Annotated in this window: 93 protein-coding genes and 4 pseudogenes; 51 read left to right on the forward strand and 46 right to left on the reverse strand. The window is 72.3% G+C overall.

The window, feature by feature from the left end:
- The first annotated feature begins 10 nt into the window (after positions 1–10).
- The 4 genes from RM704_RS16875 to RM704_RS16890 all read left to right on the forward strand — a co-directional run bounded on the left by RM704_RS16875 (position 11) and on the right by RM704_RS16890 (position 3,392).
- A complete protein-coding gene (locus tag RM704_RS16875) occupies positions 11–1,003 on the forward strand; it encodes a BtrH N-terminal domain-containing protein (RefSeq protein WP_033526201.1) in 993 nt (330 codons plus the stop codon).
- Positions 1,004–1,082: 79 nt separating this feature from the next.
- The gene (locus RM704_RS16880) at positions 1,083–1,523 is read left to right on the forward strand and encodes an RrF2 family transcriptional regulator (RefSeq protein ID WP_033526112.1); all 441 of its coding nucleotides are present in this window, start codon (positions 1,083–1,085) and stop codon (positions 1,521–1,523) included.
- Positions 1,524–1,698: 175 nt separating this feature from the next.
- Complete coding sequence (locus RM704_RS16885) at positions 1,699–2,904, forward strand: globin domain-containing protein (RefSeq protein WP_033526113.1); 1,206 nt, start codon at positions 1,699–1,701, stop codon at positions 2,902–2,904.
- Entirely contained in the window at positions 2,901–3,392 is a 492-nt protein-coding gene (locus RM704_RS16890) for a group III truncated hemoglobin (RefSeq protein ID WP_311590748.1), read from the forward strand. Before RM704_RS16885 ends, RM704_RS16890 begins: the two co-directional genes overlap by 4 nt.
- A 280-nt stretch (positions 3,393–3,672) precedes the next feature.
- On the opposite strand, the gene RM704_RS16895 is transcribed toward RM704_RS16890, so the two are convergent.
- A complete protein-coding gene (locus RM704_RS16895; RefSeq protein WP_033526114.1) occupies positions 3,673–4,221 on the reverse strand; it encodes a GNAT family N-acetyltransferase in 549 nt (182 codons plus the stop codon).
- Between the two features lie 196 nt (positions 4,222–4,417).
- Between RM704_RS16895 and RM704_RS16900 the strand changes: the two genes are divergently transcribed.
- The gene (locus RM704_RS16900; RefSeq protein WP_033526115.1) at positions 4,418–5,320 is read left to right on the forward strand and encodes a UTP--glucose-1-phosphate uridylyltransferase; all 903 of its coding nucleotides are present in this window, start codon (positions 4,418–4,420) and stop codon (positions 5,318–5,320) included.
- Between the two features lie 126 nt (positions 5,321–5,446).
- Positions 5,447–6,481, forward strand: coding sequence for a glycoside hydrolase family 5 protein (locus RM704_RS16905; RefSeq protein ID WP_033526116.1), 1,035 nt, complete (start codon positions 5,447–5,449; stop codon positions 6,479–6,481).
- Positions 6,482–6,700: 219 nt separating this feature from the next.
- On the opposite strand, the gene RM704_RS16910 is transcribed toward RM704_RS16905, so the two are convergent.
- Positions 6,701–8,299 carry an AMP-binding protein gene (locus RM704_RS16910; RefSeq protein WP_078937022.1) on the reverse strand — a complete coding sequence of 533 codons (1,599 nt, stop codon included), beginning with the start codon at positions 8,297–8,299 and terminating at the stop codon, positions 6,701–6,703.
- 263 nt (positions 8,300–8,562) lie between these two features.
- Here RM704_RS16910 and RM704_RS16915 point away from each other — a divergent pair, with 263 nt between their 5' ends.
- The 3 genes from RM704_RS16915 (at position 8,563) to RM704_RS16925 (ending at position 13,394) form a co-directional block, all read left to right on the forward strand.
- Positions 8,563–11,823 (forward strand): AfsR/SARP family transcriptional regulator, encoded by a 3,261-nt coding sequence (locus RM704_RS16915; protein ID WP_063774464.1) that lies wholly within the window; start codon positions 8,563–8,565, stop codon positions 11,821–11,823.
- 93 nt (positions 11,824–11,916) lie between these two features.
- Entirely contained in the window at positions 11,917–12,633 is a 717-nt protein-coding gene (locus tag RM704_RS16920; RefSeq protein ID WP_033526117.1) for a CHAP domain-containing protein, read from the forward strand.
- 110 nt (positions 12,634–12,743) lie between these two features.
- Positions 12,744–13,394, forward strand: a complete 651-nt coding sequence (locus RM704_RS16925; RefSeq protein ID WP_033526118.1) for a M15 family metallopeptidase — start codon at positions 12,744–12,746, stop codon at positions 13,392–13,394.
- A 31-nt stretch (positions 13,395–13,425) separates the two neighbouring features.
- Here the strand turns inward: RM704_RS16925 and RM704_RS16930 are convergent, their stop codons facing one another.
- Positions 13,426–14,754 carry a cytochrome P450 gene (locus RM704_RS16930; protein ID WP_033526119.1) on the reverse strand — a complete coding sequence of 443 codons (1,329 nt, stop codon included), beginning with the start codon at positions 14,752–14,754 and terminating at the stop codon, positions 13,426–13,428.
- 241 nt (positions 14,755–14,995) lie between these two features.
- Between RM704_RS16930 and RM704_RS16935 the strand changes: the two genes are divergently transcribed.
- Both RM704_RS16935 and RM704_RS16940 read left to right on the forward strand, forming a co-directional pair.
- Entirely contained in the window at positions 14,996–16,246 is a 1,251-nt protein-coding gene (locus RM704_RS16935) for an LmeA family phospholipid-binding protein (protein ID WP_033526120.1), read from the forward strand.
- 134 nt (positions 16,247–16,380) lie between these two features.
- Positions 16,381–17,427, forward strand: coding sequence for a glycoside hydrolase family 5 protein (locus tag RM704_RS16940; protein WP_033526121.1), 1,047 nt, complete (start codon positions 16,381–16,383; stop codon positions 17,425–17,427).
- 164 nt (positions 17,428–17,591) lie between these two features.
- Here RM704_RS16940 and RM704_RS16945 read toward each other — a convergent pair.
- A pseudogene (locus RM704_RS16945) lies at positions 17,592–17,816 on the reverse strand (LuxR C-terminal-related transcriptional regulator); the annotation flags it as partial.
- 54 nt (positions 17,817–17,870) lie between these two features.
- On the opposite strand from RM704_RS16945, the gene RM704_RS16950 reads away from it, so the two are divergent.
- Entirely contained in the window at positions 17,871–18,800 is a 930-nt protein-coding gene (locus tag RM704_RS16950; protein ID WP_033526205.1) for a squalene/phytoene synthase family protein, read from the forward strand.
- Positions 18,801–19,030: 230 nt separating this feature from the next.
- Positions 19,031–20,002, forward strand: a complete 972-nt coding sequence (locus tag RM704_RS16955) for an ATP-binding cassette domain-containing protein (protein WP_052145916.1) — start codon at positions 19,031–19,033, stop codon at positions 20,000–20,002.
- Positions 20,003–20,033: 31 nt separating this feature from the next.
- Here the strand turns inward: RM704_RS16955 and RM704_RS16960 are convergent, their stop codons facing one another.
- From RM704_RS16960 to RM704_RS16970, 3 genes are all read right to left on the reverse strand, one after another.
- On the reverse strand, positions 20,034–20,654 hold the full coding sequence (locus RM704_RS16960; protein WP_033526122.1) for a GNAT family N-acetyltransferase: 621 nt from the start codon (positions 20,652–20,654) through the stop codon (positions 20,034–20,036).
- Between the two features lie 102 nt (positions 20,655–20,756).
- Positions 20,757–22,184, reverse strand: a complete 1,428-nt coding sequence (rox, locus tag RM704_RS16965) for a rifampin monooxygenase (protein ID WP_033526123.1) — start codon at positions 22,182–22,184, stop codon at positions 20,757–20,759.
- Positions 22,185–22,491: 307 nt separating this feature from the next.
- On the reverse strand, positions 22,492–22,725 hold the full coding sequence (locus tag RM704_RS16970) for a hypothetical protein (protein ID WP_033526124.1): 234 nt from the start codon (positions 22,723–22,725) through the stop codon (positions 22,492–22,494).
- Between the two features lie 184 nt (positions 22,726–22,909).
- Between RM704_RS16970 and RM704_RS16975 the strand changes: the two genes are divergently transcribed.
- From RM704_RS16975 to RM704_RS16985, 3 genes are all read left to right on the forward strand, one after another.
- Positions 22,910–23,998, forward strand: a complete 1,089-nt coding sequence (locus RM704_RS16975; protein WP_033526125.1) for a glutamate--cysteine ligase 2 — start codon at positions 22,910–22,912, stop codon at positions 23,996–23,998.
- 254 nt (positions 23,999–24,252) lie between these two features.
- Entirely contained in the window at positions 24,253–25,980 is a 1,728-nt protein-coding gene (locus tag RM704_RS16980; protein WP_033526126.1) for a SpoIIE family protein phosphatase, read from the forward strand.
- Positions 25,981–26,144: 164 nt separating this feature from the next.
- A complete protein-coding gene (locus RM704_RS16985; RefSeq protein ID WP_033526127.1) occupies positions 26,145–26,579 on the forward strand; it encodes an ATP-binding protein in 435 nt (144 codons plus the stop codon).
- A gap of 69 nt (positions 26,580–26,648) precedes the next feature.
- Here RM704_RS16985 and RM704_RS16990 read toward each other — a convergent pair whose 3' ends face one another.
- From RM704_RS16990 to RM704_RS17000, 3 genes are read right to left on the reverse strand one after another with little or no spacing between them, the layout of a single operon-like run.
- Positions 26,649–27,116 carry an ATP-binding protein gene (locus RM704_RS16990; RefSeq protein ID WP_033526128.1) on the reverse strand — a complete coding sequence of 156 codons (468 nt, stop codon included), beginning with the start codon at positions 27,114–27,116 and terminating at the stop codon, positions 26,649–26,651.
- A 39-nt stretch (positions 27,117–27,155) separates the two neighbouring features.
- Positions 27,156–27,461 carry a DUF5133 domain-containing protein gene (locus tag RM704_RS16995; RefSeq protein WP_033526129.1) on the reverse strand — a complete coding sequence of 102 codons (306 nt, stop codon included), beginning with the start codon at positions 27,459–27,461 and terminating at the stop codon, positions 27,156–27,158.
- 21 nt (positions 27,462–27,482) lie between these two features.
- Complete coding sequence (locus RM704_RS17000; protein WP_033526130.1) at positions 27,483–28,322, reverse strand: SigB/SigF/SigG family RNA polymerase sigma factor; 840 nt, start codon at positions 28,320–28,322, stop codon at positions 27,483–27,485.
- A 382-nt stretch (positions 28,323–28,704) separates the two neighbouring features.
- On the opposite strand from RM704_RS17000, the gene RM704_RS17005 reads away from it, so the two are divergent.
- Both RM704_RS17005 and RM704_RS17010 read left to right on the forward strand, forming a co-directional pair.
- Positions 28,705–29,532, forward strand: a complete 828-nt coding sequence (locus tag RM704_RS17005; RefSeq protein WP_033526131.1) for an RNA polymerase sigma factor SigF — start codon at positions 28,705–28,707, stop codon at positions 29,530–29,532.
- Positions 29,533–29,649: 117 nt separating this feature from the next.
- Positions 29,650–30,054, forward strand: a complete 405-nt coding sequence (locus RM704_RS17010; protein WP_033526132.1) for an STAS domain-containing protein — start codon at positions 29,650–29,652, stop codon at positions 30,052–30,054.
- Between the two features lie 184 nt (positions 30,055–30,238).
- Here the strand turns inward: RM704_RS17010 and RM704_RS17015 are convergent, their stop codons facing one another.
- Positions 30,239–30,712, reverse strand: a complete 474-nt coding sequence (locus tag RM704_RS17015) for a MarR family winged helix-turn-helix transcriptional regulator (protein ID WP_311590754.1) — start codon at positions 30,710–30,712, stop codon at positions 30,239–30,241.
- A 63-nt stretch (positions 30,713–30,775) separates the two neighbouring features.
- Here RM704_RS17015 and RM704_RS17020 point away from each other — a divergent pair, with 63 nt between their 5' ends.
- From RM704_RS17020 to RM704_RS17045, 6 genes are read left to right on the forward strand one after another with little or no spacing between them, the layout of a single operon-like run.
- A complete protein-coding gene (locus RM704_RS17020; protein ID WP_033526133.1) occupies positions 30,776–31,960 on the forward strand; it encodes a PP2C family protein-serine/threonine phosphatase in 1,185 nt (394 codons plus the stop codon).
- Positions 31,961–32,019: 59 nt separating this feature from the next.
- Positions 32,020–32,919: an STAS domain-containing protein gene (locus RM704_RS17025; RefSeq protein ID WP_033526134.1), complete on the forward strand. Its 900-nt coding sequence runs from the start codon at positions 32,020–32,022 to the stop codon at positions 32,917–32,919.
- Positions 32,916–33,356 (forward strand): STAS domain-containing protein, encoded by a 441-nt coding sequence (locus RM704_RS17030; RefSeq protein WP_033526135.1) that lies wholly within the window; start codon positions 32,916–32,918, stop codon positions 33,354–33,356. Before RM704_RS17025 ends, RM704_RS17030 begins: the two co-directional genes overlap by 4 nt.
- Positions 33,356–33,796: an anti-sigma regulatory factor gene (locus RM704_RS17035; RefSeq protein ID WP_033526136.1), complete on the forward strand. Its 441-nt coding sequence runs from the start codon at positions 33,356–33,358 to the stop codon at positions 33,794–33,796. Before RM704_RS17030 ends, RM704_RS17035 begins: the two co-directional genes overlap by 1 nt.
- Positions 33,796–34,863: a SpoIIE family protein phosphatase gene (locus tag RM704_RS17040; RefSeq protein ID WP_033526137.1), complete on the forward strand. Its 1,068-nt coding sequence runs from the start codon at positions 33,796–33,798 to the stop codon at positions 34,861–34,863. The genes RM704_RS17035 and RM704_RS17040 overlap by 1 nt, the downstream gene beginning before the upstream one ends.
- Entirely contained in the window at positions 34,860–36,605 is a 1,746-nt protein-coding gene (locus tag RM704_RS17045) for a PP2C family protein-serine/threonine phosphatase (RefSeq protein ID WP_033526138.1), read from the forward strand. Before RM704_RS17040 ends, RM704_RS17045 begins: the two co-directional genes overlap by 4 nt.
- 43 nt (positions 36,606–36,648) lie before the next feature.
- Here the strand turns inward: RM704_RS17045 and RM704_RS17050 are convergent, their stop codons facing one another.
- From RM704_RS17050 to RM704_RS17075, 6 genes are all read right to left on the reverse strand, one after another.
- A complete protein-coding gene (locus RM704_RS17050) occupies positions 36,649–36,837 on the reverse strand; it encodes a hypothetical protein (RefSeq protein ID WP_311590755.1) in 189 nt (62 codons plus the stop codon).
- 34 nt (positions 36,838–36,871) lie between these two features.
- Positions 36,872–37,297: a MarR family winged helix-turn-helix transcriptional regulator gene (locus tag RM704_RS17055; protein ID WP_033526139.1), complete on the reverse strand. Its 426-nt coding sequence runs from the start codon at positions 37,295–37,297 to the stop codon at positions 36,872–36,874.
- Positions 37,298–37,401: 104 nt separating this feature from the next.
- Positions 37,402–38,211: an SAM-dependent methyltransferase gene (locus RM704_RS17060; protein ID WP_033526140.1), complete on the reverse strand. Its 810-nt coding sequence runs from the start codon at positions 38,209–38,211 to the stop codon at positions 37,402–37,404.
- A 34-nt stretch (positions 38,212–38,245) separates the two neighbouring features.
- Positions 38,246–38,746 (reverse strand): hypothetical protein, encoded by a 501-nt coding sequence (locus RM704_RS17065; RefSeq protein WP_033526141.1) that lies wholly within the window; start codon positions 38,744–38,746, stop codon positions 38,246–38,248.
- Positions 38,747–39,039: 293 nt separating this feature from the next.
- On the reverse strand, positions 39,040–39,291 hold the full coding sequence (locus tag RM704_RS17070; RefSeq protein ID WP_033526142.1) for a DUF397 domain-containing protein: 252 nt from the start codon (positions 39,289–39,291) through the stop codon (positions 39,040–39,042).
- A 3-nt stretch (positions 39,292–39,294) separates the two neighbouring features.
- On the reverse strand, positions 39,295–40,170 hold the full coding sequence (locus tag RM704_RS17075; RefSeq protein WP_498076434.1) for a Sco1979 family transcriptional regulator: 876 nt from the start codon (positions 40,168–40,170) through the stop codon (positions 39,295–39,297).
- Between the two features lie 249 nt (positions 40,171–40,419).
- Between RM704_RS17075 and RM704_RS17080 the strand changes: the two genes are divergently transcribed.
- On the forward strand, positions 40,420–41,835 hold the full coding sequence (locus RM704_RS17080; RefSeq protein WP_033526144.1) for an NsdA family TPR-like regulatory protein: 1,416 nt from the start codon (positions 40,420–40,422) through the stop codon (positions 41,833–41,835).
- A gap of 28 nt (positions 41,836–41,863) precedes the next feature.
- On the opposite strand, the gene RM704_RS17085 is transcribed toward RM704_RS17080, so the two are convergent.
- Positions 41,864–42,736, reverse strand: a complete 873-nt coding sequence (locus RM704_RS17085; RefSeq protein WP_078937024.1) for an SDR family NAD(P)-dependent oxidoreductase — start codon at positions 42,734–42,736, stop codon at positions 41,864–41,866.
- Positions 42,737–43,022: 286 nt separating this feature from the next.
- Here RM704_RS17085 and RM704_RS17090 point away from each other — a divergent pair, with 286 nt between their 5' ends.
- From RM704_RS17090 to RM704_RS17100, 3 genes are read left to right on the forward strand one after another with little or no spacing between them, the layout of a single operon-like run.
- A complete protein-coding gene (locus RM704_RS17090) occupies positions 43,023–43,442 on the forward strand; it encodes an ATP-binding protein (protein WP_033526145.1) in 420 nt (139 codons plus the stop codon).
- A gap of 14 nt (positions 43,443–43,456) precedes the next feature.
- Entirely contained in the window at positions 43,457–44,008 is a 552-nt protein-coding gene (locus RM704_RS17095) for a DUF6624 domain-containing protein (protein ID WP_033526210.1), read from the forward strand.
- A gap of 42 nt (positions 44,009–44,050) precedes the next feature.
- A complete protein-coding gene (locus RM704_RS17100) occupies positions 44,051–44,587 on the forward strand; it encodes a GNAT family N-acetyltransferase (RefSeq protein WP_033526146.1) in 537 nt (178 codons plus the stop codon).
- Between the two features lie 34 nt (positions 44,588–44,621).
- Here the strand turns inward: RM704_RS17100 and mraY are convergent, their stop codons facing one another.
- The gene (gene mraY / locus RM704_RS17105; RefSeq protein ID WP_033526147.1) at positions 44,622–45,689 is read right to left on the reverse strand and encodes a phospho-N-acetylmuramoyl-pentapeptide-transferase; all 1,068 of its coding nucleotides are present in this window, start codon (positions 45,687–45,689) and stop codon (positions 44,622–44,624) included.
- 548 nt (positions 45,690–46,237) lie between these two features.
- Between mraY and RM704_RS17110 the strand changes: the two genes are divergently transcribed.
- A complete protein-coding gene (locus RM704_RS17110; RefSeq protein ID WP_033526148.1) occupies positions 46,238–46,738 on the forward strand; it encodes a hypothetical protein in 501 nt (166 codons plus the stop codon).
- Positions 46,739–46,751: 13 nt separating this feature from the next.
- Here RM704_RS17110 and RM704_RS17115 read toward each other — a convergent pair whose 3' ends face one another.
- From RM704_RS17115 to RM704_RS17125, 3 genes are all read right to left on the reverse strand, one after another.
- Entirely contained in the window at positions 46,752–47,720 is a 969-nt protein-coding gene (locus tag RM704_RS17115; protein WP_033526149.1) for an aldo/keto reductase, read from the reverse strand.
- A 64-nt stretch (positions 47,721–47,784) separates the two neighbouring features.
- A complete protein-coding gene (locus tag RM704_RS17120; protein WP_107072248.1) occupies positions 47,785–49,092 on the reverse strand; it encodes an MFS transporter in 1,308 nt (435 codons plus the stop codon).
- Between the two features lie 140 nt (positions 49,093–49,232).
- Positions 49,233–49,838, reverse strand: a complete 606-nt coding sequence (locus RM704_RS17125) for a LysE/ArgO family amino acid transporter (protein WP_438828926.1) — start codon at positions 49,836–49,838, stop codon at positions 49,233–49,235.
- Between the two features lie 78 nt (positions 49,839–49,916).
- Between RM704_RS17125 and RM704_RS17130 the strand changes: the two genes are divergently transcribed.
- Positions 49,917–50,825, forward strand: a complete 909-nt coding sequence (locus RM704_RS17130) for a LysR family transcriptional regulator ArgP (protein ID WP_033526151.1) — start codon at positions 49,917–49,919, stop codon at positions 50,823–50,825.
- A 60-nt stretch (positions 50,826–50,885) separates the two neighbouring features.
- Here the strand turns inward: RM704_RS17130 and RM704_RS17135 are convergent, their stop codons facing one another.
- Positions 50,886–51,569, reverse strand: coding sequence for an NUDIX domain-containing protein (locus RM704_RS17135; protein ID WP_033526152.1), 684 nt, complete (start codon positions 51,567–51,569; stop codon positions 50,886–50,888).
- A gap of 103 nt (positions 51,570–51,672) precedes the next feature.
- Here RM704_RS17135 and RM704_RS17140 point away from each other — a divergent pair, with 103 nt between their 5' ends.
- On the forward strand, positions 51,673–52,347 hold the full coding sequence (locus tag RM704_RS17140; protein WP_033526153.1) for an AIM24 family protein: 675 nt from the start codon (positions 51,673–51,675) through the stop codon (positions 52,345–52,347).
- 69 nt (positions 52,348–52,416) lie between these two features.
- Positions 52,417–53,046, forward strand: coding sequence for an alpha-ketoglutarate-dependent dioxygenase AlkB (locus RM704_RS17145; protein ID WP_033526154.1), 630 nt, complete (start codon positions 52,417–52,419; stop codon positions 53,044–53,046).
- Between the two features lie 31 nt (positions 53,047–53,077).
- Here RM704_RS17145 and RM704_RS17150 read toward each other — a convergent pair whose 3' ends face one another.
- A complete protein-coding gene (locus tag RM704_RS17150) occupies positions 53,078–54,289 on the reverse strand; it encodes an FAD-dependent monooxygenase (protein ID WP_192829606.1) in 1,212 nt (403 codons plus the stop codon).
- A 338-nt stretch (positions 54,290–54,627) separates the two neighbouring features.
- Here RM704_RS17150 and melC1 point away from each other — a divergent pair, with 338 nt between their 5' ends.
- The 3 genes from melC1 to RM704_RS17165 all read left to right on the forward strand — a co-directional run bounded on the left by melC1 (position 54,628) and on the right by RM704_RS17165 (position 56,461).
- Positions 54,628–55,020: an apotyrosinase chaperone MelC1 gene (gene melC1 / locus RM704_RS17155; protein ID WP_033526156.1), complete on the forward strand. Its 393-nt coding sequence runs from the start codon at positions 54,628–54,630 to the stop codon at positions 55,018–55,020.
- A 63-nt stretch (positions 55,021–55,083) separates the two neighbouring features.
- Positions 55,084–55,908 carry a tyrosinase MelC2 gene (gene melC2, locus RM704_RS17160; RefSeq protein WP_033526157.1) on the forward strand — a complete coding sequence of 275 codons (825 nt, stop codon included), beginning with the start codon at positions 55,084–55,086 and terminating at the stop codon, positions 55,906–55,908.
- Positions 55,909–56,008: 100 nt separating this feature from the next.
- On the forward strand, positions 56,009–56,461 hold the full coding sequence (locus RM704_RS17165; RefSeq protein WP_033526158.1) for an SRPBCC family protein: 453 nt from the start codon (positions 56,009–56,011) through the stop codon (positions 56,459–56,461).
- Positions 56,462–56,495: 34 nt separating this feature from the next.
- On the opposite strand, the gene RM704_RS17170 is transcribed toward RM704_RS17165, so the two are convergent.
- Both RM704_RS17170 and RM704_RS17175 read right to left on the reverse strand, forming a co-directional pair.
- Entirely contained in the window at positions 56,496–57,221 is a 726-nt protein-coding gene (locus tag RM704_RS17170; protein ID WP_033526159.1) for a ribonuclease H family protein, read from the reverse strand.
- Positions 57,222–57,256: 35 nt separating this feature from the next.
- Positions 57,257–58,066 carry a VOC family protein gene (locus RM704_RS17175; RefSeq protein WP_033526160.1) on the reverse strand — a complete coding sequence of 270 codons (810 nt, stop codon included), beginning with the start codon at positions 58,064–58,066 and terminating at the stop codon, positions 57,257–57,259.
- A gap of 195 nt (positions 58,067–58,261) precedes the next feature.
- Here RM704_RS17175 and RM704_RS17180 point away from each other — a divergent pair, with 195 nt between their 5' ends.
- The 3 genes from RM704_RS17180 (at position 58,262) to RM704_RS17190 (ending at position 60,591) form a co-directional block, all read left to right on the forward strand.
- Complete coding sequence (locus RM704_RS17180; RefSeq protein WP_033526161.1) at positions 58,262–58,744, forward strand: DUF6153 family protein; 483 nt, start codon at positions 58,262–58,264, stop codon at positions 58,742–58,744.
- A gap of 87 nt (positions 58,745–58,831) precedes the next feature.
- The gene (locus RM704_RS17185) at positions 58,832–59,509 is read left to right on the forward strand and encodes a thioredoxin-like domain-containing protein (protein WP_033526162.1); all 678 of its coding nucleotides are present in this window, start codon (positions 58,832–58,834) and stop codon (positions 59,507–59,509) included.
- 122 nt (positions 59,510–59,631) lie between these two features.
- Complete coding sequence (locus RM704_RS17190; protein WP_033526163.1) at positions 59,632–60,591, forward strand: SGNH/GDSL hydrolase family protein; 960 nt, start codon at positions 59,632–59,634, stop codon at positions 60,589–60,591.
- A 7-nt stretch (positions 60,592–60,598) separates the two neighbouring features.
- Here RM704_RS17190 and RM704_RS17195 read toward each other — a convergent pair whose 3' ends face one another.
- Positions 60,599–61,627: a TerC family protein gene (locus tag RM704_RS17195; RefSeq protein ID WP_033526164.1), complete on the reverse strand. Its 1,029-nt coding sequence runs from the start codon at positions 61,625–61,627 to the stop codon at positions 60,599–60,601.
- Between the two features lie 162 nt (positions 61,628–61,789).
- Positions 61,790–62,269, reverse strand: a complete 480-nt coding sequence (locus tag RM704_RS17200; RefSeq protein WP_033526165.1) for a VOC family protein — start codon at positions 62,267–62,269, stop codon at positions 61,790–61,792.
- Positions 62,270–62,490: 221 nt separating this feature from the next.
- Between RM704_RS17200 and RM704_RS17205 the strand changes: the two genes are divergently transcribed.
- The gene (locus tag RM704_RS17205) at positions 62,491–63,147 is read left to right on the forward strand and encodes an ATP-dependent Clp protease proteolytic subunit (protein WP_033526166.1); all 657 of its coding nucleotides are present in this window, start codon (positions 62,491–62,493) and stop codon (positions 63,145–63,147) included.
- The gene (locus RM704_RS17210; RefSeq protein ID WP_033526167.1) at positions 63,147–63,749 is read left to right on the forward strand and encodes a ClpP family protease; all 603 of its coding nucleotides are present in this window, start codon (positions 63,147–63,149) and stop codon (positions 63,747–63,749) included. The genes RM704_RS17205 and RM704_RS17210 overlap by 1 nt, the downstream gene beginning before the upstream one ends.
- Before the next feature lie 62 nt (positions 63,750–63,811).
- Here RM704_RS17210 and RM704_RS17215 read toward each other — a convergent pair whose 3' ends face one another.
- Positions 63,812–64,183 (reverse strand): helix-turn-helix domain-containing protein, encoded by a 372-nt coding sequence (locus RM704_RS17215; protein WP_033526168.1) that lies wholly within the window; start codon positions 64,181–64,183, stop codon positions 63,812–63,814.
- An 80-nt stretch (positions 64,184–64,263) separates the two neighbouring features.
- Complete coding sequence (locus RM704_RS17220; protein WP_052145918.1) at positions 64,264–64,845, reverse strand: DinB family protein; 582 nt, start codon at positions 64,843–64,845, stop codon at positions 64,264–64,266.
- A 185-nt stretch (positions 64,846–65,030) separates the two neighbouring features.
- On the opposite strand from RM704_RS17220, the gene RM704_RS17225 reads away from it, so the two are divergent.
- The gene (locus RM704_RS17225) at positions 65,031–66,503 is read left to right on the forward strand and encodes an FG-GAP-like repeat-containing protein (RefSeq protein ID WP_033526170.1); all 1,473 of its coding nucleotides are present in this window, start codon (positions 65,031–65,033) and stop codon (positions 66,501–66,503) included.
- Positions 66,504–66,563: 60 nt separating this feature from the next.
- On the opposite strand, the gene RM704_RS17230 is transcribed toward RM704_RS17225, so the two are convergent.
- The gene (locus tag RM704_RS17230) at positions 66,564–67,892 is read right to left on the reverse strand and encodes a DUF6777 domain-containing protein (RefSeq protein ID WP_311590759.1); all 1,329 of its coding nucleotides are present in this window, start codon (positions 67,890–67,892) and stop codon (positions 66,564–66,566) included.
- Positions 67,893–68,066: 174 nt separating this feature from the next.
- Here RM704_RS17230 and RM704_RS17235 point away from each other — a divergent pair, with 174 nt between their 5' ends.
- The gene (locus tag RM704_RS17235; RefSeq protein WP_033526172.1) at positions 68,067–69,353 is read left to right on the forward strand and encodes a streptophobe family protein; all 1,287 of its coding nucleotides are present in this window, start codon (positions 68,067–68,069) and stop codon (positions 69,351–69,353) included.
- 30 nt (positions 69,354–69,383) lie between these two features.
- Here RM704_RS17235 and RM704_RS17240 read toward each other — a convergent pair.
- Together RM704_RS17240 and RM704_RS17245 are read right to left on the reverse strand one after the other, a co-directional pair.
- Positions 69,384–69,637 (reverse strand): annotated as a pseudogene (locus tag RM704_RS17240) (MFS transporter); the annotation flags it as partial.
- Between the two features lie 468 nt (positions 69,638–70,105).
- Positions 70,106–71,440 (reverse strand): lysine N(6)-hydroxylase/L-ornithine N(5)-oxygenase family protein, encoded by a 1,335-nt coding sequence (locus RM704_RS17245; protein ID WP_033526173.1) that lies wholly within the window; start codon positions 71,438–71,440, stop codon positions 70,106–70,108.
- A 121-nt stretch (positions 71,441–71,561) separates the two neighbouring features.
- Here RM704_RS17245 and RM704_RS17250 point away from each other — a divergent pair, with 121 nt between their 5' ends.
- A complete protein-coding gene (locus tag RM704_RS17250; RefSeq protein ID WP_033526174.1) occupies positions 71,562–72,509 on the forward strand; it encodes a methionyl-tRNA formyltransferase in 948 nt (315 codons plus the stop codon).
- 42 nt (positions 72,510–72,551) lie between these two features.
- Here the strand turns inward: RM704_RS17250 and RM704_RS17255 are convergent, their stop codons facing one another.
- The 3 genes from RM704_RS17255 to RM704_RS17265 all read right to left on the reverse strand — a co-directional run bounded on the left by RM704_RS17255 (position 72,552) and on the right by RM704_RS17265 (position 75,685).
- The gene (locus tag RM704_RS17255) at positions 72,552–73,466 is read right to left on the reverse strand and encodes an ABC transporter ATP-binding protein (protein ID WP_033526175.1); all 915 of its coding nucleotides are present in this window, start codon (positions 73,464–73,466) and stop codon (positions 72,552–72,554) included.
- Between the two features lie 4 nt (positions 73,467–73,470).
- Positions 73,471–74,580: a FecCD family ABC transporter permease gene (locus tag RM704_RS17260; RefSeq protein WP_033526176.1), complete on the reverse strand. Its 1,110-nt coding sequence runs from the start codon at positions 74,578–74,580 to the stop codon at positions 73,471–73,473.
- 64 nt (positions 74,581–74,644) lie between these two features.
- Positions 74,645–75,685 carry a FecCD family ABC transporter permease gene (locus tag RM704_RS17265; RefSeq protein WP_033526177.1) on the reverse strand — a complete coding sequence of 347 codons (1,041 nt, stop codon included), beginning with the start codon at positions 75,683–75,685 and terminating at the stop codon, positions 74,645–74,647.
- Positions 75,686–75,885: 200 nt separating this feature from the next.
- Here RM704_RS17265 and RM704_RS17270 point away from each other — a divergent pair, with 200 nt between their 5' ends.
- The gene (locus RM704_RS17270) at positions 75,886–94,776 is read left to right on the forward strand and encodes a non-ribosomal peptide synthetase (protein WP_033526178.1); all 18,891 of its coding nucleotides are present in this window, start codon (positions 75,886–75,888) and stop codon (positions 94,774–94,776) included.
- A 47-nt stretch (positions 94,777–94,823) separates the two neighbouring features.
- Positions 94,824–95,033: an MbtH family protein gene (locus RM704_RS17275; RefSeq protein WP_033526179.1), complete on the forward strand. Its 210-nt coding sequence runs from the start codon at positions 94,824–94,826 to the stop codon at positions 95,031–95,033.
- A 74-nt stretch (positions 95,034–95,107) separates the two neighbouring features.
- Here the strand turns inward: RM704_RS17275 and RM704_RS17280 are convergent, their stop codons facing one another.
- The 3 genes from RM704_RS17280 to RM704_RS17290 are packed head-to-tail and all read right to left on the reverse strand — an operon-like array spanning position 95,108 to position 100,160.
- Positions 95,108–96,172 carry an iron-siderophore ABC transporter substrate-binding protein gene (locus RM704_RS17280; RefSeq protein ID WP_033526180.1) on the reverse strand — a complete coding sequence of 355 codons (1,065 nt, stop codon included), beginning with the start codon at positions 96,170–96,172 and terminating at the stop codon, positions 95,108–95,110.
- Positions 96,172–98,379: an ABC transporter ATP-binding protein gene (locus RM704_RS17285; protein ID WP_311590762.1), complete on the reverse strand. Its 2,208-nt coding sequence runs from the start codon at positions 98,377–98,379 to the stop codon at positions 96,172–96,174. Before RM704_RS17285 ends, RM704_RS17280 begins: the two co-directional genes overlap by 1 nt.
- Positions 98,376–100,160: an ABC transporter transmembrane domain-containing protein gene (locus RM704_RS17290; protein WP_033526181.1), complete on the reverse strand. Its 1,785-nt coding sequence runs from the start codon at positions 100,158–100,160 to the stop codon at positions 98,376–98,378. Before RM704_RS17290 ends, RM704_RS17285 begins: the two co-directional genes overlap by 4 nt.
- Positions 100,161–100,388: 228 nt before the next feature.
- Between RM704_RS17290 and RM704_RS17295 the strand changes: the two genes are divergently transcribed.
- Positions 100,389–101,951, forward strand: a complete 1,563-nt coding sequence (locus tag RM704_RS17295) for an amidohydrolase (protein WP_033526182.1) — start codon at positions 100,389–100,391, stop codon at positions 101,949–101,951.
- A gap of 3 nt (positions 101,952–101,954) precedes the next feature.
- Here RM704_RS17295 and RM704_RS17300 read toward each other — a convergent pair whose 3' ends face one another.
- Entirely contained in the window at positions 101,955–102,905 is a 951-nt protein-coding gene (locus RM704_RS17300; protein WP_033526183.1) for a Dyp-type peroxidase, read from the reverse strand.
- A gap of 309 nt (positions 102,906–103,214) precedes the next feature.
- Here RM704_RS17300 and RM704_RS17305 point away from each other — a divergent pair, with 309 nt between their 5' ends.
- A complete protein-coding gene (locus RM704_RS17305; RefSeq protein WP_033526184.1) occupies positions 103,215–103,907 on the forward strand; it encodes a hypothetical protein in 693 nt (230 codons plus the stop codon).
- Positions 103,908–104,325: 418 nt separating this feature from the next.
- Here the strand turns inward: RM704_RS17305 and RM704_RS17310 are convergent.
- Positions 104,326–104,634, reverse strand: a pseudogene (locus RM704_RS17310) (MFS transporter); the annotation flags it as partial.
- Here RM704_RS17310 and RM704_RS17315 point away from each other — a divergent pair.
- The gene (locus tag RM704_RS17315) at positions 104,524–104,928 is read left to right on the forward strand and encodes a MarR family winged helix-turn-helix transcriptional regulator (RefSeq protein WP_078937027.1); all 405 of its coding nucleotides are present in this window, start codon (positions 104,524–104,526) and stop codon (positions 104,926–104,928) included. The pseudogene RM704_RS17310 and the gene RM704_RS17315 overlap by 111 nt on opposite strands.
- 32 nt (positions 104,929–104,960) lie before the next feature.
- Entirely contained in the window at positions 104,961–105,425 is a 465-nt protein-coding gene (locus tag RM704_RS17320; protein ID WP_033526214.1) for an RpiB/LacA/LacB family sugar-phosphate isomerase, read from the forward strand.
- Here RM704_RS17320 and RM704_RS17325 read toward each other — a convergent pair.
- From RM704_RS17325 to RM704_RS17340, 4 genes are all read right to left on the reverse strand, one after another.
- Positions 105,397–106,401 carry a serine/threonine-protein kinase gene (locus tag RM704_RS17325; protein ID WP_033526185.1) on the reverse strand — a complete coding sequence of 335 codons (1,005 nt, stop codon included), beginning with the start codon at positions 106,399–106,401 and terminating at the stop codon, positions 105,397–105,399. The two genes, RM704_RS17320 and RM704_RS17325, sit on opposite strands and share 29 nt — an antisense overlap.
- Entirely contained in the window at positions 106,394–107,128 is a 735-nt protein-coding gene (locus tag RM704_RS17330) for a thioredoxin domain-containing protein (RefSeq protein WP_033526186.1), read from the reverse strand. The genes RM704_RS17325 and RM704_RS17330 overlap by 8 nt, the downstream gene beginning before the upstream one ends.
- 5 nt (positions 107,129–107,133) lie before the next feature.
- Positions 107,134–109,458: an FHA domain-containing protein gene (locus RM704_RS17335; protein ID WP_033526187.1), complete on the reverse strand. Its 2,325-nt coding sequence runs from the start codon at positions 109,456–109,458 to the stop codon at positions 107,134–107,136.
- An 80-nt stretch (positions 109,459–109,538) separates the two neighbouring features.
- Entirely contained in the window at positions 109,539–109,949 is a 411-nt protein-coding gene (locus tag RM704_RS17340) for a hypothetical protein (RefSeq protein ID WP_033526188.1), read from the reverse strand.
- A gap of 371 nt (positions 109,950–110,320) precedes the next feature.
- Here RM704_RS17340 and RM704_RS17345 point away from each other — a divergent pair, with 371 nt between their 5' ends.
- Both RM704_RS17345 and RM704_RS17350 read left to right on the forward strand, forming a co-directional pair.
- Positions 110,321–111,172, forward strand: a complete 852-nt coding sequence (locus tag RM704_RS17345) for an SMI1/KNR4 family protein (RefSeq protein WP_311590765.1) — start codon at positions 110,321–110,323, stop codon at positions 111,170–111,172.
- A 93-nt stretch (positions 111,173–111,265) separates the two neighbouring features.
- A complete protein-coding gene (locus RM704_RS17350) occupies positions 111,266–111,544 on the forward strand; it encodes a DUF1905 domain-containing protein (protein WP_033526190.1) in 279 nt (92 codons plus the stop codon).
- Here the strand turns inward: RM704_RS17350 and RM704_RS17355 are convergent.
- Positions 111,541–111,666 (reverse strand): annotated as a pseudogene (locus RM704_RS17355) (IS481 family transposase); the annotation flags it as partial. The gene RM704_RS17350 and the pseudogene RM704_RS17355 sit on opposite strands and share 4 nt — an antisense overlap.

Raw genomic sequence — 111,666 nt, forward strand, 5'->3', positions numbered from 1 at the left:
GATGGCCGACATGACGACAGTGGAAGGCATCGACGCTCGCGGTACGCACCACTGCGAGACGACGACCCTGGGGGTGCTGCTGCGGCACCAAGGGCTCGACCTGTCCGAGCCCATGCTCTTCGGCCTCGGCTCCGGCCTGTCCTTCATCTACTGGGACAGCAAGAACATGGACTTCCCGTTCCTCGGCGGGCGGGTCAAGCCGTTCGACCTCACCAGGAACCTGGCCGCCGGGCTCGGTCTGGAACTGGTGGTCAAGGAGACCGGCTCGCCCCGCAGGGCGTGGGAGAACGTGCGGGCCCCCCTCGACGCCGGCCACCCGGTCGGACTGCAACTCGACAGCTACCACTTGGAGTACTTCTCCTCGAAGGTGCACTTCGCCGGTCATGTGGTCGCCCTGTACGGCTACGACGACCGCGACGCCCACCTGGTGGACACCGACCAGCAGGGCGGAGCGGTGTCCACCAGCCTGACGAGCCTCGCCGAGGCCCGGGCCGCGCGTGGCCCGATGAGCGCCAGGCACCGCTCGTTCACCCTCACCGCACCGCCGGGAAGCACACCCGTCCTGGCGGACCGGATCGTTCCGGCCGTCACCGCCTGCGCCGACGCCTTCCTCCACCCGCCCATCGCCAACCTGGGTCACCGGGGCATCGAGAAGGCCGGCAAGCTCGTACCGACCTGGTTTCGGCGTACCGACGATCCGCGACGGGATCTGCCGCAGGCCGCGCTCCTGATGGAGAAGGCCGGCACCGGCGGCGCCCTGTTCCGCAATCTCTACCGCGACTTCCTGGCCGAGTGCGCCGAACTCCTCGACAGCGGCCACGTCCGCGCGGGATACACGCTGTACGCCGAGGCAGCCACCCTCTGGACGGAGGTGGCGGCGCTGATCGAGAGGGCCGGCACGTCGGGCGAGGAGGAGTGCCTGCGGCGAGCGGGCACGGTCCTCGGCGAGATCTCACGCATCGAGCGCGAGGCCATGCGGGAACTGAGCCGGCTGGAGCCGTAGGCAGTCGACGAGACGCATGCCGCTCCTTCAACCCTCCCCTAAATAAGCATCCTGGATGCAACATTGCTAGGCTGCTGCCGTGAGGCTGACCAGATACACGGATCTCGCACTTCGGGCAGTGATGCGCCTGGCCGTCGCGGACAGCGAGGAGTTGCTGACCACGCGGCAGATCGCCGAGTCCATGAACGTCCCCTACACGCACATGGCGAAGGCCGTCGCACAGTTGCAGCACCTGGGGGTGATCGAGGCGCGGCGCGGCCGCAACGGCGGGCTGACCCTCACCGACGCGGGGCGAAGCACTCAAGTGGGGGATCTGGTCCGGACGTTGGAGGGCGACCGCGAAGCCGTGGTGTGCGAGGGCGACACCCCGTGCCCGCTCGCGGGCGCCTGCCGACTGCGACGGGCACTGCGGCAGGCGCAGGAGGCCTTCTACTCCTCGCTGAACGGTGTGACCGTGGCCGATCTGGTGACGTCCCCGACGGGACCGGTCCTGCTGGCGCTCGGCGCTCCCCCGGGCTGACCGCCTCGTGGTGCGTGGTGCCGGGTCGCGACCGTCGAGCGGTTTCCCCTGACCAAAAATACGAGTCTCACATACCAATTCACCAATGCACCAATGCACCAATGCACCAATGCACCAATGCACCAATGCACCGAGAACCATCGCCGAACCGGCCCTCGATACAGGAGTGTGTCTGATGCTTTCCGCGCAGTCGGCCCCCGTCGTACGCGCGACGCTTCCCGTGGTGGGAGCCTCGCTGACCACGATCACCGACGTGTTCTACCGGCGGCTGTTCGAGGAACGTCCGGAGCTGCTGCGGCACCTCTTCAACCGCACCAACCAGGCCTCCGGCGCCCAGCGCGAGGCCCTGGCCGGTGCCGTGGCGGCCTTCGCCGGCCTCCTGGTCGAGCGGCCCGACGAACGCCCGGACTCCGTCCTCGCGCGCATCGCCCACAAGCACGTCTCCCTCGGCGTCACCGCGGACCAGTACCCCTTGGTGGGACGCCACCTGCTCGCGGCGGTCGCCGAGGTCCTCGGAGATGCCGTCACCCCCGAGGTCGGTGCCGCCTGGGACGAGGTCTACTGGCTGATGGCCAACGCCCTGATCGCCGTCGAGGCCCGTCTGTACGCCGAGGCCGGTGTGGCCGACGGTGAGGTGTGGCAGCCCATGGAGATCGCCGAGCGCCGACAGGAGACCGCCGACGCCATGTCCCTGGTCCTGCGCCGCCCGGACGGGCGTCCGACGCCCGCGTTCCGCCCCGGTCAGTACGTCAGTGTCCGCGTGGAACTGCCCGACGGAGCCCACCAGATCCGCCAGTACAGCCTGTCCACCGCCCCCGACCACAAGACCTGGCGCATCACGGTCAAGCGGGAGAGGGCCGCCGACGGCACCGTGCCCGACGGTGAGGTCTCGTCCTGGCTGCACACCCACGCCGAGGTGGGCGGCATCCTGGATGTCTCGCTGCCCGCGGGCGATCTCGTACTGCCGGAGGGCGACACCCCTCTTCTCCTCGCCTCCGCCGGCATCGGCGTCACCCCGATGCTGTCGATGCTCGACCATCTCGCCCTCACCTCCTCCTCGCGCCCCGTCACCGTCGTGCACGCCGACCGCTCCCCGCTCGACCATGTGCACCGTGACGAGCAGGCGGACCTCGTCAGCCGTCTGCCCCGTGCCGACCTTCACCTGTGGTACGAACACGACGCCCACCGCTCCCCCGGCACCAACGTCTTCACCGGCCGCGCCGCGCTCGACCACCTCGACCCGGCCCCCGAGACCACCGCCTACCTCTGCGGGCCGCTGCCCTTCATGCGCGCGGTGCGGGGCGAACTGCTGGCCAAGGGGCTACGTCCCGCCGCCCTTCACTACGAGGTGTTCGGCCCCGACCTCTGGCTCGCCAAGTGAGCGGGACGCGACACCTGCCCGACATCCGCGACCGCCAGGACGTGGAGCGACTGGTCGGCGCGTTCTACGACGAGGTGCTCAACGATCCCCTCATCGGCCGGCTCTTCACGGACGTGGCACGTGTCGACATGGCCACCCACCTCCCCGTGATGGCCGACTTCTGGGAGAGCGCCCTGCTCTCCCCGGGCGTCTACCGCCGCAACGCCCTCCGCGCGCACCGCGCCCTGCACGCCGAGAGCCCGCTGCGCGCCGAACACTTCGACCGCTGGCTGAAGTTGTGGTCGGCGGTGGTACGTGGACGGCACGCGGGGCCGGTGTCCGAGCGGGCGATCGCCAAGGCGCACGCCGTGGCCCGCGCCCTGCTGCACAACACCGCGGGCGCCGGGCGGCCCCGCCCGGAGCCCGGCCCCGTCCTGGTGACCATCGAACCGTCGGCCGGCCGCGGACACGCGCACCCGGCGCGGCAGCGGCCGGGAGGCGTGGGGTGAGTCGTCCGGCGCGGCGAGGTCGGCACCGAGGACGAGCGCGCCGCACCGGAGCCGACGGACCCGGGCACACGCGTCGCCGACGCGGCCCGCGGTGTCGCCGTTGACGCCGATGACGCCGATGAGGCCTGGGCGAACGCGGCCAGGCAGGTCGACGAGGATCAACTAGCCGCCGTGGGCCGCCTGATCGCCGTGACCGACTCCTACAGCCGCGCCGACGTCGTCCGCGAGGAGCCGGCCGGGGACCACCAGCCCGGCCGGTGCGACGGGGCCCGCGCCCGGCCTACTCCTCGCCCGTCGCGTCCGGCTTCCACTCCTGGGCGAGGAGTCCCAGCAGTACCTCGTCCAGGAACTCGCCCATCACCCAGGCCGAGGAGCGCAGCACGCCCTCGCGGACGAAGCCGTTGCGCTCGGCGGCGCCCAGCATCGCAAAGTTGTCCGACAGCGTCTCGATCTGCAGCCGGTGCAGGCCGCGCACGACGAAACCGTAGTGGCACAGCACCGAGACCACGTCCGTGCCGTAGCCCTTGCCCCGGGAGGCTGGCAGCAGCCCCAGCCCGATGTGCGCGGTCCGGTTGTGGTTGTCGATGCCCCACAGGGCCGCGATGCCGACCAGCGTCCCGTCGGCCGGCTCCACCACGGAGAACGGGACTCGTCCCTGCTCCTCGTCGTCCACCACGAGCCGCGGGTCCTTCGAGTCGGGCCCGACCGGCCGCCATGGCCTGCCTTCGGCCCGCGAGGCGTTGGCCACGTCGTTGTAGAGCTCGGCCCGCAGAATCGGATTGTCGTCCTCGTGCCGGGCCCTGAGCCCGACCTTGGCACCTCGCAGCATGCGAGCTTCCTATCGGGCCGGACCGGCCGGCGGCAATCGAATATGCGGCCGCCGGACGCCTCGCACCGCCTCGGTCCGGGACGGGGCGCGGGCCCGGGGAGGGCCTGGGTAGGCTTTCCAGCGGGCACGCACGACCGTGGGTGGCCAGGTCGCCGTGCCAACCGGTCCGGTGTGCCGCTCGACCAAGAGAGACGTGATGTCCCCGACGATTCGCAGGGCTGTGATCCCCGCCGCCGGCCTCGGTTCCCGTCTGCTGCCCCTCACCAAGGCGATTCCGAAGGAGATGCTGCCGGTCGGCGACAAGCCGGTCGTGGAGCACACCGTGCGCGAGCTGGTGGACTCCGGCATCACGGACATCACCATCGTGGTCTCCGGCGGGAAGAGCCTCATCCAGGACCACTTCCGGCCCAACCCGGCCCTCGTCGAGCAGCTCCGCGAGGACGGCAAGACGGCCTACGCGGACGCGGTCGAGGAGGTCGCGGAGCTTGCCCGCCAGGGCCACATCACCTATCTGGACCAGTACGGCCCGTACGGCAACGGCACCCCGGTGCTGAACGCCGCCCGCGCCTTCGGTGACGAGCCGGTGCTGGTGCTCTGGCCCGACGACGTCTTCGTGGCCGAGGTCCCCCGCGCCCAGCAGCTGATCCGCGCCTACGAACAGACCGGCTGCCCGGTGCTGGCCCTCCTGCCGATGGACCCCACCGAGTCCCAGCGCTACGGCGTGCCCATCGTCAAGGAGGACCTCGGCGACGGCCAACTGCGCATCACCGGCCTGGTCGAGAAGCCCGAGCCCGCCGCCGCGCCCTCGGCGTACGCGGCCATCGGCGGTTACGTCGTCACCCCCGGCATCATCGACGAACTGCGCGAGCAGACCCGACGCTGGTACGAGCACCGGACCGGCGAGGTCTACCTGACCGACGCCATCAACGCCTACGCCGCGACCCGCGCGGTGTACGGACAGGTCATCAAGGGCCGCTGGTACGACACCGGCAACCCGGCCGACTACCTGGTCGCCCAGATGGCCTTCGCCCTCGCCCACCAGGAGTACGGTCCCGTCCTGCGCGGCCTGGTGAACGGCCTCGACGCCCCCGAGGGCTGACGGCCGAGGGCCGACGCGGCCCGACGTCGCGGGCATGCGGGCTGCCGCATCTCTTGCAAAGGTCCGGACCAACTGCTAATTCCCTTTCTGTTAGGAAAGTTTCCTACCAGTTGGCAGGAGTCCCCCATGAGACCGGCACGATCCGTTCCGCTCGTCGCCGCGCTGCTGCTCCTCGGCCTCGTCCTCACCCCCACGACCGCGCGGTCCGCCCCCGCCGAGGCGGCCGCCCCGACCCCCGTCGCCGCCAACGGACAGCTCAAGGTCTGCGGCACCAAGCTCTGCAACCAGCAAGGAAAAACGATCCAGCTGCGAGGGATGAGCACGCACGGTCTGCAGTGGTACAGCCAGTGCGTCACCAGCGGCTCGCTCAACGCCCTCGCCACCGACTGGAAAGCGGACGTCCTGCGCGTCTCGATGTACATCCAGGAGGACGGCTACGAGACCGATCCGCGCCGCTTCACCGACCTGGTCCACTCGGCCATCGAGCAGGCCACGGCCCGGGGCATGTACGTGATCGTCGACTGGCACATGCTGGACCCGGGCGACCCGCACCACAACCTCGCCCGCGCCAAGACCTTCTTCTCCGAGATCGCCCAGCGCCACCGCGACAAGAACAACCTGCTGTACGAGATCGCGAACGAACCCAGCGGCGTGAGCTGGCCCCGCATCAAGAGCTACGCCGAACAGCTCATCCCCGTCATCAGGGCCAAGGACCCGGACACCCCGATCCTGGTCGGCACCCGCGCGTGGTCCTCGCTCGGCGTGTCGGAGGGCGCCAACGAGTCCGAGGTGGTCGACAACCCGGTGAACGCGGCCAACATCATGTACACGTTCCACTTCTACGCGTACTCGCACCGGGACGAGTACCTGCGGACCCTTGCCCGCGCGGCCGACCGGATACCCGTCTTCGTCACCGAGTTCGGCACCCAGAACTACGCGGGTGAGGGCGCGAACGACTTCGCCATGTCGCAGCGCTACCTCGATCTCCTGGCGGCCAAGAAGATCAGCTGGGTCAACTGGAACCTCTCCGACGACCACCGCAGTGGAGCCGTCTTCAAGCAGGGCACCTGCGCCGGCGACGGACCGTGGGCCGGCACGTCCTCCCTCAAGCCCGCGGGCGTCTGGATCCGCGACCGCGTCAGGACACCGGACGACTTCTGACCGGTGACCAGGAGCACGACGGGAGCCGCCCGACCGGCACCGCGCGCGCCGCGCACCTGGCGCCGCGCACCGGCCCTCCGGCTCCCGTCGTGGGGATGTGAGCCCCCATAGGGCCTTTGTCGCACCCGTTCCGCTGTGTGCGACGGCCCGGTGACCGGTGCCACGACGCTCCCCTGCGGGGCCGTCCGCCTCGTCCCCCGCCACCGGGCGCGCTCTCGCTCAGTCCGCCTCTTCGACCAGACGCCGGACGCCGGCCTTGTCCAGCTTTCCGGAGGCGTTCCTCGGGACGGCCGGCACGATGGTCAGGCGCCCGGGCAGCTTGTACCGGGCCAGCCGGCCCGCCGTGTAGGCGTGGACGGCCTCCAGAGTGATCTCCCTCGTGCCGTCCACGCTCATGACGGCCTGCACGGCCTCGCCCCACTCTTCGTCGGGGATGCCCACGACGGCGACGTCCACGACGCCCGGCATGGCGGCGAGGACGCGCTCGACCTCGGCGGGGTAGACGTTCTCACCACCGCTGATGATCATGTTCTTGAGCCGGTCGACGATGTACAGACAGCCGTCCTCGTCCAGGTGGCCGACATCGCCGGAGTGGAACCAGCCCTGCTCGTCGAAGGCGGCGCGGGTGGCCTCGGGGTCGTTCCAGTAGCCGGCGGTGACATTGGGGCCGCGCACGACGACCTCTCCCGGTTCCCCCGGCCCCAGGGGGGCGCTGGTCACCACGTCGACCACCCGGACCTCGGTGAACGGCATGGGAATGCCGGCGGAGCCGAGCTTCTCCAGGGTGCGCTCCACCGGCAGATGCGTGGCGAACGGCGCGGTCTCGGTCAGGCCCCAGGCCTGCTGGAGCAGGACGCCGTGCCGGGCGTAGAGCTCGATGAGCGACGGCGGTACCGGCGCGCCCGCGACCACGATCGACCGCAGATGGCTCAGGTCCCGCTCGAACAGGCCGGGTTCTCTCGCCAGGGCGGCGAACATCTGGGGGACGCCGAACATGGAGTTGACCCGGTGGGTGACCAGGTCGTCGGCACACCTCCGCGGGTCGAACCCGCGGCTGACGACCACCGTGCCCCCGCGCACCAGGGTCCGCAGCACGAAGCTGTTCAGGGTGCCGATGTGGAACAGCGGGGCGGCGGCGTAGGTGACGTCGCCGCGGCGGGTGTCGAGCTGCAGTTCGACGTTCACCCCGTTCCACCAGACGTTTCCGTGGGTGAGCAGGACGCCCTTGGGCGTGCCGGTGGTGCCGGAGGTGAACATCAGGATCGCCGGGTCGTCGGCGGACTTCGCGGCCACGGAGGCCGTGGGCGGGGCGTCGGCGAGGAGCGGCGCCCACGGCTCCCAGCCCGCCGCGCCGCCGGTCGGCGCCTCGGGGTCGTCGTCCACCAGGAGGAACCGCGTGAGAGCGGTCCGGTCGCGGATCTCGTCGACGAGTTCGCGGTGTCCCTCCTCGCAGACGAGAGCGGTGGCGCCGCTGCGGACGAGGACGGCCTCCAACTCGGCCACCGCCAGGCGGAAGTTGACCGGGACGAAGACGGCCCCCAGCCGGTGGGCGGCCAGCAGGGTGACGAGGAAGGAACTGCTGTTGAGGCCGAAGTGGGCGACCCGGTCTCCGTCACCGATGCCGCCGTGCGCCAGGACGGTGGCCAGACGGGCGGTCCGGTCGTCGAGTTCGGCGTAGGTGAGGTCACCGCCCGGATAGCGGATGACGACGGAGGCACCCTGGTAGCGGGCGTTGCGTGCGACGGCGGCGGCAGGGTTGAGGTCGACCCGCAGGCCCGAGTTGCGCGGGTGGGGTCTCGTCGCTTCAGGGGTGGTCACGAACGGCTCCTCGTCAGGCGTCGGCCCGCCGCAGGCTACGCCCTCGACCCGGGCCACGGGCCGAGGCCGCGGGCGAGTCCGAGCCGAATTCGCGCGTCGGGGCCCTTGCCGAGGGAGGGGAGGGCTTTCCTGATGCGACGGAACGGCAACAGGTCTGGAAGAGACTCGCATGTCCTCCATGACCCCCCGTATACCGGATGCGTACGATGCCGAGCCGCCAACATTTGGCATGCACGCGCAACGCTGCGGAAACGGGGGCCAACGTGAGCCTGGAGTACCGACTGCTCGGCCCGGTGGAAGTCTGGTCCGGCGGACGCCGTCTTCCGCTCGGCGGGCCCAAACCCCGCGCACTGCTGGCCGCGTTGCTGCTGCGGCCGGGCCGGGTGGTCTCCGCCGGGGCACTGATCGACACGGTCTGGGGCGACGAGCCACCGGACTCCGCACGCGCGCTCGTGCAGACGTACGTCTCCGGACTGCGGCGCGCTCTGCCGACCGGAGCCGAGGGGATCGAGACGCGCCCGCCCGGCTATCTGCTGCGGGTGGACGGCGACCGGGACCGGCTCGACCTGCGGGACTTCGAGCGGCTCACGGCGGCGGGGCGCGACCGGGCGGCCATCGGCGATCACCGGGGCGCCTCCGAACTGCTGGGACAGGCGCTGGAGTTGTGGCGTGGATCGCCTCTCGGCGGAGTGGGCCGGGCGTTGCGTGTCGAGGCCGAGCGGTTGGAGGAGGCGCGTCAGGCCGCCCTGGAGGACCGGATCTCCGCCGACCTCGCCGCCCCGGGCCGCGAACAGCACCTGGTCGCCGAGCTGACGGCGCTGGTCGGCACCCATCCCACGCGTGAACGGCTGCGCGGACATCTGATGCTCACGCTCTACCGGCTGGGCCGCCAGGCCGACGCGCTCGCGGCGTACGCGGAGGGACGCGCCGTACTCGCCGACGAACTGGGCATCGACCCGGGCCCGGCGTTACGTCAGTTGCACGAGGCGATCCTGCGGTCGGACCCGGGGCTGATGCCGCCCACCGCCCCGGCGCAGGGACGGTTCCGCCGGACGGAGGGACCGGCCCACCCGGCCCCGGGCAGCCCCGAAGGGGCGGACGTCGCACAGCGTCCGCGTTCCGTGGGCCATCCGGAGTCCGCACGACACCCTGAGTCCGCCCGGCCTCTCGACGACACACAACGTCTCGATGGCACCACCCCGGAGGGGCCCGTCGGCGATGCCGGCAGCCCGGCCGGTCCGGCTCCGACGCGGTCCGGTCCCTTCCTCCGGGCCGCCCTTCTGCCCCCCGCCATCGGCGACTTCACCGGCCGGGAGAGGCAACTCGCCGAGCTGTCGGCCCTGTTGACCGGACCGCGTGACGCGATACCGGTCGCGGTCGTCTCCGGGCCCGGCGGCGTCGGGAAGTCGGCGTTCGCCGTCCAGGTCGCTCACCGGATCGCCGCCGACTACCCCGACGGCCAGCTCTACGCCGAACTGCACGGCTTCAGCGATCCGGTGCCGCCCGCCGAGGTGCTGGCGCGGCTGCTGCGCGCGATGGGCACCGAGCCGCCCGAGGGCCCCGCCGAACGCGGCGACCTGTTCCGCAGTCTGCTCGCCCGCCGCCGGGTACTGCTGGTCCTCGACGACGCGGGCAGCGAGGCGCAGGTACGGCCGCTGCTGCCCGGCAGCGCGAGCTGCGGGGTGCTGATCACCTCCCGTGCCCGGCTGGCGGGCCTCGACGGCGCGGCCCGCACCGGACTCGACGTCCTGGACGCCGAGTTGGGCAGCGAACTCCTCGCCAGGATCGCCGGAGACGAGCACGTCCGGAGCGACCCCGACGCGGCGCGCCGGATCGTCGCCCTCTGCGGCGGACTGCCGCTGGCCCTGCGCATCGCGGGGGCCCGCCTCGCCACCCGCCGCCACTGGACACCTCGTACGCTCGCCGACCGACTCGCCGACGAACGCCGCCGCCTCGACGAACTCACCGTCGGCGACCTGGAGGTGCGTACCGGCCTCGGGCTCAGCTACGACGCCCTGGACGACCTGGGCCGCACCGCCCTGCGGCGCCTGGGTCTGCTCGGCGCACCCGACGTGGCCGCCTGGACGGTGGCCGCGCTGCTGGACCTGCCGGAGACCGAGGACGCCGAGAACGTCGTGGACCGGCTCGTCGACGCGCAGTTGCTGCACTTCACCGGTGTCGACCGGGCCGGTCAGCCGCGTTTCGGACTGCACGACCTGGTCCGGGTGTACGCCGCCGAGCGGGCCGAGGCGGAGGAACCGCGCGCCGAGCGGGCCGCCGCCCTCGGGCGTGCGCTGGGCGCCTGGCTGTGGCTCACCGCACGGGCGACGGCCGCGGGGCCCTCCGGGGAGGTGGTGCTCCAGGACCCGAGCACCCTGTGGCCGGTCGGCGAACGGGCCGCCGAACAGGTGCTGGCCGATCCCACCGCGTGGTTCGAGGCGGAGGCCGGGGCGATCGCCACCGCCGTCGAGCGGGCCGCCGCCATGGACCTGCACGCCCTCGCCCGCGAGGCCGCGGTCACCCTGTGCTCGTCCGCCTACATCGTCAACAGCCGCTTCGACTCGTGGTCGCGTACCCATGAGGCCGCGCTGGCCGCCGTACGTCGCGCCGAGGACCGGGCCGGGGAAGCGCTGCTGCTCATCGGCCTCGGCCAACTCCGCTACGAGCAGGACGACTTCACCGAGTCCGTGGACCACTACCGGCAGGCCGTCCGGCTGTGTGCCGAACTCGGCGACACCCGCGGCCACGCGGCGGCCCTCGCGGGCCTGGGCGGCACCTACCGCGAACAGGGCCGGTTACGGGACGCGGCGCGCGAACTCACGCGCGCCATCGACGACTTCAGACGGCTCGACGACACCGCCGGGCTCGGCCTGGCCTGTCGTCTGGCCGGGTCGGTCCATCTCGAACTCGGCGAGTACACCACCGCCCGTGTCCTCGTCGACGAGTCCCTGGCCGCCTACCGCCGCCTCGGCAGCCGGCGTGGCGAGGCGCTCGCTCTGCGGACGTACGGGCTGCTGCGCCGCGCGCTCGGCGAGTACGCGGCGGCCGAGGCACTCTCCGGTCAGGCCCTGGCGATCCTCCAGCGGTTCGGCGACCGTCTGATGAGCGCGTACGCCGCGCAGGCCCGTGCGAAGGCACGTCTCAGGCTCGGACGCACCCGGGAGGCGGCGGCGGACCTGGCCGGCCTGCTCGACGTGTGCCGGACGTACGGCGACCGGTGGGGCGAGGCACTGGTCCGGCGCACCCTCGGCGAATGCGCCACCGCCGAGGGGCGGTTGACCGAGGCGGAGGCCCATCTCACCGAGTCCGTCGCCCTCTGGGACATCCTGCGGCTTCCGCTGCCCCGGGCCCGCACCCTGCGCTCCCTCGCGGAACTGCGGGACCGCCTCGGTGACGAGAAGGGGGCGCGGGCCCTGTGGGAGGAGGCCGTGGAGGTGTTCACCGCGTACGAGGTGCACGAGGCACGGGAGACGCTTCAAGAAGGGCCCGCGAGGACGTCAAGAAGACCTGAAGGGAAGTTGTAGAGGGCCCGGCGAAGCTTCTTGGTGTCGGAGGGGAACGGGAGCCACCCGAACTCCCCCGGCACCAACGGGGATTCCACGGGGAAAGGACTTCCGATGTCCAGCACGATCAAGACCGACACCACCAAGCCCGCCACGGCCGGGGCGCCGGCGCGACGCGCCGCCGCTCTGCTGCTGATCTCGGCCCTCGCGGGCGGAGCGCTGACCGCGGAGGCGGCCTCGGCCGCGACGGCGTCACCGCGGTCGTCCTCCGCCGCGGCGGCGGTCTCGCTCCAGACGGCCATCAAGACCAAGGCGCAGCAGCAGGTGAACCTCTCGCCGCGCAACCGTGAGAGGGCCGGCAACTGCAACTACTACAGCGCCGTCGCCACCGCCCCGAAGAGCGGGTCGGTCGGCAACTGCAAGAAGGTCGGCGGGCTGCAGTGGCGCACCAACAACTGGTGCGCCGACTTCGTCCGCTACGTCTGGAAGAACGCCGGCGCCCGCCAGAAGGGCACCGACGCCTTCGCCGGCTCCTTCTACCGGGCCCGCAAGTCCATCGGCACCTGGCACGCCCGGGGGTCCTACGTCCCGAAGGTCGGCGACGCGGTGCTCTACGACTGGGACGGCGGCACGCCGAGCCTCGGGAACAACGGCTGGGACGTCGACCACATCGGCATCGTCATCGGCTACAACCCCAAGACCAAGGCTCTGACGACCATCGAGGGGAACACCACCAAGAAGGGCAACGGCGGTACCGAGGGTGTCTACCAGCGCACCCGGTACAACACCAAGGCCGGTGACGTCGTCGGCTACGTGACGCCCAAGAAGTAGCGAGCGGCGGGCAACGAGAGCCAGGCATCCACGGGGGAGCCCCGGGGTCGGTCGTCGGACCGGCCCCGGGGGCGTCTCGGTGCGACGCGCCACCTCCCCACAGGACTGTGATGTCAGAGATCATCCTCATGAACGACCCCCGCGTGGCCGGCGTCCCGGTCCACGAGACCCATGAACCCCTGGTGGACATGCGGGAGTTGTCCTTCCTCCGCGTCGACACCCGGCTCGCCGATCCGGCGGGCGCCTACGCCCTGCTGCGCGAGGGGGCCGCGTGGCGACTGGCCCGTGCCGCCCGGCTGCTCCCCGAAGGGCTGCGCCTGCTGGTCACGGAGGGCTACCGCCCCCTCGCCCTGCAACAGAGCCGCTTCGAACGGTACGCGGCCGAGCTGCGCGCCTCGCACCCCGACTGGTCCGAGTCGTATCTGCGTTCCCGGGCGAGCCGTTCGCTGTCGCCGCCCGAGCTCGGCCCGCATGTCGCCGGCGCCGCCGTCGATCTGACCCTGTGCACCACCGCGGGTGCCGAACTCGACCTGGGGACTCCCGTGCACGCGAGCCCCGGGGAGAGCGACGGCGCCTGCCGCACGTCCGCCGCGGACGTCACCGCCGCCGCCCGCCGCAACCGCCGTACGCTGTCCGCCGCGCTCATCACGGCCGGTCTCACCAACCACCCCACACAGTGGTGGCACTGGTCCTACGGCGACCGGTACTGGGCCCTGCGCACCGGCGCGCCGGCGGCCCTCTACGGCCCGGCCGACGCCTGAGGCCGGGCGGGTCCGGTACGGGCGGCCCCCCTCACCCCCGTGGCGGTTCCAGGCCGGCGGGCGTGGGGCCGTCGGGGCGGACCGTGATGCCGTGGACGGCCTTCGGGGGGACGGAGTGGAAGACCGGGGCGTGTGGCAGCAGTTGTTCGAGGAGAACCGTCGCCTCACGCAGTGCGAACTGGAGGCCGAGGCAGGCGCGGGGCCCGATGCCGAAGGGAAAGTACGCGCCCGGATGGGTGGGGCGGCCGCCCGGGGAGGTGAAGCGCCGAGGGTCGAAGCGCTCGGGGTCCGGCCACAGGGCGGGGTCGCGATGGGTGAGGTACGGGCAGACCAGGAGGTCGGAGCCCGCCTCGACGAGGTGACCGGCCAGGACGTCGTCCTCGGCGGCGTGGCGGGCCAGGATCCAGGCGGACGGATAGAAGCGGAGCGTCTCGTGGATCAGGGCCTGGACCGCCTGGCGGCGCTCCGTGGAGCCCTCGTCTCCGGCGGCGAGTGCCTGTGCGCGTGCTTCCGGGTGCCGGTCGAGGAGCAGGTGGAGCCAGGTCAGGGTGGTGGCGGTGGTTTCGTGTCCGGCCGCCAGCAGGGTGACGAACTCGTCGCGGATCAGCTGGTCGGTGTACTCGGGGTGCTCGGTGGAGGCGTCGGTCAGCACGTGCAGCAGTCCCGGACCGTGGGGACCCGCCGCGCCGCCGCGAGCGGCGTCGATGGCGCGCCGGGCGACCGCGTCGATCCGGGCGAGGTCGTCGGCGACGGCGTCCCGGGCCTCGGCGGCGTCGGCGGGCAGGGTGGGCAGGGCGGCCCCCACGGTTTCCACGGCCGCCAGTTCGCGCTGGGTCGCGTCGTCGAGGGGGTGGCCGGTGAGGGAACGCCAGATGGTGTCCAGGGCGAAGCGGCGCATCTCCTGGCCGACGTCGAAGGTCTGCCCGGTGTGTGCGTACGTCTCCCAGCGTGCCGAGGTGGTGTCGGCGGCGGCGGTGATCCGCTGCTCGTAGCGGCGCATACCGGTACCGGTGAACTGGGACTGCAGCAATCGGCGTTGCCGCTTCCACGCCGCGCCGTCGGCGGCCAGGACGCCGTCGCCGATCAGCAGCCGGGCGCGGTGCGAGCGTTTGACGTAGCGCTCCGGCCGCAGGGCGAGGACGTGCCGCACCGCCTGCGGGTCGGTGACGAGGACGGTGGGAGTCGGCCCGAGGCGGAACGCCGCGACCCCGCCGAGCTGTTCGCGCACCAGCGTCAGCAGATCGAGCAGCTCACCGCCCTCCGACCGCCACCGCGCCACCAGGCCCGGCTCGGCCTCCGGGACGGGTCGCCCCGTCGCGGGAAGGTGCGGAAGAGAGCCGGGACCGGCTTCGGTGTCCATGTGTCTACCCCCTGATCGCCTGCTCGCCCGCCCGCACGGCCGCTCAACCGGCGAGTCGGCTGTGCGCCACATTCTCGCAGCACGGACTGTACGGGAACGGGCACCGCCAGTGACAGAAGGTCAGCTCCCGCTCCTGCCCGGGGTCGGCCGCCTTACCCACCCCCCGTCGCGATCGTGAACTACATCGCATACACGGGGTTCAGGTTGCGGGCGGGGGTGGTGGACATGTTCGGATGAGGCGATGCGCTCCCCCCACCGCACCGATCCGCATCAGATGTCCGACGATCGCTCCGACGTGCCGCGCAACCCCTACGAGGAGCTCGGCGCCCTCGACGACGGTCCTCTGGAAGTGACCTCCCTGGAGGAGTTCTTCGACGAGGACACCATCGGACGCGGCGGCGAGGAGGAGCAGGAGCCGCAGTGGGCCCCGCCGGTGCACCGGCGGGGCGGCCGGCGGCGCCGGGGACGGTTCGCCGGGCTGCCGCTCGCGGCGAAGGCGGTCGTGGGCCTGATGGTTCTCGCCGCGTTCGCCGGCCTCGCGGACCGGTGGGCGGTGCTGTACGCGGAACACCGGGCCGCGGACGCCCTGGAGGACCGGCTGGACCTGGCCGCGGCGCCCGAGGTGGAGATCGGCGGTTTCCCCTTCCTCACCCAACTCGCCGACAAGCGGCTGGACTCGGTGCGGCTGACCGTGCCGGACGTCGCGGCCGACAGGGTGTCGCTGGCGAAGGTGTCGGCGACGGCCCATGACGTGCGCCTGGACGCCGAGGGTCTCACGTCCGTGCGCGGCGCCGACGTCCCCCGTCTCGACGGCGACGTCCTGCTGTCCTTCGCCGATCTCAACCGCGAACTCGGCGCTTCCCAGGTGACGTTCACCGGCGAGGGCCGTGACCGGGTCCGGGCGCGTGGCACCCTGCCGGTCACCGGACGTGATCTGCGGCTGCGCGCCGAGGCCACGATCCGGCGGCAGGGCGAGCGGGGCATCGCCACGGAGATCGGCGGCATGCGCCTGGACATCGGGGACGTCGCCACGTACCGCCCCGGCACGCGCGCCTCGGACGGTCTGCATCTGACACCGAAGGCCTCCGCCGAACTCGCCCGGGAGACGCGCAGGGCGAAGGCACTGCTGTCGGTGCCGGCGATCGTACGGCGGCTGGGCATGTCGGACGCCGCCGCCCGCGAGGTCCTCGCCGACGAGGGCGAACTCGCCGAACTGACCGGATCCCCGCGCTTCGCCCGCCAGGCCCAGAGCCTCAACCTCATCGATCTGGCCCTGGAGAACCCCGCCGTACTGCGCGCCCTGGGCATCGACGCCGACCTGCTCGACGCCCTGTCCCGGCTCACCCGGCCCGCCCTCGCCGACCGGCTGTCCCTCTCCTTCCAACTGCCGGAACCCGAGCGCGGGAACGTGCGACTGCGTGACGTACGCGTGGAGGAGGACGGCATCCGGGTCCGGCTCACCGGGTCGCAACTGGCTTTCGGCGACAGGTGATTCTGCGTTCTTGATGAAATTTGGTGTGCAGATGTGTTGACCTCTGTTCGAGATCTCTTCTACGTTGCGGGAGCCACAGAGCCGCCGACCTGCAAGCCGGGTTTCGCGGACGCAACTGCCCAGAAAGGGATCTGGTGCCACGAAAGAACCATCGCGGGACAGCCTGCCTCGCGGCATCGCTGGCCGGCGTCACGGCATTCGGCGGAGTCCTCGCCTCCCCCGCGTCCGCCGCTCCCGCAGCCGCCGCCTCCCGCCACGCCTCGCCGCCACCGGTCAGCGACTTCCGCGGCGTCAACTGGGCCGACCCGCGCGACAACTACGCCGATGACGCGGTCGTGCCCTCGGGACTGTCCACCACCGACAGCTACGCCACGACGTACGCCAAGTCACGGGCGATCGTCGGCGGGTTCGCCGAGCTGGGCGCCAACACGGTCCGCCTGCCGGTGAACCCCACCTCCGTGAACGGCCCGTTCTGGAAGTCGTACCGGGCCGCGATCGACGCCGCCACCGCCAAGGGCTTCAAGGTCATCCTGGGCTACTGGGAGGCCGACAACGCCAAGGACGGCAAGATCGACGACCAGGCCTCCTGGGACCGTATGTGGGCGCGGATCACCTCCGCGTACGGCCGCAACGGCAAGGTGTACTTCGAGCCGATGAACGAGCCGTTCGGCTACACCTCGCAGGAGTGGCGCGACGTCGCCGCGCGCTGGCTGGCCACCCACCGCTCGATCCCCCGCGACCGGGTCCTCATCGGTGGCATCAAGTACAGCGAGGACGTCAAGCCGGTCTGTGCCGACAGCCGGCTCGACGGCACCCGGATCGCCCTGCACAACTACGGCTTCTGGCACACCGACTGGACCAGCGTCGACCAGTGGAAGGCCGACTTCAAGGAGCGCATCGGCACCTGCGCCTCGCGCACCGTCCTCGACGAGTTCGGCGCCTCCATGACCACGGGCCTGGACTACAACGGCCCGGTCAACGGCTCCAACGAGGTCGCCTACATCCAGGCCGCGACCGACACCATCCGGGAGCTGCGCCTGGGCTCGGTCTACTGGCCGGGGCTGCGCAACGGTGACACCTACTCCCTCACCACCCTCCAGGGCACGGGCACCCGTCTGAGCCTGAAGGTGAACAACCAGAGCGGCCTGGACCGGCTGCACTGGGCCTGGAAGCAGAAGTAGCGGCACCACGCACGACACGCCGGGGAGCCGTCACGACATCGATGTCGGGCGGCTCCCTCGCCGTGTCCGCCCGGACTCGAAGGCACGACGGCCGAACCAACGGCGGGTCTCGCGCGGCGAGAGACGCGCCGCCTCCTCCGGAGGCTGATCAGCGTCCTGATCAGCTCGGTCAGGCCCGTGCGGATGGCGTAGCGGGTGGGTTCGAGACGGTCGCGCATGCCCGGTCTCTGCGGGAGGTTGGCGCGGTGGCGTTCGACGGTCTTGGCGCCGATGACGAGGAGAGGGGCGATCTCCTCGGAGGTGAGGCCCTCGGCGACGAGTTCGAGGATCTCCTCCTCCCGTTCGGTGACGGGACGTGCGGGAGGGCGGTCGCCGACGCGGGCGCGGTCGGCGACGGACCAGCGGCCGGCACCGCGAGGCTCCGGGTTCTCTACGATCGGCGCATGAGCGTGTGGAGACGGAGTCTGGACGCGGCGGGCATCCGGGAGCCGGGGCTGCGGCAGGACTACGACGAACAGCGGGACCTGGTGGCGCGTGCCCGGCGCACCTCGTATCTCGCGGCCCGACTGCTGCTGCCACGGCGGATGTTGCCCCATGCCGTGGCGGCGACGGCGGTGATGCACCACGGGGACGACCTGCTGGACACCGGCCCGAAGCCGCAGCGGGTCGCGGCGTGGGCCTCGTGGGAGCAGGAGGTGCGCAAGGCGCTGGACACCGGGACGAGCGACGATCCGCTGATCCGCGCTCTGCTGCACACCACGGCGGCGTATCCACGGCTGCGGGAGACGGTCGAGGAGTATCTGTCCACCGCCACCACCGATCTGGAGTTCACCGGCTTCGCCACCGAGGCCGACTACCAGGCCTACGTGGACGCCTATTCGCTCCCCGCGTTCATGCTGGTGGCGTCGCTGCTGGGCCCGGAGGCCGACGACGGACGGTTCCGGGCGGCGTGCCGGACGCTCATGGAGGGCAGCCAGCGGCTGGACTTCGTCAACGACCTGGCCGAGGACCTGCCGGAAGGCCGCCTGGGCATCCCGGCCGAGACACTGGCACGCTTCTCGGTCACCGTCGAGGACCTCGCGTCGGGCCGGGCTTCGGCGGGCCTGAGGGAGTTGGTGGAGGACCAGATCGAGGCGGCCCGCGTCTGCCTGCGTGCGGCCCGCGAACTGCCCGTGCTCGGGGAAGGCCCCGGCGGGGTCCTCCTGGACTCGGTCATCAGGATCGAGCTGCTGACCGCGGACGCGGCGTCCGCCCGTGGCGCCCGGCTGTTGCGCGGTTCCGCGTCCCCGCCGGTGGCGGGCACCCTGCGGGTCCTGCTGAGCGCTCGCCGACGGGCTCGCGAGGGGCGCGGCAGCCGCACTGCGGTCACCTGAAGGGCACCTGAGGGGCACCTGACGGGCACCTGAGGGGCACCGCCGGGTGCCGATCGTTGTGTCCGGTCGATACCGAGGGAGGACACGCCAGTGGTACCCCCGGTACCACTGGCGGGCCGAAGTGTCCCCCGCGGTCCCAGGGGCTCGGCCGGCCGGGCTCGTGGGTTCGCAGGCAGAGGTCGCGGAGGGAATCGCGGCCCCGTCCGAGGCGAACGACAAGGGCCCCTGCCATGATCGAAGCGCGTGAGCTGACCAAGCGGTACGGGGACAAGACGGTGGTCGACCGGCTGAGCTTCACCGTCCGAGCCGGTGAGGTGACCGGCTTCCTGGGCCCGAACGGCGCGGGCAAGTCCACGACCATGCGCATGATCACCGGGCTGGACTCCCCCACCGGGGGCACGGTCACCGTCAACGGACGCTCCTACGCCCGGCACTCGGCGCCGCTGCACGAGATCGGCTCGCTGCTGGAGGCCAGGTCGGTCCACCCCGGCCGGACCGCGCTCAACCATCTGATGGGGCTGGCGCACACCCACGGCATCGGGCGCCGCCGGGTGGACGAGGTGATCGAGCTGGCCGGGCTGACCAGTGTGGCCGGCAAGCGGGTGGGGGCCCTCTCGCTCGGCATGGGGCAACGGCTCGGCATCGCCGCCGCCCTGCTCGGCGACCCGGCTGCGCCCGACGTCGTCCTCATGGACATCCGTATGCCCGGCATGGACGGTCTGGAGGCGACCCGCCGGATCGTCGCCGCCGGCGGCCGCACCCGCGTCCTCATCGTGACCACCTTCGACCTCGACGAGTACGCGTACGACGGGCTGCGGGCCGACGCCAGCGGCTTCCTCCTCAAGGACGCGCGCCCCGAGGAACTCGTCGCCGGCATCCACGCGGTCGCCACCGGGGACGCCGTCGTCGCCCCCAGCCTGACCCGTCGGCTCCTCGACGCCTACGCCCACCAGGTCCTCGCCCCGAGCGGCACGCCCCTGCCGCCCGATCCAAGGCTGCGGACCCTCAGCGAACGCGAGCACGAGGTGCTCGTGGCCATCGGCCAGGGCTGGACCAACACGGAGATCGCCGAGCGTCTCGTCCTCACCGAGTCCACCGTGAAGAAACACGTCGGCCGGGTCCCCGCCAAGATCGGCGCCCGCGACCGCGTCCAGGCCATGATCATGGCCTACGACGCGGGTCTGGTGCGGGCGAAGCCCTGACGCCCGGACGTGAGCTGCCGCAGAGGGCCTGTCACTCCCCTGTCGAACGGCCGAGACAGGTCACCGGCCCGGGGTCCGGTACCTCGATCTCGTGGAAGCCCAGACGGTCGTAGAAGGCGCGGGCCGGTGTGTTGGAGGTGAGCATGGTCAGGTGGACGGCCGGGACACCTCTGGTGCGCAGGGCATGGAGGAAGGTGCGCATGAGGGCCCGGCCGTGGCCGCGGCCCTGCCAGGCGGGGAGGAGGTCGATGTGCAAGTGGGCCGGATACGGGAGGAGTTCGGGAAGGAGCATGCGCTCGGGGTGGTGCAGGAGCCGGACGATCGCCGCGTCGGGGGAGGTGTCCGGACCGACGGGCACCGGGAAGCGCTCGGTCACCAGGGGCAGCCACTTCGCACGGAAGTCCGCGACGAAGGCAGGGGTGTCGGCGGTGCCGAGGATGTAGCCGACCGCTCGGCCGCGGCCGTCGTCCAGGACGAAGGTCAGCTCCGGTTCGAGATGGGTGTAAGGGGTGGCGAACGTCGCCGGGAAGACGTCGGGGTCCGCGTGGACGGGACGGCTGTCGCCGCCGTTGTGGGCGGTACGGACACAGATGTCGTGGACGGCGTCGAGGTCCCCGGGCCTGTACGGGCGGACTGCGGGAGGCAGGGTCATCGCAGCATCCTGCGCGGTGTCGCCGGCCCCCCACAACCGCCCGAGCGACGACGCCGGCCCACGCGGCACACGCTCCGCGCGCGCCCGCCCCTCGGCCGCGGCTCAGCCCGTGGCCGCCCCGAACCACCGGGCGAGTCCGTCGAGCAGTTCGCGCTGGTCCTCGCCGGCCCACGCCACGTGGCCGTCGGGCCGCAGGAGGACCGCGGGCGCGTCCAGGTCCTCGGCGGTGTCCACCACGTGGTCGACCCGGTCAGCCCAGCCCTCCACCGAGAGCGCGCCGCCGCGGTCGAGCAGCAGGCCGCGGCCGTCGTGCGTCAGCTCGTACAGACGCCCCCGCTTCAGCCGCAGGTCCCGCATCCGCCGGCCGACGAGGTCGTGACCGTCGCCGAGGTCGTAGCGGACGTCGACCCCGGTGATCATCCCGGTCACGTACCGGTTCACCTCCTCGAAGTCCATCAGCTTCGAGAACAGCTCCCGCAGCGCGGTCGGTCCCGGCTCGGAACCCAGCAGGGTGATCTGCGCGCGGGTGTTGACCAGCACGCGGGCGGCGACCGGATGCCGCTCGGCGTGGTAGGTGTCCAACAGCCCCTCCGGCGCCCAGCCGTTGACCGTGGCGGCCAGCTTCCAGCCCAGGTTGAAGGCGTCCTGCACACCGAGGTTGAGTCCCTGGCCGCCGGTCGGCGGATGGATGTGCGCCGCGTCGCCGGCCAGCAGCACCCGGCCGACCCGGTAGCGCTCGGCCTGCCGGGTGGCGTCGCCGAACCGGGAGAGCCAGCGCGGTGAGTGGACACCGAAGTCGGTGCCCGCGACGGCGCGGAGCCGCTGCTTGAACTCGTCCAGGGTCGGCGGGGTCGTACGGTCCTCGGACACTCCCTCGGCGGGTACGAGCACGCGGTAGTTCCCGTCCCCGAGAGGGGCGAGGCCGAACCGCAGCTGGGTCCTGCGGACCTCCTCCACGACCGCGGCGATCGTCGCCGGGTCCTCGGTCGCCCCCATGTCGCCCAGCAGTGTCTCGACGGTGGCGGGCTCGCCGGGGAAACCGACGCCGAGCAGCTTGCGCACCATGCTGCGGCCCCCGTCGCAGCCGACGAGATGGCGGGCGCGCAACCGCGTGCCGTCCGCCAGTCGCGCGGTCACACCGTCCTCGTCCTGGTCGAGTCCCACCAGTTCGCTGCCGCGCCGGATGTCGGCGCCGAGTTCCAGGGCGCGCTCCTGGAGGATGCGCTCGGTGACCGGCTGCGGGGTGGCCACGCCGTACGCGTGAGCCGTGTCCAGGCTGTCCGGCCACGGTTTCATGATGCCGCCGAAGAGGCCGCCGACCCGGAACTTCTCACTGACCGCGAGGAACCGGTCCAGCAGGCCGCGCTGGTCCATCACCTCGACACTGCGCGCGTGCAGTCCCTGTCCCCGGGACTCGCCGGTCGGCTCGGTCAGCCTCTCCAGCACGACCGTGCCCACCCCGGCCAGCCGCAACTCGCTCGCCAGCATCAGCCCGGTCGGTCCGCCCCCGACGACGATCACGTCGATCATCTCAACCCCCCATGTGTGCGGCTGTGCCGCTGCTTCTCGCCTCGGTCGGCGATTCTGCGGCAGGGGGAGGGCCTTGCCGCAAGCCCCCTGGTGCGCTATACGTTGAGACAGGCAAGGAGGACATGACCTCCTTGCCTTTGTCGTTCTCGTCTCCGTGGGCCTTCGCCCTTGTCGTCTCCGGTCGCGCCGGGGCACGCCGGGCCCGCCCTCCGGTTCGCGTGACGGCCCGGACCGTGCCCACAATGGCGCTGTGCCGGGAACGGAGCGTGCGATGTTCACCCGGACCGCGCGCGGCCCGGGAGCGCCGTCAGTCGCTCAGACGCCGGCGCAGGAGTTCCTTGCCGAGGTCGGCGCCCTTGCGGCTGTCGGCCTGTGCCTTGCGGAACAGCTCGACCACCTCGGTGTCCTTCTCCCGCTCCGCGTCCTGGATGTACGACTCGAGGCGCAGCGCGTTGTTGAGGCAGGCCTCGACGTACCAGATCAGGTTGTAGTCCTTGTCTGCGGTACCGGTCACGCGGCCCGTCTCGGTGGTGCTGGTCACGTTCTCCTCCTCCGTGTCGCGGACAGGGAACCCGCGCCCTGTCGGCGCGGCTCCCGGGACGCCGCACGGGTACCCGGGCCGCCGCCGCGTACACGGACCCGGTCCGCACGCCGTCCGATGAGGTGTCCCGGCGTCGTCCGAGGGCACACGGCTCTCACCACCTAGCGCAGAAGGGCCACATGACGTGCGTACCGTCGGAGTGGAAGAGGAACTCCTCCTGGTCGACCCGCAGACCGGAGAGCCGCAGGCGCGGGCCGCGGCGGTGCTCGCGCGAGCAGCGCTGGAGGGCACGGACCAGGACGTGTTCGAGAAGGAGCTGCACGACGAGCAGGTGGAGTTCGCCACCCACCCGCAGTCGTCGATGACGGATCTGGGGGCCGAGATCGTCCGCTGCCGCAAGGACGCGGCCCGACATGCCGAGGGGCTCGGCAGCGCGGTCGTGGCGCTGGCGACGTCGCCGCTGCCGGTGAGTCCGACGATCACCATGAACAGCCGGTACCGGTGGATGGCGCGGGAGTTCGGCCTGCACACGCAGGTGCAGCTGGTCTGCGGCTGCCACGTCCATGTGTCCGTCGAGTCCGACGACGAGGGCGTGGCGGTCCTGGACCGGATGCGGCCGTGGCTGTCCGTGCTGACGGCGCTGAGCGCGAACTCTCCCTTCTGGCAGGGTTACGACAGCCGGTACGCCAGCTATCGCAGCCAGGTGTGGGACATGTGGCCGATGGCCGGGCCGACGGACGTCTTCGGCTCGCCCGAGCGGTACCACCAGTGCGTCACGGATCTGATCGCCACGGGAGTCGTGCGCGACCAGGGCATGATCTACTTCGACGCACGGCTGTCCCAGCGGTATCCGACCGTCGAGATCAGGGTCGCGGACGTCTGTCTGCACCCCGACACCGCGGTCCTCGTCGCGGCCCTCGCCCGGGGGCTCGTGGAGACCGCGGCCCGGGAGTGGCGGGCCGGTGTGGAGCCGCTCGGCCACAGTGCGGGGCTGCTGCGGCTGGCCACCTGGCGGGCCGCCCGCTCCGGGATGTCGGAGAACCTCCTGGACCCCGTCACGATGCGGCCCCGGCCCGCCCTCGAGGTGATCCGCTCACTGCTCCACCACGTCGAGGGGGCCCTCGTCGACCACGGGGACGCCGACCTGGTCCGGGACGCCGTCGCCGCGCTGACGGGGCGCGGCAACGGGGCCCGGGTGCAGCGCGAGGTGATGGCTCGAACGGGGAGCCTGCGCGAGGTCGTCGCCGCCTGCGTACGGCACACCCAGGCCTGACCCCGGCGGATCCGTCCGCTCCGTGGGCCCGGTGCCGACCGGGGCGCGCGGTGTGCCTACTGTGTCCGGGACGTCGCCGTCCGTGCGTGGCGCGCGGCGGCGCCCGTGGTCCGACGACCCGCTCCCACCTGCGGTTCGGGACCTGGTGCGCGTAGGTCGTCGGGGACGGGGTAATGCGTGCAGCACATACGGCGGTACCGTCCGTCGACGTCCAGGACCGTCGCGTCCGCGACCGGAGTCGGAGGAACCCGAGCATGAGCGCGTGGAGTCCGGATCACACCGAACGGCGGTCGCCGGGTCCGGTGGTGCGCTCACCCGACGGGCTGCCCGATCTCGTGCACGCCGGTATGTACGTGGTGGACGACAACGGCCTCGTCGTCGCGGTGAACCCGCGGGCGGCGGAGTTGCTCCGCCGCCCGGCCGACGGACTCGTCGGGCGGGACGCCCACGAGCTGCTGCACCGGGACCGGCTCGGGCAGACGATGCCACGGGCGGCGTGCTCGATGATGAGCGCGTTCCTCAGCGGCCGTACGGGCGCTGGGGACCGGGAGTGGTTCCTGCGCGGAGACGGCACGCTGTTGCCGGTGACCTGGCTGGTGACCCCGTGCAGGCTCGACGGGACCGCGACCGGCGCGCTCGTCCTCTTCCACGAGGGCGCCCCGGAGAGCGGTGCCGTCGTGGACGGAGCGTCGCCGGCGCTGTCGCAGCTGGACCGACTGGCGCTGCTCGCCGAGACGACCACCCGGCTGAGTTCCACCCTGGACGCCGAGGAGGCGGTCGCCCGCCTGGTGCGGCTGGTGGTGCCACGGCTGGCGGACTGGGCCGTCGTGGACCTGATCACCGAGAGCGACGACGTCTGGCGATCCATGGTGGTGACCCACCGCGACGGCGTGGTGGTGCGGCGCGAGGAGTTGGAGGGGCCGCTCCCGCCGGTGCACGAGGAGTCGCTCATGCCGCTGTCCCGGGCCCTGCGCGGGGCGGCCTCGACCCTGGTCGGCCCGGAGACATACCAGGGGCCGGCGGACTCGGGGATCACGGTCGCCCAGCAGAAGCTGTTCGAGGAGACGGGGCTCCACTCGGCGGCCATCGCGCCCATCCGGGGACCGCGCGCGGTGCTCGGCGCTCTCACGCTGGGCCTGAGCGAGCGGCCGGGGGCCTTCACCGAGGCGGAGCTGTCGCTGCTGGACGACATCGCCCGCCGGGCCGGGCTGGCGCTGGAGAACGCGCGCCTGTACCAACGGCAGCGGCACATCGCGGAGACCATGCAGCGCCATCTGCTGCCCCAGATGCCGGAGGTGCCGGGGCTGCGGATGGCGGCGCGCTACGAGTCGGCGTCGAAGTCCTCCCAGGTCGGCGGCGACTGGTACGACGCGTTCTCGCTGGCCGACGGGTCCACGGCGGTGGCCATCGGGGACGTCGTCGGACACAACATCGACGCGGCGGCCGGGATGGCGCAGGTGCGCAACATGCTCCGGGCCTACGCCTGGGCGCTGAAGGAGCCGCCGAGCGCGATCGTGGAGCGGCTGGACCAGGCCGTGGTGAACGTGACCGAGGCGTCCATGGCGACGCTGATCTTCGGCCGCGTCGAGCGCAGCGACGACGCCTGGACCCTCCGGTGGACCAACGCGGGGCATCCGCCGCCGCTGCTGATCACGCATGACGGCAGGTCCCGGTTCCTGGACGAGGAACACGACCATCTGCTCGGCACGGGCCTGACCCGGGCCCGCACCGACACGCTCACCCCGCTCCCGCCGAGGTCCACGCTGGTGCTGTACACGGACGGTCTGATCGAGTCCCCGGGGCACACCCTCGACCGGGGCCTCGCCCGGCTGCGCCAGCACGCGGCGGCCCTCGCCCACCGGCCCCTCCATGTCTTCTGCGACCTGCTGCTGGAGCGCGCCCGTCCCGTCGACAACGACGACGACGTCGCCCTGCTGGTCTTCCGGATGCCCGCCGAGGACGGTGAGGCCCGTGACCGGTAGAGCGCCGACGCCGCCGGGGGACCACGGAAGGCCATGGTCTTCCCCAAGGCCTCACACATCCCTACGCTTTCGCACGCGTAGCGGCTCTCCGCCCGGGAAACACGAGCGTCGGAGGGGATCGCGCCATCGCGTCCGCCTCAAGCAGCCGAGCGGGGGACGACGAGATGTCAACAGAACCACGTAGGGACGACAAACTGCCTGCCGAGGAGATCTACGACAGCCACGCCGCCTTCGACGGAGAACTCGGCGACGTGACGGGGGCGCGCACGGCCGCGGAGGGGTTCCTGGGCGTCCTCTCGCGCACCTCGCCGCCGGCCGCCGTCGAGCACTGGGACGACATCCTGCTGGTGGTCACGGAACTGGCCGCCAACGCCGTGCAGTACGCCCCGGGGCGGTTCGAGCTGACGATGCGGCGCACCCTGGACGGGGTGCATGTGACGCTGGGGGACACGAGCACGACGTCGCCCGCGCCGCGCCCCTTCAGCCCCAGCAAGGGCGGCGGCGGTATCGGCTGGTATCTGATCCAGACGCTGTGCGACGAGGTGAGCGTGGTGGTGCACGACCACGGCAAGGACGTCCACGTCTTCCTGCCCTGGTGAAGCCCTGGAGCCCTGGTCCAGGGCCTCGTGAAGGCCCTGGTGAAGGTCCTGGTGAAGGTCCTGGGGACCTCAGGTCAGCGGCACCAGCACGCTGATGGTCTTGCCGCCGGACGCGCGGCACCGCACGTCGACCTCGCTGGAGAGCCGGTTGATCAGCGGCCATCCGTAGCCGTTGCCCTCGTGGGCGCGGGGCAGCACGCCGGGCCCGTGGAGTCCCACGGGCACGGCGGCGCTGTGGTCGCGCACGCTGAGCCGCACGCCCTCAGGAGTCAGGGCGACGTCGAACCCGGCGATGCCGCCGCCGTGCCGGAGCGCGTTGGTGACCAGTTCGGAGACGACGAGGATGAGATCGATCATCGACTGCTCGGTCGGTGGTCCGGCCGGGGAACGCCACCGCTCCCCCACGAACTCCCGCACGTGACGGCGGGCCGCCGCGGCGGTGGTGATCGCGGTCGGCGGCCCCGGCGTCCGGGCGGAGGGCCGTTCCACGGGAGCGGTGCCGTGGTGCGCGAGCGGGTGGCGTTCCATCGATGTCATGGCAGGTACGGGATCGACGACTCGGGACAGTTGGGTCCATCACTGTTCATGCAGCGCCGCATACCCGCTCCCGCCCGGACCATGACCGCCGAGATCTCCCGGGAGTGTCGTCACGTTCCCCCCGCACAGCTCGGCGGTCGCGGTCGTCTGCGCCGCGGCGAGCTGTGCACGTGCCGTGGCCAGGGCCCGGCGGACGTCGCGGGTACCCGTGGACACGCACAACGTGTACGCCAGGTCCTGCGCGCGGCGAGCGCTCTGCGGATCGCCTCGCTCGCCCTCGTGGGCGATGACCGACTCGTACTCCTCGACGAGCCGGCGCAGGGTCGCGGGATGGGGCATCAGCATCTGTTTCTCTCCAGGGGGTTGTCAGGCGGAGGGCGTGGTGCGGCCGAGGGCCTCGTCGCGGACGCGCGCGCAGCTGCGGCTGATGAGGCGGGAGACGTGCATCTGGGAGATGCCGAGACGGTCGGCGATGCGGTTCTGGGTCATGTCCTCGAAGAAGCGCATGTAGAGGATGGCCCGCTCGCGTTCGGGCAGCCGACGCAGCCCTTCCTTGACCGACTCGCGGTCCACGACGGTGTCGTACGCCGCGTCCGGGGCCCCGAGGGTGTCGGCGAGGCTGTAGCCGTCGTCGCCGGAGGCCATCTCGGCGTCGAGCGAGAGCGCGCTGAAGCTGTCGAGCGCCTCCATCCCGGCCTGGACCTCTTCCTCCGTGAGCCCCGCGAGGGCGGCGATGTCGGCGACGGAGGGCTCGGCGGCGCCTCCGGAGGTCTGGCTGAGTTCGCGCCGCGCCACGCGCACCTTGTTGCGGAGGTCCTGCACCCGCCGGGGGACGCGAAGCGTCCACATCCGGTCACGGAAGTGCCTCTTGATCTCTCCGGTGATGGTGGGCACGGCGTAGCTCTCGAACGCCCCCCGATCGGGCTCGTAGCGGTCCACCGCCTTGACCAGGCCCATCGCGGCGACCTGGCGCAGGTCCTCCAGCGACTCACCGCGGTTGCGGAAGCGGCCGGCTATGCGGTGTGCCATGGGCAGCCAGGCCCGGACGAGTTCGTCCCGGACGTGGTCGCGTTCGGGACCCGCGTCCATCGCCGCGAGCCGGGCGAAGTCGGAGGCGGTGTCGGGGGCGTCGTCGTGCGTCCTCCTGTCGGGGGTGCTGGGACGGACGGAGGTGCCTGAGCCGTTTGCGGACACATTGACCAGCATGGGAAATCGCTCCTGAACGACGCTTTCAGGGACTTTCGGCGGGAAACGGCGGCGGGCGGTCGAAGCCCGTACGCGGAACACCGCTTCCGCCGGCGTGCCTCCCGTACGGAGGCGTGGAACTCCGCTTGCCCCACGACTCGGGGGGCAAACAACGGTGCGCACATTCCTGGTGACGGATCGCCAGGGCCGGTGATCCGCATCACTCGGCCTTGCGGCGACTTCCGGCCAGAGTGGGGAGCGACACGGTCCCTTTCGCGACGGAGGGGGACTGAGTCGCGAATCGCGGGGCAGGCGTGGGATGGCAACAAGGCTTAGGGCGAGAGGGGTGGACAGCATGGCAGCCGTGACGGCACGCACAACGGCCACGGCACAGGGGAGGGTCATGGCGGAGGGGGTGGACCTGCCCCTCATCGAGGACCCGTCGCAGGTGAGGCCCAAGGACGCGCGGGAGATGTCCCGCCAGTTCTTCGACCGGCTGGCCATGCTGGAAGAAGGCACCCATACCTATCAATACGTACGCAACACGCTCATCGAGATGAACCTCTCGCTGGTGCGGTACGCGGCCTCGCGCTTCCGCGGTCGTGAGGACTCCCTCGAGGACATCGTCCAGGTCGGGACCATCGGGCTGATCAAGGCCATCGACCGGTTCGAGCTGTCCCGGGAGGTGGAGTTCACCACGTTCGCCGTGCCGTACATCGTCGGCGAGATCAAGCGGTTCTTCCGGGACACCAGCTGGGCGGTGCATGTCCCTCGGCGGTTGCAGGAGGCCCGGGTGGAGCTGGCCCGCGCGACCGACGAGTTGCAGTCCCGGCTGGGCCGGATGCCGACGACGCGCGAGCTGTCGGAGCTGATGTCGCTGTCCGAGGCGGAGGTCATCGAGGCGCGCAAGGCGTCCAACGGCTACAACACCTCCTCGCTCGACGCGGCGCTCACCTCCGACGGCGGCGAGGACGGCGACACGGTGCTGGGAGACCTCATCGGCGAGGAGGACCCGTCGCTGCAACTGGTGGAGGACTTCCACTCACTGGCGCCGCTGATCGCCGAACTCGACGACCGTGAGCGGCGGATCCTGCATCTGCGGTTCGTGGAGGAACAGACCCAGTCGCAGATCGCCGAGGAGCTCGGGGTGTCCCAGATGCATGTGTCCCGGCTGATCAGCCGCATCATCAAGCGGCTGCGCGCGGGCATGCTGGAACCCGGAGTCGCCTGATCGGGGCCCGTGTGCCCGCACGATTCGCGGGTATGCGCACGGGCGCATCGCCGGGCGATGCGTCGAATCCGTGAATCGGGGCACCCGCCCCGGTCGGTAACTCCATGGGAGGCTTTCGTGTCCGTTGCCCACAACCCCCTGTCGATCAGGGTCGATCTGCCCCGCGACGACGCCGTGCTGCTCACGATCGAAGGGGAACTGGACATCGACACGGCGACCGAGCTGCAGCATCATCTGGCGAACCAACTGCGGCACGGCCGACGGCATTTCCTGCTGGACGTCTCGGCCGTGCCCTTCATGGACTCGTCCGGTATGAACATCATCCTGAGGACGTATCAGGAGGTGCGGCGGATCCCGGGCGGTGTGTATGTGATCGCCCCGGCTCCGGCCGTGCGACGCATACTCGACCTCACCGGCGTCAGCCTCACCGTGACCACGGTGGACAGCGTGGACGAGGCACTGGCCGCCGTGGACTCCGGGCAGGTCGCCCCGCTACCGGACGAGCCGCCGGCACAGGAATAGCCGTCGTCCGTCAACGCGCCGACGGGCAGTGCCGCTTGGCATCGCCGCCGACGCGGCGGCACGTACCCATGGCCAATGGTTGTCGTTTGACAACTATGGCCGGAAGGCAACAGAGTGAGCCGGGGGCCGAAAGCGTGGGAAGGGTTGGAATGAGGCTGTCGAACCGGAACCGGGTCGGCGGCGGTCAGGCGCTCCGCGCGTCGGTGGCGTCGCCCTCGTGGATCTGGGCCGCCGCGGCGTCGCAGAACGCCTCCAGCCCCTCCACCAGCGCGGTCCGTTTCGCGGCCGGCATCTGCTCCAGCACGGACCGCAGGGCGCGTTCGCGGCGGGCGCGCAGGTCCACGAGGTACGACCGTCCGCGCCGGCTCAGCCGCAGACACAGCTCGCGCCTGCTGGCCGTACTGGCGTGGCGCTCGACGAAGCCCACCGCCTCCAGCCGGTCGCACAGCCGGCTGGTGGAGGGCGGCGTGGAGCCGAGGGCGTCGGCGAGCATCCGCAGATTGATCCCGTCGTTGTGCTCCAGGATGAACAGCACACGGAGCTGGGACGCGGACACCGGTGCCGTCGAGGCGCGTCCCCAAACGACCTCCAGCAGCTCTGCCGCCTCGGAGGTCACACGCGCCACCTCGTCCGGCCGCGGGTTGGAGGAGGAAGTCACAGGCCCACTCTTCCAGGCATCTCGAACACTGTCAGCTCTGGCAAGAATGGCGTATCCGACATCGTGAACAGATTCGTGGCAGCCGAGCGAGCCCTTCGCTCCGCTGCTCCGCACCACCTGGTGGACGCTCTGAGCGACGTACTGGGCGACGACTGGTCGGCCCGGGACGTCGAGCTCTACCTGGCCGACTACTCGCTCACCGCGCTCCGGCCGGCGTCCACGCGCCCGGAACGACCGGACTCCCTGCCCATGCACGACGGCCCGGCCGGCCGGGCGTTCGGGGCGCAGGAGCCGTACGTGGAGAAACGCGGCGACGACCGGGTGCGGCTCCATCTGCCGGTCACCGTGCGCGGTGACCGGCTGGGCGTGCTGCGGCTGACGCTGCCGTCCGCCGCGCACGCCGAGGAATGCCTCGCCGAACTGACCGAGCTCGCCGAGGTGCTGGGACACGAGCTGGTCGTCGCGGAGCGGGACACCGATGTGTACCTCCGGGCGCGCCGCTCCAGCCGGCTGACCCTGGCGGCGGAGATGCAGTGGCAGCTGCTGCCGGGCCGCTCCTCCACCCGGGACGAGTACGCGCTCGGCGGCCAACTGGAGCCCGCCTACGCCATCTTCGGCGACAACTTCGACTGGTCCGCCGACGCCGACCACCTGATGCTGTACATCACCAACGGCATGGGCGAGGGCATCGAGGCATCGCTGCTGACCCAGCTGGGGATCAACGCGCTGCGCAACGCCCGCCGGGCCGGTGCCCCCATCGCCGACCAGGCCGCCCTCGCCGACCAGGCCGTCCACGCCCAGTACGGCGGGGCCCAGCACCTGTCGGTGCTCCTGCTGGACCTGGACCTGGCCACCGGACACCTGGAGATCGTCGACGCGGGTTCGCCCCGGATGCTGCTGCTGCGCGACCGGAGCGTCAGCGCCGTCGCCCTGGACGCCCAGCTGCCGCTGGGCATGTTCGAGGAAACCGACTACCGCGCTCAGGAGTTGCTGCTCGAACCGGGTGACCGGCTGGTCTTCGTCAGCGACGGGGTGTACTCCGTCGTCACGCCCGGCGGGGAGACGTACGGGGAGCGGGCGCTGGCCCGGGCGATCAACGCCACCCGGCTGCTGCCCGCCGCCGACGTCCCCGGCGCGGTGCTCAGGGAGCTCTCCGGTCACCGCGGCACACCCGTGGCGGACGACGACGCGCTCGTGGTCTGTCTCGACTGGTTCGGCCGAGGGGGTGCCGAGCGGTCACACCGATGAATCAACCCAGCAGTCGTTCCCCGGAGCGGGGAGGCGCCCCAGCATGTGAGGAGAGACCCGTGCCGGAACAGGACACGGCAGACCAGCAGTTGACACCGACGCAGGAAGTGGCGCGGTTCCTGCGCGACCGGCAGGAGCAGATCGCCCAGCGCTGGGCCGACGCCGCGCTGTTCCGCACCGTCTTCACCCACTCCCGGGACGAGGCGGTGGAGGCGGGCCGGGCCGTGGTGGACGCGCTCGCCGCCGTGGCCGCCTCGGACAGTGTGGAGGACGCGGAGGCCGGGGGCTTCCAGGTCGTCCGTGAGCAGCTGGCGCGGACGGCCGCCTCCCGGGCGCGGGCGGGCTCCACGGTCACCCAGATCTCCACCGAGGTGGACGCGCTGCGGCCGCCCGTGACCGATCTGCTGCTGGCCGAGCTCGCCACGGCGCCGCCGGTGCATCTGCGGGAGTGCACCACCACCCTGACGGTCCTGATGGGCACCCTGCGCCTGGTGGTGCTGGAGACTGCGCTCAGTGAGGGCGAGGAGCTCATCCACCGGCAGCGGCTGCAGCTGATGGAGGTCGCCACGCCGGTGATCAAGCTGTGGGAGGGCATCGTCGCCGTCCCCCTGATCGGCACGCTGGACAGCGCACGCAGCCAGGTGGTGATGGAGCGGCTCCTCGACTCCATCGTCGAGCAACACGCCCGGTTCGCCATCCTGGACATCACCGGCGTGCCGACCGTGGACTCGCTGGTGGCCCAGCACCTGATGAAGACCGTGGCGGCGGCACGGCTGATGGGGGCCGAGTGCATCGTCTCCGGCATCCGGCCACCGATCGCGCAGACCATCGTCCATCTCGGCATCGACCTCAGCTCGGTGTTGACCCGCACGAGCCTGGCGGACGCCCTGGCCTACGCGCTCCGGCAGCAGGGCACGGACATCGTCTCCCGCGACGCCGCCGGTTCGGGGCACAGGTGAGCGGCGATCTCTTCGCCGCGTACGGCGGACCGTCCTCGTACGGGGCGCCCGTCCCCGTGCTCAAGCTCGGCAATGTACTCCTGGTGTCGCTCCAGGGCGATCTGCACGACGGGGCGGCGGAGCAGCTCCAGCAGGACATCAGCGACACGGTCGCGCGCAGCGGTGCCACGGGTGTGGTGATCGACCTCTCCGGTGTGGAGATGGTCGACTCCTTCCTCGGCAGGGTGCTCGGCGACATCGCCGCCCAGACGAGTCTGCTCGCCGCCGGGACGGTCGTGGCCGGCATGCGTCCGGCCGTGGCGATCACCCTGGTGGAGCTGGGTCTGACCCTGCCGGGGCTGCGCACCGCGCTCAGCACCGAGGACGCGTTGCGCCTCCTCGGCGAACCGGACCCGACCTTCCCCCGCCGAGGCCACGCACGCCAGGAGAGTCCGTGATGCAGACCGCCGGCGGCATCTCCGCCTGCCTGCCGATCCACTCGGATCTCGATCTGGTGTGGGTACGTCAGCATGTGCGGCAGGCGGCCGCCCAGCTCGGCTTCGGTCTGGTCGACCAGACCAAACTGGTCACCGCGGCCAGCGAGCTGGCCCGCAACACCCTGGTCCACGGCGGCGGTGGCCAGATGGAGTGCGCTCCCGTGGACCGTGGCGGCGCGCGAGGACTGCGGCTGACGTTCAGCGACGAGGGGCCCGGCATCGCCGACCTCGACCAGGCCCTCCTCGACGGCTACACCTCCGGCGAGGGGCTGGGGATGGGGCTGGGCGGCGCCCGGCGACTGGTCCACGAGTTCGCGATCGACAGCCGGGCCGGCTCGGGCACCACGGTGACGGTCACATCGTGGCTGGCGGGTGCGCCGCGTCCACGCGAGGAGCGGTGATGCCACGCGTCTGGGAGGTTCCGGTGCACGACTCCACCCGGGTGCGCGACGCCCGGGTGGCCGCCGAGGCGGCTGCGGCCCGGGCCGGGCTGGACGCGGCCCGCGCCGCGGGCTGTGCGCTGGTGGCCACCGAGCTGGCGACCAATCTGCTCAAGCACGCCGGAGGCGGGCTGATACTGCTGGAGGTCGTTTCCCGCCCCGACCCGGACCGGTCGGACGGCGCGGCCCCCATGGTGCAGATCGTGGCGATCGACCACGGGCCGGGGGTGCGCGACGTCGCGGGCGCGCTGCGCGACGGCTTCTCGACGACGTCGTCGCTCGGCGCGGGCCTCGGCACCTGCCGCCGCGTCGCCGACGACTTCGACCTGCACAGCACGGTCGGCCGGGGCACCATCGCCCTGGCCCGGCTAGGCGCCCGGCCGGGCCGCCGGACCCGTCAGGCCTCCCCCGCCCCGGCCGTGCGGGCAGGCGGTGTCAACGTCCCCTTCGCCGGCGCGGAGTTCTCCGGCGACACCTGGGCCTGGGTCCGGACGGGCGACCTGACCACGCTGATGCTGGCCGACGGGCTGGGCCACGGCGTGGCGGCGGCCCGGGCCTCCTCGGCGGCCGTGGAGCAGCTGTACCGCGCGCCCGAGCTGCCCCCGGCCCAGCTGCTGCGGCGGCTGGAGGGCGCGCTGCGCGACACCCGGGGCGCGGCCGTCGCCGTCGCCCAACTCGACCTCGCCGCAAGCCGCTTGCTGTTCGCCGGGGTCGGCAACATCGGGGCGCGGCTGCGCACCGGCGCGGACTGGCAGCCGTTGCTGTCCCGGCCGGGCATAGTCGGCGCCCACCGGGCCGCCCATCTGCCGCAGCACGAGGTGGCCTGGGGGCCGGACCGTCTGCTCGTCCTGCACAGCGACGGTCTGCCCAGCCGATGGAGCCCGGGCCCCGCCGCCCACAGCCCCTCCCTCGACCCCGCTGTGATCGCCGCCGTGATCGTGCGCGACGCGAGCAGCCCCGCCCGGCCGGTGCGCGACGACACCACCGTCGCCGTACTGAGCCCCTCCCCGCCGGACCACCTCCCATGACCCGTACCTGGACTGTCCGTTCCGTCACCGACGCCGCCCGGGCGCGTATCGCCACCGCGCGGCTGGCCACCGCGCACGGTGTGTCACCGACCGACCGGGCGCGGCTGGTGTCCATGCTCTCGGCGCAGCTGCGGCAGTGCCTGACCAAGGGCGGCACATGGCTGCTGACCGCGCGGGCCGCCACGACGCGCCCCGGCGGCTGCCGGTTCCTGGTCGAGGTGACGTCGGCGAACCGGCGGCCGGGCGAGTACCGGCAGCCCTGGCGGCTGACGGTCGCCTGCTCGGAGGAGGCGCGGACGCAGGACAGCGAGCACGTGTCCGGTGATCCGACGACGCTCGCGGAGGCCCTCTTCGGTGCGGACGAGGACGCGGCGCTGCTGCTGGAGAAACTCGACGAGCAGGAGGCGCTGGTCGCGTTCCACCGCGAGGAGCTGCACCAGACCAACCAGGGCGTCCTCGCCCTGCACGCCGAGCTGGACGCGGCCGGGCGCGCGCAGCGCGAACTGTTCGCCGCCGAGCAGAAGGCCCGCAAGGAGGCCGAGAACGCGCGCGGCAGGCTCACCCTCCTCGCCGACGCCAGCGCCGCGTTGACCGCGTCCCTCAACCCCGACGCGATCGTGCGGCTGCTGCCGTCCCTGCTGGTGCCCCGGTACGCCCGCAGCGCCGACGTCTGGCTGTTCGACGGGGAGGGCGAGGTGACCGGTGGCGGCCCGCGTCCGGCCGCCGCGGTCATCGCGGCGCGCCGCGGGCGCCCCCAGTACGCCGCCGACCATCCGGGCGAGCTGCCCGGGGTCGACGACCAGCCGCCCTCCGCGCTCGACCCCACCCGGCCGCTGCTGTGCGTGCCCCTGATCACCCGGGGCGCGCCCCTGGGCGTGCTGACGCTGTCACCGCCCGACGACGAACGGTGGGACGCCGACGACGTCTTCATGCTGATCGAGCTGGCCCGGCGGGCGGGTGTCGCGCTGGAGAACGCCCGGCGTTTCGAGCACAACCGCGACATCGCCGAGACCCTGCAACGGGCCCTGCTCACCGAGCTGCCCAGCACGCCCGGACTGCGGCTGGCCGCGCGCTACCTGCCGGCCACCCGGGGCCTGAACATCGGCGGCGACTGGTACGACGCCTTCCGGCAGCCCGACGGCAGCCTGATCACCGTGATCGGTGACGTCACCGGACACGGTCTGCACGCGGCGGTGATGATGAGCCAGCTGCGGACCGCGCTGCGCGCGTACGCGGTCGACGGCAAGACCCCCGGTCAGCTCCTCACCCATCTCCATCTGTTCCTGCACCATCTCCAGCCCGACCTGTACGCCACGGCCGTCATCGCCCGGTTCCATCCGCACGAGCCCACGCTCACCTGGGCCGCCGCCGGCCATCCGCCGCCGGTGCTGCGCTCGCCCGACGGGGACGTGCGGATCCTGGACGCCAAGCCCGGTGCGATGCTCGGCATCCCCCTGCACCAGGAGATCGCCGACCACACCGTGCCGCTGCCGCCCGGCTCGACGCTGGCGCTCTACACGGACGGGCTGGTGGAGCGTCGTGCCCTGGGCATCGACCCGGGCATCGAACGGCTGGCCACGGCGCTAGGCGGGCTCCCGTCCACGACACTGGACGAGGACCTCCAGGAGTCGGCCGACCAGTTGCTCGCCCCCTTGCTGGACGAGGAGCACGAGGACGACGTCTGCCTGCTGCTCTGCCATGTGCACAGTGCCGCGGGGCGCGTCACGGCACTGCTCAACTGACGCTTCCCCCCAGGGCCCGCAGCACCTGCTCCACGCGAGCGCGTTACGCCGGTGACAGCGCCGCCAGGGCGTCGCCGAGCCGCGCCGACAGACGTGCGGTGACGTCCGCGAGGAACCGGTGTCCGCGTTCGGTCACCACCAGGCGCACCTCGCGCCGGTCGTCGAGCCGGACGCACCGCTGGAGCAGATCGGCCGCTTCGAGGAGGACGACGTCTGCCTGCTGCTCTGCCATGTGCACAGTGCCGCGGGGCGCGTCACGGCACTGCTCAACTGACGCTTCCCCCCAGGGCCCGCAGCACCTGCTCCACGCGAGCGCGTTCCGCCGGTGACAGCGCCGCCAGGGCGTCGCCGAGCCGCGCCGACAGACGTGCGGTGACGTCCGCGAGGAACCGGTGTCCGCGTTCGGTCACCACCAGGCGCACCTCGCGCCGGTCGTCGAGCCGGACGCACCGCTGGAGCAGGTCGGCCGCTTCGAGACGGTCGCAGAGCCGGCTGGCCGTGGGCAGACCGACCCCGAGCCGCTCCGCCAGGCCGGTCAGGTTCAGCTCGGGCTCCCCGCGCACCGCGCGGAGCGCCAGGATCTGTCTCGGGGACAGACGCGGGGTGACCTCCTCCACTGCCGAGAACCAGAGCGGCACCAGGTTCTCCACCGCGTCGAGAACCTGCCGGTCGAAGTCGGCGGGGCCGGTCATGCGGGGGGCCTACCCGAAGTGCCCGGGAGTACACGGCCGTCCTGGAACACTCCACGCGCCGCCCGGATCCGCCGCCCAGGTCGTGCGCGCCGGGGCAGCTGTCGCTACGCCTTGTAGGCCACTCCCCCGTACACGTCCGTCGGCTCCGGGGACGTGCCCGGTTCCGGGCGCCACAGCGGGCAGGAGACGATGCCGGGCTCCAGCAGTTCCAGGCCCTCGTAGTAGGCGTGCAGTTGGCGGGGGCTGCGCAGGACGTAGGGGACGGCGCCGGTGTCGTCGTAGCCCTCCTGGGCGCGCTTGAGTTCGGCGTCGGTGTCCGTGCTGTCGTAGTGGACGAAGTAGCTGCCGGACGGCAGGGCGGCCTGGAGGCGGCGGACGATCTCCTTGGCCTCCTCGTAGTCCTGGATGTGGCCGAGGATGCCCATCAGCATCAGGGCCACCGGCTTGTCGAAGTCGAGGATCTTCCCGGCGGCCTCGAGGATGGTGTCCGGGTCGCGCAGGTCGGCGTCGACGTAGTCGGTGACCCCTTCGGGGGTGCTGGTGAGCAGCGCCTGCGCGTGCCGCAGCACGAGCGGGTCGTTGTCGACGTAGACGATGCGGGACTCGGGGGCGACCTTCTGGGCTACCTGATGGGTGTTGTCGTACGTCGGAAGTCCGGTGCCGATGTCCAGGAACTGGCGGATCCCGCGCTCGCGGGCCACGAAGGTGACCGTGCGGATGAGGTAGACGCGGGACGCGCGGGCCATCGTCTCGATGTTGGGGGCGATCTCGCGGTAGGCGTCGCCCGCCTCACGGTCGACCTCGTAGTTGTCCTTGCCGCCCATCCAGTAGTTCCAGATACGGGCCGAGTGGGGCACCGTGGTGTCGATCTTCGACAGGGCTTCCTGATCGGGAGTGGGGTGGCCGTCTGCCATGGGAACTCTCCTGCCTCACATCGCGTGGTCGTCGCTAACCTATCGTCAACTGTCCTGCTTCACGCCAGAGTTGGGACGAGCGAGCAGCGGGTGCACGGACGGGGCCGCCGGGCTCGCCGACATCGACGGTCACCACGGGTACGTGCTGGGCGAGGGTGTGGAACACCCGGGCGTAGGCGGTGGCCGCCTCCGTGACCTCGGGCGTGGTCAGGTGGAGCATGGCTCCGTCGCGTTCGGCCACGGCGTCGGCGAGGTCCAGGGCCTGGATCCAGGTGACGCGGGAACGTCCCCGGCGCAGCGGGCCGTGGACGAGTTCCGCGATGAGGTTGCCGTCGACGGCCAGACGTCCGGGTCCGGCGAGGAGTTCGCGGCAGGGCAGCGCGGGGTCCAGGTGATGCAGGACGGACGGCAGCCGCCGGACCTCGAACCCGACGTGCGCCAGCTCGGCGAGCAGGCGGGTGCGGCCATGTCCTTCGTGTCCCTCGACGATCAGGGTCCGGTACCGGGTGAGGGCGGGGGCGGGGGACGGTGTCATCCGTTCCCTTCGGGTGGTACGCGGCGGGTGTCTGCCTCCCGGGCCCGGCGCCGGCTCCGGAGGTGCCCCCAGTCTGGGCGGGGCCCGGGAGGTGAGGGGAGTGCGCGCGCGGGTTGTCCGGTTGTGCGGGCGTAGTGATCCGCGGAGAAGCACGGGCCGGAACCCTGGCTTTTCAGGGGCGCGGGGCTGTGTCGACATGCGGCTCCGCCGAGTGGGCGCGAGAAGCCCCACGCACCCGCACCCGCCGACCTACCCGAACCCCCGAGCCCCCGAACCCCCGAACCCCCGAGCCCTCAGGCGATGAGGAAGTCGGCCTCGCCCGCCTTCGCGCCCTCCAGGAACGCCACCATCTCCTCCCGCGAGTACACGAGCGCGGGGCCCTCGGGGTCGGTGGACTGCCGGAGGGCGACACTGCCGTCGGGCAGGCGCTTGGCCTCGACGCAGGAGCCGCCGTTGGTGCCGCTCCAGGGCTTGCGCCAGCCCTCGGCGCCGAGTTGGGGAGCGGGCATGCCGCTGTGGACGGGGCCGTCGGGTGTCCTTGCCATGTGTCACAACTCCTTGCGTAGTGCCGCCAGGATGTCCCTGGTCCGAGCCACCGGTTCCGCCTGCACGGACATCCGGTCCAGGACCTCCAGATAGGTCACGACGTCCACGGGCTGGTCGACGTACTGGGCGCCCGCGAGACCCTCGGTGTAGACGATGTCGGGGAGTTCGGAGAAGCCGAACCGGAAGTAGTGGAAGGGGCCGTACGCCCCGGGGTGGGGTCCGGCCGCGAACCGCATGATCTGGATCCTGACCTTGGGCCGTTCCGTCGCCTCGACGAGCCGGTCGATCTGCTCCCGCATCACCTGCGGACCGCCCACCGGCCGGCGCAGTACCGTCTCGTCGAGGATGGCCCAGATGGCCGGCGCCTCGGGTTTGACCAGCAGGTCCTGCCGTCTCAGGCGCAGGGCTACGTGCCGTTCGACCTCCTCGGGGCTCGCGTTGGGGAAGCCGACCCGGATGAGGGCGGCCGCGTAGTCGTGGGTCTGCAACAGGCCGGGGACGTACTGGGGTTCGTAGAGGCGGATGACGGCGGCTTCGCTCTCCAGGCTCACGTAGGCGCTGAACCACTCGGGCAGCACATCGCGGAACTTGTGCCACCAGCCGGGCTGGTTCGCCTCGCGGGCGAGGGAGAGGAAGTCCTCGATCTCGGTGCCGGAGACCCCGTAGGTGCGCAGCAGCTCCTTCACGTAGGGGATACGGAGGCCGACCTCGGCCTTCTCCATACGGCGGACCGTCAGGGCGGTGACCTCGATGGCGCGGGCCGCGTCGTCGAAGGAGACCCCGGCACGCTCCCGCAGTTGGCGGAGCCGTCTGCCGAGGACCATGCGCAGGACCGTGGGCGCCGCAGGAGCACTCCCTCCTGAGCGGGTCTCACTCACGTGCAACCTCCCGGGGCGGGATTCACAGCGTGCAGTGTGCCACGCGATCCATTGACACGGACAGGTCTTCGCGGTTCATTCTGAAATTATCAGAACGCAGGTTGCGGGCTGAGTCGTTCGGCCACCATAGTGATCGAGTGACCTGCCGCACACGCTGCGCAGCGTCCCTCGAACTCCTCCGGCCCGCCCAGGAGTTGGCGCCACGGCGGGCAGGGGTCAAGCCGCGCGCCGACACGATGCGACACCTGGATGGCCGCCGTGACGAACGGATTACCTAGGAGCAGCCCAGTCAAAGGGGCCGGCGGGCCCAACAAGCCGCTGGCGACAGCCCTGAAGGAGGCGGGCTGCTCGTACGCGTCCCTCGCCCTCCGGGTCAATGAACTGGGCCGCTGTCAGGGCGCGGAGACCAACTACGACAAGGCCTCCGTCACCCGCTGGCTCCAGGGCCAGCAACCGCGGGGGAACACACCGGAGTTGATCGCCGCGGTCCTCGGTGAACGGCTGGGCCGCGCGCTCACTCCGGCGGACCTCGGTTTTCCGCTCGACCGCGGACGACCGGTGACGGGACGGGCGTTGATGTACGTGGAGAACGTGGCCGAGACCCTGCACACCCTGGCCGAGCTGGGCTCCACCGACATCGCGCGGCGCAGTCTGCTCGGTGCGGTGCCGTTCGTGCCGGGCGCCCTGACGAACCCTCAACGGGCCTGGCTGCTGTGGCTGGTGGAGAGCCGTGACGCGCCCCGGCTCGCGTCGGTGTCGGGTGGCGGGCCGGTGGAGCAGGTCCACGCGATGCTCCGCATGTTCGACGAGATGGACAACCACTACGGGGGCGGCGGGATCCGCACGAGCATCGTGCAGTACCTCACCACCGAGGTGATCCCCCTGCTCCAGCAGCGCGGAGTCACCCCGCAGCACCGCCGCGAGCTGTTCGCCGCCGCCGCCCGGCTGGCCGCCATGGCGGGGTGGAGCTCGTACGACGCCGGGGAGTACGGCCTGGCCCAGCGGTACATGACGCAGGGGCTGCGGCTCTGCGCGGAGGGCCGCGACCATGTGCTGGGCGGGCAGATCCTCGCGGGCCTGTCCCATCTGGCGACCAGTCTGGGCCGCCCCGACGAGGGTGTGGCCCTGGCCCGGGCCGGGGTCGCCACCGCCAGGGACTCCGGCAGTCCCCTCGGGCTCATGCGGCTGCACGCCATGTCCGCGCGCGGACACGCGGCGCTCGGCCGACCCCGCGAGACCGCCGAGGCGCTGCGCGCCGCCGAGAAGCAGCTCGACGCGAGCCGGGGAGCCGCCGAGGAGTCGCCCTGGGTGCGGTTCCTCGACCACCACTACCTCCAGGCCGAGTCCGCGCTCTGCTTCCGTGACCTGGGCCTCGCCGCGCAGGCCGAGCACACCGCGAGCGCGTCGGTGCGCGCCCACGCCGACCGCCGCCGGCGCCAGGCCATCAGTCGTTCCGTGCTCGCGACGGCCCATCTCCAGCAGAACCGCCTCGACGAGGCCGTCGCCACGGCCACGGACGCGCTCGAAGCGCTCAGCGGTGTGCACAGCGAGCGGTCCATCCAGGCCCTCCGCGACTTCCGGGGCCGGCTGGCGTCCCGCCGCCACGAACCCCTCGTGCAGGACTTCGAACGCCGGTCGCGGGTGGTGCTGGGGGCGGCCGCCTGAGGTGGGCGCGGCGCGGCGGGTGCCCGCCTCAGTAGCCGTCCGGCGAGGGGGCGTTCTGGGCCCGGTCCACCGGCAGGTGGACGCCGGAGACACCGGTCGCCCAGTCGGAGAGCAGGAACACCACCGTGCGGGCCACCTCGTGCGGGGTGACGGGGGCACCGGTCGGCAGCTCCGCCCCGACGAACGCCTCGTACGCCCGCGGATCCTCTCGGCGCATCCGGTCCCAGCGGCGGCCCGGGATCAGCATCGAGCCGGGCGCGACGACGTTGACGCGGACACGGTCCGGGCCCAGCTCGCGGGCCAGGGAGGCGGCCAGCTGGATCAGCGCGCTCTTCGCCACCCCGTACTGGGCGGGCGGCCCCGGCTTCCAGCCGGAGACGGAGCCGATCAGCACGACCGAGCCACCGCCGGCGGCGCGCAGACGCGGCAGCGCGGCGCGGACGAGACGTGCGGTGTGCCCGACGTTCAGTTCCCAGGTGGCCGCCCAGTCGGCGCCGTCCGCCTGCTCGAACGTGCCGCCCCGGGAACCACCGACGCAGGCCACGAGGCCGTCGAGACCGTCCATGTCGTCTCGACCGTTCGCCCTGCCCTCGACAGCGCCGAAACGTTTCGCCGCAGCAGTGACGAAGTCCTCCAGCCGTCCGGGCTCGGTGACGTCGAGCGCGTCGGTGAACAACCGGGCCCGTTCGTCCCCCGCCAAGGAGTCACCCAGCGCCGTCAGCCCCGCCGACCGGCGCGCACAGGTAGCTACATGGGCTCCCTCGGCGAGCAGGAGCCGTACGACGCCCTCGCCCAGGCCCCGGGTGCCCCCGGTGACCACCACCCTCTTGCCCCGCATGCCGGGCCATCCGGCGGGGACGTACCGCTCCCGCAGGGACGGGCTCTCGTCGACGTTCACCATGGTGGGGAACCTATACAGCCGGCGCCACTACCCGCCCGCAACTGCACAACCCCTCCACCACCTGGCGTTTTGTGTGCGGGGTGCTGTTGTCTTCGACAACAGCACCCCCAGGAACAGCACCCCCGGGAAAACCACCTTCGAGGATGTGGAGGAACTCGATGACGGCGGTCAGTGTCGGCGCGTCCCGCCGACGGATCCCTGACGCGGCAGCGCACGACCCCGGGTGGAGCGTCCACGACGCCCCGTCCGGCGGAGCGGGGCGACCCCTGGGCGCGGTGAGGTTGCCTTGATCTCCCTCGAGAGGTCCCGCCTCGTCCGGATGGCGGTTCCCGCGCACCCTTCGTGCGCCGCCGGAGTACGGCGCACGGTGGCGGCTCACCTCGCCCGTTGGGAGCTCTCCGCGATCCTCGACGACGCGGTCCTCGCCACCGACGAACTCTTCGCCAACGCGGTCCGGCACGCGAGCGCCGACCCGGCCGACACCATCGCCGTGGTCCTCGAAAGCTCCGGGCGCGAACTGCGCGTCACCCTCGCCGACCCCTCGCCCGTGCCGCCCCGCCCTCGCACGGTGACCTCGTTCGCCGAGTCCGGGCGGGGACTGTCCATCGTCTCCGCGCTGGCCGACGACTGGGGCACCGAGCCGCCGGAACCGGGGGACGCGGGCAAGAGGGTGTGGTTCTCGCTCGCCGTCCGGGAGCCGATGTGAAGGGCGCCCCGGCCATGGAACCCACGTCACAACCCGCGCCCGGCACCGGGCCGCCCGGCATGCGGGCGCTGGCCGCCGAGCTGATCCGCCGGGCCGAGGACGAACGGCGGCTGGCCCGGGAGGCCCGGTCCGCGCCCACCGCACGGGCCCGGGACCGTATCGCCGCGTGCCACACCGGCAACGGCGACGCCCTGCGCGCGATCGTCGCCCGCCACGGGTGGCCCACCGCCGAGTCGGTCGGCGAACCCGCCTCGACGGCGGCCCTCATGCTCCTGCTGCACTCCCCCGACCTCGGCTTCCAGCTCACCTGCCGCGACCTGATCGCCGAGGCCGTCGCGGACGGCCGCTGCCCGGCGGTGCACCACGCCTACATCGCCGACCACTGCGCCGTCGCCCTGAACCAGCCCCAGTTCTACGGCACCCGCATCGACCCCGGCACCCTCTTCCCCTATCCCATCCGCCACCCCGAGTCCGTCGACGAACGTCGCCGGGACGTGGGTCTCGGCCCCCTGACCGACCACTTGCGAGCGGTGCGTCTGGACCTGGGGGCGAGCGGCGGACTGTGATATCCGATCGCCCCCACCCAGTGATCGCGTTACCTTCATCCGATGCCTGACCTACGAACCGAACGCCTCCTCCTGCGCGACTGGCGGGAGTCCGACCTCGCTCCCTGGGCGGCCATGAACGCCGACCCGGAGGTCCGCGAACACTTCCCGGACGTCCTCACACAGGAGCGGAGTGATGCGTCCGCCGCCCGTTTCCAGGCGGACCTCGACCAGCGGGGCTGGGGTTGGTGGGCCGTGGAGGTACGGGCGACGGGGCGGTTCATCGGTTTCGCCGGGCTGGATCCGGTGGACGAGGACATGCCGTTCTCCGGGGTGGAGGCCGGCTGGCGACTCGCGCGTGCGGCGTGGGGTCATGGCTATGCCACCGAGGCCGCGCGGGCGGTCGTGGACTTCGGCTTCGCGCACCTCCGGCTCCAGGAGATCCTCGCGGTGACCACGGCCGGCAACCTCCGCTCCCAGGCGGTGATCCGCCGTCTCGGCATGACCCGGAACCCGGGCGAGGACTTCGACGACGAGACCGTGCCGGAGGGACCACTGCGCCGCAACGTGGTCTTCCGGTTGACGCCCGACCCTTCCTAGGACCCCGGCGGGCCGGGCGTCACGCGCGGACCGCTCAGCTCGCGGCCCACCCCGCGTAGAACAGCCCGAGGCCGGCGATCACGCAGATGCCCTGGATGGTCCAGAAGCGGACCACGACCAGGACCTCGGACCAGCCCTTGAGTTCGAAGTGGTGCTGGAGCGGGGCCATCCGGAAGACGCGCTTGCCGGTCAGTTTGAACGAGCCGACCTGGATGACCACCGACATGGTGATCAGGACGAACAGCCCACCGAGGACGGCCAGGAGCAGTTCGGTACGGGAGCAGATGGCGAGACCGGCGAGCGCGCCGCCGAGGGCCAGCGACCCGGTGTCTCCCATGAAGATCTTGGCAGGCGAGGTGTTCCACCAGAGGAACCCGAAGCAGGCGCCCATCAGCGCGGCCGCGACGACGGCGAGGTCGAGCGGATCGCGCACCTCTATGCAGGAGGCGGGGTCGGTGAGTTCGAGGGCGTTGGCGCACGAGTTCTGGAACTGCCACAGGCCGATGAAGGTGTAGCCGCCGAAGACCATGACCGACGCGCCGGTGGCGAGGCCGTCCAGACCGTCGGTCAGGTTCACCCCGTTCGACATGGCCAGGATCATGAACAGGGCCCACACGACGAACAGCACCGGACCGATGGTCCAGCCGAAGTCGGTGACGAACGACACCTTCAGGGAGGCCGGCGTCTGGCCCCGGTCGTCCGCGAACCGGATGGCGAGCAGGGCGAACACGATGCCGACGATCAACTGGCCGGCCATCTTGGCCCCGGCCCGCAGCCCCAGCGACCGCCGCTTCACGATCTTGATGTAGTCGTCCAGGAAGCCGACCACGCCCATGCCCGCCATGAGGAACAGCACCAGGAAACCGGGGTAGGTCGGGCTCTCGCCGGTGATGACCTTGGTCGCGGCGTAGGCGACGAGGGTGGCCAGGATGAAGGCGATGCCGCCCATGGTGGGAGTACCGCGCTTGCCGGCGTGGCCGCGCGGGCCGTCGTCACGGATGAACTGGCCGTATCCCTTTCGGGCCAGCAGCTTGATCAGCAGCGGGGTGCCGATCAGCGTCAGGAACAGGCCGATGGCCCCGGCGTACAGGATCTGATTCATCGGACGGTGGTCTCCCCCTCGGTCGCGTTCGGACACGCGACTGCCGCACCGGTGTCGCTGCTTCTCACGGGTCACACCCTATGCAGTCACCTGATCTTCGTACCGGGGTGGGTAGTTGACGAGGATTCGGGGCACACGGTCCTTCCCCGCGCCGTACCGCCCGCCGCAGCCGGGCCGGTCATGGTCACCCGCCCCGAGCGCCCCGAGCCCGCGGCTCCGTATCCCGCAGTCGCGGCGCACGGCAGTCTCACCGCCGCGCTCACGTCGGCGACCCCACGGCACCCACTACCCGACCTCGGACCGCACCGGCTGGGGGACTGAGACGCCCCTCGCCGCCCCCTGCGCAGCCCGATCGCCCCACGGCGGCCGAAGCCGGCTCACTCGAAACGGTGCTCACGAGGTGGCTGTCCCGCCCCGGGCGCCCGGGGCGCATCGGGCGAGCGCCCCGCCGTCACGGGCGCCGTCGGCCGTCCTGCTCGGACCGCTGCGCCCCCTCCCCCACCGGCCCACCGCTCGGGCACCCGGGCGAGGCTGAGACACTGCACGTCATGGCCTCCTTCACTCCCGCGCGCGCCCTGCTGATGCTGACCACCGGGCTGACCTGTCTGCTGATGGCGGGCGGCGCCCTCATCGGTGCGCTGATCGGCGGCGGACCCGTCGCCCTGGGGGCGGCGGTGTGCGCCGGGCTGGTCGGCATGGTGGGCTCGCTCATCGTGCGGCGGCGGGCCATGGCGCACTTCGCCATGGCCCAGCGGCAGGCCGGGCAGCGGGGCTACGCCGAGGGCATCGCGCACGGCGTGCTCATCCATGTGACGGCCTACGAGGCCGCCGTCTTCCCCCGCACCGGGCCGAGCGGCGTCAGCGCGGAGGAACGCGAGGCCCGGCGCACCATCGCATACCGCATGGCCGCCCTCGACGAGGTGCCCCAGCGGGTGCGTCTGGCCGCCGCCGACGCCCTCGCGCTCCTCGACAAGACCGACCGCGAGGGCGCCGAGGAGGCCATGGCCCGTCTCGCCACCACCGTGCGCCTGGAGTACTCCCGCCTGTGAGGCCTACCGCCGCTCAGTGACCGCTGATCGCACGGGGGGTGTAGGCCCGCTCCAGTTCCTCGGTCTCCTTCTCCGTCAGGGCGACGTCGAGTGAGGCCACGGCGTCGGTGAGGTGGTGGGGCTTGGTGGCGCCGACGATGGGAGCGGTGACGGTGGGCCGGCCCAGCAGCCAGGCCAGGGCGATCTGCGCGCGGGGCACCCCGCGCTCACCGGCGATCCGGGTGACGGCGTCGACGATCTCCCGGTCTCCCTCCTGGTAGAGGGTCTTGCCGAAGTTGTCGGTCTCGGTGCGCGCCGTCACGGTGTCCCAGTCCCGGGTGAGGCGGCCCCGCGCGAGCGGGCTCCAGGGCAGCGTGGCGACGCTCTGGTCCTCGCACAGCGGGAGCATCTCGCGTTCCTCCTCGCGGTAGAGGAGGTTGTAGTGGTTCTGCATGGACACGAACCGTGTCCAGCCGTGCAGCCGGGCGGTGTGCTGCATCTTCGCGAACTGCCAGGCGTACATCGAACTCGCCCCGAGGTAACGGGCCTTGCCCGCCTTCACCACGTCGTGCAGGGCCTCCATCGTCTCCTCGACGGGAGTGTGGGGGTCGAAGCGGTGGATCTGGTAGAGGTCCACGTAGTCGGTGCCGAGGCGCCGCAGGCTGTTGTCGATCTCCGTCATGATCGCCTTGCGGGACAGGCCCCAGGCGTTGGGGCCCTGGTGCATGGCGCCGTTCACCTTGGTCGCGACGACGACCTCCTCGCGCCGCGCGAACTCGGCGAGCGCGCGGCCGACGATCTCCTCGCTGGTGCCGTCGGAGTAGACGTTCGCCGTGTCGAAGAAGTTGATCCCCGCGTCCAGCGCCTGCCGGATCAGCGGGCGCGACGCCTCCTCGTCCAGGGTCCATTCGTGCGTGCCTCGGTCGGGGAGGCCGAAACTCATGCATCCCACACAGATCCGGGACACGTCCAGACCCGTCGAGCCGAGCTTCACGTACTGCATCGTTGCAACTCCTGCCTGTGAGGGGTGGGCTGACAAGCGTACGAAAGAGCGGTGTGCCGATCGGTCAGATCCGGTACCGCCGCAGTGCCGGTGTTGCCGTCGCGAGGAGCAGTACGGCCGCCATGACCAGCAGGCCGCCGCCGGCGACGGCCGTCCGGGTGCCGAAGGCGGCCCCCGCCGTACCGTGCAGCACGTCGGCGAGGCGGGGGCCGCCGGCCACCACCACGGTGAACACGCCCTGCATGCGGCCGCGCATCTCGTCGGTCGCGGCGGAGAGCAGGATGGCGCCGCGGAAGACCATCGAGACCATGTCGGCGACTCCGGCGACGACGAGGAACACCACGGCGAACCACAGGCTGGTGCTCAGTCCGAAGCCCGTGATGGCCGCGCCCCAGGCCATGACGGCCGCGATGACCATCAGTCCGTGCCGGCGGGAGCGGGAGAAGGTGCCCGACATCAGGCCGCCGACGACGGCCCCGATGGGGATCGCGGCGAACAGCAGGCCGAGGGCGAGACCTTCGCCGTAGGGCGCGTACGTGGTGGCGGCCAGCTGCGGGAAGAGGGCGCGGGGCATGCCCAGGACCATCGCGATGATGTCGGCGAGGAAGGACAGCAGGAGCACCTTGTGCAGGGCGATGTAACGGAAGCCCGCGACCACCTCGCGCAGGCCTGCCCGTCTGGCCGTCGCGCTGTCCAGGGGCGGCAGGGAGGGCAGCCTGTGAACGGCCCAGAGGGTGACGCACAGGGCCAGTGCGTCGATGAGGTACAGCTCGGCCAGGCCGATCACCGGGATGAGGGCGCCGGCGAGCAAGGGTCCGGCCACCAGGCCGAGTTGCATCACGGTCGAGGTGAGCGCGGCGGCCGCCGGCAGTTCCTCGGCGGGGACGAGCCGGGCCACGGACGCGTTGCGGGCGGGTGAGTTGAGGCCGAAGAACGCCTGTTGGAGGGCGAGCAGGGCCATCAGCGTCCACACGGATTCGAGGCCGATGACCGCCTGCACCCAGAACAGCACGGAGGTGACGGCGATGCCGGTGTTGGTGACGAGCAGCAGCGTGCGGCGGTCGACGCTGTCGGCGACCGCGCCGCCCCAGAGCGCGAAGACGACCAGGGGCAGCAGTCCGGCGAGGCTGGCGTAGCCGACCCAGGCGGAGGAGCCCGTGATGTCGTAGATCTGTTTGGGGACGGCGACGGCCGTCAGCTGGCTGCCGACGGCGGTGACGATGGTCGAGGACCACAGGCGGCGGTAGGCCGGGCGGCGCAGCGGCCGGGTGTCCATCGCCCAGCGGCGCCAGCCCTTTCGGGGTGGCGCCGCCGGTTCGTCGTCCGGTGCGGTGTCGTCGCCGGTGCTGCTCTGGGTGGTGTCCACAGGCATCCTGATGCTCGATACATCTTTCGATACGGGGCACCACTATCGCGGAGATCACCGGCGCCGGGACAGGCGATTTCGCCGCTGTCTCACATGTTGTCGCCGCACCCGCGCTCGCCGGTGGACCCGGCCGCGTCGGCCGTGGCTCAGGCCCCGGCGATCAGCATCCCGCCGAGGACGAGCATCGTCACCGCGACCAGGCCGTCGAGGACCCGCCAGGCCGACGGGCGGGCCAGGAAGCGGCTGAGCAGCCGGGCGCCGAAGCCCAGGGCGGCGAACCAGCAGAGGCTGGCGAGGCCGGCGCCGAGGCCGAAGGTCCAGCGCAGCGGACCGTGGTCGGCGGCGATCGAGCCGACCAGGAACACGGTGTCCAGATAGACGTGCGGGTTGAGCCAGGTCAGTGCCAGACAGGTGAGGACGGCACGGCGCCGTGAGCCCGCCGATCCGCTCTCCGCGCGCAGCGCGCCGTCACCGGGCCGCAGGACGCGGCGGGCGGCCAGGGCGCCGTAGATCAGGAGGAAGCCGCCGCCGACGAGGGCGACCAGCTTCAGCGCGCCGGGCCAGGCGACGACCACCGCGCCGACCCCGGCGACGCCGAGGGCGATCAGCAGCGCGTCGGAGAGGGCGCAGATGGCCACGACCGGGAGCACCGCGTCGCGGTGCACTCCTTGGCGGAGGACGAAGGCGTTCTGGGCTCCGATGGCGACGATGAGGGAGAGGCCGGTGCCGAAACCGGCCGCGAGGGCTGTCATTTCACTGAACACACCCACGACGCTAGGAAACGCACCGCCTTGCGTACAGCTAAAGATTCTTACGTATCATTAGCAATCGTGATGTCTCAGCTTCCGCTCGATCTGGTGCGCACCCTGCTCGCCGTGGTGGACGAGGGCACGTTCGACGCGGCGGCGGGCACCCTGCATGTGACGCCGTCGGCGGTCAGCCAGCGGGTCAAGGCGCTGGAGCAGCGGGTCGGCCGGGTCCTGCTGATCCGGGAGAAGCCGGTGCGGCCGACGGAGTCCGGTGAGGTGGTCGTCCAGTTCGCGCGCCAGCTGGCCCGTCTCGAACACGACGCGCACGCCGCGCTCGGGATGACGGGCGCCGGGGAGACCACGCGGGTGTCGGTCGCGGTGAACGCCGACTCGCTGGCCACCTGGTTCCTGCCCGCCCTGACCCGGGTGCCGGAGGAACTGCGCCCCTGCTACGAACTGCTCCGGGAGGACGAGCAGCACACGGCCCGGCTGCTGCGCGAGGGGCTCGTGATGGCGGCGGTCACCTCGGCGCCGGACGCCGTGGCCGGCTGCTCGGTCCGGCCGCTCGGCCGGATGAGGTACCGGCCGTGCGCCTCGCCCGCCTTCGCGGAGCGGTGGCTCGGTGTCGGATCGGGCACACCGCTGCGGGACCTGATCGCCGACGCGCCGGTGGTGTTCTTCGACCGGCGCGACGAGTTCCAGGACGCCTTCGTCCGCCGGCTGACGCGGGGCCGCCCGGCCAGTGCCCGTCGGCACTACGTACCGACCTCGGAGGGTTTCGTCGACGCCGTGGCCGCCGGCATGGGCTGGGGCATGGTGCCCGCCACCCAGGCCGAACGGCTGCTCGACGTCGGCGCGCTCGTCGACCTGGCACCGGAGCGGTCCATGGACGCCCAGCTGTTCTGGCAGCAGTGGAAGCTCGACTCCCCCGCGCTGACGGCCGTGGCGGAGGCGGTCGCCGCGGAGGCCGCCGAGGCGCTCGACCCCTGACCGGCGTGCCGCCGGTCGGCGCCTCGGCCGAGCCCGCGCGGCTCCGGCCGCACCCTGCCCTCAGGTGCCGGTCCCGGCGCCGAACGGCCCGTCCAGCGCCGCCCATTGGAGCAGCATGATGGTCTTGGCGTCGGCGATCTCCCCGGTGCGGATCATCTCCAGAGCGCGGCGGAAGGGCAGTTCGACGAGTTCGATGTCCTCTCCCTCCTCGTCGAGGCCACCGCCCTCGTGGGTGCGGGTCGACGGGCCGTACGGGGCGGCGTAGAAGCTGACGCGTTCGGTGACCGAGCCGGGGCTCATGTAGATGTCGAAGACGTGCTGGATCTCGCCGATGGTGTGGCCGGTCTCCTCGACGACCTCACGCCGCACGGCGACCTCGGGGTGCTCGTCCTCCTCGTCGAGCAGGCCGCCCGGCGTCTCGACGAGCATCCCGTCGGGGTGGCCGTTGACGTACACGGGGTAGCGGAACTGCCGGGTGAGCAGCACGGTTTCGCGTTCGGTGTCGTAGAGCAGGACGGTGGCGCCGTTGCCCCGGTCATGCGTCTCGCGCTCCTGCGTGCTCCAGGTGCCGTCGGCGCGCTGGAAGTCGAAGGTCGTCGTGCGCTCCACGTACCAGTGGCTGGACAGCAGGCGCACGTCCCGCACTCTGACGCGGGGGTTGCCGGTCAGGTCCCGGCCGGTGCGGTCGAGCCCGGTGCGGCCCCGGCGGTCGGGGAGGTCGACGCCGACAGTCTTGTTGTTCATGGGTCCGCTTCTACCATCGCCGTCGAGATGTTGTCAGATTCCCCAATTGGCGTGCCGCGCGCGTCGCTTGGCGGAATCGGGCAGTCCGGGACAGCATGCCCGTATGAAGAGTGATCTTTTCTCCAACGAGAACATGGTCCAGCCGGCGTACGCGCCGGGAATGAGCGTCCAGAACGCCAAGTCGATCAAGTATGCGGTCAACGGCGAGATGCTCGCCCGGCAGGGCGCGATGATCGCCTTCCGGGGGAACCTGCAGTTCGAACGCAAGGGCCAGGGCGTGGGCGGCATGCTCAAGCGCGCGGTCACCGGGGAGGGGCTGGCGCTGATGGCGGTGCGCGGTCAGGGCGAGGCCTGGTTCGCGCACGAGGCGCAGAACTGTTTCATCGTCGACATCGAGCCGGGCGACGTGTTCACCGTCAACGGTCGCAACGTCCTGTGTTTCGACTCGTCGCTGTCGTACGAGATCAAGACCGTGAAGGGCGCCGGCATGACCGGTGGCGGCCTGTTCAACAGCGTCTTCACGGGTCAGGGGAAGCTGGGTCTCGTCTGCGACGGCAATCCGCTGGTCATCCCGGTCTCGCCGCAGCTGCCCGTGTTCGTCGACACGGACGCGGTGGTGGGCTGGACGGCCCATCTCTCCACCTCGCTGCACCGCTCCCAGTCCTTCGGCTCGATGATCCGCGGCGGCTCCGGGGAGGCCGTGCAGCTGAAGCTGGAGGGTGAGGGCTTCGTGGTCGTGCGGCCGAGCGAGGTGACTCCACAGGCCCAGCAGCACTGAGCCGACGGACGACGAGAGGGAGCACAGCCGGAGCGAACAGGTTTTCGAATCTGGAGGTACGCTGCATGTATGGCCACGCACCTCCAGGGCTCCCTCTTCGACCAGTCCGACGACCTCCGCCTCGGCCCCCTCGACGGGCTGCGCCGGCGTGAGCTGGGCGCCGGGGCCTGGGTCGACGTACTGCCCGGGTGGCTCGGCGGTGCCGACGCGCTCTTCACTCGGCTCGCCGAGGAGGTGCCGTGGAAGGCGGAGCGGCGGCAGATGTACGAGCAGGTCGTGGACGTCCCGCGCCTGCTCGCCTACTACGGCCCCGAGGACACCCTCCCGCACCCCCTCCTGGACGAGGCCCGCGAGGCACTGTCCGCGCACTACGGCTCCGAGCTCGGTGAACCGTTCGCCACGGCGGGGCTCTGCTTCTACCGCGACGGCCGGGACAGTGTGGCCTGGCACGGCGACCGGATCGGGCGGGGCGCCCGGGAGGACACGATGGTGGCCATCCTGTCCGTGGGCGACCCCCGCGATCTGGCCCTGCGTCCGCACGGCGGCGGTGGACAGACCCTGCGCTTCCCGCAGGGCCACGGCGACCTGATCGTGATGGGCGGCTCCTGCCAGCGCACCTGGGACCACGCGGTGCCCAAGTCGACGCGGGCGGTGGGGCCGCGCATCAGCATCCAGTTCCGGCCGCGAGGCGTCCGCTAGCGGCCCGCCCCGGGGGGCCGGACGCCGCCGGCTACTTCCGTCCGGCGAGAGCCCGTGACTGCGACGACCGGGCCAGCTTCGGGCCCAGCCAGCGCTTGAGACGGCGCAGGGCCTCCAGTCGGCCGGCCGCACGGTCGAGGCGGTAGTAGAGCTGCGGCGGCACATAGGGCAGCAGCGGGGAGTGCCGTTGCCCGAGGAGCGCGAACATCTGCTCCGGCGGGAGGTCGATGTACCGCTGGATGTTCTCGTACCACTGGGCGCTGTGCCGGGCCGCGCTCTGCAGCCGAAGGAGGTCGGACTTGCGCCGTCGCTCGTACGCGGCGAGTGCCGCCTGCGTGTCCGGGTGGGTGCCGAGGGCCTCGGCCAGGCAGATGGCGTCCTCCAGGGCGAGGGTGGTGCCCGCGCCGATGGAGTAGTGCGTGGTGTGGGCGGCGTCGCCGAGCAGGACCAGGTTCCCGTGGTGCCAGGCGCGGTTGGTCAGGGTGCGGAAGGTGAGCCACCGGGCGGTGCCGTCGCCCTGGTCCCGGCCCAGCAGCGGGTGGCCGTCCAGGATGTCGGCGAAGAGCTTCTCCAGCAGGGCCAGGCCGTCGGCCTCGCTCAGGCGGTCCAGGCCCAGGCCGCTCAGCGTCCTCGGGGAGCACTCGATGACACAGGTGCTCTGCTCGTCGCTGAACGGATAGGCGTAGGCCCAGATCCAGCCGTGGTCGGTCTCCTGGAAGGAGAAGGTGAAGGCCTCGTGGACCTTGGTCGTGCCCAGCCAGATGTAGGCGTTGCGGCCGACGGTGATGTCGCTGCCGAACCGGTCGGCGTACCTCTCGCGCACGGCGCTGTTGACCCCGTCGCCCGCTACGACGAGGTCGGCGTCCGGCAGGGCGTCGGCCGTGATCTCGTCCTCGTACTCCACCCGGACGCCGAGGGCGCGGGCCCGGTCGGCGAGCAGTTCGAGCAGGCGGCGCCTGCCGATGCCGAAGCCGTCGTCGCCGGGCTGGACGGTCCTGCGGTCGCGGACGTGCGCCACCCCGCTGTTCCAGGTGACGGAGTTCTCGCTGATGGCGAGGGCCGTCTCGGGATCCTTCTCGCGGAGCTTGTCCAGCAGTTCGGACCAGTAGGTGACGCCCCAGCCGTAGGTCGACCCGGCCGGGTTCCGTTCATGGACGGTGATGTCGTGTGACGGGTCCTGCCGCTTCATCAGAATCGAGAAGTACAGGCTTGCGGGTCCGCCGCCGACGCACGCGATCTTCACGCACACTCCCATTTCGCTGCGCAAAGCGATCAATTGACCACGAAGAGTAGCAGCGTACGCGCGCTCAGGATTCACGCCACTTTGCCCGCGTGACGTCGGCCACGGACTCCCCTCCCGCACCGCAAGATCATCGGCGCCGCCGCCGCGACAGGGCGGAATATCCCCCTCCACCCTCACTCGCGGGGCCGTCACAGCAAGATCATCTTTGTTCAACCTTGCACGACATGTACGCGATTGTCCTGATCACGGCCAACCGGTTTCCTGCGATTTCTCCGGCCCCACAGCGGGTGGATAGGTATGACGAGTCATCAATCACCCCTTTCGCAGGAGGCCTTCGCATGCCCGACATCACCCGCCGCCACGCTCTCGGGGCCGCGGCAGCCCTCGCCGTGACCGTCGGAGCCCCGCTCACCGCGACAGCCGCGGACGGCCACGACGGCCACGACGGCCACGAGGAGCACGGTGGCCACGACGGCCACCAGGACCTCCAGCCCTTCGACGAGGTCTACCGGGGCCGCCGGATACAGGGCCACGCGACCGAGGGCGGCGGACACCACCACGGCGCCGGGTACGCGGTGTTCGTCGACGGGGCGGAGCTGCACGTGATGCGGAACGCCGACGGCAGCTGGATCAGCGTCGTCAGCCACTACTCCCCCGTGCCGACACCCCGCGCGGCCGCCCGCGCGGCGGTCGATGAACTCCAGGGCGCCCGCCTGGTCCCCTTCAACTGACCACGCCCGCACCCGCGCCCGCACACACGCACCACCGGTAACACCGCAAGGAGCCGCAGAGCCATGACCACACGCAAGAACCAGGCGACCCTGACCGCCGACGAGAAGCGGCGCTTCGTCGACGCGCTGATCGCGCTGAAGCGCTCCGGCCGCTACGACGAGTTCGTCACGACGCACAACGCGTTCATCCTCGGCGACACCGACAACGGCGAGCGCACCGGCCACCGCTCCCCGTCCTTCCTGCCCTGGCACCGCAGATTCCTGCTGGAGTTCGAACGGGCCCTGCAGTCCGTGGACTCCACGGTCGCCCTGCCCTACTGGGACTGGACGGCCGACCGCACGGCGCGCTCCTCCCTGTGGGCGCCGGACTTCCTGGGCGGCACCGGACGCAGCCGCGACGGGCGGGTGATGGACGGGCCGTTCGCGGCGTCCACCGGGAACTGGCCGATCAACGTGCGCATCGACGGCCGCACCTACCTGCGCCGCTCCCTCGGCGGCGCGGTGCGGCAGTTGCCGACCCGGGCCGAGGTGGACTCGGTGCTCGCGATGTCCACGTACGACATGGCGCCCTGGAACAGCGCCTCGGACGGTTTCCGCAACCACCTGGAGGGCTGGCGGGGCGTGAACCTCCACAACCGGGTGCACGTCTGGGTGGGGGGTCAGATGGGCACCGGGGTCTCCCCCAACGACCCGGTGTTCTGGCTGCACCACGCGTTCGTCGACAAGCTGTGGGCCGACTGGCAGCGGCTGCACCCGAACTCGGCGTACCTCCCGGCAGCCGGGACGCCGAACGTGGTCGACCTGAACGAGACCATGAAGCCGTGGGACGACACGACCCCGGCGGCGCTGCTGGACCACACTCCGCATTACACGTTCGACGCGGCCTGAGGACGTTGATCCGTCGGGGACCTGGGTACTCGCGCCGGACGCGGCCGGGGCGACCCGGTCGCGACCGCAACGAGAACCGATGATGTGAGGGAGGCGCCCGATGACCCAGATCGAGGAGTCGGTCGAGGTCCAGGTCCCCGTGCGGACCGCCTACAACCAGTGGACGCAGTTCGAGACGTTCCCCGAGTTCATGAGCGGGGTCGAGCGGATCGAACAGCGGTCGGACACACTCACCCACTGGGTGACCAAGGTGGACGGCGTGCAGCGGGAGTTCGACGCGGAGATCACCGAGCAGATCCCCGACGAGCGGGTGGCCTGGACGACCGTCTCGGGTGAGGCCCGGCAGTCCGGCGTCGTCACCTTCCACCACCTCGCCGAGGGGCGCACCAAGGTGATGCTGCAGATGGAGTTCCAGCCGGAGGGCCCCGCCGAGAAGGTCGCCGACAAGCTGGGCGTGGTGAAGCGGCAGACCAAGGGCGACCTGACGCGCTTCAAGAAGTTCATCGAGGAGCGCGGCCGGGAGACCGGGGAGTGGCGCGGCGCCGTCGTGTGACGCGCACGCCCTTCCCCCGGCGTCCCGCCCGGAGTCACTCGGCCCCGGCCGTCGCCGCCGTACGGCACTCAGGGTGGCCCCAGCCCTGGTCGTTCTTGGCGATGGGCTCACCCGCGGCGTACGGGCGGCCGCACTGGCAGCGGCCGGGGAACTTCGCCTTGATGGTGCGGGACGAGGAGGACGAGCCGCTACGGCCGCCGGTCCCGCCCGGCTTCCCGGACTTCCTCGCCGGTGCGCGGCGGGCCGGGACCGTGTCGGGCGCGGCCGGCGGTTCCGGGGAGCCCAGCTCGGTGCCGGCGGGCTCCTGGACGGTGGCCGCCTGGCTCGCCGCGCGGTCGGCGAAGTCGTTGAGACGGTCGCCGTCGACCTGGTGGGCGGGGACGTAGCGGAACTCCACGGCGCGTCCGGCGAGCAACTCGTCGATACGGACCACGAGTTCCTGGTTGGCGACCGGCTTGCCGGCGGCCGTGCGCCAGCCGTTGCGCTTCCAGCCGGGCAGCCAGGTGGTGACCGCCTTCATCGCGTACTGGGAGTCCATCCGGATCTCGATCGGGACGGCCGGGTCGGTGGCCGCCAACAGCCGCTCCAGCGCGGTGAGTTCGGCGACGTTGTTGGTGGCCCTGCCCAGCGGGCCGGCCTCCCAGCGCGCAGGGATCTCATCGTCCTCGGCCACCACCCAGGCCCAGCCCGCCGGCCCGGGGTTTCCCTTGCAGGCTCCGTCGCAGGCGGCCACAACACGTTCCGACATGCGCTCGATCATGCCATGCGCGCGTTCCTGTCCGTGCCGGTGTCCGCTCAGTCGACGTCCTTGAGCTCCGGCATCTCGCCCTGTGTGTTGGTGACGTCGATGACCGAGAACGACGCGCCCTGCGGGTCGCTGAGCGCGGCGAAGCGACCGAAGGGGGTGTCCATCGGGCCGAAGCGCAGGACACCTCCCAGCTTGGTGGCCTTGGCGACCGCGTCGTCGCAGTCGGGGACGGTGAAGTACACGTTGATGTACGAGGGCACCTCGGGCGGGAAGTCCTCCGCCGTCATCTTCATCCGGCCCAGCAGCGGGTTCTGGCCCAGGTCGAAGACGCGGAAGTCCATGTGCGGGTTGTCGGGGTCGTCCATCCGCTTGGACCGGTAGGAGAAGACGGCCGGGAAGAACGCGTCGGACTTCTCCGGCTCCCGGGTGAAGATCTCGGCCCAGACGAACGCGCCGGGCACGCCCATCGACTCGAAGCCCTGGTGCACGCCGGCCTGCCAGCCCCCGAAGACGACGCCGTCCGGGGAGCGGGCCAGCAGCATGGAGCCGAAGTCGCCGACGCGCATCGGCCCCATCAGCACCTCGCCGCCGTTGTCGCGGACCTTCGCGGCGGTGGCGTCCGCGTCGGACGTGGCGAAGTACAGGCACCAGGCGGACTGGCCCTCCTGTCCGGGCATCGGCGGGACGACCGCGGCCACCGCCTTGCCGTCCGCGTACGCCTGGGTGTAGTTGCCGTACTCGGAGGACGACTCGCCGAACGTCCAGCCCAGGACCTCGCCGTAGAAACTCTTGGCGCCCTCGACGTCGCTGAACATCGCGTCGACCCAACAGGGCGCTCCCTCGGGGTGTGCGGCCATGACTGCCACTCTCCTCGGCTCGACAGGTGGTTTCCCGGCTCTCACGCTAGCCAGGACCGGTCCCGGTCGCGCGCCGAACGGGACGGACCGCGTGAAACCGGAACGAGTTCCCCGGGACGGGGCCACGGCCGTGCGACGTCTGATAATTTCAGCGGCGCTCGCACTCCCGTTCGCCTCGACTCGTGAGGTGCCGCCATGTCCGGCCGACCGTTCCCCCGTACGGCGCTGCCGTGCGCCCGGGGCCGGACGGCACACCTCCTGCTCGTGGCCGCGCTCGCCCTGACCACGTTCGTGTTGTTCTGCGCGGGCTCACCTCCGGGCGAGGCGCCCGAGCGGCGTCCGCGGGCGGCCTCGGCGGGGCCGGCGGCGGAGCGACCGGTGGAGGGGCGCTCGGCGGAGGGTCGATCGGCGGAGGGTCGATCGGCGGTGGGCCGCTCGGTCACCGCGCAGACGGGTCATGTGGAGCGCGACCCCTGCGGCCACAGCCCCGGCGAGCACGACTGCCACTCCCCCGATCCGGCCGCGGTGCTGGGCCACATGCCGCTGCCGGGCGCCGATCACACCGCCGCGCCCTGGCAGCCCGCGCCGGCCCCGGCCGCGGTCGCGCCGGACGGCTCACGGGAGCCGGGGCGGGCCCGCCCTCCCGATCTCCACCAACTGCAGTTGCTCCGCGTCTAGGCCGATCACCGGCCGTGACGACACCCCCTCAGACGACTCGCAGGACCGCCGTACCCCGTGCGGGCACGGCCGGGAGAAGGACACCCCATGGCTTCATCCAAGTCCAAGGCCAACAACGGCGCGCCGAAGGGCAAGAACAGCAGCCCGAAGGCCAGGGAGGCGGCGCGGCGCGCCCGCGTCGAGGAGATACGCAAGGCGGAGCAGGCCCGTGAGCGGCGCATGCGGCTGCTCACCCTCGGCGTCACCGGTGTGATCCTCGCCGGCCTGGTCGGCGGCGGCTGGTACCTGATCGACGCCGCGCAGGAGAAGGAGGAGGCGAAGGCCGCGCCGGTCGAGGGCGTGAAGAGCTGGTCGAAGCTCACCCAGAACCACGTCTCCGAGCCCGTCGACTACAAGATGAGCCCGCCCGTGGGCGGCGACCACAACCAGGTGTGGGTCAACTGCGACAAGCAGGTGTACACCAAGGCCGTGCCGAACGAGAACGCGGTGCACGCGCTGGAGCACGGCGCCGTCTGGATCACCTACAACGACAAGGCGGCCAAGGCGGACGTCGAGTCGCTGAAGGGCCTCGTGAACAAGACGACGTACACCTTCATGAGCCCCTACGAGGACCAGTCGTCGCCCATCGTGCTGAGCGCCTGGGAGCACCAGCTGAAGGTGGACAAGGCGTCCGACCCGCGCGTGCAGAAGTTCCTCGACAAGTACGTGCAGGGCGAGCAGACACCGGAGCCGGGTGCGGCGTGCACGGGTGGCATGACCCCGTGAGCTGACGGGGCGTGGGCGTCCGGCCGGACCGGACGCCCACGTGGCCGACACGGGTCTTCCGCCCCGCGTCGGGCTGTGCTTGCCTGGGGAGCCATTTCGGTGATCGGGGCGGGAGTCGCCGCATGCGCAAGCAGTGGATCGTGGGAGTGGCGGGGGCCGTGGTCGCCGGGCTGCTGCTCGGCGCGTGCGGGGATCCGGAGTCCGCACCGGGCCAGGCGCCGCCGTCGGCCGCCGCACCGGACCCGTCGTCGACCACGCACCGGCGCGCGGCCACGGCATCCCCCGGCGACGACGTCGACACGGGCGGCAGCGGCGGCGCCGGGGCGGCGAAGCCCGCGCCCGAGGTGCTCTATCTCGGGGACTCCCTCGCCATGGAGAACCAGACCGTCCTCGGCGACCTGCTGAAGGACGACCTCGACGCCCGCTACACCAGCGCCCCCTACTCGGGCACCACCCTGTGCGACTACCTGGAGGGCACCGCCGACCGGTCGCTCGTCCCGCCGCGGGACAAGGCGGCCGCGCTGGTGAGGCGGCTGCGCCCGGACTATGTGGTCCTGCAGTTCTGGGGCAACGCCTGGGACTACACGCCCTGCATGGACGGAGTCACCTACGGCAAGGCCCGCGCCGAGTACTTCCGGCGGTACACGGCCGCCGCCGAGCAGCTCACCGACCAGATCGCGAACGCGGGGGGTGAGCACCGGCCGACGATCGTGTGGGTGCTCCAGGGCCCGGACCCGATGACCCCGGACCGGGTCCGGCGGGTGAACGCCCTGTACGCGAAGCAGGCGAAGGCCTCCGGTGACCTGGTCGCGGACGCCGGCAAGGCCGTCAGCCCGGCCGCCGACCGCTACACCTGGACCCAGTACCTGCCGTGCACCGCCTACGAACGCGAGCACGACGGCTACTGCACCCAGCCCGGCCGGGGCCGCACCGCGCTCCACCACGACGAGGACTACCTGCACTTCTGTCTGGCGCCGACGACGTCGAAGCCGAAGCCGTGCCCGGTGCGGTCCCCGGGGATCACGCGGATGGCCCGGGAGATCACCCGGGCCATCGCCGACGCGCGTACCGACGGGAGCTAGTTCCTCGTCAGACCCGCTGGGACGTGGACTCGTCGTCGTCCGTGTCCTTCCCGTGCTCCGCCCGCGTCGCCGACGCGGCGGCCGCCTCCGCTTCCTGCTGCCTCTTCGACGCCCACAGGCTCGTCACCGTGGTCACCGCGAGGACCAGGACGATGAAGCCGAGGGAGAAGGGGATGGAGATCTCCGGGACGTGGACCCCGGACTCGTGCAGCGCGTGCAGGACGAGCTTGACGCCGATGAAGCCGAGGATGATCGACAGGCCGTAGGAGAGGTGGACGAGCTTCTTCAGCAGGCCGCCGATGAGGAAGTACAGCTGGCGCAGGCCCATCAGGGCGAACGCGTTGGCGGTGAAGACGATGTACGGGTCCTGGGTGAGGCCGTAGATCGCCGGGATGGAGTCGAGGGCGAAGAGGACGTCCGTGGAGCCGATGGCGAGCATCACGACCAGCATCGGCGTCATGACGCGCTTGCCGTTCTCCTCGATCCACAGCTTGGTGCCGTGGTACCGGTCGGCCACCCCGAAGCGCTTCTCCACCGCCTTGAGGAGTTTGTTCTCCTCGTACTCCTCCTCGTGGCTGTCCTTGCGGGCGTCCTCGACCAGCTTCCAGGCGGTGTAGATCAGGAACGCGCCGAAGATGTAGAAGACCCAGGAGAAGCTGGAGATGATCGCCGCGCCCGCCGCGATGAAGATCGCGCGGAGCACCAGTGCCATGAGGACGCCGACCATCAGCACGCGCTGCTGATACTGCGAGGGCACCGCGAACTTCGCCATGATCAGGACGAAGACGAAGAGGTTGTCGACGCTCAGGGACTTCTCGGTGATGAAGCCCGCGAAGAACTCCCCCGCGGGCTTGCCCCCGCCGACGGCGAGCACGCCCAGGCCGAAGGCGATGGCCAGGGCGATCCAGACAGCCGACCAGATGCCGGCCTCCTTGATCGACACATCGTGGGGTTTGCGGCCGATGAAGAAGTCGACGGCGACCAGTACGCACAGGGCGACGACGGTCAGCAGCCAGGTGGTCAGGGAGACGTTCACTGTTCCTCCGGGTAACAGGGTGGTGCTCGGGAAAGCCTCACCGGCGTCCTTCGCATCCGCTACCCGGTGCGGGTAAAGAATGGCCGAAATCCCTGCGCGTTCCCTGGTGGAGGGCCTGTCGAGGGGGGCCTTCCACCAGGGTTGAGCAATTCGCGGGGTCGTCTACTCGTCCGCGTAGGCCTTCTCCAGCGCGGCGAGGTCGAACTTGCCCATCGCCATCATGGCCGCCGTCGCGCGGGATGCCTTCCTCGGGTCGGAGTCGCTGATCATCTCGATGAGTGCGGTGGGCACGACCTGCCAGGAGACCCCGAACCGGTCCTTGAGCCAGCCGCAGGGGCCCGGCTCGCCGCCCTCGGTGAGGCTGTTCCAGTAGTAGTCGATCTCGTTCTGGTCGGCGCAGAGGATCTGGAAGGAGATGGCCTCGCTGAACTTGAACTCCGGGCCCCCGTTCAGCGCCACGAACCGCTGGCCGTTGGCCACGAACTCCACGGTGAGCACGGAGCCGGCCGGCCGGGGCGCGCCCTCGCCGTAGTGGGTGACCCGGCCGAGCCGGGAGTTCTTGAAGACCGAGACGTAGTGGGCGGCCGCCTCCTCGGCCTGGCCGTCGAACCACAGGCAGGTGGTGAATCCTTCGCTGGACATGTGCGCCTCCTCCGGCGGGATGTGTCGTCTCCTGTGTCGACCGATCCTGGTCCGGAAACTCATCGGTGGCGCGGCCACGGGATGGCCCGGGCGAGGGCGGGCGGGCGGCGCTCTGCTGTCGGCGAATCTGCCGTGGGCAGAGAAACGCCAGGTGAGAGGCGGTTCCTGGGGAGGGTGGAGACAGCGGCCACCGCGGTCGCGTTCACCCACAGGGAGGAACCGTGGCTCCACTGACGACCGGCCGGGCCCCGATGCTCGCCCCGCGCGCCGAGGAGGGTGACACCTCGCCGTCGCGCTTCGACGACCATCTCGCCGCGCAGCTGCTCGCGCAGCGGATCGTCTTCCTCGGCGCCCAGGTCGACGAGGTCTCCGCGAACCGGGTCTGTGCCCAGTTGCTGCTGCTGTCGGCGGAGGACCCGCGCACCGACATCAGCCTCTACATCAACAGCCCCGGTGGTTCGGTGACGGCGGGCCTCGCCATCTACGACACGATGCGGCTGATCCCGAACGACGTGTCCACGCTGGCGATGGGATTCGCGGCGAGCATGGGCCAGTTCCTGCTGAGCGTCGGCGCCCACGGCAAGCGGTTCGCGCTGCCCAACGCGCGGATCATGATGCACCAGCCGTCGGCGGGCATCGGCGGCACCACCGCCGACATCGAGATCCAGGCGGAGAACCTGGAGTTCACCAAGCGGGCCATCGAACGGATCACCGCGGAGCACACCGGGCAGACCGAGGAGACGGTCTCCCGGGACGGCGACCGCGACCGCTGGTTCACGGCCGAACAGGCCCGGGAGTACGGGATGGTCGACCGGGTCGTCGAGTCGCTCGACGACGTACGGCCGGCTTCCTCGCGTCGACGGATGGGACTGCAGTGATGGGGACGTACACGATTCCGAACGTGGTCGAGCGGACCGCGCAGGGCGAGCGGTCCTACGACGTCTTCAGCCGGCTGCTGTCCGAGCGGATCGTCTTCCTCGGCACGGAGATCGACGACGGGGTGGCGAACGTCGTCATCGCGCAGCTGCTTCATCTGGAGGCGGCCATGCCGGACCGGGAGATCTCCGTCTACATCAACTCGCCCGGGGGCTCGTTCACTTCACTGATGGCGATCTACGACACGATGTCGTACGTCCGCGCGCCGATCTCGACCCTCTGTGTGGGACAGGCGGCCTCGACGGCCGCGGTGCTGCTGGCGGGCGGGGACCCCGGGCGGCGGTTCGTGCTGGAGCACGCGCGGGTGCTGCTGGGGCAGCCGGCGAGCGGGGGCCGCCAGGGAACGGTCTCCGACCTCGCCCTCCAGGCCAAGGAGATGGTGCGCATCCGGGCGCAGGTCGAGCGGGTGCTCGCGCGGCACACGGGACGCGAAGTGGCGGAGCTGCGGGCCGACATGGATCGGGACAAGGTGTTCACGGCGGAGGAGGCGGTGGGGTACGGGCTGGCGGACGAGGTGTTGAGCCGGCGGGCGGTGGCGGTCTGAGGCCCGCGCCCCGTCAGGGGCGCGGGCTGGAACTCTGTCAGGGGCTGGGGACGGGAACTCTGTCAGGCCGCCAGGCACAGGCTGTTGTGCGGTGCGGTGGATGTCCTGCGGGAGCGGGCCGTGGGCCGGGACAGTTCCCGCTGAGCCAGCGACAGCAGGTCGCCCAGGCCCAGGCCGAGGGCCTGGGCGGCTGCCGCGAGGACCTCCGACGAGGCCTCCTTGCGGCCGCGTTCCACCTCCGAGAGGTACGGCATCGAGATACGGGCCGCGTCGGCGACGTCCTTCAGGGTGCGCTCCTGGGCCAGGCGCTCGCGCCGGAGCACGTCGCCGACGAGGTCGCGCCACAGGGGTTCCTTGGCGGGTGGGCCGGTCGGCGGGGCCGCGGCCGGGCGCAGGGGGATGACTCGGGCTTCGTTCGACGCGTGTTGGCTCACTTCTCCAGCCTAGGAACGGCGTGCGGGAGGGGAAGGGGGTGGCGTTCCGCCCTGAGGGAAATCCGGTTCCGCGCCGGGTGTCACTGGCCGATGCGTCCGTCGAGGCGTTCGCGCAGGAAGTCGGCGTGGCCGTTGTGGCGGGCGTACTCCTCGATCAGATGGACCAGCACCTCGCGGAGGGCGATGGGCTCGCCGTCGTGATGTCCGGTGACGGCCAGATCGGGGGCCGCCGCCACGAAGCGCTCGGCGAAGTCGACTTCGGCGCGCCAGGTGCGCCAGGCGTCGGCGACGGCCTCGGGGTCGGCCACGGCTTCGTCGAAGTCCGCGTCGGGGTTGTCGCCGGCTCGGTAGTGGCGGGGCTCCGGCCGGCCGGCCAACGCCTCGCGGAACCAGTACTGTTCGACGCCGGCCAGGTGACGTACGAGCCCGAGCAGCGACATGTTCGACGGCGGCACCGAGCGGCGGGCGAGCGCCTCGGCGTCGAGGCCCGCGCACTTCAGCTCCAGGGTGAGCCGCTGGTTGCGGAGGTACCCGACGAGCGTGGACCGTTCCCCCTCGAAGCCTCCCTCCGCGCGCGGGTCGCCCTCGGGGCCGACGAAGCGGTCACCCCAGCCGGGTTTCCGCTCGGGCAGGGGCTGTTCGTTCCCAGCTGGGTCAGTCATGCGCAGGAGCATCGGTGGTCACCGCCTCGGCGCGCCACCCCTTTTCCCCCGGCCGATCCTTGTCGTCGCTTCCGGCCGCACAACCCTTGCCCCTCCTCCGTCGTCAAACAGGTCGTCGGAGAAGGAACGGGCCCTTTCCGGACACCCCCGCGCTGCCCGGCCGTTCTTACTGTTTGGAGCCGTACATGCGCAAGAACCGTTCGACTGCCCTCGCGGCAGCCACCTTTCTTATCGTCTCGGGTGCGGTGATCGCCGCCGCTCCGTCCGCGTACGCGGGGGTGCCCGGCAGTACCCAGGCCAGTGACCGCAACAGCGACTTCGACGGCGACGGGTACGAGGACGTGCTGGTCGGCGCGCCCGGTGCCACGGTCAGCGGCAGGAGCGGCGCGGGGCTGGTGACCGTGCAGTACGGCTCGGCCAGAGGCATCGGCACCGGCGACGTGGCCCGGTTCAGCCAGTCGACCTCCGGGGTCGCGGGCGCGGCCGAGGCGGGCGACGGCTTCGGCCGGGCGGTGGCCACCGGCGACCTGGACGGCGACGGGTTCGACGACGCGGTGGTCGGCATTCCCGGCGAGGACCTCGGCACCGTGAAGGACGCGGGCGGAGTGGCCATCCTGTGGGGCTCGAAGGCGGGACTCAAGGGCACCGCGAGCGACTGGCTGGAGACCCAGGAACCCGCCGCCGGCGAGCGGTTCGGCCTCGGCCTCGCCGCCGCGCGCTTCACCGCCGAGACGGACGGGGACCTCCTCGCCGTCCTCGACGGGTACGACGTGGAGCTGTTCGCGTACGACGAGGCGGCCCGCGCCTCGATGCGCCGTGAGACCACCCGGCGACTCGACACGAAGTCCGCCGAGGCCCGCCCTGTCGCGGCCAAGTCCCTGACCACCGGCGACTACGACAAGAACGGCTTCGCCGACCTCGTCGTGTCGGGACTCAGCGTCGGTGACGAACCCGGTCACGGCTGGTCCACGTATCTGTCGGGGAACGCCGACGGGTTGACGTACGAGCGTGATCTGCGGGGCGGTCCGGTCGCGGCGTCCGGCGACATCAACGGGGACGGGTACGACGACCTGGTGACCGGTGAGCCGAACTCCCCGTACGACCAGCCCGGCGAGACCACGACGGGCGGCCTGGTGGGCGTACGGCTGGGCGGTCCGGACGGACCGGCGGCCGAGCCGGACTGGTGGGTGCAGGACTCCCCCGGTGTGCCCGGTGTCGCGGAGGCCGGTGACGGCTGGGGCTCGGACCTGTCGGTCGCGGACACCGACGGGGACGGCTACGCGGACGTGGCGATCGGGGCCGCGGGCGAGGACATCGGCGCGGTGCAGGACGCCGGTGCCGTGTGGGTGCTGCGCGGCTCGGCCTCCGGGGCGACCTCGACGGGCGCCCGGTCGTGGGACCAGAACTCGGCGGATGTGCCGGGCGCGGCGGAGAAGGGCGACAAGTGGGGCGCCCAGGTCCGGCTGACCGACCCGAACGGCGACGGCCGCTTCGGGCTGCTGGCCGCCGCGCCGGGCGAGAACACCGGCGACGGGCACGTCTGGGTGCTCTCGGCGGGCGCGGGCGGCATCACGGCGTCGGGTTCGTGGACGTACAACGCCGCTTCGCTCGGGGCGCCTTCCGTGGACGCGCTGTTCGGGTCGGCGATCGACGAGTGAGGCGTACGGCCCGGGGGCTGCCGGACGGGTCGGCCTGCCTCCGGGCCGTCCGGCGGCCGGTCACGGGCTCGGGGTGACCGGCTCCGGGGTGTCGGGGAGGGGGGCCGACTCGTTCGTCGTGGTGTCGTCCGGCGGTGAGTCGACGGTCTCGGGGCTCTCCGGTTCCGGCTCGGGTGCGGGGGTCCGTGTCTCCGTCGGTGCGGAGGTGGAGGGTGTCACCGAGGAGGACGAGGGGCACGGGCTGGCCGTCTTGTCGTCCCTGGCTCCACCCGGGGTCGACGGACACGGTTCGGGCGACTCGGTGGGCGGTTCCTCGGAGAACGACGTGGACGCCGACGGGGAGGGCTGGTCGACGGGCGGGGTGGTCTTCTTGTCCTTGCCCCCGGTGTCGCCGGAGGGGCGCGTGAACCATTCGTCGCGGTCGGGGTCGTAGAGGACGAACACGTTGATGATCACCGTCGCGGGCTCGACGACCACCACGTTCTGGGGCCGGTACGACGGCCAGGAGTCGCCCCTCGGCTCCGGTGTGGTCTTCAGCGCGACCGGCGGCTTCAGCGGGTTGCCGCAGGCGCAGCGCACCCGGGGCACCCCGCGGTCGTCGACCAGGACGGCGGTGCCGGACTGGAGGACGGCCTGGTAACTGGTGGCGGCGCCGTCGCGGTAGCCGTGGTTGGTGACGCGGGTGTCCATGCGCAGCTGCACCGGGGTGAGCGAACGCAGGTAGCCGGGCACGGCGGCGGACTCGACGCCGGCCACGGAGGCGAACGCGTCGTTCTTGGCGGGGTTCGCCCGGAGCACCTCGATCTGCTTCTCGACGTCGCAGGCGGCGACGTTGCGGGTGCCGCCGTAGAGGCCGGCGGACGCGCCGTCCACGGCGCGGGTCACGTTGGCGGGGTCCGAGCGGGTCGGTGTGGTCGTGGGCGTCTCCGGTGGGGTGGAGCTGTCCTTCGCGGTCGACTCGGTGAACGGGTCGGGGCCGGACTTGCCGGCGGCCTGGAGGAAGACCTCCCCGTCCGCCGAACCGCCCGAGTCGTCGGAGCGGGTGAGGACGACGACCAGGACCACGGCGACGACGGCCGCGACGACCATCAGGGCGATGCGGGGAGCGGACCGCCACCACGGACGACCGGGTCTCGCGCGCCCCTCGTCGGAGCCGCCGGAGGCGTCGCCCGGCCCGCCGGGCGACTCAGGACCGCCTGGTCCTCCAGGGCCGCCGGGGCCTCCGCCGCCTGTCCCTCCCGCCCCCGAGGCTCCGCTCGGCGGTTCCGGCGGTCGCCCGCCGCTCGGCCGGGTCGGGTCGGGTGGGGTGGGGCCGGGCTGCGACGGTCCGGACAGGGGTCCGGAGGGCGGGCCGGTCGGGCGGCCGGAGGAGGGTTGGTCGGCGCTCACGGGGCTTCTCCCGCCGTAGGGATTCTGCGGCGATTCACGCCGATGACGGCGTTTTGCTCCACAACAGGCCCATTGTGTGCTCTGGCCCCGTGCCGCCCGCAAGCCGAGGGGCGTCGGTCCCGGGCCGGCCGGCTCGCCGCGCGGAGTGCCTCGGCCGTGCTTAGCGTGGCAAGAGTGAGCCCCCAGACCCTGCGTCCACGGCAGACGACGTCAGCCGAGCGGGCGGTCGCCCGCCACGGCTGGCTCCACGCCCTCGCGACCGTGCTGGCCGGGCTGATCGCGATGATCGTGACGGCGTCCCTCGGACTCTGGGCGGCGGGTGCGACGGACCTCCCGGACGGCGCGTTCCCCCGGGTCGTCGCGGCTACCGTGGTGACGGCGGTCGGCGGGACCATCGAGCTCTCCGGCGACGCCGGGCCCCTCGCCGAGACGCGGGCGGGCCTGACCGTGATCCCGCTGTCGGTGACCCTCGTGGGCGCGCTGGTGATCGCCGCCGGCTTCCTGCGGCCCCTGCGGCACCGGGCGGTCGCGGGGGCGGGCGAACTCGCGGGCTGGGCCGCCCGGATCGCCGCCCTGTGGCTCGCGGCGCTGATCGGCCTCGCCCTCGCGGCCCGCCAGAGGTTCGACATCCCGCTCGGCGACGTGGGCGACTTCTTCGGCGCCTCCGCCGACGTGGGGTTCGAGACGGCCATGGCCCCGACGGTGTTCTTCGGGCTGCTGTGGCTCGCCGGTGTGCTCGTCCTGGCGCTGCTGGTGTCGCGCGGCGCGCCGCTGCCGGCGCGGCTGCTGCGGTTCCAGGAGTCGGTGCGGCCCGCCGCGTACGCGATGGTGGGCCTGCTGCTGGCGTACGTCGGTATCGGGCTGGTCATCGCGGTGGTGGTGGCGCTGACCCGTGGGCACGCCGCCGAGACGGCCGCGGTGATCCTGCTGGGGTTGCCGAACGTGATGTGGCTGGTCCTCACGATCGGTCTGGGCGCCACCTGGGACAGCCAGGTCGAGGGGCCCTTCGGGCTGCCGATGCCGAAGATCCTCGACGAGGTCGTGCGCGGACCCGAGGTCTCGACCCTGAACCTGGGCTCCCTGGCCGAGTACGACGGCCGCGTCTGGTGGCTGCTGGCCGTGAACGCCGTGCTGCTGACGCTCGCCGCGTTCGTCATGGCGGCCCGCTCCCCGGCCCGGGTACGGCTGTGGCAGCACGGCGTGCACATGGCGGCCGCGCTCGCCCTCACCGTTCTGATGATCTGCCTCGTGGCACGGATCTCCGCGCACTACGGACTGTCGGTCCTCGGCATCGGCGACCTCGGCGGCGATCTGGGCGGGGAACTGTACTTGCGGCCCCATCTGTGGTCCGCGCTCGGGCTCGCCGTGCTGTGGGGTCTGGTGACCGGGTTCCTGGGCGGGGTGCTGGCGAAGGGTGTGCGACGGCGGGGTGCGGTCGACGCGCGCGCCGACCGCGGGTAGGCGGGGCCGGGCGTACGACCACGGCCGGATCGGGCCGGGCTCCGGCGCGGGTGCCGCCAGACGGCCCGTGCGGTGCGGACCGTGCACCGACGCGGCGCAGCCGAGGCCGAGCGCGACCGGCGCGAGCCACGGCAGCGCGGGCAGCCCGGCCTCGCGGGGTCTCCGCTGAGGCGAACGATGGTGTCCGTCTCGAAGGGGTACGCGATCATTGTGCCGACGGCCGGCAGCAGCGCGGCCAGCGTGGGCCGGACGGCCGCCGGCAACCACCGCCTCGGCCCGGCCTCGGCGCAGTGTTCGGCCGGGCTGCCGACGCCGTGGCCGGCGTGCCCTGCGGGCCCGTCGTGCCCGTCGTGCCCATCGGTGGGCGGCCCGATGAGGGGCCCGACGGCCGGGGCGAGGAAGGCGGTGGGCGGTGTGGCGCCCCGGTGGAGCGGGAGGTCGGACGTGCCGGTCGCGGGCGTCACGGTACTGGTCGTCCCGTGTCCACCGGCGCTCTCCGGATCGCCCCGTGGGCCGGCGCGACGGCGAACAGCCCCACGGCGAGGCCCAGCACGCGCAGCAGCGGGCCCGCGAGAACGCGGGCCCGAGCCATGCGTCGAGGTGGCCGAGCCGTCATCACGCCGCGATGCCGGCGCCCTCCGGAGGCCGATCGTCCGGATCTGCGGGCGCGCGGCGGCGACGCGCCAGGCGAGTGACCGATGTGCTGCGGCGAGCGGCCGCCTCCGGCGTCGAGGGCGAACGGCGGCGCTTCCTCACCCCTGTGACGCCGCCGGGGCGTTCGCCCGGCGGGCGAGGAGGGAGGCGCAGATCTCCCCGGCGCGTACGGCTGTGGTGGACAGGAGGGTCGAGGTGAGGCCGTGGGTGTGTTCGGTGCCGCCCTGCAGATAGATGTCGGCGGTGACGTTGGAGTTGGTGGTGACCCGGTGGTCGCGGCCGACCATGAGGGCGTCCTCGTCGTCGCGCAGGCAGAGTTTGCCGATCTCGCCCAGGTTGTCGCCGACGCCGCGGGGCCGGTAGCCGGTGGCGTAGACGAGGAGGTCGGCGGAGAGGATCTCGCGCTCGCCCGTCGGCAGGAACTCGACGGTCGCCTTGACGTCCTCGGCGCCGGCCTCGACCTCGCGGAGCCGGGAGACGTTCAACATCCGCAACCGCTCCCGGCCCTGGACCTTCTCCTGGTACATGGCCCGGGACAGGGACTCGATCAGGTCCATGTCCACGACGGAGTAGTTGGTGCTGCGGTGGTAGTCGAACAGCGACTGCTTCACCTCGCGGGGCGCGCCGTAGTACAGGTCGACGGCCTCGGGGTCGAAGATCTTGTTGGCGAAGGGACTGTCGTCGGCGGGCGTGTAGCCGTACTTGGCGAAGACCGAGCAGATCTCGGCCTCGGGGAAGCTGCGGTGGAGGTAGTCCACGGCCTCGGCGGCGCTCTGGCCGGCGCCGAGGACGATCGCGCGGCGCACCGGCCGCCCGGAGCGTACGACCTGGTCGACGCGGGGCAGCAACTCGCTGTTGTGCCAGACCCGTTCGGACAGGAGGGCGCCGGGCGGGAGATGGGGTTCCAGGCCGGTGGCCACGCAGATGCTGCGGGTCCGGCGGACGGTCAGGCTGTCCGGGTCGCCGGGTACGCGGCTGGTGACGTCGAAGTAGCGGATCTCGCCGTCCCGGGTGACGGGGCGTACGGAGACGACTTCGGCGGAGTACTCGACGAGGTGCGCGACGCGGGCGGCCGCCCACTCGAAGTAGTCGTGGAACTCGATGCGCAGCGGGAAGAGGGTCTTCAGGTTGAGGAAGTCGACGAGACGGCCGCGGTCGCGCAGGTAGCACAGGAAGCTGAAGTCGCTGGTGGGGTCACGCATCGTCACCAGGTCCTTGAGAAAGGACACTTGCATGGTGGCGTCGTCGATGAGCATGCCCCGGTGCCATCCGAACCGGGGTTGGCTCTCCAGGAACCCGACCCGCAGCCCGTCCTGCGTGCCGGAGGCCACGGAGTGCTCGTGCAATGCGATGGCGAGTGCGAGATTGGATGGGCCGAACCCGATACCCAGTACGTCGTAGATGGAATCCGCCCCGGTGTGCAGCGTCGTCACCGCGTCATCTGCCTTTCATAGAAGGGGTTACAGAGTTTCCCAAGTCGGAACACAGCCTCCCCCAAGCAGAGCCATGTTAGATAAGGTAAGCCTTACCTAGCAACGGCTGAGGAGGGCTCATATGCGGGTCGTCATGTTCGGGTACCAGACCTGGGGACACCGGACGCTGCAGGCACTGCTGAATTCCGACCACGAGGTGGTGCTGGCGGTCACCCATCCGAAGAGCGACCACGCGTACGAGAAGATCTGGAACGACTCGGTCGCTGACCTGGCCGAACAGCACGACGTACCGGTGCTGTTGCGCAACCGGCCGGACGACGACGAGCTGCTGCGCGTGCTCAAGGAGGCCGAGCCGGACCTCATCGTGGCGAACAACTGGCGCACCTGGCTGCCGCCGGAGATCTTCGATCTGCCACCGCACGGCACGCTGAACATCCATGACTCGTTGCTCCCCACCTACGCGGGCTTCTCCCCGCTCATCTGGGCGCTCATCAACGGCGAGCCGGAGGTCGGTGTCACGGCCCACCGGATGGACGCCGAACTCGACATGGGCGATGTGCTGTTGCAGCGTTCGGTGTCGGTCGGACCGCAGGACACGGCGACGGACCTGTTCCACCGCACGGTCGATCTGATCGGCCCGCTCGTCACCGACTCGCTCGACCTCATCGCCTCCGGCGAGGCCGTATGGACACCCCAGGACCGCTCCCGGTCGAGCTTCTTCCACAAGCGGTCCCTGGAGGACAGCCGGATCGACTGGACCTGGCCCGCCGAGGACCTGGAGCGGTTCGTACGGGCCCAGTCCGACCCGTACCCGAACGCCTTCACCCACCACCGGGGGCAGCGCCTCCGGATCGTCTCGGCCGCCGTGTCCGAGGGCCGCTACGGCGGCACTCCGGGCCGGATCTTCATCCGGGAGGGGGACGGTGTCGTGATCGTCGCCGGGGCCGAGGCGCGCTCCGGGCGGCTGCCGGGGCTGGTGGTCAAGCGCGTGCGGACGGAGGACGGCACGGAACTCGCGGCGACGGACTACTTCCGGACGATGGGCGGTTATCTGACGGCCCGGCCGTGAAACCGCACGGCCCCGTGGGACCGGGGCACCGCCGGCCGTGTGTCAGCCGGCGGTGCCCGCCACGGGCACGGCGTCCGCGTCCGCGCCCTCGTGGTGACGGCCCATCGGGATCACCATGGGGGTGCGGCTGACGGGGTCCTCCCCGACCACGCAGCGCAGTCCGAAGACGTCCTCGACCGTCCTGGCGGTGATGACGTCGGCCGGGGCTCCCTCGCCCGCGATGCGCCCGCCCTTCATGGCGATGATGTGGTCGGCGTACCGGCAGGCCTGGTTGAGGTCGTGCAGGACCATGACGACCGTACGGCCCTGGTGCCGGTTGAGGTCCGTGACCAGGTCGAGGACGTCGATCTGGTGGGCGAGGTCCAGATAGGTCGTCGGCTCGTCCAGCAGCATCACCGGGGTGCCCTGGGCGACGGCCATGGCGATCCAGGCGCGTTGCCTCTGGCCGCCGGAGAGTTCGTCGACGGGACGGTGGGCGAGGTCGCTCATGGCGGTGGCCCTGAGGGCCTCGTGCACGGCGTCCTCGTCGCTGCGGGACCACTGCCGCCACCACGTCTGGTGCGGGGAACGTCCGCGCCCCACCAGGTCGATGACGGTCAGGCCCTCGGGCGCTACGGGCGTCTGCGGGAGGATGCCGAGCCGCTGGGCGAGGACACGGGTCGGGATGGAGTGCACCGACCGGCCGTCGAGGTGGACGGTGCCCGCCTTGGGGGTCAGCAGGCGGGCCAGGGCACGCAACAGCGTCGACTTGCCACAGGCGTTGGCGCCGACGATGGCGGTGATCCGGCCCGTCGGGATCACCAGGTCGAGGTCCTCGACGACGATCCGGTCGTCGTAGGCCAGGCGCAGGCCCTCGGCCCGCAGCTCGGGGCCGTCGACGGGCCCGCCCGCGCGGGAATCGGCACGGGCGTCGGCGCGGGTGTCGCGCTTCGCCGTCGGCTCGTCCTTCGATGACACGTCTTCAGCCTCCTGAACCGGCGCGGTTGGCGCGGATGAGCAGCCACAGCAGTACGGGGGCGCCGAGCACCCCGGTGACGACCCCGACCGGAAGCTCCGTGTCCGGGACGAGCTTGCGGGCGGCGAGGTCCGACACGAGGACCATCACGGCGCCGGTGAGCCCGGCGGCGACGGGCGGTGGGAACGGGGTGCCGGCCAGGCGCTGGGCGACCTGGGGCGCGGCGAGCGCCACGAAGGCGATGGGTCCGGCGGTGGCCGTGCCGAAGGCCACGAGGCCGACGGCGATGAGCAGGACGGCCACCCGGACGGTCTGCACCCGGGTGCCGAGGCCCTTCGCGACGTCGTCCCCGAGTTGCATGACACGGATCTGCCGGCCGAGCAGGACGGCCGGCGGCACGAGCACGGCCATGGTGAGGGCGAGCGGGCCGATCTGTTCCCAGGTACGGCCGTTGAGGTTGCCGACGAGCCAGCCGAGGGCGGCCTGGGCCTGGAAGCGCTGGCCGCGGGCCATGAGGTAGTCGGTGAGGCTGGTGCAGATCCAGGCCACGCCGATGCCGACGAGGACGATGCGGTAGCCGGTGGTGCCGCGTTTCCAGGCCAGCGCGTAGACCAGCAGGCCGGTGACCGTCGCGCCGAGCAGGCCCAGGGCCTGGGTGCCCATGCCCTGGTCCCAGCCGAGGACGATCCCGGCGACGACCGCGGTGCCGGCGCCCTGGGTGATGCCGATCATGTCGGGGCTGGCCAGCGGGTTCAGCGTCACCGTCTGGAGGAGGGCTCCCGAGACGCCGAAGGCGATGCCGACGAGCAGTCCGGCCAGGGCCCGCGGCAGCCGCAGTTCGTGGACGATCAGTTCGGTGCCGGGGTCGCCCGTGCCCACCAGGGCTTTCATCACGTCGCCGAGCGGGAGGGCGATGTCCCCGACGGAGGTCTCCACCGTGAACGCCAGGAACGCGGCGGCCGCGAGCAGCAGACAGACCGCCAGCAGCCGGGGCCGAACGACGCCGGAGACGGGCGGGGCGGGCAGCCGGAAGGCGACGCGGCCGGCCGTGCGCCGCTCGGGCGTGGGGTTCCGGGCGCCCTTCGGGGGTGGCACGGGCGCGAGTTCGGTGGTCATCGGCTCACAGCTCCACGGATTCGGTTCTCACGGGCCCGCGTACGCCCGCTCGTGAGGTCATGGTTCACAGCTCCGCGAGGCGTCGACGGCGGACCAGCGCGATGAAGAAGGGGCCGCCGACGAAGGCGACGAGGACGCCGGCCTGGATCTCGGCCGGGCGGGCGAGCAGGCGGCCGGCGATGTCGGCGGTCAGCAGGAGGCAGGGGGCGAGGACGGCCGACAGCGGGAGCAGCCAGCGGTGGTCCGGGCCGATCCCGGCCAGTTGGGCGAGGACCCGGGCGATGTGGGGGACGACCAGGCCCACGAAGACCACGGGCCCGATGACGGCGACCGCTCCCCCGGTGAGCAGGGTGACGGCGACGACGCCCTGGACGCGGACCAGGCCGAGCTTGAGCCCGAGCGACTTCGCGACGTCGTCGCCGAGCGCGAGGCTGTTGAGGGCGGGGGCGCAGGCGAGGGCGAGGACCGCGCCGACGGCGAGGAACGGCAGGACGCGGATCAGAACGGCCTCGTCCTGGTTGGCGAGGGAGCCGGCGCTCCAGAAGCGGTAGCGGTTGAGCGCGTCGGGGTCGGTCAGCGCGATGGCGCTGGTCAGCGAGAACAGCAGGGAGGTCACCGCCACACCGGCCAGCGCCAGTTTGACCGGTGTGGAGCCGGATCGGCCCAGTCCGCCGAGCAGGTACACCAGGACGCTGGCGGCGAACGCGCCGCCGAAGGCGAACCAGATGTACCCGTACACCGATCCGATGCCCAGTACCCCGACCGACAGGACCACGGCGAAGGCGGCGCCCGCGCTCACCCCGAGGATGCCGGGGTCGGCCAGCGGATTGCGGGTCAGCGCCTGCATCAGCGCGCCCGACAGGCCGAGGGCGGCGCCGGTGGCGAGGCCGAGGGCGGTGCGTGGCAGGCGCACGGACCAGATGACATTGTCGATGCGGGTGCTGGGGGCGTCGCCGAGCAGGGTGTGCCACACCTGGTCCAGGGGGACGCCCAGGGCGCCGAACGCCATCGACAGGGCGCTCAGCGTGAGCAGGAGGACGCCCGAGAGCGTCAGCAGCAGTACCGCGCGGGGGCCTTTCGCCGCCCGGACCGTCGAGGTCCCCACGTCTTCAACTTTCTTTGATGAGGCTTGCCTTAACTGTAGGGCGAGCACGGGGTGAACTGTAGGTCTTCCGTCGAATGCCGTCCCGTCCCGGCGGGTACCTCTTCCATGAGCGCCCTGTGAATTAGGTAACCCTTACCTTAGTATGTCGGCGACCCCGGCCCCAGGTCCGGGACCCCGACCCGCTGGGGAGGCTCGCGGCTGTGTGCGGTTCCGAGGAAGTTCTGTCCCATTGGCGGCGGTTGTTGACACCGCTCCCGCTCGAGATCGCGCTGCCCGCCGACCGGCCGCATCCGCCACAGCCGCTTCCCGAGCGGGACTCGCGGGTGCTGTCGGACGTGCCGGACGCCCCCGAGGCCGTCCGACTCGCGGCGTTCTTCGCGCTGTTGCACCGCTACACCGGGGCGACGGACCTAACCGTCGGCCATGACGGGCTCCCGCTGCGGGTGTCCGTCGAACACGAGCCGACGTTCGCCGAGTTGGTGCGGCGGGTGACGCAGGCGTGGGAGGAGGCGCAGACCCACCGGGTGCCGGTCGGCCTCCTGGTCGAGGAGCTGCGGCCCCGGCCGACGCGGGGCGGCGGACTGTTCTTCAACACGGCGTTCGCCACGGCCTCCCGGCCGGCCGGTGAACTCCCCGCCCCGGTCGACGTGTTGCTGGAGACGGACGGGGACTCGGCACGGGTGTCGTACTCCCCCGCCCTCTTCGACGGCACGACGATCGAGCGGCTGCTCGGCCACTACCGCACACTGCTCGCCGACGCCGTGGCCCGGCCCGGGACGGCCGTGACCCGGTTGGATCTGATGTCCCCGGAGGAGTACGGGCAGGTCGTCCGCGACTGGAACGACACCGCGCACGCGGTGCCGGCGGACACCTGGCCGGCGATGTTCGCCGAGCAGGTGCGACAGCGCCCCGAGGCCGTGGCGCTGGTCTTCGAGGACGAGGAACTCACCTACGCCGAGTTGGACGAACGCGCCAACCGCCTGGCGCACGCGCTGATCGCGCGGGGTGCCGGGCCCGAGCGGATCGTCGCCCTGGCGCTGCCGCGGTCCACCGAGCTGATCGTGGCCGAGGTGGCCGTCCTGAAGTCGGGCGCCGCCTATCTGCCGATCGACCACGACTACCCGGCGGACCGCATCGCGTACATGCTGGGCGACGCACGGCCCGTCTGCATGGTGACCACCGGCGAGACAGCGCGCGACCTCCCCGAACCGGCGCGGGGGATGACCCTCCTGGAGCTGGACGCGCCCGCCACGGCCGCCGAGTTGGCGCAGCGGCCGGTCCACGACCCCACCGAGGCGGACCGCGGGGCGCCCCTCACCGTTCTCAACGCCGCCTATGTGATCTACACCTCGGGTTCGACCGGCCGCCCCAAGGGCGTCGTCCTCGCCCACGGCGGTGTGGCGAAGCTGGTGGCCACCCAGAGCGAGCGGTTCGGCATCGGTCCGCACAGCCGGGTGCTGCAGTTCGCCTCGCCGAGCTTCGACGTCGCCTTCTGGGACCTGTGCCTCGGGCTGCTGTCCGGCGGCCGGCTCGTCGTCGTGCCGGCGGAGCGCCGGGTGCCCGGAGCACCGCTCGCCGACTACGCGAACGCGCACGGCATCACCTTCATGATCCTGCCGCCCGCGCTGCTCGCCGCCCTGCCCGACGACGTCCATCTCCCGCCCGCCGCGACGCTGTTGGCGGGCACCGAGCGGGTCTCGCCGGAGCTGGTGGGGCGGTACGCGCGCGGGCGGATGATGTTCAACGCCTACGGCCCGACCGAGGCCACCACCAACTCCACGCTCGGGCTGTGCGATCCGGACATCCCGGCCGGGGCGATCGTCCCGATCGGTGTGCCCGACCCGGGGACCCGGGCGTACGTCCTGGACGCGTTCCTGCGGCCGGTGCCCGCCGGCGTCACCGGCGAGCTGTACCTGGGGGGCGCGGGTCTGGCGCGGGGCTATCTCGGACGGCCGGACCTGACCGCCGAGCGGTTCGTCGCCGACCCGTTCGGGGAGCCCGGCGAGCGGCTCTACCGCACCGGTGACCTGGTGCGCTGGCGGGCCGACGGCCGGCTGGAGTTCCTGGGGCGCGCCGACGCGCAGGTCAAGATCCGCGGGTTCCGTATCGAACCGGGCGAGATCGAGTCGGTGCTACGCGGCCATCCGGCCGTCGATCAGGTCACGGTCGCCGTGCGCGAGGACCGGCCGGGTGACCGCCGCCTCGCCGCCTATGTCGTCCCGGCCCTCGACGCACCGCGTGACGCGGACGCGGACGCGCGGGTCGAGGAGTGGAAGGAGCTGCACGAACTCCTCTACGGGGCGGCCGGTTCCGAGGACTCGGGCGGAGCGGACACCGACGGCTCCGGCCTCCGCGAGAACTTCGCGGGCTGGAACAGCATGTACGACGGCACGCCGATCCCCGTCGAGGAGATGCGCGAATGGCGGACGGCGACCGTCGACCGGATCCGTGAACTCGGCCCGGTCCGCAGGGTGCTGGAGATCGGCGTCGGCAGCGGCCTGATCCTGTCCGGGATCGCGCCCGACTGCGAGGCCTACTGGGGCACCGATCTCTCGGCGCAGGCCGTCGCGGCGCTGCGCGCGCAGGTCGACACCGATCCGGAGCTGTCCGCGAAGGTCGAGTTGCGGGCCATGCCCGCCCATGACGTCGAGGGCCTGCCCGAGGGGTACTTCGACACCGTCGTCATCAACTCCGTCGCCCAGTACTTCCCCGGCGGTGAGTACCTCGCCGACGTACTCCGTCAGGTGGCGGGGCTGCTCGCCCCCGGTGGCCGGATCTTCGTCGGTGACGTCCGCAATCTGCGCCTGCTGCGGACCCTGCGCGCGGCCGTGGAGACCCGGCGGGCCACCGGCGGTGACGAGGGCGACAAGAGCGCGCTGCGGGCGGCCGTCGAGCGGTCGGTGCGCTGGGAGGGCGAACTCCTGCTCGACCCGGACTTCTTCGCCGCCCTCGACGGCTTCGACGCGGACATCCGGCTCAAGCGGGCCGCGCACCACAACGAGCTGAGCCGGTACCGGTACGACGTCGTGCTGCGTCCGGGGGCTCCGGTGGCCGCCCGGGAGCTGCCGGAGGCCGACTGGTCGGCGGTCGGCGGTCTCGGCGGAGTGGCCGGGCTGCTGGCCGGGCGCCCGGAGGGGCTCCGGATCACCGGTGTGCCCAACGCGCGCCTCGCGGACGACCTGGCGGATCTGCGGCGGCTGGAGGACAGCAGTCGGCAGGCGGCCGACGGGGCCGACCCCGAGGATCTGCACGCGCTGGCGGCGGAGCACGGCTATCGGGCGGCGCTCACCTGGAACGGCAACGCGGACGACGGCGCGTTCGACGCCGTGCTCGTCCTCGACGGGCCCTTCGGCCCCCTGTACCGGACGGCCCACGTCCATCCGCGCGCCAACCGGCCCGCGCCCTTCCGCGACGTGAGCGCGCTGATGCGGACCCTGCGCGGGCACGCCGCCGAGTGGCTGCCCGAGTACATGGTCCCCTCGGCGTTCGTCCCGCTGCACGCCCTGCCGGTCACCCCCAGCGGAAAGATCGACGGGCGAGCGCTGCCCGCCCCGGACTACGCCACGATGAGCTCCGGAAGGGCACCGCGCACCCCCCGCGAGAAGCTGCTGTGTTCGCTGTACGCCGAGGTGCTCGGCCTGGACGCGGTGACGGCCGAGGACGACTTCCTCGCGCTCGGCGGCGACAGCATCAGCGCCATCCAACTCCTCATCCGAGCCCGGGAGTCGGGTCTCAGGCTCACCACTCGTGATGTCTTCCGCCACCGCACGGTCGAGGCACTGGCGCAGGCCGCCGTCGAGCGGGTCGCCGAACACACCGCCGACGAGCCGCTGATCGACATCGACGCGGCCGAACTCGCCGAGATCCAGGGCACGCGCCCGCTGCCCGTCGCCGAACTGCTTCCGCTCACCCCGCTCCAGCAGGGCTTCTTCTTCCACTCCCTCACCGGCGGCGCCGACGGGGACACCTATGTCGTCCAGCAGGTCCTGGACCTCGCCGGACCGGTCGACGCCGCAGCGCTGCGCCGCGCCGCGCAGTGCCTGCTGGACCGGCACGCGCCGCTGCGGGCCGCGTTCCGTCAGCGCCCGGACGGCACCCCCGTGCAGATCATCACGCGGGACGCCGAGCTGCCCTGGCGGGAGGTCGACCTGTCGTCGCAGGACGGCGAGGTCCGCGAGACACTGGGTGACGCCGTCGCCGCGGACGAGCGGGCCCGGGGTTTCGACCTGGCCGCTCCGCCGCTGCTGCGCTGCGCCCTGGTGCGGCTCGGCGAGGAGCGCAGCCGACTGGTCCTGACGTTCCATCACATCGTCGCGGACGGCTGGTCGTTGCCGGTGCTGCACCGCGAACTGATGGCGTACTACGGCACCGACGACCCCGCGCTGCCCGAGGTCGCCCCCTACCGCGGCTTCCTGCGCCGCCTCGCCGAGCAGGACCGTGACACGGCACGCGAGGTCTGGCGCGACGCGCTCGCCGGCCTGGACGAGCCGACGCAGCTGGTCGGCGCCCCGGCCGACGGGGCTCCCGTACGCCCGGAGCACGTCCGGGTGGAGCTGTCCGAGCGGACCACCGCGCGGCTCGCCGAGCGGGCCCGTGACCACGGTGTCACCCTCGGCACCGTGGTGCAGGGCGCCTGGGGCCTGCTGCTGGGCCGGCTCACCGGCCGGGACGACGTGGTGTTCGGTACCACGGTCTCCGGGCGCGACGGCGAGGTCGACGGCATCGCCTCCATGGTGGGCCTGTTCATCAACACCCTCCCGACACGCTTCCGTTGGGCACCCCGGGAGTCGCTCGGGGAGCTGCTCGTCCGCCTCCAGGAGGAACAGGCCCGACTGCTGGACCACCAGCACCTGGGCCTCGCGGAGATCCAGCGGCTCACCGGGCACGCGGGCTCCGGCGAACTCTTCGACACCCTCGTGGTGTTCGAGAACTACCCCGCCGAGGCGGACCTGCGGGACGCCTCGGGGACCGTACGCGTCACCGGCGACGCCTTCCACGACGCCGTGCACTATCCGCTCGCCCTCGTCGTCAAGCCCGGCCGGCGGCTCGACCTGCGGCTCAAGCACCACGCGGAGCGCCTCGACGGCGACACCGTCCGCGCCCTCGGCGACCGGCTGGTCCGCGTCCTGGAGGCCATCGCCCAGGCACCGGAGGGTGCGGCCGCCTCCGTCGACCTGCTCTCCCCCGACGAGGCCCTGCGCGCCCGCCCCACCGGCGAGGAGCGCGTCGTACCGGAGTCCACCCTGGCACAAGGGTTCGCCGCGCAGGTCGCCCGGACGCCGGACGCGACGGCCGTCGTCTTCGAGGACGAACGGCTGAGCTATGCCGAACTGGACGCCCGAGCGGAGGAGTTGGCCGTACGGCTGCGCGGCCTGGGCGCGGGCCCGGGGACGTTCGTGGCGGTCGCCGTGCCGCGCTCGGCGGAGCTGATGGTGGCGCTGCTCGGCGTCCTGAAGTCGGGCGCCGCCTATCTGCCGGTGGACCTCGACTACCCGGCCGACCGGGTGGCCCACATGCTGACCGACTCCGGCGCCACCACGGTGGTCACGCTCGCCGCGACGGCCGACCGACTGCCCGCACTGAACGGGTCCGCCGGGGGGAACGTTCCCTCCGTACTGCTGCTGGACGCCGTCGACGCCGCGTCGACCGGTGCCACCGGCCCCGCGCCCGGCCCCGCGCGCCCCGACGACACCGCCTACCTGATCTACACCTCCGGCTCGACCGGTCTGCCCAAGGGTGTCGTCGTCACGCACCGGGCCATCGTGAACCGACTGGCGTGGACGCAGGGCGAGTACGGACTCGGTCCCGACGACCGGGTGCTGCAGAAGACGCCGTCCAGCTTCGACGTGTCCGTCTGGGAGTTCTTCTGGCCGCTGCTCGAAGGCGCGACCGTGGTGCTCGCCCGGCCGGACGGCCACCGCGACCCCGCCTACCTGGCGGAACTCGTGCGTGCCCAGTCCGTCACGACCATGCACTTCGTGCCGTCGATGCTGGAGGCCTTCCTCCAGCACGACGAGGTCACCGGCGACCCCACCTGGTCGGCTTCGCTGCGCCGCGTGCTGAGCAGCGGCGAGGCGCTCCCGGTCGGCGCCGCGAGCCGCTGGCACGCCCTGACGGGCGTGCCGCTGCACAACCTGTACGGCCCGACCGAGGCGGCCGTCGACGTCACGTACCACCCGTACGCCCCCGACGAGGAGCAGGCCGGCGCGTCCGTGCCCATCGGGCGCCCCGTGTGGAACACGGGCCTGCGCGTGCTCGACACCTGTCTGCGGCCCGTCCCGGACGGTGTGCCCGGCGAGCTGTACCTGACCGGCGTCCAGCTCGCCCGCGGCTACCACGCCCGACCTGCCCTGACCGCCGAGCGGTTCACCGCCGACCCGTACGGGCCTCCCGGCAGCCGGATGTACCGCACCGGTGACCTGGTCCGGCGGCGCGCGGACGGGGTGATCGAGTACCTGGGCCGCACGGACCGGCAGGTCAAGCTGCGCGGCAACCGGATCGAGCTCGGCGAGATCGAGGCCGCGCTGGCGCGGCTGCCGGAGGTGGCGCAGGCCGCCGTGACGGTACGGGACGACGCGCTGGTCGCGTACGTCGTGCCCGTCGGCGGCGCGCCCGTGGGCGACCTCCGCGAGGCCCTGACCGGGTCCCTCCCCTCGCCCATGGTCCCGAGCGCCTGGGTCGTCCTCGACGCCCTGCCGCTCACCCCGAGCGGCAAGCTGGACCGAGCCGCGCTGCCCGCCCCGCAGGCCGTGCGCGGCACCGTCACCCGGGCCCCGGGCAGCCCCCGGGAACAGGTGCTCGTCGAGATCTTCGCGGCGGTGCTGAAGCTCGACGAGGTCGGCGTCGACGACGACTTCTTCCTGCTCGGCGGTGACAGCATCAGCTCGATCGCCGTCTCCAGCCGCGCCCGCCGCGCGGGTCTGGTGATCGGCCCGCGCGAGGTGTTCGAACACCGCACCCCGGCGGCGCTCGCGGCGGCGGCGGCCCTCGACGAGCCGGCCACCGCGGGCAGCCCTGTCGCCTCCGCGTTCGCTCTGACCGAGGAGGAGCGGGAGCGGGTCGAACGGCTCGCACCGGGCCGGATCGAGGACGTGTGGCCCCTCGCCCCGCTCCAGGAGGGTCTGTTCTTCCACTCGACCTTCGACGACAGCTCCCTGGACGTCTACACGGTCCACGAGTCCTTCGACTTCGCCGAACGCGTCGACGCCGAGCGGCTGTCGGAGGCCGTGCGTACGCTGCTGGGCCGCAACCCCAGCCTGCGTGCCGGATTCACCAGTGAAGGGCTGCGCCAGCCGGTGCAGTTCATCGTGCGCGACGCCGACATCCCCCTGCGGGAAGTGGATCTGGCGGGGCTGCCGGCTGCCGAACAGGACCTCCGGATGCGGGAGTTGCTGGAGGAGTCGAGGGCGCAGCGGTTCGACCTCACCCGCCCGCTGCTCTTCCGGATGCTGCTCGTGCGGCTCGGCGCGGAGCGCGGCGACCGGCTGATCGTCGGCCGTCATCTGATCCTGTGGGACGGCTGGTCGGCCTGGCTGTTCCTGGACCAGCTGTTCGCCCTGTACGAGAGCGGGGGCGACCCGGCGGGCCTGGACCGCCCCGGCTCGTACCGCGACTACCTGACCTGGCTGGAACGGCAGGACGACACCGAGGCGACCCGTGCGTGGCGGGCGGCCCTGTCCGGTTTCGAGGAACCGACGCTGCTGGTGCCGACCGCCTCCGACCGGGGGCGGGAACCGGTGATCCCGGCGCAGCTGGAGGCCGTGCTGGACACGGCGGTCGCGGAGCGGCTGCGCGACACCGCCCGCACCCACGGTCTGACGCTCAACACCGTGCTCAACGCCGCCTGGGGCCTGGTCCTGGCCGGCGCGACCGGCCGCGGCGACATCGCCTTCGGTACGACGGTCGCCGGGCGGCCCAGCGAGGTCCCGGACGTCGAGAACGTCATCGGCATGTTCCTCAACACCGTGCCGGCGCGCATCGCCTTCGACCCGCGCGAGCCGGTCCTCGACCTGCTGCGCCGCGTCCAGGGCGAGCGGCTGGAGGTCATGCCGTACGAGTACCTGGGGCTCGGTGTCCTCCAGGCCGAGACGGGTCACCGGCGGCTGTTCGACACGCTGTTCGTGTTGCGCAACGCCGACACGGAGGAGCGGCTCGCCGAGTTGCGCGAACGGCACGGCGCGACGGCCGTGGCCAACGTGGACGCCACGCACTATCCGGCGAACCTGGTGGTGACGCCCGGCGAGCGGGTGCGGGCGACCCTGGCGTACCGGCCCGACCTGCTGGACGCCACCTACGCGCGGCGCCTGTTGGACCGTTTCGTGCTGCTGGTCGACCGGCTGGTGGCCGACCCGAGCGCCCCGGTCGGCTCGCTGGACGCCCTGCTGCCGGCCGAGGCCGACGCGCTCGCCCGCGAGGAGGCCGCCCAGCGGCAGCCGGTGCCGCACGAGACGGTCGCGGACATGCTGGCCGCGCAGGCCGCCCGCACCCCGGACGCGACCGCCCTGGTCTTCGGCGCGCAGACCCTGACGTACGCCGAACTCGACGCGCGCTGCGACCGGATGGCCCGGCTGCTGATCGCGCGGGGTGCCGGACCCGAGAAGGTGATCGCGCTCGGCCTGCCGCGCTCGATCGACATGGTGGTGGCGCTGTTCGCGGTGCTGCGCACGGGGTCGGCGTATCTGCCGCTGGAGCTGGACCACCCCGCCGACCGGCTCTCGCTGATGCTGGCGGACGCGCGCCCGCTGCTCCTGCTGTCCACGGAGGCCGTGTCGCGGACGCTGACGGGCGACACCCCGCGCGTTCTGCTCGACGACCCGTCGGTGACGGCCGAACTGGCGGCCTTCCCGGCCGGGCCGGTATCGGTGTCCTTCAGCCTGGACCACCCGGCGTACGTCATCTACACCTCGGGCTCCACGGGCCGCCCCAAGGGTGTCGTCACCCCGTACCTCGGTCTGACGAACATGCAGCTCAACCACCAGAAGGAGATCTTCGCCCCGGCGATCGCGTCGGCGGGCGGGCGGCGGCTGCGGATCGCGCACACCGTGTCGTTCGCGTTCGACATGTCCTGGGAGGAGCTGCTGTGGCTCGTCGAGGGGCATGAGGTGCACATCTGCGACGAGGAGCTCAGGCGGGACGCGACCGCGCTGGTCGCGTACTGCGAGGAGCACCGTGTCGACGTCGTCAACGTGACCCCGACGTACGCCCATCTCCTCATCGAGGAGGGCCTGTTGGAGGGGCACCGGCCACCGCTGGTGCTGCTCGGCGGCGAGGCGGTCACCGAGACGGTGTGGAACACGCTGCGGGACACCGAGGGCACGTACGGCTACAACCTGTACGGCCCGACCGAGTACACGATCAACACGCTCGGCGGGGGTACGGAGGACAGCGCGACGCCGACCGTGGGCAGGCCGATCCGTGCCACCCGGGCCCGCATCCTCGACCCGTGGATGCGTCCGGTGCCGGACGGTGTGGCGGGCGAGCTGTACATCGCCGGCGTCGGGCTGGCGCGCGGCTACCTCGACCGGCCGGGCCTGACCGCCGAGCGGTTCGTGGCGGACCCGTTCGGGCAGCCGGGCGAGCGCATGTACCGCACCGGCGACCTGGTGCGACGGCGTGCCGACGGCAACCTGGACTTCCTCGGCCGTACCGACGACCAGGTCAAGATCCGGGGCTACCGGGTCGAGCTGGGCGAGATCGAGACGGCACTCGCCCAGCACCCCGAGGTGTCCCAGGCCGCCGTGATCGCCCGCGACGACACCTCGGCGCCCGGCACGAAGCGCCTCGTGGGCTACGTGGTGCCCGCCGAACTCGACCAGGACGCGAGGGACTCGGCCGAGCGGGAGCAGATCGGTGAGTGGCAGGAGATCTACTCCGCCGAGTACACCGAGATCGGCACCGCCCTGTTCACCGAGGACTTCGCGGGCTGGGACAGCTCCTACGACGGCACGCCGATCCCCGTGGAGCACATGCGGGAGTGGCGCGAGGCGACCGTGGAGCGCATCCGCGAGCTGCGGCCCCGCCGGATCCTGGAGATCGGCGTCGGCTCGGGCCTGCTGCTGTCGAAGCTCGCTCCGGACGCGGAGGCGTACTGGGCGACCGACTTCGCCGCGCCCGTGATCCGCAAGCTCACCGAGGGCGTCGGCAACGACCCGGTGCTGGCGGGCAAGGTCGAACTGCGCTGCCAGGCGGCCGAGGTGACCGACGGTCTGCCCACCGGCTACTTCGACACGGTCGTCATCAACTCCGTCGTCCAGTACTTCCCGAGCCTGGACCACCTCCACCAGGTGATCCGGGGCGCGCTGGGCCTGCTCGCGCCCGGCGGTGCCCTGTTCGTCGGTGACGTCCGCGACCTGCGCCAGGCCCGGGTGTTCCAGTCCGGCATCCAGGCCGCCCGCGCCGACGCGGACACCGAGCCCGACGCCCTGCGCCGGGCCGTGGAGCGGGGCCTGGCGCTGGAGAAGGAACTCCTCGTCGACCCGGACTGGTTCACCACCCTCGGTGTCGGCGTCGACCTGCGCACCAAGGCGGGCCGCCACCACAACGAGCTGACCCGCTACCGGTACGACGTGGTGCTCTACGAGGGGGACCCCGGCCTCGCGCTGGACGACGTCCCGGCCGTCGACTGGTCGGGACGCGACGCGCTCCTCACCCGGCTCGACGGCACCGGACCGCTCCGCGTGCGGGGCGTCCCGGACGCCCGCACGGCCGGCGACCTCGCCGGGCTGCGCGCCCTGGACACCGGCCGTCCCGCTCCCGTCCCCGCGACGGGGGTCGAACCGGAGGACCTACGGGAGGCCGCCGAGGCACACGGCTACCGGCTCCTCACCACCTGGTCCGCCGAACCCGGCTCCTACGAGGCCGTGTTCGTGCCCGGCACCGACACCTCCCGCACGACCGGTCTGTACCGGCCGCGCGCCGACCGCGACGCCACCGCTCCGTTCGCCAACACCCCGGCGGCCGGGCGCGGCCACACCGCGCTCGTCCGGCGCCTCCGCGACGACCTCGGACAGCGGCTGCCCGGCTACATGGTGCCCGCCGCCTTCGTGGTGCTGCCCGGGCTGCCGATGAACGACAACGGCAAGCTGGACGTGCGCGCCCTGCCCGACGCCGAGCCCGCGGTCGCCCTGTCGGCCGGGCGCGGCCCGCGCACCCCCGTCGAGGAGGTGCTGTGCCGGCTCTTCGCCGAGGTGCTGGGGCTGCCCCGCACCGGCGCCGAGGACAACTTCTTCGACCTGGGCGGCCACTCACTGCTCGCGACCCGGCTGATCAGCCGCGCCCGCACCGAGCTGGGCGCCGAGCTGGCCATCCGCGACCTCTTCGAGGAGCCCACTCCGGAGGCTCTGGCGCTGCGGGCGGGTGCCGGACGTCCCGCGCGGCCCGCTCTGCGGACCATCCCGGAGCGCCCCGCGCGCGTCCCGCTGTCGGCGGCGCAGCGGCGGCTGTGGCTGGTGGAGCGGCTCACCGGCGGCGGAGTGGCCTACAACTTCCCCCTGGTCTTCCGGTTGCGCGGCGAGCTGGACCTCGACGCGCTGCGGGCCGCGCTGCTCGACGTGACGGCCCGCCACGAGGCGCTGCGCACGCGTTTCCTGGAGGAGGACGGCGAGCCCTACCAGTGGATCGTGGCGCCGGGCGCGGCCGAGCCCGGGTTCCGGGTGATCGAGGTCACCGAGGGCGACCTGGCCGACCGGATCGAGGCGGCGCAGCGTCGGCCGTTCGACCTGAGCGTCGAACTCCCCGTCCGCGCCGAGGTGTTGCGCCTCGGCCCCGCCGACCACGTGGTGGCGCTGGTCCTGCACCACATCACCACCGACGAGTGGTCGGACCGTCCGTTCCTCGCCGATCTCACCACCGCCTACCGGGCCCGCGTCGAGGGCCGTGCTCCGCGATGGGCGCCGCTTCCGGTGCAGTACGCCGACTACACCCTGTGGCAGGACGCGCTGCTCGGGCAGGTCGGTGCGGCGCAACTCGCCCACTGGACCGAGGCGTTGCGTGACCTGCCCGAGGAGCTGTCACTGCCCCAGGACCGGCCGCGGCCGGACGCGCCCACCGGGCGGGGCGGCAAGGTGCGTCTGGAGCTGCCCCCCGCCACCGGCCGGGCCCTGCGTGAGCTGTCCGCCGCCACGAACACCAGTATGTTCATGGTGTTCCAGGCGGCCACGGCGGCGCTGTTGCACCGGCTGGGCGCCGGTGACGACATTCCGCTCGGGGCACCCATCGCGGGGCGTACGGACGACGCCCTCGACGACCTGGTCGGCTTCTTCGTGAACACGCTGGTGCTGCGCACCGATCTGTCGGGCCCGCAGAGCGGCCCGTCGGACCTGACGTTCACCCGGCTCCTGGGGCGGGTCCGGGAGTCCGCCCTCCAGGCGTTCGAGCATCAGGACCTGCCCTTCGATCATGTGGTGGAGGCCGTGAACCCGCCTCGGGTCGCCGGTCGCAACCCGCTGTTCCAGGTCATGCTCGGCTACCACTACCGGCCCGACGGCGACCCGGACGTGCTGGGCATGGCGACCGAGTGGTTCGACATGGACACCGGCATGGCCAAGTTCGATCTGCACTTCACCTTCGTGGACGAGGTGGGACAGGACCGTCTCACCCTGCTGCTGGAGTACGCGCTCGACCTGTTCGACGACGAGATGGCCCGGCGCACGGCCGGGCGGCTGGCCCGGCTGCTGGAGCAGGTCGCCGACGCGCCCGACACGCCTGTCCGGGACCTGGAGGTGCTGGAGGAGGCCGAGCGGGAATCGGTGCTCGTCCGGTGGAACGACACGGCACGCGACGTGCCCGCGACCACCCTGCCGGAGCTGTTCCGGGCGCAGGTGGCGCGGACCCCGGACGCGCTCGCCCTGGTCCATGAGGACCAGCGCCTGACGTACGCGGAGTTGGACGCGCGGGTCGAGCGCACCGCACGGATCCTCGCCGGGATGGGCGTGGGTCCGGAGCGCACGGTGGCGGTGGCGCTGCCGCGTTCGGTGGATCTGGTGGTCGCCCTGCTGGCGGTGCACCGGGCCGGGGGCGCCTATCTGCCCCTGGAGGCCGGTCAGCCACGGGAGCGGCTGGCGCTCATGCTGGAGGAGGCCCGGCCGGTGTGCGTCGTCGAGGACGCGCTGCCGGAAGGACCGGAGGGGGAGCTTCCCACCGCGTACGACCCGGCGAGCCCGGCCTACGTGATCTACACCTCCGGGTCGACCGGCCGCCCCAAGGGGGTCGTCGTGCCGCAGGAGGGCATCGTCAACCGGCTGCTGTGGATGCAGGACGCGTACGGGCTCGGACCCGACGACCGGGTGCTGCAGAAGACCCCGTCCGGCTTCGACGTCTCGGTGTGGGAGTTCTTCTGGCCGCTGATCACCGGCGCCGCGCTGGTGGTCGCCCGGCCGGAGGGCCACCGGGACCCGGCGTATCTGGCCCGGGTGATCCGTGAACAGGCCGTCACGACCACGCACTTCGTGCCGTCGATGCTCCAGGTGTTCCTGGAGGAGCCGGCCGCCGCGCGGTGCACGGGTCTGCGCCGGGTGATGTGCAGCGGTGAGGCCCTGCCGTCGTCGGTGGCGACGCGCTTCCACGAGGTGCTGTCGGCGGAGCTGCACAACCTGTACGGGCCGACGGAGGCCTCGGTCGACGTCACGGCCGGACAGGTGGCACCGGGCGCCGACCGGGTGGTGATCGGGCGTCCCGTGTGGAACACCCGGACCTACGTCCTCGACGCGGCGCTGCGGCCGGTGCCGCCCGGTGTGGCGGGAGAGCTCTACCTGGCGGGCGTCCAGCTCGCCCGTGGCTACCTCGACCGCCCCGGGCTCACGGCCGAGCGGTTCGTCGCGGACCCGTACGGCGGGCCGGGCGCGCGGATGTACCGGACGGGCGACCTGGCCCGCTGGCGGCCGGACGGCACGCTCGACTTCCTCGGCCGCACCGACCACCAGGTCAAGATCCGTGGCGTGCGCGTCGAGCCCGGCGAGATCGAGGCGGTGCTCGCCCGCCACGAGTCCGTCGCCCACGCGGTCGTCGTCCCCCACGACCAGCGGCTCGTGGCGTATGTCGTCCCCGCCTCCGGGCGCGCCGCCGATCCGGCGGTCCTGCGGGCCCACAGCGCCGCCGCCCTGCCGGACCACATGGTGCCCGCGGCCGTCGTCGTCCTCGACGCGCTGCCGCTGACGTCCAACGGCAAGCTGGACCGCCGGGCGCTTCCCGCGCCCGACTTCGCGGCGGGCAGCGGAGCCGGCGGGCGGGCGGGGGGCCCGCGCGAGGAGATCCTCCGCGGTCTGTTCGCCGAGGTGCTGGGCGTGGACCGGGTCGGCGTCGACGACGACTTCTTCGCCCTGGGCGGCCACTCGCTGCTGGCCATGCGGCTGGTCGCCGGGGTCCGGGCCGCGTTCGGGTCGGAGGTGTCGCTGCGCACGGTGTTCGACGCGCCGACGGTGGCCCGGCTCGCGCGGCGGCTGGCGGAGGGTTCCCCGGCCGACGCCGCGGCCCGGCCGCCGCTCGGCGTGCGGCCGCGTCCCGAGCGGCTGCCGCTGTCCTCCGCCCAGCAGCGGCTGTGGGTCCTGTACCAGGTGGAGGGTCCCAGCGCGACGTACAACATCCCCTCGGCCTGGCGGCTGACGGGAGCGCTCGACGTCGAGGCGCTGCGGGCGGCCGTGCGCGATCTGGTCGTCCGGCACGAGACGCTGCGCACGGTCTTCCCCGACGACGAGGGCCGGGCCCACCAGCTGGTCCTGGCGCCCGACGAGGTCCGGGTCCCGTTCGAGGTCGTCGACACGGACGACGAGCTGCTGCCCGAGCTGCTGGCGGAGGCCGGGGCCTACGGCTTCGCGCTGGACCGTGAGATCCCGCTGCGGGTGCATGTGTTCCGCACGGGTGAGGAGCAGTGGACGGTCCTGCTGCTCCTGCACCACATCGCCGGGGACGAGTGGTCGGAGGGGCCGCTGAACCGGGATCTCGCGCTCGCCTACACCGCCCGTGCGGCGGGACGCGCGCCCGCATGGGAGCCGTTGCCCGTCCAGTACGCCGACTACACGCTGTGGCAGCGGGAGGTCCTCGGCGACGAGAAGGACGAGGGCAGCCTCGCGGCACGCCAGCTCGCGTACTGGAAGCGGGCGCTGGCCGGGCTGCCCGAGGAGCTGGCGCTGCCCGTGGACCGGGCCCGCCCGCTGGAGGCGACCTACCGGGGCGGCTCCGCCGACCTGTCGCTGGACGCCGCACTCGCCGACGCCCTGAACGGGTTGGCCCGCGACAACGGGGTCAGTGTGTTCATGGTGCTCCAGGCGGCCGTGGCCACGCTTCTCTCCCGGCTCGGCGCGGGCGACGACATCCCCATCGGCAGCCCGATCTCCGGTCGCACCGACGCCGGGCTGGACGAACTGGTCGGGTTCTTCCTCAACACGCTGGTGCTGCGCACCGACACCTCCGGGGACCCGACGTTCCGGGAGCTGCTCGGCCGCGTCCGGGAGACCGACCTCGCCGCGTTCGACCACCAGGACGTGCCCTTCGAGCGGCTGGTGGAGGTGCTCAACCCGGCCCGTTCCCTGGCCCGTCACCCGCTGTTCCAGGTGATGGTGGTGTACCTCGCCTCCGACGGCGACGACACGGGGCTGCCCGGTCTGGACGCCCACCGGGACGACGTGACGCAGACGACCGCCAAGTTCGACCTGTCCTTCGACTTCGTCGAGCGCGGCGACGGCACCGGCGTGGACGGCGTCCTGGAGTACAGCGCCGACCTGTTCGACCCGGCGACCGCCCGGTCCTTCGCGGACCGGCTGCTGCGCGTCCTGCGGGCCGTGACCGCCGATCCGGAGACCCCGCTGGGCCGCATCGACATCCTCGCCCCGGACGAGCGGGCCCGGCTGCTCGGCGGCTGGCACAGCCGTCCGGTCGCCGGCGGACCCACCACGGTGCCCGCGCTCTTCGAGGAGCGGGCGCACCGGCACGGCGACCTGCCCGCCGCCGCCTCCGACGGTGTCGAGCTGACCTTCGCCGAACTCAACGCGGACGCCAACCGGTTGGCGCGGCTGCTCGTGCAGGCGGGCGCCGGGCCCGAGAGGTTCGTCGCGCTGGCGCTGCCGCGCACCGCGCACTTCCTCACGGCCGTCCTCGCCGTGCACAAGGCGGGCGCCGCGTATCTGCCGCTCGACCCGGACGCCCCGGCGGAGCGCACGGCCGACGTCCTCGCCGACGCCGGACCGGTCCTCACCCTGACGACCCGGGAGTACGCCGCCACGCTGCCGTCCGGCATCACCGCCCTGCCGCTGGACGACCCCGGCACCCGGGACCGGATATCGGCCCAGGACCCGGCCGACCTCACCGACGCCGACCGTCGGGCCCCGCTGACGCCCCGCAACCCGGCGTACGTCATCTACACCTCGGGCTCCACCGGCCGCCCCAAGGGCGTCGTGATCACGCACGAGACGCTCGGCAACCTCTTCCACAGCCACCGGGAGACGCTGTACGGGCCCGCGATCGAGGCGGCCGGGCGGCGGCACCTGCGGGTCGGGCACGCCTGGTCGTTCTTCTTCGACGCGTCCTGGCAGCCGCAGCTGTGGCTGCTGGACGGGCACTGCGTCCATGTGCTGTCGGAGGAGGTCCGGCGCGACCCGGAGCTGGTCACCGAGGCCGTGCTCCGGCACCGCTTCGACTTCCTGGAGGTCACGCCGTCGTTCTTCGCGCAGATGGCCGACAGTGGGCTGCTGCAGGGCGGCGACTGCCCGCTCGCGGTCGTCGGCGTGGGCGGCGAGGCCGTCCCCGTCGCCCTGTGGAAGCGGCTGTCCGAACTGCCCGGCACCGAGGCGTTCAACCTGTACGGACCGACCGAGTCGACCGTGGACTCCCTCGTGGGGCGCGTCCGCGACAGCGAACGGCCCCTCGTGGGGCGGCCGGTGGCCGGCACCCGCGCGTACGTCCTCGACGACCGGCTGCGGCCGGTGCCTCCCGGCGTCCCCGGTGAGCTGTACCTCGCGGGCGGGGGTCTCGCCCGCGGTTATCTGGGCAGTCCCGGTCTGACGGCGGAGCGGTTCGTGGCCGATCCGTTCGGTCCCGCCGGATCACGGCTGTACCGCACGGGCGACCTGGCCCGCTGGACCACCGACGGGCGGATCGACTACCTCGGCCGCGCCGACGACCAGGTCAAGATCCGCGGTTTCCGCATCGAGCCCGCCGAGATCGAGGCGGCGCTCACGACCCACCCGGAGGTGGGTCAGGCCCTGGTGACGGTGCACCAGGACGGTCCGCGCAAGCTGCTCGTGGCCTACGTGGTGCCGGTCCCGGACGCCTCGCCCGACCGGGCGGCGCTGCGCGCCCATGTCGCCGGCCGGCTCCCCGACCACATGGTCCCGGCGGCCGTGGTCACGCTGTCGCGTTTCCCGCAGCTGGCCAACGGCAAGCTGGACCGGTCGGCCCTCCCGGCGCCGGACTTCTCCGCCCTGTCCTCGGGACGGGCGCCCGCGACCCCCGTGGAGGAGTTGCTGTGCACGGTCTTCGCGGAGGTGCTGGGACTCGAACGGGTCGGTGTGGACGACGACTTCTTCGCCCTCGGCGGTGACAGCATCGTCGCCATGCAGCTCGTGGGGCGGGCCCGTGCGGCGGGCCTGCGGATCAGCCCGAGGCTGGTGTTCCGGCACCGTACGGTCGCCGCGCTGGGCACGGTCGCCGAGGCGGCCGACGTCTCGGCGCCGCGCCCGGCGGACGACGGCACCGGCACCGTGCCGCTCACCCCGGTCATGCACTGGCTGCGCGAACTGGGCGGCGCCTTCGCCTCCTACCACCAGGCGGCGCTGGTCCGCACGCCGGCGGCCCTGGACCTGCCGGGTCTGACCGCCGTGCTGCGGGCGCTCGCCGACCGTCACGACCTGCTGCGTGCCACCCTGGTCCGGCCCTCCGTCGAGGACACCGATCAGTGGTCGCTGCACGTGCCGCCCGTCGGCACGGTGGACCCGGCCGACTGGATCGAGCGGGTCGACGTCTCCGGCCTGGACGCGGCCGCGCTCGGCGAGGCCGTGCGGGAACGCGCCGTCGCGGCGCGGGGGTCGCTCGACCCGGACGCCGGAGTCATGGTCCGGGCCGTGTGGTTCGACGCTGGCGACGCCCCCGGGCGGCTGCTGCTGATGGGCCACCACCTCGTCGTGGACGGTGTGTCGTGGCGGGTGCTGCTGCCGGACCTCGCCGCGGCCTGGCAGGACGTGTCCGCCGGACGGCCCGTCGGGCTGCTGCCCGTCGAGACGTCGTTCGCCCGCTGGTCGAGGCTGCTCACGGAGCTGGCCCAGCAGCCGGAGCGGGAGGCCGAACTGCCCGTGTGGGAGGCGGTTCTCGCCGACGGCGCGGCCTCCCTGCCGCTCTCGCGGGACCGCGATCCCGACCGCGACACCAGCGCCACCCGGCGCGAGGTCGTCCTCCGGCTGCCCGCCGAGCACACCGGCCCCCTGCTGTCCGCGGTGCCGGCCGCGTTCGGCGCCGCCGTCAACGACGTCCTGCTCGCCGGGCTCGCGCTCGCCTTCGCGGACCGGCGGCGCCGGGACGGAGGTACGGAGACCTCGGTCCTCGTCGACCTCGAAGGACACGGCCGCGAGGAGGAGTTGGGCGGCGACGGCGTCGATCTGTCGCGTACGGTCGGCTGGTTCACCAGCGTCTACCCGGTCCGGCTCGACGCGGGTCCGGGCGACCCCGACGAGGCCTTCGCCGGGGGCCCGGCGGCGGCCGAGGCCGTGCGCCGGGTGCGGGAGCACCTGGCGGCACTGCCCGCGAACGGCGTCGGATACGGGATGCTGCGGCACCTCAACCCCCGGACCCGCGAGGTGCTGGCGGCCTACGAGCCGCCGCGTGTCGAGTTCAACTACCTGGGCCGGTTCGGCATCCCGGAGGAGACGGACTGGTCGTACGCGCCGGAGGAGGACGCGGCGGACATCGGGTCGGAGGGCTCGATGCGGGAGGGTCACGCGCTGGAGATCAACGTGGTGACCGAGGACCGGGCGGACGGGCCGGTGCTGGCCGCGCACTGGTCGTATCTGGAAGGACTGCTGCCGCGCGACACGGTCCAGGATCTCGCCGAGACCTGGTTCCGGGCCCTTCGGGGGCTCGTCGCGTGGACGGAGCGGAACCCGAAGTGACAGAAGCAGTGACAGAAGCAGTGAGTGAAGTCGGAAAGAGGAATGGCATGAGCAACCCGTTCGAGGACCCCGAGGGCACCTACCTGGTGCTGGTCAACGACGAGAACCAGCACAGCCTGTGGCCGGACTTCGTGGACGTGCCGGCCGGCTGGCGGGTGGTCCACGGACCCGACTCCCGGCAGTCCTGCCTGGACCATGTCGAGACCCACTGGACGGACATGCGGCCGCGCAGCCTGGCGGAGTCGATGGACGGCTGACACGGGAGAGACACGAGAGGGGGGCCGGTCGGTGACCGGCCCCCCTCATCGTGGCGAATCGCCCCCCGCGTGCGTCAGGACGCGGGCTGCTCCACCTTGGTGTCCGTCTTGCCGTCGACGGCCGCCGCGAGCTGCGGGGCGAGGCGCTCGATCACGTACGGCAGGCTGAGGACGGTGCCCATGGACAGGGCGTTGCCGTAGTCGCTGGTCTCGTTGACGTAGACCTCACGGCCTTCCTTCACGACCTTCAGGTCCTTGTAGGAGGCGTCCTTGTGCAGCTTGGCGGCGTCCTTCGTGACGTCGCCGACCTGCCAGACGATGGCGCTCTGGTCGAGCAGGTCGGTGCGCTCCTTGCTGATGTTCGCACCGAACTGATCGCCGATCACCTTGTCGAGGTCCTTGGGCAGAGTGAAGCCCAGGCCGGTCAGCAGGCGCGAGCGCGGGTCCTGGCTGCCGAAGACGAACATGCCCTCGTACGGGGTGGCCATGACCGCCGTGGCGCCCTTGAAGCCGGGGTTGTCGTCGGCTGCGGCCTTGATCTTCGCCTCGGTGTCGGCGACCGCCTTCGCGGCCTCGTCGGGCTTGCCGAGCGCCTTGCCGATGGTCTCGGTCTGCTCCTGCCACGGGACGCCGTAGTCGTTGTACGCCTTCGGCTGGGCGACCACGGGGGCGAACTTGGACAGCGACTCGTACTGTTCCTTGGTGAGTCCGCCGTACACCGCGAGGATCAGGTCGGGCTTGAGGGCGGCGATCTTCTCCACCTGCGGGCCGGTGCCCGTGTCCTTGAGGACGGTCGGGGCCTCGGCGGAGCCGAGCTTGTCCTCGGCCCAGGGGCCGATGGCGCCCTTGTAGCCGCCGAGCCACTCGGTGGTGCCGACGGGGACCTTGCCGAGGGCGAGGACCGAGTCCTGGTCGGTGAGGCCGACGGTGACGATCCGCTTGGGTTCGGCCTTGATCGTGGTGCTGCCGTACTTGTGGTCGACGGAGACCGGGAAGGCGGAGTCACCGGAGGTGCTCGCCTCCGCGCCGGCGCCCGACGCGTCGTCGGAGTCGGAGCCCCCACCGCACGCGGTGGCGAGGAGCAGGGTGGCGGAGGCGAGCACGACGGCGAGCCGTGGCGCTCTGCGGGAGCGGAACATCAGCGGTCCTTCGGTTCGGGTTTCTGCGGAGCGGTGCTTGTGGGGGTCTCGGGGGCCGACCGGTATCCGGTCGGCGAGGAGCCGGTGTCGCGGGCGTCCGACCAGGCCGACCAGAGGGCGGCGTAGGGGCCTCGCGCGGCGTGGAGTTCGTCGTGGGTGCCGCTCTCGACGACACGGCCGGCCTCCATGACGACCACGCGGTCGGCGGTGGCGGCCTGGCTGAGGCGGTGGGCGACGATCAGCGCGGTCCGGCCGTCGACGGCACGGGCGACCGCCTTCTCCAGGGTGCGGGCGCCCGCGCTGCCCGCCTCCGCGGTGGCCTCGTCGAGGATCACCAGGGGCGGGTCGGCGAGGATCAGCCGGGCCAGTGCGAGGGCCTGGGTCCGCTCGCCGCTGAGCCGGTGGCCGCCGTCGCCGACGACGGTGGCGAGCCCGTCGGGCAGGGCCTCGGCCCAGGCGAGGGCGTCGACGCGGTCGAGCGCGGCGCGCAGTTCGTCGTCGGTGGCGTCGGGCTTGGCGAGGCGCAGGTCGTCGGCGAGGGGGCCCGCGAAGACATGGGTCTCCTGGGTGATCAGGGCGATCGTGCGGGAGGCGGCGGAGCCGAGTTCGGTGGGCGGGATGCCGCCCACGAGGACGTCGCCTGTGGTGGGTGGCTGGATGCCCGCGACGAGTCGCGCCAGGGTGGTCTTGCCGGCTCCGCTGGCGCCGACGAGGGCCACGCGTTCGCCGTGGCGGATCGTCAGGTCGATGTCGTGCAGGACGGGGTGGCCCGGCCGGTAGGCGTGGCCGAGCCCTCGGACGGTGACGTCGACACCGCCGGCCCCGACGGTGCGCGTCGGCGGCGGGGCCACGGGTTCGTCGGTGACGCCGACGAGCCGGGCGAGGCCCGCCGTGGCCGACTGCGCGTCGTCGAGGAGGGCGAGGGCCGCGTTGACGGGGCCGAACAGGCTGTGGAAGTACAGGGCGGCGGCGGTCGCCGTACCGATGCTGGCGGAGCCGTCACGGACCAGCCAGTAGCCGGTGACGAGGACGGCGGCGAGCCCGATGTACTCGGCGATGTGCAGCCGGCTGTAGAAGCCGAGGACGAGGCGTACGCCGCGCATGGTCAGCGCCACCACGGACCACGAGCGCTCGGTGACCCGCTCGGTGTGCTCGCGGCCCAGCCGGAACGCCCGCACGGTGGAGCTGCCGCCGATGGTGTCGAGCATCTGTTGCTGCTGGGCGCCGGCGGCCACCCGCTGCTCGGCGTAGAGCGGGATGGCACGGGCGACGTACCAGCGTGCGGTGGCCGCCTGCACGGGGACCGCGAGCAGCGCGGCCAGCAGGAACCGCCAGTCGAGCAGGGCGAGGGCGCCGAAGGTGAGGACGATGGTGAGCACCGACCGTCCGAGCGCGGGAAGCGCGTTGCGCACGGCGTCGGCGATGAGGGAGACGTCGGCGGTGACGCGGGCGGTCAGGTCGCCGGCGCCGGCCTTCTCCACCCGGTCCAGGGGGAGGGCGAGGGCCCGCTCGACGAAGCGTTCGCGCAGCCGGGCCAGCGTCGTCTCACCGAGCCGGGCGATCTGTGACAGCCCGAACCCGGCGCTGACGCCCTGGGCCACGGCGACGGCCACGAGGAGCACGGCGGTGGCGGTGATGGCGTCGGCGGACCCCCGGTCGGCGGCCAGGTCGACGATCCGCCCCAGCAGGGGCTGTACGAGCAGGCCGACAGCGGTGGACCCGACCATGACGCCGAACGCGGACAGCGCCAACCGCCGCTGCGGACGCAGCAGTTCGACGACGGCGGCGCGGGTCCGGGCGGGACTGGCGACGGGCAGCAGAACGGGCCCGGCATGGTCACCGCCCCGGCTCCCTGCCTCGGTGTCCGCGAGGGCTTCGGTGCCTTCCGCGCCCTCGACCGGCTGGGCGGCCTCGGTGACGTCGCCGGCCCGCACGGCTCCGGCGCCCCCTACGGCCTCGACCGACGCGACGGCCTCCCCGACACCCGCGACCTGACCAGGCCGGTCGGCGGCCACGTCCCGCGCCTCTTCATCTGGCCGGACGGCTTCCACGTCCCGCGCCTCTACAGCAGGCCGAACCGCCTCCCCCGCCTGGGAGGCTTCCCCAGCCCCCGCAGCCTCGACGGGCTGGTCCCCCTCGCTGGCCTCGACAGTTTCGGAGGCCTCGGAGGCGTCCGAGGGCCCGGCGGCCCTGGCGTGATCGGTCATGTGAGGACCGCCGTCCGGTAGTCGGCGCGCTCGTGGACGAGGCGTTCGTGGCCGCCGGTCGCGGTGACCCGGCCTTCGTGGAGGAGGACGACCCGGTCGGTGACGGCGAGCAGAGCGGGGCTGTTGGTCACCAGGAGCGTGGTGCGTCCGCCGCGGACGTCCCTGATGCCGGCGGCGATACGGGTCTCGGTGACGGCGTCGACGGCGGTGGCCGGTTCGTGCACGACGAGGACGGGCGCGTCGGCGGCCAGGGCGCGGGCCAGGGCCACGCGCTGGCGCTGGCCGCCGGAGAGTGAACGGCCGCGTGCCGTGACGGCGGTGTGGACGCCGTCGGGCAGCGAGCGGGCGACCTCGTCGGTACCGGAGGCCACCATCGCGGCGGTGACGCCGACGCCCGCCGGTGCGGCCGTGCCTCCTGTCCCCGCGTCTCCCGTCCCCGTGTCGGCGAGGCCCGTCGTCGCTCCCCCGGGCGCGGTGGTGCCGATCGCCGCCGTGACGTTGTCCAGGACCGTGCCCTCGAACAGGTCGGCGTCGTGTTCGGCGACGAGCATCGCCGCGCGGACGTCGTCCGGTCCGAGTGCGGTCAGTGCGGTGCCGTCGAGTTCGACAGCGCCGTCGTCGGGGTCGGCGTGGCGGCCGAGGCAGCGCAGCAGCGCCGTGGCGTCGGCGGGGTCGGTGGTGGCGATGCCGACGGTCTCACCGGGGGCGATGTCGAGGTCGACCCCGCGCAGGGGGCCGTAGGTCAGGGCGCGCAGCGTGAGCCGTCCCTCGACGCCGGCCGGCGGTACGGCTGCGGCGGAACCCGTGGCGGGCACGGCGCCGGGGGCGTCCAGCACCTCGGCGATCCGGGCGGCGGAGGCGCGGCCCTGGGCGAGTTCGGCGTTGATCCAGGCGAACTCGGAGAGCGGGCCGACGATGAACAGGGCGAGCCCCACGGAGGAGACAAGTTCGCCGAGGCCGATGTCGCCGCGTGCGGCGAGGCGGCCGCCGACGAGGGCGACCACGGCGATGAAGGCGCCGGTGAGGATGGTGACGACGCCGTTCTGCCAGGCCTCGGCGCGGGCGGCGCGCAGCGTGGCGGCGAGGGAGTCCTGGCTGACGCGCCGGTAGCGGGCGACGGCGGCCTGCTCGGCGCCGATGCCCTTGAGCACGCGTAGTCCGGCGACCAGGTCGGCGGCGACCCCGGAAGCCTGTGCGGCGCGGTCCTGTTCGGTCTCGCTGCGCCGTTCGAGGGGCTTGCTCAACAGGTGCCCCAGCCACAGCAGCAGGGGGGTGCCGAGGAGGACGAGCAGACCCAGGACGAGCGAGACGCGCAGCAGGGCGACCGCGCTGACCACGAGCCCGGCGGTGGCCGCGAAGGCGACGATGAGGGCCATGGCGACGGCACCGACCCGCTTGGCGTCCTCGGTGGCGATGTTCGTCAACTCGCCCGGCAGCCTGCCCTCTTCGGCGCCGCCCTCGGGTGCGAGGACACGTCCGACGAGAGCGGTTCTCAGGTGGTGCGCGGCGGTGACGGCGGCACGTTCCCCCGCCCTCGCGCTGAACCGGAAGCTGAAGGAGAGCCCGACGTACACGGCGGCCAGGACGAGCAGCCACAGCAGCAGCCCGGGGATGTCGCCGTCCACGACTCCGCGCTCGATGGCCAGTCCGATGAGCACCGGCACCAGGGCCTCGCCCGTCTGGTGTCCCATCCCCAGAACCGCGCCCAGCACGACGTCCCGACGCTGTCCGCCGACCGCGCGCCACAGGACGTTCCGTCCCGGTGGGTCCGCTTTTCTCACGCAACACTCCGGACCGGTTTCGCCAACACAGGAACCGTACAAGAAAACTTAGGTAAGGCTAACTACATTTGTCTTCCTGGACCAGCCCTGAGATGTCTTCGAGACCTGAGCGACCTCCCCGAACGCTGGGACATTAGCGGAACCGAACGCCAACTGGCGTGCGGAGCACGTCACTTCACCTGTACGAGAACGCACCGGGCGCCCCGCCCCGACCGGAAGGACCTGTTCGTGCTCAGCACCAGGATCACCAACGCCCGCATCGTCACGATGGATCAGGACCGCCCGGCCGCCCGGGAACTCGGCATCTGGCGGGGTCGCGTCGTCGGTCTGGACGAGGACGTGGCGGGCCTCCCGGCGCGGCGGACCCTGGACCTGGGCGGCGCCACCGTACTGCCGGGGTTCATCGACGCCCATGTGCACCTGGCGTGGGCGGGCCTGAAGGCCAAGTCACCCAGCGTCGCGCCGAGCCGGCGCGCCGACGACGTGCTCCGCGTGGTGGCGGAGGCGGTGGCCGGGGCCCCGGTCGGCGGCTGGGTGGACTTCGGCGGCTACGACCAGCGCACCCTCGACCGCCCGCTCACGGCCGGCGACCTCGACACCGTCAGCGCCGGACGCAAGGTGTACCTGGGCCATCTCTCCGGGCACGCCTGCCTCGTCAACTCGGCGGTGCTCGAAGGACTTCCGGCGGAGGTGGCCCGGCCGGACGGTTTCCTCGCGGAGGGCGCCATGGGGGCCGCGCTGCGGTCCCGGCCGCCGCACTCGCTCGCCGAACTGGCCGCGGCGATCGAGCACGCCGCCCGCGTCTGCCGGTCCGAGGGCATCACGGGGTGTGCCGAAGCGGGCGTCGGGGCCCGGCTGTTCGGGCACAGCCCCATCGAGGGCGCCGCGTACCAGCTCGCCCACGAGTCGGGCCGACTGCCGCTGCGGGTACGGCTGATGGTGGCCGCCGACGCGCTCCGCCCGGTCCGCGCCGACGCCGAGGACACCACGAACCGGGCGATCGACCTCGGCCTGCGCACGGGCTTCGGCGAGGGCACGCTCTCGCTCGGCTCGCTCAAGATCTTCACCGACGGCGGCATGATGGCCCGTACGGCGGCGCTCACCAGCCCCTACCTGGGCAGTGACGGTTCCGGTCAGCTCATGCACGAGCCCGAGGTCCTGGAGAGCACGATCGTCGAGGGACACCTCGCGGGCTGGCAGCTCGCCGTGCACGCGATCGGCGACCGGGCCCTCGACGTCGCGCTGGACGCGCTGGAGAAGGCCCAGAAGCTGAGCCCCCGCCCGGAGGCCCGCCATCGTGTCGAGCACGCGGGCCTGGTCCGCCCCGACCAACTGCCCCGGCTGGCCGCGCTCGGTGTCACCGTCGTCGTCCAGCCGAGCTTCCTGCGCTACTACGGCGACGACTACGCCACGATCATGGGCGAGGACCGGGCCGGCTGGCTGTACCGGGGCCGGGGCTTCCTCGACCACGGTGTCCGGGTCGCCGGCAGCTCGGACCGCCCGGTCGCCAACGGCGCCCCGCTGCGGGCGATCCAGTTCATGGTGGAGCGGGCCTCCGAGTCCGGCCGCCTCATCGGCCCCGCCGAGGCGATCACGGTCGACGAGGCGCTGCGGGCGTACACCGTCGAGGCCGCCCGCGCCTGCCACTGGGACGGCGACGCCGGCAGCATCGCCCCCGGCAAGCGGGCCGATCTCGTCGTACTGGGAGATGATCCGCGCCGGGTGGACGTGTCCCGGATCGGGGACATCGAGGTGGTGCGGACGTTCGTCGGGGGCGAGGACGAGTTCTGACGGTCAGACCGGCGGGCGCCGCGCCGGGACGGTGCGCAGGAAGTCCGCCGACGGCACGAAGAACATGGTTCCGGTCACGGCCCGGGAGAAGTCCAGGATCGGGTCGTGACCGTTCGGCGGTTCGCCGAGGAACATCTTCCGCAACATCGCCTCGGGGACCGAGGGGTCGCGGGCATAGGCGATGAAGTACGTGCCGAACTCGCCCTGTCCGGGCGTGCCGAACGGCATGGCGGCGCGCAGTATGCGCTGCTCCGTGCCGTCGGGGCCGAGGAGGGTGTTGACGTCGACGTGCGAACCCTCCACGTCCAGTTCGAGGTTGGTCAGCTTGGTCCGGCCGATGACCTTCTCCTGGGCCTCGACCGGGAGTTTCTCCCAGGACTCCACGTCGTGCAGGTACTTCTGCACGAGCACATAGCTGCCGCCCCGGAAGTCCGGGTCCTCGTCACCGACCAGCACGGCTTCGGCCGCCACGCGCCCGACCGGGTTCTCGGTACCGTCGACGAAGCCGAGCAGGTTGCGGGAGTCGAAGTACGCGAAGGCCTGGACCTCGTCCTCCAGGGTGACCGCCCCGCGCAGTTGCCGCATGATCTCGGCGGCCAGCGCGAAGCAGAGGTCCACGCGGGTCGCCCGGATGTGGAAGAGCAGGTCGCCCGGCGTGGACACGGCCCGGTGCCGGGCCCCGTCCAGCTGCGGGAAGGGGTGCAGGGCGGCGGGGCGGGGCGAACCGAACAGGCGGTCCCAGGCCTCGGCGCCGATCCCGGCCACACAGCCCAGGGCGCCGTCGGGGCTGGAGAAGCCCACCGCCCGTTCCAGACCGGCGAGTCCCGCCAGCACCCCGCGCGCCGTCGACTCACCGCCGGGGACGACGCCGACGACCAGGAAGACGGCGGCGGGCGTCAGCGGGCTCAGCATCGGCTGTGACAGGACGTCCTCGGGCACGACCGGCGGCACCATGGCTCCCCCTCTTCTCGCACACACGTGTGCGGCACGCGTGGACGACATTCACTCGGAACGGCTCGGGGCGGCGCCGTGGGCAGACGCACGACCCCGTCGTCGCGCACCGCCTGCCCGGGGCACGTTCCGCCCCCCTCACCATGCCCGGTCGGCGCGAGGCCGATACCCGTCGGACCGCACTCCCCCGCAAACAATGAGGAACGCCACAATCCCCCACGCCACAAGGCCGGTTGGCGAAGTGTGGTCCTCGTTGTGTACGCGGCGACCCGCACGCCCAATACTGTGCGCAGACGTCACCAGGGGGGCTCGATGAAGTGGTTCAGACGCGACCGTGCGCAGCGGCAGGCCCCCGTGGCGCCTCCCCCCGGGGTCGGCAAGAGCCATGAGCCGCCCCCGCAGGCACCCGCGCAGGCACCCCCGCTGCTCACCGCGGGCGAGCCGGCTCTCCAGCGGATCGGTGGCGACGGCGACCAGGTCGCCCTGCTGACCACCGGGACGGACCCGGTCATCCTCGACATCACCCACTCCGGGAACGGGCACTTCGTCGTGGACGCCCTGGACGGGAGGCTGCACTCGCAGAGCCAACTCGTCTACACCGACGGCCCCTTCTCGTGCCGTGCCCTGGTGAACGCCGACGACCGGCCGGTGCGGGCGCTCCGCGTCCAGGCGGGCGGACCGTGGACGGTCGACGTGAGCCCGCTGTCGAGCGCGCTGACCTGTGAGGGCCCCACGCGACGTCCCGCCTCGGACGTGCTGCGCCACACCGGGGGTCCCGGGATCGCGACGCTCCGGTACGAGGGCGATCCGCGCTCCGACGACGGTGGGTACTTCCTCGTCGACACCTTCGAACCGGACGGAACCGGTTTCCTCGACGAACTGGCCAACCACGTGGGCCCCTGGCACGGCGAAGCCCCCGTCACCGGCCCCTGTCTCCTCTACGCCCGCTCCGACGGCCCGTGGTCGATCGTGGTCCGACTCCTGGATCCGCCCACCTCGCCCTGACCCCCGCCACCGCCTCGGGCGACCGCACCCACCGACGCGTCCTGGCCCCTCTCCACCGCCTGCCGAAGCTGACGGGCCGCCTTCGTCATGGGGCTGCGCGCCCAGGCACCACTCCCCGCCGGTGACACCACCGGATACCGGCGGACCCAGCCGAAGGGCATGAGCGACAAGGAACCGCCCCGGTGCGCCCGCTCTCCCGACCCTTCCTCCTCGCCCTGCCGACCCCGGCCACACCCACGTGCCCCCGGCGGACACGCCACCAGGTCCGGACGAGCGGCGGCTACAGGCAACCGAGGACGCGCTGACCACCGGCGAGCCGGGAGCACGACAGAGCCCACCATCCGGTGCGGGCCGCCGAGGTGCGGGGTGGCCGCCGCGCGGGACCCCGCGCACTCACCGACGGCCGGGCCTCGCCCGGTCAAGCGGCGGAAGCCGGCGCCTCCACGGTGCCCGGGTCCCGCTCCTCCGCGCCCTGGCCCGGATCCGAGGTGGCCCGCGCGCCGGGGATGAACACGGCGACCGCCGCCGCGACCAGCGCGGCACCGCAGCCGATCATCAGACCGGTCCGGAACCCGTCCTCCGAGGGCAGGCTGAAGCCGCCGAGCGTGGTGGTCATCTGGGCGAGCACCCCTCCGACCACAGCCGCCGTGACGGAGGTGCCCAGGGCACGCATCAGCGTGTTGAAGCTGTTGGCGGAGGCGGTCTCGGACAGCGGCACCGTGCTCAGTTGAGCGAGGCCTTCGGCCTCGACGCCTCCACCCTGCGCAGGCAGACCGCCGCCGCGCTGCGGGCCGGGCTGGTCGAGCACATCCTCGACCCGGAGGGCGGGGTGGCGCGGAAGTTCCGCATCACCGAGGAGGGCGAGCGCCGACTGGACGAGGAGCGCGAGGGCAACGTCCGTACGCTCGCCATGGTGCTGGAGGGCTGGTCCGACGAGGACATCGCCGGGTTCGCCGACTACCTGGAGCGCTTCAACACGAGCATCGAGCGGTTGGCCGGAAAGCCGTGGCCGCGCCCGTAGCCGGAGCCCTGGAGGCGGGTAGCCTCGGGAGCATGCGGATCTCCGTCTCCTCGGACATGGACGAGCCCGTCGCACGCCTTCTCCTCGCGGAGTTGCGCGGCCGGGGCCACGACGTCGTCACGCACGGCGCGCTGCGCGCCGGTGACGACCCCCGCTGGGCCGTCTGCTCGGAGGCGGCGGCGCGCGACGTCGCCACCGGCGCGTCCGACCAGGCCGTCGTGTGCTGCTGGACCGGCACGGGCGCGTCGATCGCCGCGAACAAGGTTCCGGGCGTTCGCGCGGCCCTGTGCACGGACGCCTACACGGCCGACGGCGCACGCCGGTGGAACGACGCCAATGTGCTGGCGCTCGGGCTGCGGCTGACCTCCGAGCCGCTGCTCAAGGAGATCCTGGACGCCTGGTTCGCCGCCGAGGCCGGTTCGGACGCCGACGACCGGGAGAACGTGGCCCACATCGCGCGACTCGACGTCAGCCGGGGTGACGGCCGGACCGGATGAACACGGGTTCGGCCCACCGGGGCGGCTCGGGCGGGGCCTCGGGCGGCCCGGACGCGGTCGGCGTGACCGCCCGGGTGGGCGCGTGCCCCGGCGGGAAGCCCCGAGCCGTCCCGGCCGCCCGGAGCGCCGCCACGAAGGAGAGGCAGGAGTCGTACCGGTCGTCCGGGGACTTGGCCAGCGCCGTCGCCATGACGTGGTCCACCGCGGGTGGCAGATCGGGGCGCACGCCGGTCAACGGGGGCGGTTGGTCGTACTGGTGGGCCCACAACAGGGCCATGTCGTCGTCCCGCTGGAACGGCGGCCGGCCGACGAGTGTCTCGTGGACGACGCAGGCGAGGCTGTAGACGTCGCAGCGGCCGTCGACCGGCTTGCCCGAGATCTGCTCCGGCGCCACGTAGTCGAGTGTCCCCACGAACTGGCCGACGGTGGTGAAGCCGGTCAGGGACAGCGACTTCTTCGTCAGGCCGAAGTCGGTGAGATAGACGTGCTCGGGGTGGTCGCTGTCCGTGCCCTGCGCGACCAGGATGTTGCCGGGCTTCACGTCCCGGTGCACCAGGCCGTGGTCGTGCGCCGCGTCGAGCGCGGAGGCGACCTGGGCGGCGATCCGCGTCGCGGTCGTGACCGGCAGCGGACCCTCCCGGTCCAGGAGATGCCGCAGATCGCTCCCGGCGACGTACCGCATGGCGATGTAGAGGACGCCGTCCGTCTCTCCGGCCTCGAAGACCGGCACGATGTGGGGGTGGTCGATCGCGGCGGCCACCCGTGACTCGTGGGTGAAGCGGCGCCGGAACGTGTCGTTGCGGGCCAGTTCCGGGGCGAGCAGCTTCAGCGCGACCGTCCGCTCCAGCCGCAGGTCCCTGGCCTGGTAGACGACGGCCATACCGCCCCGGCCGATCTCGCGCTCGACGCGGTAGCCGGCGATCTGCCGTCCGACCGGCTCGGAGGGGCGCCCCGCGTACGGCTGTGTGTCACTCATCGCGGGTCACCGGCGGGACCAGGCGCGTGGGCTCGTCCTCGCTCGGCCCGTGGTCCGCCGGGCGGGGGCCGGCCGGCCTGGTGTCGGGGGGCCTGGTATCGGGGGGTCGACGGTCGGTCGGCCCGGAGTCGGGCGGTCTCGGGTCCGCCGCTTCACGTACCGGGTCTCCCACGACCCTCGTGGGTTCCGGTGTCGCGGCGGGGACGGCGGCCGGTGCGAAGCGGGGGGCGGCCGGGGTCTCGCGCGGTTCGTCCACCGCGGCGAACGTGCTCAGCCGCGTCCCGTCGCAGTACACCCACCGCTCGTGCGCCGCGTCGAACAGCCACAGCGACTCACCGTCGACGACGACCCCGATCCGCAGCCCCTTCGTACGCTCGTGGAAGGACTCGCCGTCGCGGTGCCCGGCGGCCAGGGCCTCCGCCTCGGTGCGGTAGCGCGTCAGGGCCTCCTCGGCCCGGGCCAGCAGCGGACGCGGGTCGGCCGTACGGGCGGGTGCCACACCGGCGGCGGGCGGATCCTGCGGTACGGCGACCAGGAGGCGGCCGTCGACCCAGGCGGACCAGCCGTTGGCGCACAGGACATGGCCCCAGTCGCCGCGCCGTTCCAGCAGTTGGACCGGCAGCAGCGCGTCGAGGGCCACGGTCGGATGGGCCGGGTCGGGGCTCTCCCAGGCGGACAGGCCGCCCGGCGGGACGACATGGGTGGGCAGAAAGCCGGGCGTCGTCATGGCGGCTACTTCCGCATCACGGCGGGCTCACGGCGGCGCAGCAGCCGGGCGACGGCCCAGCCGCAGAGCAGCGAGAGGACGACGAGCATCCCCAGGTCGAGCAGCCACACGCCCGCCGAGTGCGCGAACAGCGGGTCCGAGGTGTCGGGGACGATCCGTTCCAGGTCGATCGTGCCGGCCATCGCGGCGAACGCCCACCGCGACGGCACCAGCCACGCCAGCTGTTCGAGGACGATCGTGCCCCGCACATCCAGCAGGGCGCCGCAGAACACGACCTGGACGATCGCGAGGAGCACCAGCAGCGGCATGGTGACCTCCTCCTTGCGGACCAGCGCGGAGACGACCAGGCCCAGCATCATCGCGGTGAAGGCGAGCAGTGCCACGGCGACCGTGATCTCGACCAGGGGCGGCAGCAACACGCCTTCACCGCCGGGCGCGTTGAGGTCGACGCCGAGCAGGGCGACCAGGGTGAGGACGATCGCCTGGAGGACGGTGACCGTGCCGAGGACGACGACCTTGGACATCAGGTACGCGGATCTGGACAGGCCCACCGCCCGTTCGCGCCGGTAGATGACGCGTTCCTTGACCAGTTCGCGCACGGCGTTCGCCGCACCCGTCAGCACACCGCCGACACAGAGGATGAGCAGCGCGTTCATGGCCGTCTCGCGGTCCAGGGTGCTGCCCGCGAGCGCCCTGGCCATCGCGCCCATCACGAACGGCAGCGCGATCATGATGGCGAGGAAGGTGCGGTCGGCGCCGAGCGCGGCCGCGTACCGGCGGACCAGTGTGCCGAGTTGGGCGCCCCAGCTCTGCGGCTTGGGCGGCGGCGCCACGGCGACCGGCTCCGGGTCGGCCTGGTAGGGCCGGCCCATGGCGGCGGTGACGTACTGGCGCCGTTGGGGCGAGTCGCGGTACTCCCCCGCCCAGTCCCGCTCCTGGTCCCGTTCGAAGGCCTCGAACGCCTCCGGCCACTGCTGGAAGCCGAAGAAGGCGAGGGTGTCCTCCGGCGGCCCGTAGTAGGCGACCTTGCCGCCGGGCGCCAGGACGAGGAGACGGTCGCAGACGTCGAGGCTGAGAACGCTGTGGGTGACGACGATGACCGTGCGTCCGTCGTCGGCCAGGCCGCGCAGCATGTGCATCACGGAGCGGTCCATGCCGGGGTCGAGCCCGGAGGTCGGTTCGTCCAGGAAGAGCAGGGAGGGTTTGGTCAGGAGTTCCAGGGCCACGCTGACCCGTTTGCGCTGGCCGCCGGAGAGGCTGTGGATGGGCTGGCCGGCGCGCTGTTCGAGGCCCAGTTCGCGGATCACCTCGTCGACGCGGGCCTGCCGCTCGGCCTTCGCGGTGTCCTGCGGGAAGCGGAGCTCGGCGGCGTAGGACAGGGCTCTGCGCACGGTCAGCTGGGCGTGCAGGATGTCGTCCTGCGGGACCAGGCCGATGCGCTGGCGCAGTTCGGCGTAGTCGCGGTAGAGGTCGCGGCCGTCGTAGAGGACGGTGCCGCTGTCGGCGGGGCGCTGCCCGGTGAGGGCGTTCAGCAGGGTGGACTTGCCCGCGCCGCTCGGGCCGACGACGGCGAGGAGGCATTTCTCGCCGACCGGAAACGACACACCGTCCAGTAGCGTCTTCCGGCCGCGGTCGACGGCGACGGTGAGTTCCTGGACGTCGAGGGAGACCTCCCCGGTGTCGACGTACTCCTGGAGTTCGTCGCCGACCAGGCAGAACGCGGAGTGACCGATGCCGACGATGTCACCGGGAGTGACCGGGGCCCGGTCGACGGGGGCGCCGTTGAGGTAGGTGCCGTTGTGGCTGCCGAGGTCGACGATCTCGTACGTGCCCTCCGGCCGCGCCCGGAGCTCGGCGTGTCGGCGGGAGACGACAAGGTCGTCGATGACCAGGTCGTTGTCCGAGGCCCGGCCGATGCGGACGGTTCGCTCGGGCAGCGGGTGGACGCTGGTGGGCTGCCGGAAGGTGCCGGTGGAGGCGGGGCGGTGGATGCCGGAGGGTCGCTCGGGGGCGAGGCCGGTGAGCACCGCGCGGGGGCCGTCGGGGAGGCTCCCGAAGTGGATGACCGTGCCGGGGCCGACGTCCCACTCGTGGACGCGGTGACCGTCGGCGTACGTGCCGTTGGTGCTGTTCTCGTCCTCGATGGTCCAGTGGCCGGCCTCGGCCCGCAGCACCGCGTGGTGCCACGAGACCCGGTCGTCGTCGAGGACGACGTCGCTGAGCGGGTCGCGTCCCACGTGGTAGGCGTGGGACGGGGCCAGCACGGTGGAGCCCGACTCGGTCTCCAGCACGAGTGCGGGCGCAGTCGGCGCGATCGACCGCTCTGCCATGCGGAAAATTCTACCGATCGGTCCCGATATGCGCGCCCGGCCGCTTCGGCGCGGCCCTGAGAGGCGGGCCGTACTGGGGGTCAGGCGGCGGGGGCGGCGATTCTCTGGGCGATGCGCTGCATGCGTACGGCGTCGACGGACTCGGCGAGCAGTTCGTACTCCGTGGTGTCGTCGTTGGTGGCGATCCGGACCAGGTTGCCGGCGGCCAACTCCTCGGCGACCAGATTCTGTTGTGCGTCGTCGGCGGACCATGCGCGCAGCTGGCTGGGCACGTCCGGTACGGTGTCGGCGACCGGAACGACCGCGTTCGGAGGGAAGTTCGGGTTCTCGGGTCGCGGGTCGAGGCGTTCGGCGATCCATAACGCGCGGTCGCGCATCCACCACAGCGCCAGCGCCAGGGTGGGGGCGCGATAGGTACCGAGGGGCACGCCGACGCGCTGACCGCCGCACCAGCCGTACGCGGTGACATGGCACAGGAATTCGTCGTGCACGCTTCGCTCCCCCGTTCGCACCGCCGAACCCGCCCGGCCCCACTCGCCGCGCGGACTTGCTCTCGCCTCGCAGACTTGCTGGTCGTGCGCGTCCGGCAACAAGACCGTCACACACGGTGACGTGAAGAGCGCGCATGGGTGCGCGTTCGTTCATGACTCAATCGCCCTGCCAGTTGAGTATCGCCACTCCTGACGCTCTGTCACCATGCCAATTCGGCCAGTCTCCTGGCATATGCGAGAGCGCGATTGGCCGAAACGCTGCGGAGGGCCCTGCGACCGGGCCTTCTCCGGGCCGAGGAGGGCGTGCGGGTGCCGGTCCTGGGGCCTGTCCACATCTTCTACGCATGTCCACGACGGAGTGTTCAACGAACATGCCCGGGGTCCGGGACCGCCCGGCGCCACCCGAGGCGGCGGTGGCGGTGGTGGCGGCGGTGGCGGCGGTGGTGGTCGGCGGCGGCGGCGGCAATAAAGGGGACGAGCGGCACGGATATCGTCCTGGCATGACACAGGAGTTCGATCTTGCCGCATCGCTCGCCAGAGGCGTCGAGGACCGCGGTGACGCGTGGATTTTCATCCGGGGCTTCGCCGCCCACTGGACCGACGCCGCACTGGGACACGAGGACGGATGGACGGCGGCCGATCTGGACACCGCCGAGGAGAGGCTGGGCCTCCGACTGCCCACAGCGTTGCGCGAGGCGTATCTGCTGCTGGGACGCCGTCGGGATCTCACCAGCAACCACGATGTGCTGCTCGGCCCCTCGGAGCTGTATGTCGACGACGACGGGAAGGCCCTGGTCTTCCGGCACGAGAACCAGGGAGCTGCTTCGTGGGGCGTCCTTCTCGACAACCTCCGGGACGACGACCCGGCGGTGCTCATCAAGCTCGACCTCGCCGACAAGAGCGCCGAGCGGTGGGAGCCCTGGCTGGAGCGTCTCTCCCTCTGCTTCGTCGAGATCGTCCTGTCCGAGTCCCTACAGGCCGACGACGGGCTCTGCGACTTCCTCGAACCGGATGACGACAGCCTCGAGCAGCTGGAGTCGAACGCCGTCCGGCTGCCGTTCCCGGCCTACCCCGTCGGCGAGGAGACACGGTGGTTCCTGGGCCGCGACGTCCTCCTGCGCGACGACGAGGGCGCGGCCGTCCTGGCTCGTGGCCGGACGGCGGAGGACCTCGACCGCGTCCGTGATCTCATCCCCGGCGACTGGCTCGACGACTGCCGCTGACCGTGCCCCTCCTCCGGGCACAGCTCGCGATGACTTTCCGCGCTCCCGGCGGTCTCCTGTTCGTAGCGCACCACCGGGAGCGGAGGAGACATCATGAGCACGCTCGACGAGCAGTTCACGGCGGAGCTGCGGAAGAGCCCCGCCAAGGGCGGCTGGACCTATCTCGTGTGGCCCGGGTCCACCGAGTTCTTCGGCACCCGCGGCCTGGTCAAGGTCCGCGGCACGATCGACGGCCACCCCTTCCGCAGCTCCTTCATGGCCCTGGGCGACGGCACCCACAAGCTGCCCGTCAAGGCCGATGTGCGCAAGGCGATCGGGAAGGAAGCGGGCCAGTCGGTGACCGTCCGCCTGGAGGAGCGGATCGAGGGCTAGGTGTATTGCCCTGAGAGGTTGGGGACGCGGCTGGCGGGTGGTTGGCCTTTCAGCGCGGTGTGTCCGCGGTGGTGATTGTAGGTGTGCAGCCAGCGGGGGAAGGCGTCGCGCCGTTCCTGCTC

Source organism: Streptomyces gottesmaniae, assembly GCF_031845845.1.
Taxonomy (GTDB): Bacteria; Actinomycetota; Actinomycetes; order Streptomycetales; family Streptomycetaceae; genus Streptomyces; species Streptomyces akebiae.

Coding starts and splice junctions, on each gene's coding strand:
- RM704_RS16875 (WP_033526201.1), top strand. CDS start 11: ATGACGACAGTGGAAGGCATCGACGCTCGCGGTACGCACCACTGCGAG.
- RM704_RS16885 (WP_033526113.1), top strand. CDS start 1,699: ATGCTTTCCGCGCAGTCGGCCCCCGTCGTACGCGCGACGCTTCCCGTG.
- RM704_RS16895 (WP_033526114.1), bottom strand. CDS start 4,221: ATGCTGCGAGGTGCCAAGGTCGGGCTCAGGGCCCGGCACGAGGACGAC.
- RM704_RS16900 (WP_033526115.1), top strand. CDS start 4,418: ATGTCCCCGACGATTCGCAGGGCTGTGATCCCCGCCGCCGGCCTCGGT.
- RM704_RS16905 (WP_033526116.1), top strand. CDS start 5,447: ATGAGACCGGCACGATCCGTTCCGCTCGTCGCCGCGCTGCTGCTCCTC.
- RM704_RS16920 (WP_033526117.1), top strand. CDS start 11,917: ATGTCCAGCACGATCAAGACCGACACCACCAAGCCCGCCACGGCCGGG.
- RM704_RS16925 (WP_033526118.1), top strand. CDS start 12,744: ATGTCAGAGATCATCCTCATGAACGACCCCCGCGTGGCCGGCGTCCCG.
- RM704_RS16930 (WP_033526119.1), bottom strand. CDS start 14,754: ATGGACACCGAAGCCGGTCCCGGCTCTCTTCCGCACCTTCCCGCGACG.
- RM704_RS16935 (WP_033526120.1), top strand. CDS start 14,996: ATGCGCTCCCCCCACCGCACCGATCCGCATCAGATGTCCGACGATCGC.
- RM704_RS16950 (WP_033526205.1), top strand. CDS start 17,871: ATGAGCGTGTGGAGACGGAGTCTGGACGCGGCGGGCATCCGGGAGCCG.
- RM704_RS16955 (WP_052145916.1), top strand. CDS start 19,031: ATGATCGAAGCGCGTGAGCTGACCAAGCGGTACGGGGACAAGACGGTG.
- RM704_RS16960 (WP_033526122.1), bottom strand. CDS start 20,654: ATGACCCTGCCTCCCGCAGTCCGCCCGTACAGGCCCGGGGACCTCGAC.
- rox (WP_033526123.1), bottom strand. CDS start 22,184: ATGATCGACGTGATCGTCGTCGGGGGCGGACCGACCGGGCTGATGCTG.
- RM704_RS16980 (WP_033526126.1), top strand. CDS start 24,253: ATGAGCGCGTGGAGTCCGGATCACACCGAACGGCGGTCGCCGGGTCCG.
- RM704_RS16985 (WP_033526127.1), top strand. CDS start 26,145: ATGTCAACAGAACCACGTAGGGACGACAAACTGCCTGCCGAGGAGATC.
- RM704_RS16990 (WP_033526128.1), bottom strand. CDS start 27,116: ATGACATCGATGGAACGCCACCCGCTCGCGCACCACGGCACCGCTCCC.
- RM704_RS16995 (WP_033526129.1), bottom strand. CDS start 27,461: ATGCTGATGCCCCATCCCGCGACCCTGCGCCGGCTCGTCGAGGAGTAC.
- RM704_RS17000 (WP_033526130.1), bottom strand. CDS start 28,322: ATGCTGGTCAATGTGTCCGCAAACGGCTCAGGCACCTCCGTCCGTCCC.
- RM704_RS17005 (WP_033526131.1), top strand. CDS start 28,705: ATGGCGGAGGGGGTGGACCTGCCCCTCATCGAGGACCCGTCGCAGGTG.
- RM704_RS17035 (WP_033526136.1), top strand. CDS start 33,356: ATGCAGACCGCCGGCGGCATCTCCGCCTGCCTGCCGATCCACTCGGAT.
- RM704_RS17040 (WP_033526137.1), top strand. CDS start 33,796: ATGCCACGCGTCTGGGAGGTTCCGGTGCACGACTCCACCCGGGTGCGC.
- RM704_RS17045 (WP_033526138.1), top strand. CDS start 34,860: ATGACCCGTACCTGGACTGTCCGTTCCGTCACCGACGCCGCCCGGGCG.
- RM704_RS17050 (WP_311590755.1), bottom strand. CDS start 36,837: ATGGCAGAGCAGCAGGCAGACGTCGTCCTCCTCGAAGCGGCCGATCTG.
- RM704_RS17055 (WP_033526139.1), bottom strand. CDS start 37,297: ATGACCGGCCCCGCCGACTTCGACCGGCAGGTTCTCGACGCGGTGGAG.
- RM704_RS17060 (WP_033526140.1), bottom strand. CDS start 38,211: ATGGCAGACGGCCACCCCACTCCCGATCAGGAAGCCCTGTCGAAGATC.
- RM704_RS17065 (WP_033526141.1), bottom strand. CDS start 38,746: ATGACACCGTCCCCCGCCCCCGCCCTCACCCGGTACCGGACCCTGATC.
- RM704_RS17070 (WP_033526142.1), bottom strand. CDS start 39,291: ATGGCAAGGACACCCGACGGCCCCGTCCACAGCGGCATGCCCGCTCCC.
- RM704_RS17080 (WP_033526144.1), top strand. CDS start 40,420: ATGGCCGCCGTGACGAACGGATTACCTAGGAGCAGCCCAGTCAAAGGG.
- RM704_RS17085 (WP_078937024.1), bottom strand. CDS start 42,736: ATGGTGAACGTCGACGAGAGCCCGTCCCTGCGGGAGCGGTACGTCCCC.
- RM704_RS17095 (WP_033526210.1), top strand. CDS start 43,457: ATGGAACCCACGTCACAACCCGCGCCCGGCACCGGGCCGCCCGGCATG.
- RM704_RS17100 (WP_033526146.1), top strand. CDS start 44,051: ATGCCTGACCTACGAACCGAACGCCTCCTCCTGCGCGACTGGCGGGAG.
- mraY (WP_033526147.1), bottom strand. CDS start 45,689: ATGAATCAGATCCTGTACGCCGGGGCCATCGGCCTGTTCCTGACGCTG.
- RM704_RS17110 (WP_033526148.1), top strand. CDS start 46,238: ATGGCCTCCTTCACTCCCGCGCGCGCCCTGCTGATGCTGACCACCGGG.
- RM704_RS17115 (WP_033526149.1), bottom strand. CDS start 47,720: ATGCAGTACGTGAAGCTCGGCTCGACGGGTCTGGACGTGTCCCGGATC.
- RM704_RS17120 (WP_107072248.1), bottom strand. CDS start 49,092: ATGCCTGTGGACACCACCCAGAGCAGCACCGGCGACGACACCGCACCG.
- RM704_RS17125 (WP_438828926.1), bottom strand. CDS start 49,838: ATGACAGCCCTCGCGGCCGGTTTCGGCACCGGCCTCTCCCTCATCGTC.
- RM704_RS17135 (WP_033526152.1), bottom strand. CDS start 51,569: ATGAACAACAAGACTGTCGGCGTCGACCTCCCCGACCGCCGGGGCCGC.
- RM704_RS17140 (WP_033526153.1), top strand. CDS start 51,673: ATGAAGAGTGATCTTTTCTCCAACGAGAACATGGTCCAGCCGGCGTAC.
- RM704_RS17145 (WP_033526154.1), top strand. CDS start 52,417: ATGGCCACGCACCTCCAGGGCTCCCTCTTCGACCAGTCCGACGACCTC.
- melC1 (WP_033526156.1), top strand. CDS start 54,628: ATGCCCGACATCACCCGCCGCCACGCTCTCGGGGCCGCGGCAGCCCTC.
- melC2 (WP_033526157.1), top strand. CDS start 55,084: ATGACCACACGCAAGAACCAGGCGACCCTGACCGCCGACGAGAAGCGG.
- RM704_RS17165 (WP_033526158.1), top strand. CDS start 56,009: ATGACCCAGATCGAGGAGTCGGTCGAGGTCCAGGTCCCCGTGCGGACC.
- RM704_RS17170 (WP_033526159.1), bottom strand. CDS start 57,221: ATGATCGAGCGCATGTCGGAACGTGTTGTGGCCGCCTGCGACGGAGCC.
- RM704_RS17175 (WP_033526160.1), bottom strand. CDS start 58,066: ATGGCCGCACACCCCGAGGGAGCGCCCTGTTGGGTCGACGCGATGTTC.
- RM704_RS17180 (WP_033526161.1), top strand. CDS start 58,262: ATGTCCGGCCGACCGTTCCCCCGTACGGCGCTGCCGTGCGCCCGGGGC.
- RM704_RS17185 (WP_033526162.1), top strand. CDS start 58,832: ATGGCTTCATCCAAGTCCAAGGCCAACAACGGCGCGCCGAAGGGCAAG.
- RM704_RS17190 (WP_033526163.1), top strand. CDS start 59,632: ATGCGCAAGCAGTGGATCGTGGGAGTGGCGGGGGCCGTGGTCGCCGGG.
- RM704_RS17200 (WP_033526165.1), bottom strand. CDS start 62,269: ATGTCCAGCGAAGGATTCACCACCTGCCTGTGGTTCGACGGCCAGGCC.
- RM704_RS17210 (WP_033526167.1), top strand. CDS start 63,147: ATGGGGACGTACACGATTCCGAACGTGGTCGAGCGGACCGCGCAGGGC.
- RM704_RS17220 (WP_052145918.1), bottom strand. CDS start 64,845: ATGACTGACCCAGCTGGGAACGAACAGCCCCTGCCCGAGCGGAAACCC.
- RM704_RS17225 (WP_033526170.1), top strand. CDS start 65,031: ATGCGCAAGAACCGTTCGACTGCCCTCGCGGCAGCCACCTTTCTTATC.
- RM704_RS17250 (WP_033526174.1), top strand. CDS start 71,562: ATGCGGGTCGTCATGTTCGGGTACCAGACCTGGGGACACCGGACGCTG.
- RM704_RS17260 (WP_033526176.1), bottom strand. CDS start 74,580: ATGACCACCGAACTCGCGCCCGTGCCACCCCCGAAGGGCGCCCGGAAC.
- RM704_RS17275 (WP_033526179.1), top strand. CDS start 94,824: ATGAGCAACCCGTTCGAGGACCCCGAGGGCACCTACCTGGTGCTGGTC.
- RM704_RS17280 (WP_033526180.1), bottom strand. CDS start 96,172: ATGTTCCGCTCCCGCAGAGCGCCACGGCTCGCCGTCGTGCTCGCCTCC.
- RM704_RS17285 (WP_311590762.1), bottom strand. CDS start 98,379: ATGACCGATCACGCCAGGGCCGCCGGGCCCTCGGACGCCTCCGAGGCC.
- RM704_RS17300 (WP_033526183.1), bottom strand. CDS start 102,905: ATGGTGCCGCCGGTCGTGCCCGAGGACGTCCTGTCACAGCCGATGCTG.
- RM704_RS17305 (WP_033526184.1), top strand. CDS start 103,215: ATGAAGTGGTTCAGACGCGACCGTGCGCAGCGGCAGGCCCCCGTGGCG.
- RM704_RS17320 (WP_033526214.1), top strand. CDS start 104,961: ATGCGGATCTCCGTCTCCTCGGACATGGACGAGCCCGTCGCACGCCTT.
- RM704_RS17325 (WP_033526185.1), bottom strand. CDS start 106,401: ATGAGTGACACACAGCCGTACGCGGGGCGCCCCTCCGAGCCGGTCGGA.
- RM704_RS17330 (WP_033526186.1), bottom strand. CDS start 107,128: ATGACGACGCCCGGCTTTCTGCCCACCCATGTCGTCCCGCCGGGCGGC.
- RM704_RS17335 (WP_033526187.1), bottom strand. CDS start 109,458: ATGGCAGAGCGGTCGATCGCGCCGACTGCGCCCGCACTCGTGCTGGAG.
- RM704_RS17345 (WP_311590765.1), top strand. CDS start 110,321: ATGCCCGGGGTCCGGGACCGCCCGGCGCCACCCGAGGCGGCGGTGGCG.
- RM704_RS17350 (WP_033526190.1), top strand. CDS start 111,266: ATGAGCACGCTCGACGAGCAGTTCACGGCGGAGCTGCGGAAGAGCCCC.